The organism is Aeromonas sp. LsrichE-8G (assembly GCF_022869435.1).
In the GTDB taxonomy this organism is placed as follows: domain Bacteria; phylum Pseudomonadota; class Gammaproteobacteria; order Enterobacterales; family Aeromonadaceae; genus Aeromonas; species Aeromonas caviae.
Genome location: NZ_JALIHH010000008.1, coordinates 1 through 114,175, shown reverse-complemented (window position 1 = coordinate 114,175; position 114,175 = coordinate 1). Strand labels below are relative to the sequence as shown.

The window sequence follows — 114,175 nt, the reverse complement described above, 5'->3', positions numbered from 1 at the left end:
CAGGGTCATGCCGTCGCGGGTCTCGAAGTGGGTGGGGCTTATCTTGGGGGCCTTCATGGCACTGGCGTTCTTGAAGCTGTGACAGGCCAGGCACTTGTTGACCTTGTTGTCCACTTCATAGTTGCGGGTGTCGTGGGGGATCAGCGGGGGCTGGTGCATGTACTGGCGATCGTAGAGGTCGCCATCCTTGCGAAAGTTCTTCAGAGGGGCCGCGTCGGCATCCGTCACCAGATCCGTGCTTCCCCGCTCCGACTTGATGCCCCCCGTGCTGTTGGTGATCTCGGGGACGGCCGCCATCAAGGAACCCGCCATCAGGCAGGCCAGCATTGCTCCAATCAGCTTCTTCATTATGTGTTCTCCGACGTTTTCTCTGCCTTGACGGCAAAACCTACAGTGATTTCAAAAACTTGCTCCGCGCAGACATCGATGCAACGGCCGCAGTTGGTACACTCCTGAGCCGCAATCAAGGGCCCGTGACCACGCCTGGCACCGTGAACGGGGCCGCGCAGGATGGGACGTTCCGGGCAGACCGCATAACAATCCATGCAGTTGCTGCACCGCTCGCGCCCCGAGGCTGCAATCTTGATGAACCCGACCCGGTTGACCAGGGCATAGAAGGCCCCCACCGGACAGAGGTGGCCGCACCAGCCCCGCTCCACCACAAAAAGGTCGAACAGGAACAGCACCGCCAGCAGGCCCCAGCCCGCCCCCATGCCAAACAGCAGGCCCCGCAGGGTGAGCGACACCGGATTGACCAGCTCCCACACCAGCACGCCGGCGATGGCCGGCGCCACCAGCACCATGGCCAGCAGCCAGTAGCGGGTAGCGCGGTTGAACTGACCGTTGCCCTTGAGCCCGAGCCGCCCCCTGAGCCAGGCGGCGGCATCGGTGACCAGGTTGACCGGACAGACCCAGGAGCAGAACACCCGCCCCCCGACCAGCCAGTAACCCGCGAGCACCAGCCCGGCCCCGAGCCAGAGGGTGGGGATGGGCCACTGGCCCGCCGCCACCGACTGCAACAGGGTCAGGGGATCCGTGAGGGGCACCGTCTCCAGCAGCAGGGAGCTGGAGAGGTTGCCCTTGAGGATCCAGATGCCCGCGAGCGGCCCCAGCAGGAACAGCCCCAGCACCCCGAACTGGCAAAGCCGGCGCAGCAGCAGGAAGCGGTGGGCACGCCACCACCCCAGCCTGGCCGTGGCCTCGGCCCCCGGATACCGACTCATAGACCCTCCGGTTTGCGGGTCGGCAGGGTCAGTCGCTCACCGATGAGGGACTTGCCCGCCTTCTCCTTCTCTTCCCACCCGAGCCGGTAGTGGTGACCCAGCTCCCCCTTGGCAAGCTGGCGAGGCACCACCTTGATGGCCGCCTCCTCCAGCACGCAGGCGTGCTCGCACTTGCCGCAGCCGGTACAGAGATCGCTGTGCACCGTGGGCAGGAACATGGCGTGCTTGCCGGTGCGCGGGTTGTGCTGCAGCTCCAGGGTAATGGCCTTGTCGATGAGGGGGCAGACCCGGTAGCAGACGTCGCAGCGCAGCCCCAGGTAGTTGAGGCAGGTCTCGTGATCGATGAGCACCGCCACCCCCATCCGCGCCTGATCGATGTCGGTCATGGCCCGATCCAGCGCCCCGCTCGGGCAGGCCGCCACGCAGGGGATATCGTCACACATCTCGCACGGGACGGCGCGCGCCTTGAAATAGGGGGTGCCGGTGGTCACGGGTTCAAACAGCCGGGCGAGCTTGAGGGTGTCGTAGGGGCAGGCCAGGGCGCAGAGCCCGCAGCGCACGCAGGCGCCGAGAAACTCTGCCTCGTCGAGGGCCGCCGGCGGGCGCAGCGCCTGGGCAGGCAAAGCCTGCACCTGCTGGCGCGCCACGCCGCCAAGCCCCACACCAAGCAGGCCCACACCGCAGGCCCCCTTGGCGAGGTCGGCCAGAAACTGGCGCCGACTACGACTCATCTCGCGCTCCCCCGCCTCAGGCCTTCATGACCTTGACGGCGCACTTCTTGTAATCCGTCTCTTTGGAGAGCGGATCGGTGGCGTCCAGGGTCAGCTTGTTGACCAGCTGGCTCGCATCGAAGAAGGGCATGAACACCAATCCCTTGGGCGGACGGTTGCGGCCGCGGGTCTCGACCCGGGTCTTCACCTCGCCCCGGCGGGAGGAGACGATTACCTCTTCGCCACGGCGCACGCCACGGGCCTTGGCATCTTCCGGGTGCATGAAGAGCACCGCATCCGGGAAGGCGCGATAGAGCTCGGGGACACGGCGGGTCATGGTACCGGTGTGCCAGTGTTCCAGCACGCGGCCGGTAGAGAGCCACATGTCGTACTCTTTGTCCGGAGCTTCGGCAGCCGGCTCATAGGGCAGCGCGAAGATCACCGCCTTGCCATCGGGCTTGCCGTAGAAGCGCACCCCTTCGCCCGCTTTCACGTAAGGGTCGAACCCTTCGCGATAGCGCCACAGGGTCTCCTTACCGTCCACCACAGGCCAGCGCAGGCCACGGGCTTCGTGATACTGATCGAACGGCGCCAGGTCGTGGCCATGGCCGCGACCGAAGGAGGCGTACTCCTCGAACAGCCCCTTCTGGACGTAGAAACCAAAGTGCTCGGCCTCGTCGTTCAGGGCCCCCTTGCTCTGCTCTTTCGGGAACTGGTTCACCTGGCCGTTGGCATAGAGCACGTCGAACAGGGTCTTGCCCTTCACTTCCGGCATCTTGGCAATCAACTCAGCCGGCCACACCTCTTCCACGGTGAAGCGTTTGGAGAATTCCATCAGCTGCCACAGGTCGGACTTGGCCCCTTCCGGTGCCTTCACCTGCTGGTGCCAGAACTGGGTGCGACGTTCGGCGTTGCCGTAGGCCCCCTCTTTCTCCACCCACATGGCGGTGGGCAGGATGAGGTCGGCCGCCTGGGCGGTCACGGTCGGATAAGGGTCGGAGACCACGATGAAGTTGGCCGGGTTGCGATAACCGGGCAGCGCCTCTTCATTCATGTTCGGGCCGGCCTGCATGTTGTTGTTGCACATCACCCAGTAGGCGTTGAGCTTGCCGTCTTTCAGCATGCGGTTTTGCAGCACGGCGTGGTAGCCCACCTGCTCGGGAATGGTGCCTTCCGGCAGCTTCCAGATCTTCTCGGCGATGGCGCGGTGTTTGGGATCCGTGACCACCATGTCCGCCGGCAGACGGTGGGCGAAGGTACCCACTTCACGGGCGGTACCACAGGCGGAGGGCTGGCCGGTCAGGGAGAAGGGGCCGGAGCCCGGCTGGGAGATCTTGCCGGTCAGCAGGTGGATGTTGTAGCAGAGGTTGTTGGCCCAGACACCACGGGTGTGCTGGTTGAACCCCATGGTCCAGTAGGAGACCACCTTCTTGTCCGGATCCGCATAGATCTGGGCCAGCTTCTCGAGCTTGTCCTTGGGCACGCCGGAGAGCTTGGAGACGGACTCCAGATCGTAATCCGCCACGAACTTGGCGAAGTCGTCGAAGCTCATGGGGGTGGAGTCGCCGCTGTCCGGGTTCTTGGCCTTTTGCTGCAGCGGGTTGGTGGGACGCAGGCCGTAACCGATGTCGGTCACCCCTTTGCGGAACTGGGTGTGTTTGTTGACGAACTCCCAGTTCACCTTGTCGTTCTGGATGATGTAGTTGGCGATGTAGTTGAGGATCGCCAGATCGGTCTGGGGGGTGAACACCAGTCCGTTGTCCGCCAGCTCGAAGCTGCGGTGCTCGAAAGTGGAGAGCACGTGCACCTGTACATCCGGGTTGGAGAGACGACGATCGGACATCCGCGACCAGAGGATGGGGTGCATCTCGGCCATGTTGGAGCCCCACAGCACGAAGGCGTCGGCCTGCTCGATGTCGTCGTAGCAGCCCATGGGTTCATCCATGCCGAAGGTACGCATGAAGCCCACTACCGCGGAGGCCATGCAGTGACGGGCATTGGGATCCAGGTTGTTGGAGCGCAGGCCTGCCTTCATCAGCTTGGCGGCGGCATAGCCTTCCCAGACGGTCCACTGGCCGGAGCCGAACATGCCGACGGCGGTCGGGCCCTTCTCTTTCAGGGTCGCCTTGAACTTCTCGGCCATGATATCGAAGGCCTGATCCCAACTGATGGGGGCGAAGTTGCCGTTCTTGTCGAACTTGCCGTTCTTCATCCGCAACATGGGCTGAGTGAGGCGATCCTCCCCGTACATGATCTTGGAGAGGAAGTAGCCCTTGATGCAGTTCAGGCCGCGGTTGACCGGTGCATCGGGATCCCCCTGGGTCGCCACGACGCGGCCAGCCTGGGAGCCCACCAGCACGGAGCAGCCGGTCCCGCAGAAGCGGCATGGCGCCTTGTCCCAGGTGATGGCGGTCTTGTCGGTACTGGTGATCAGGTTCGCCGCCAGAGTGGGGGCACTGACACCGGCCACGGCAGCGGCTGCCGCCACCGCATTGGCCTTCATAAAGTCGCGTCGACTCAGCTTCATGACATATCCTCGCATTGCTTAATCACATCAATGACAGCCATTGTGACGAGCCGCGCTGGCTCAGCTCCATGGCGCTTTATTCCTTTGCTCTGGGCTTTTCGTTCATCGAACGCAGACAACAGACCCGGCATCCCGTGTATTACCCATGGCGGTCAGCGAACGACTCTTGCGCTTCTGCCACATGACGCCTTATTCCCCATCTTCGGCGTCCATTTCATCGAACTGGTGGTAGATCAGGGCCGCAGAGAGCACCCCGGGCAACCCCTGAATGGTGTCGATGGCCGCCATGATGGGGCGCTGGCTCGGCCCCTCCAGGGTCACCACCAGCTTGCCCTCCTCGCTGACGGCGTGGATCTCGGCCCCGTCCAGGGTCGCAATCCGCTCTGCCAGGGCGTGGCGCAGATCGGGCTGGGTCAGCACCACCAGGCTGGATACATGGAACTCTTCTCGCGTCATATCACCGTTTTCCAACTTGTTCGTCTCTTGGGTCATCGCGAAGCCTCGCCACGAGACAGACCGATGCTGATACTGCCCACTGGGCAATCCGCTACGCAGGCCCCGCAGCCGTTGCACGACTCGGCATGGATGCCGGGGGTGGGTACGCGCCCCAGCCGGGGGGAAAAGCGGATGGCCTGCTGCTCGCAGCTGTCCTGACAGCGCTGGCAGAACACCTGGGCAGTGGCCAGACAGCCCGCCTCGATATGGGCCACATACTCCCAGGGTGTCTGGGTTGTCGGCCTGAACACCGGCGCCTGGCAGGCGCTCACACACTCGGTGCAGAAGGTGCACTCGCCGCGGTGAAAATCCACCGTGGGGAAGCCCCCGTCTCCCTTGATCAGGATCTGCTCCGGACAGGCCGCCAGACAGTCGCCGCAGCGGGTACAGCCGGCCACGAACTCGTCCCAGGAGACGGACCAGGGCAACTGGATCCCAGCCTTGGGGGCGCTCAGGCGTCCCCGAAACAGGCCTCTGCGTGACAAGTTGACCCCGTCGGTCATATCGACTCCTCTTTTCGGGGACGAATGCCCCCGCGCGGATCCCGTGACTGGCATTTTCAATGCCAATTATAAGCGTGGGTGTATATTGCGGCCCTGACAAGTCAGGGGATATACCACCAGGGGGATAAACAGGGGGGATTCTTGCGCTGGATCAAACCCTTGGCGCAATTAGGCAAGACAGGGGCAAGGCAAATTACCCCTATGTGAGGATTGCTAATTAATCGCTGGCCATTTGGGCCTGGCGATCGGGGTCAGCCGCCGATGGAGGCCAGGTGGGGGGTCATGCCTGCATTGCCTTCATGGAGGCGATGGGTGGCGGCCTTGCCGGTCAGCGCCTGGCGAATACGCCATTGCAGCGCCTCCTGCAGGTTGTCATCGGTGAGCAGATCCCGCAGTTCCACCCCGTTGTCGCCAAAGAGACACAGGTGCAGCTTGCCCTTGGAGGAGACCCGCAGCCGGTTGCAGCCGGCGCAGAAGTCCTTGCTGTAGGGCATGATGAGCCCCACCCCCCCCTGCGACGCCGGGTGCATGAACACCTGGGCAGGACCGTCGTCCAGGCCTCGCAGTTGCTGCACCCAGCCTGTCTCCAGCAGTCGCTGCTTGATGAGATCCCCGCTGGTGTGGTGATCGCGAAACAGGGTGTCCATCTCACCGGTCTGCATCAGCTCGATGAAACGCAGTTCGATGGGTTTGTCCCGGATCCAGGCAAGGAAAGCATCCAGCTGGTGGTCGTTGAGCCCCTTGAGCAAGACCGCATTGATCTTGACCGACTTGAAGCCGGCGGCCAGCGCGGCATCTATCCCCGCCATCACCTCGGTCAGTTTGTTCTCGCCGGTGATCTGGTGAAACTGCCTGGGATCCAGGCTGTCGACGCTGACGTTGAGGGCATTGAGGCCCGCATCGAACCACTCCCGGGCCCGCTCCTTCAGGCGGTAGCCGTTGGTGGTCATGGCCACCTTCTCGATGCCGGGGGTATTGGCCACGGTCTCGATGATGGCCGTGAAGTCGCGGCGCAGGGAGGGCTCGCCACCGGTCAGACGCACCTTGCGCGTCCCCATGGCCGCAAACCCGGAGACGACGCGGCGGATCTCCTCCAGGGAGAGAAAGGACTTGCGCACCTCCGAGGGGCGATAGCCGTCCGGCAGGCAGTAGGTACAACGAAAATTGCAGACGTCGGTGACCGACAGGCGCAAATAGTAAAAGCGACGGGAAAAACCATCTTCAAGTGGCAACATAAACACCTTTCCAAATACGGGAGGCCAGGGCATTTCTTTCCTGACCCTTTCAGCTCGAACATCGGCTGACGGCGATCTCCCCCTATCTCAATGACTTAGGCAAAACCGCTCGGAGTTCATCTAGTTTTTCGATGCTAGCACAACTTGGAGTACACTCCCATGCTACTTTGTGGGGTCTTTATCGGTGTAAGGGGAGCCAGTCGGCATGGGAAAATGGTTCAGAGTGCAGTCGGTCAGCAGCGCCATCGGTCGCGCCATGGTGCTGATCCTGTTCATGGCCAGCCTGATCGCCCTGGTGGCCATGGTCACCCTCTTCTATTCGGTGCCGGACGCCAAAGCCATCAACCTGTCGGGCTCATTGCGCATGCAGGCCTACCGGATGGCCTATGAAATCGAGAAGGATCAGGTCGTGCTCGGCCGGCTCGCCCAGTTCGAGCAGACCCTCAATGCCCCCGAGCTGCAGGAGACCCAGCGCTGGATCACGCCCGCCTCCCTGCGCCGCACCTACGGCGAGGTGCTGCTGCAATGGCAGAGGATGCGCGAGCACATCGAGAACGCCACCCCCAGCCGCTACACCGACAACACGGAGCAGTTCGTCGCCGCCATCGACGACTTCGTCAACCAGATGCAGTACCACGTGGAGTTCAAGGTGCGCATGCTGGCCCTGGCCGAGGGACTCGGCCTGCTCGCCATCATCACCATCGCCTGGTGCACGGTGCGCTTCACCCGCCAGCAGGTGGTAGCGCCGCTCAATCAGCTGGTCTATTGCGCCCGCCAGATCCAGCGCCAGGAGTTCGATCTGACCCTGCCCCCCCACTGTGAAAACGAGCTGGGGGAGCTGTCGGGGGCGTTTGCCACCATGGCCGCGGAGCTCGGCAAGCTCTACCGGGAGCTGGAGAGCAAGGTGGAGGAGAAGACCGCCAAGCTGCAACAGGCCAACGACACCCTCTCCTTCCTTTATTCCACCGCCCAGAAACTGCACGCGGCGCCGCTCAGCCGCCGCACCCTGCAAAAACTGCTGGAGCGGGCCGCCGCCCACCAGCACATCGACTACATCCGGCTGACCCGCTTCGAGCACAATGCCATGCCGGTCTACATCACGGGGCGCAAGGGGTGGCCCGGCGATCTCGAGGCCATGGTGAGCTTCTACCTGCAGATGGACGAGGAGGAGTACGGCCGGCTCGACATGATAAGCGACCATCCCGTCGACGAGCGGCTGATGAAGAACTTCTCCATGCTGCTGGCCCAGGTGCTGCACAAGGATCAGACCCTGCTGCAACACCAGCGCCTGCTGCTGATGGAAGAGCGGGCTGTCATCGCCAGGGAGCTGCACGACTCCCTGGCCCAGGCGCTCTCCTACCTGAAGATCCAGTCCACCCTGCTCAAGCGCTCCTTTGCCAAGGGGGATACCGTCAAGGCCGAAGCGGCCATGCAGCAGATCGACGAGGGACTCGGCAACGCCTATACCCAGTTGCGCGAACTGCTCGGCACCTTCCGCCTCAGCATCGGCGATGCCAACCTGGGTGAAGCCATCGCGGTCATGCTCGAGCAGCTCAAACCCCAGACGCACGCCGACATCAGGCTCCAGTACGGACTGACGGACACCGACCTTGAAGCGGGGCAGCACATCCACATCCTGCAGCTGATCCGTGAGGCAGTGCTCAATGCCATCAAGCATGCCAGCGCGCGGCACATTGACGTTAGCTGTGAGACCCTGGCTGATGGTAACATCCAGGTTCAGATTGCAGACGATGGTGTTGGAATAAGGGGCGCAAGCTCGGCGGTGAATCACTACGGTCTCAGCATCATGAATGAACGCGCCAGCAAATTGCGCGGCCAGTTGACCATCAGTGAACCGCCCTCCGGGGGCACCCGCATACACCTGACCTTTCCCACCAGCCTAACAAGAGACGCCTGATGGACGAGATGAAATACAGTGTTCTGGTCGTGGATGACCATCCCCTGATGCGCAAGGGAATTGTGCAACTGCTGGAGTTGGAAGATAACATCGACGTGGTTGGCGAGGCCTCCAACGGCACCGACGCAGTGGCCATGGCCAAGGAGTCCGAACCGGACCTCATCCTGCTCGACCTCAACATGAAGGGGTTGTCAGGTCTCGATACCCTCAAGGCGCTGCGGGCCGAAGAGGTGACTTCCCGCGTGGTGATCCTGACCGTCTCTGACGCCCGCCAGGATGTGGTTGCCCTGCTCAAGGCAGGCGCGGACGGCTATCTGCTCAAGGACACCGAGCCTGACATGCTGCTGGCCCAGCTGGCTGACGTGATGACCGGCAAGCAGATCCTGAGCGAGCCGCTACGTCCCTATCTCGAGAACATCTACGAGCTGGACCACCTGCAGCAGAAGCTGGAGAGCCTGACCCGACGCGAGATGCAGATCATGCGTGAAATCGCCAAGGGGTTGTCCAACAAGCAGGTCGCCTCCGTGCTCCATATCTCCGAGGGAACCGTCAAGGTCCACGTCAAGAGCCTGCTGAAAAAGCTCGAGGCCCAAAGCCGCGTCGAAGCAGCCGTCATGTACCTGGAACAGCGCAACTGAGGTCCCGGCCTCCTGCCAGCAAGGGGTCACCATCCGTGCCTCCTTGCTGGCCCCCTCTCCTTTTCCCCAAATGGCGCGGAACCCGGTGCTCTATTGAGTAGATGGATTATTATTTTCATGACATCGCACGGGAAGGAAACATCGACATGACCTTTGAGCAGATAGAGCTGGTCCAGAAAGCCTGGGGCAGGGTGAGCGCCCTGAACAACAGCTATGTCCAGGAGGTGTATGAAGAGCTGTTCAGATTGTCCCCCGAACTCAGGGCCCTCTTTCCCCCACATGAGGAGCTGCCCGTTGCCAAGGTGTCGGACACCCTGAACACCGTCATCACCAGCCTCTCCCAGCTGGATGCACTGGGTTTCATCATTCGCGATCTCGGCAGGCGTCACCAGCGATTCAACGTTCAACCCCACCAGTTTGCGCTGCTCAAACAGGCGCTGACCCAGGTACTGGCACGGCGTCTCGGCAGTGGTTTTACCCCGGCACTGGCACAGGCCTGGTCGCAGATGTATGACGAAATAGCCGCCCTGATGCTGGACGGCATGACACAGCACACCGAATTGACCACCTGATCCCCTGGCCTTTGCCCCCAATCGCTCAATGGGTCTGTAACAGGCATTTTGCATGAATCAAATTTGCAATATGCGAAAATAGACTCATTCTGCACACGGGGTATGTTCGGCGCCCTAACACCTCACCTGAATCCCTTTCGCACTGCCTTGCCTGCATTCGCGACATCAAATCACAATAGATTGATTTTAAATGGATATTAAAAATAACCACGGGAAATGACTCACCCCTTCGCCACGCCACCTCTCTCTGGCACGGTCACTGCATTGTCACATTCAGCAATGACTGATTAGGAGGATGGAACATGAAACTTCAACAACTGGCACTGTTCCCCTTGCCGTCCCACATACTGCCCGGTGGCAAGCTCCCCCTTCGCCTGTTCGAGCCGCGCCACCTGCAGATGCTCAAGGAGTCCTTCCTCGAGGATCGTGGCTTTGGCATCGTGATGGAAGAGACCACCAGCACGGGCACCTGCGGACGGATTCTCCCGGTCGGAACCCGCGTCAAGGTGACTGATTTTTATACCCTCAACGACGGTTTGCTCGGGGTCACCGTGCTCGGCCTTGAACGCTTCTGCATCCACGAGATGGAAACGGATGACGCAGGCCTCAGGCACGCCCAGGTCGAGCCGTTGCCCAACTGGCCGAGTGCGGATTCTGATATCAGCGACAACCAGCTGGTCAGCCGCTTGAGAGAGGTCTTTGCACAATACCCGGAACTGGATGAGCTCTACCCGGACAAGCAGTTCGACGATGCAGCCTGGCTCTGCCAACGCTGGCTCGAGATCCTGCCCATGCCGATCTATGAAAAACAGATGTTGATTGCCAAACAGAACAGTGAAGCGGCGCGCCAGTTCTTGCGCCGACTGATCGCACAGTGAGTCAAAGAGTGAGTCAACGGTTGGTTTGCAAAACGCGAATTCTCGGCACTACATTCTTATAATGAAAAAATGAGAATTGCATTTTGCAATCACGGTAGCGATAAATAACACACAATTCAGCTACAGGCCGCAAATAACAGGTTTTGAAAAGTTGGCACGACTTTTTCATATAAAACCGTACAACCCGATTTATCCCGTGCTCTCTTCAGTATTTGCTGAAGAATTGGTCAACCACCAGGTTGACCATTTTTTTTACCCAAAATCGGCCGGCATCACCTGCAATGGCGGAGCAGGCAGCTTCGCAGCCTGGCAAGACTGATGGGTTTGGCCAGAAAATCGTTCATGCCCTGGGCAAGGCAGCGGGCCCTGTCCTCCATCATGGCATTGGCCGTCAACGCGACGATGGGCACCTCGTACCCCATGTCCCGCAGGCGCCGGGTCGCCTCCAGCCCATCCATCTGCGGCATCCGCATATCCATCAGGACAAGGTCCGGCTGCTGCTTCGCCACCTGTGCCAGGGCCTCCAGCCCATTACCTGCCAGCCTCACCCTGCACACCAGCTTCTGCAACATCAGGGATACCACCAGCTGATTGACCGGACTGTCTTCCACCACCAGCACATCCAGCTCCAGTCTGGCGCACTCTTCACTATCGGGGGCGGCGGCCGGAGCACAGGGAGAGGCCATCCCGGGCAGCTCGAACCAGAAGCAGCTTCCCAGCCCAGGCGTGCTCTGCACGCAAATGTCTCCCCCCATCAGCTGCACCAGCCGCCTGCAGATGGCCAGCCCGAGCCCCGAGCCGGAGAAGCGGCGGGTTGCCGAACTGTCGACCTGATAGAAGGGTTCAAACAGCAATGTCTGATCCTCGGTGGAGATGCCGATCCCCGTGTCGCTGACCATGACCCCCAGCTTTTCCTCCTCCCAGGTCAACGCCAGACGCACGCTGCCAGCGGAGGTGAACTTCACGGCATTGCCAAGCAGGTTACCTATCACCTGGGAGAGGCGGACGGCATCCCCTTGAAGGCGTTCGGGGAGCGTCTCATCCAGATGCCAGTGCAGTGTGATGCCCTTGGCACTGGCCTGTGCCTGCAAGGGCTCCACCAGGGCATGGCACAGCTCGGCTGGCTGAAAGGGTTCACAGTGCAGCGTCAGGGTATGTGACTCTATTTTCGAGAAATCGAGCACATCGTCGATGATGGTCTGCAACAGATGCGCAGAGTGGGTGGCATGGCCGATGAGGGTCTGTTGCGGAGTGTCGAGCCGGCCGTGCTGCAGCAGATCCAGCATCCCCAGCACGGCGTTCATGGGAGAGCGGATCTCGTGGGTCATCATGGCGAGGAACTGGGATTTGGCACGGTTGGCCGTCTCGGCATCATCCCGCGCCCGCGCCAGCTCCTGCTCGCGGCGGATCTGGCTGCCTATCTCCCGCGCCGTGCCCCGATAGCCGAGGAAGCGGCCACCGGCATCATGGCAAGGCTCCGCATTGATCTCCATCCAGCAAGGCCCGCCCGCCAGCATCACCTGGGCCCGCATTCCCCTCACCGGCAGATGGTGGGCGATCAGGTGCCGGTAGTGACTCCAGGCCGGGTCCTGCTTGTCGTGGGCAAAATCATAGAGGCTTCTCCCCGTCTGGCGGGCCAGCACTTCCCCCTGATAGCCAGGGGCAGAGACATAGCTGAGCCTGTGCTGGGGATCGGTCTCCCAGAACCAGTCGGAGGCCATGGCGGCAAAACTGCGAAAACGCTGTTCGCTGGCCTGCAGAGCCAGGGTCTTGAGGTCAACCTGTTCTTGCAGGCGAGCCCGATAGGCGATGTTGACCAGGGCCTGGGAGATGAGCGGGCGACAACGCTGCATCGCCGCCTTGCTCTTGAGATCGAAGGTGCCCGCCACGCCGTGCCGGCAGATGAGCACACCGGAAAACCCCGGTCCCTGCAAGCCTGTCATCATGACGCTGGCCCAGCCCGGCGCCCCCGCCAGCGGCGCCAGCTCAGGCAGTTGGGCAGGATCATAGATAACCAGGGTCTCCCCCTCGATGGCCCTGGAGAAGAGCGGTGTCAGCGACCAGATCCTGCCGACCTCGTCCGGCTGGGTGCTCAGATGGGTGCTGCCCCCCACGGCCTCCCAGGCAACCACGTCCGCCTGTTCGAATCCGATAAAGGGCTTGAGAGCAAGAATGAGACTCTCCAGTACCTGCTCCAGACTCTGGGCCTGTGCCAGGGTCGCCACCCCGCACAACAGGGCTTGGGACTCCTCCCGATATCTGGCCTCCCGCTCCCGGCAACGCATCAGCTCCACCAGCGTGGTTTGCAGTTTGTCACCCAGGGTTTCGAGTTCGCTATTGCCTATCATCTTGAATCCAGCACAGTGTCAGCTCTCGAGGAAGATTACGCTCGACACCATGAGGTTGCCGTGTGCCAGCTCACCATGGGGTAATCGTCCCTGTTCACCGAAGGTAAAGGGCGTGATGAAGGGGATCTCACCCAGCCTCTGACTGAATTGACTGACGATGTCCCCCAGCCTGTCCCCCAGTGCCAGCCGACAACCGGCACAAAACACCACCAGGGCGCCAAAGGGGCGCATATTGCTCGCCATGCCATATTCAGGCTCGATATTCACCGCATTCAGGCTGCGCTGCAACAACCCTTCCTGGCTGCTGTACATGAGCAGCAGCCGCTCTCCCAGTCGGGTCTCGGTAAAGAGGCGCAGCCCCTCCCGCGCCGTCACCGCCTCGGGATGGGAGAGCTTGTAGTAGGGCAGGTCATCGAGCATGCCGACCTGACGGGCCAGTGGCGAGAGCGTCGTCTCCCTGAGGATGGGGCCCACCGGCCAGGGCGTCGCACGCTCGGTCCAGCGACCATAGACCCGGGCCGCCGGCTCGTGATCGATGGTCAGCACCTCCCGCCCGTCTATCCCGGTAATGATGCCGCGACACTCGGTGGGTACATAGCCTGAATGAAACTGGAACGCCAGTTGGCAATCGGGGTAAAGCACCGCCAACACGCACCCTTGTGATCCCTCCCCTTCGTCCCAGCACAGCTGCCACTGCCCGGCCACGCCGTCGTCTGCCGCCGACCCGCCGACGACGGGAACGGTCGCGCCAAACTCGGCGTCGATCCCCGCGAGCACAGCCTCCTCCAGCCCCGGGCTGGTGTGCAGCAACACGAGCTGCGGCAGCTCTCCCGGTCGGCCACCATCGGCGATGGCGCGGCGCAGCAATGCCCGCACATCCGGTTGATCCCCCATCTGGCCAGCCACGCCATAGGCCCCCTTGTCATCATAAAGGGCGGCGACCGACAGGCTCCAGCCATGCCGACCATGATGGCCATCCTGGGTCAGGATACCGCCGCAGGAGCTGCAACCTATCAGCCGGGTATCGGGAAAACGTGCCTTGAGCGCACGGCGCAGTTCCGCCGCCTCGTGTGCTTGGGTAAAATAGACCAGCAACAACGATGGAACATGGGATGACTGGGCATGCAACCGCTCTGTAACTTGTTGGGCGGCCAGTGGGGTCGTCTCGGCAAGCGAGTGAGCCGTCAGGAAGTTCAACATCGTCTCCTAGGGGTACGGGATGCTGGCATCAAGCAAAAATCATACCCTTATCAAACAATTACCTGGCCATGGAGACTAGAATGGTGCCCATTGGCCTCCCACGGGATCACTGCATGTGGCAGAAAAATATCAATGACTTCGACCGGGTTGTCGCCATCGGCGGCGGGCACGGTATGGGCCGGGTGCTCTCTTCCCTGTCGTTCTTGGGATCCCGGCTGACGGGCATCGTCACCACCACGGATGATGGCGGCTCCACCGGACGCCTGCGCAAAAGCCAGGAGTGCATCGCCTGGGGGGATCTGCGCAACTGCCTCAACCAGCTGGTGACCACCCCCAGCATCGGTAGCCAGCTGTTCGAGCACCGCTTTACCGGCCGCGGCGAGCTCGCGGGCCACAACCTCGGCAACCTGATGCTGCTGGCCCTCGACAACCTCTGCGTGCGCCCCCTGGATGCCATCCGGCTCATCAGCGACATGCTGGAAATTGAACCCAATCTGCTGCCCATGTCCGAGCATCCCACCGATCTGTGCGCCCACACCGTCTGTGGCGATCAGATCCTGGGGGAGGTCTCCATCGATCAGCTCACCACGCCGCCACGGGCCCTGAGCCTGAAACCGGTCGTACCCGCCACGCGCGAAGCGGTCGAGGCGCTGAGCCAGGCCGACATGATCATCTTGGGGCCGGGCAGCTTCCTCACCTCCATCATGCCTCCTCTGCTGCTGCGCGAGATTGCGGAGGCGATCCGCAGCAGCCGCGCCATCGTCGTGTTCATCAGCAATCTGGTGGACGAAGAGGGTCCGGCAGGCCAGTTGTCACTGTCCAGTCAACATCGTTGGCTGGAAGAGCGGATAGGCAGCGGCCGGATCGATGCCATTCTGGCTCCCGAGGGCCCCCAGGTACCCGAGCTGCAGCACTGCCTCGTTCGGGCCGAGCTGGGTGAAGCAGCCCTCCCCCACCGCCACGACCGCCTCAAGCTGCGGCTGGCACTCGACACCGTGATCCTGAACAGGCTTGGCGAGCGCGACATGGCGGGCTGATGCCCTTCTGGATCAGTGAAACTGGGCCAGATGGGTGAAGACCTGGGGCAGGGAGTGCTCCAGCTCAGCCAGCAGTCTGCCGGCCTCTTGCTCATCTTCCCGGCGACAGGCGGACTCCAGATCCATGACCTGCTGATAGCTGGGTTTGGCGCCATAGCTGCCACAGGACGATTTCATGCTGTGGGCAACACGCGCCAGGGCTGACCAGTCCCGCTGCTCAAAAAGCGGTCTTAATTGGGCCAACTGCTCGCCTACCTCTTCGACAAACACCGAGATGACGACCGGCATCATCTCGTGACCGATATCATCTGCCAGTTGTCGCAGCACTTTCTGATCCAGCCACTCCATCTTCTCTTCCCTATGATGGTATTCAAACAGACCACAATATAGCGGACCCACAGCCCCGCTGTCACCCGCCCTTCGGGCATACCCGTATCGCTCCGGATGCTCTTGGGACACCAGAATGTGAGCAGCTTCAAGTTATCGGTATGTCAGTCAGAATGGAGAGAGATAAAGGTTGTCACAAAATTAACATTAAAGTAACAATGCAACCCATGAGAATGATGCGGCTCAGCAACACCTCTCTCATCCCTTTTTGCCTGTATGGCTGCTGCGAAGAACCAGGGTAGACATCTACCCTGGTATTTTTTATTTCTGGTTCAACAAGTTGGCTGCATTGCCATATTCCAGCTCGCCCAGCCTGAACAGGCAGAACTCCCCGGGCACCATCTTCACCCAATTCTCGTTGCCGGTGAGCGGCCGGGTGGCGATCAGGGTCACCACATCGTTCGGCGTGGTTTCACTCTGAAAGTCGATGGCCACATCCTCATCCAGCAGACGAGCTTCGCCAAAGGGAGCCCTGCGCGTCAACCAGTAAAGGTTGTTGCTGCAATAGGTCATCACGAACTCTCCGTCCGACAGCAGCATGTTGAACACCCCGAGCCCGCGCAGCTCGTCGCACAGGGTCGCGAGGTAACGGAACATGGCGGGGAAATTTGCCGGCCGTTTGGGGTACTTGTGCTCCAGCCTGTCGAGCAGCCAGCAGAAGGCGTGCTCGCTGTCGGTGTCGCCTACCGGGCGGTGCCGCCCCGTGGGCAGCTTCTTGTAACCGGTCAACTGGCCATTGTGGGCAAAGGTCCAGTAACGGCCCCACAGTTCGCGGGTAAAGGGGTGGGTGTTTTCCAGGGAGACACACCCCCGGTTCGCCTGCCGGATATGGCTGACCACGGCACGGCTCTTGATGGGCAGTGCCTGGACCAGCTTGGCGATGGGAGATTGGGCACTGGGTTCGGGATCCTTGAAGGTGCGAAAACCCCGCCCCTCATAGAAGGTGATCCCCCAGCCATCCTTGTGGGGACCTGTCTTGCCGCCCCGCAGCATCAGCCCGGTAAAGCTGAAGCAGATGTCGGTCGGCACATTGGCACTCATGCCGAGCAGTTCGCACATATACCATCCACTCCCTGAATGTCTTGACTCTGGTTTCGTCAATCAACCGTCACGGCTGGATGAGAGGGCCGGTATGGTCACCCATCCCCCCTCTCAATCCCGGATCGTTGATTACTTGGCCATCTCTTTTTCAACCAGCTGGATCAGGATGTGGATCACCTTGATGTGCACTTCCTGGATGCGGTCGGCATAACCGAAGTGCGGCACACGGATCTCCACATCGGCCAGACCAGCCATCTTGCCGCCGTCCTTGCCGGTCAGGGCAATCACCTTCATTCCTTTGGCACGGGCCGCCTCGATGGCTTTGAGGATGTTGCCGGAGTTGCCGCTGGTGGAGATGCCAAGCAGCACGTCACCACGACGGCCGACGGCCTCCACATAGCGGGAGAAGACATAGTCATAGCCAAAGTCGTTGGAGACGCAGGAGAGGTGGCTGGGATCGGAGATGGCGATGCCGGCATAGCCTGGGCGGTTCTCGCGATAACGACCGGTCAGCTCCTCGGCAAAGTGCATGGCATCGCAGTGGGAGCCGCCGTTGCCGCAGGAGAGTACCTTGCCTTCCTGCTTGAAGGAGTCGGCGAGCAGCCTGGCCGCCGCCTCGATGTTTTTCAGATTTTGCTCATCTGCCAGGAACGCCTGAAGCACGCTGGCAGCCTCGGTCAACTCGTTGCGGATCAGTTCTTGGTACATGGTTCTTGAAATCTCGTCGTCCAACATAGGGTGGCGGCATTGTCGCACAAGCCAGTCCAATCGTCGCCCCCCGCCCGCCAAGATGGGGCGGGCAGTGCGTTATGGCGATCACAGAGCCAAGGTAACAGGCTTGTAAACAGCTTGATAAGTTTGTGCGTATGAATTACAACAGGGGCCACATCCAACAGGTCAGACCTCTGGATCAGTTAACGCCAATTTCCCAACCTCGGCAATTCATGCAAGGAGCAAACAATGACGACGACCCTCACTCTGCTCGGGGTGATCCTGGTGATCGGCGCCATGGCCTATCGCCGTGCGTCCCTGTTCACCGCCACGCTTGCCACGGCCGCCGCCCTGGTCGCCGGCACCTTCTATGGCCATGTTCCCCTGCTGGTGTGGGCGCTGTTCGCGGTGATAGCTCTGCCCCTCAATCTGGTGGAGTTTCGCCGCAACCAGCTGACCAAGCCGCTGTTCAAGATCTACAAGTCCATCATGCCGGAGATGTCCCGTACCGAAAAGGAAGCCATCGAAGCGGGGACGACCTGGTGGGAAGCGGATCTGTTTGCCGGCAACCCGGACTGGAAGAAGCTGCACGCCATTCCGGTGAGCACCCTCAGCGCCGAGGAGCAGGCCTTCATGGACGGTCCGGTTGAAGAAGTGTGCCGCATGGTCAACGACTGGGAAGTGACCCACGAGCGTGCCGATCTCTCCCCCGAAGTGTGGCAATACCTGAAGGACAACAAGTTCTTCGCCATGATCATCAAGAAGAAATATGGCGGGCTGGAGTTCTCCGCCTACGCACAGTCCTGCGTGCTGCAAAAGCTGTGCGGCGCCAGCGCCGTGCTCGCCTCTACCGTCGGCGTGCCCAACTCCTTAGGGCCGGGTGAATTGCTGCAACACTACGGCACTGACGAGCAGAAGGATTACTACCTGCCCCGTCTGGCTGTCGGCAAGGAGATCCCCTGTTTCGCCCTGACCAGCCCGGAAGCGGGTTCTGATGCGGGCTCGATTCCCGACTTCGGCATCGTCTGCAAAGGCGAGTGGGAAGGGGAAGAGGTGCTCGGCATGCGCCTGACCTGGAACAAGCGCTACATTACCCTGGCTCCCATCGCCACCGTACTCGGCCTCGCCTTCAAGCTGCGTGACCCTGACCACCTGCTGGGTGAGGAAGAAGAGCTCGGCATCACCTGCGCCCTCATTCCGACCCACATCAAGGGAGTCGACATCGGTCGCCGCCACTTCCCGCTCAACGTGCCGTTCCAGAACGGCCCGACCCGCGGCAAGGACGTGTTTGTACCGCTCGACTTCATCATCGGCGGTCCGGCCATGGCCGGTCAGGGCTGGCGCATGCTGGTGGAGTGTCTCTCCGTCGGCCGCGGCATCACCCTGCCCTCCAACAGCACGGGCGGCGTCAAGATGCTGGCCCTGGCCACCGGAGCCTACAGCCGCATCCGTCGCCAGTTCAAGCTGCCGATTGGCAAGATGGAAGGGATTGAAGAGCCGCTGGCACGCCTGGGTGGCAACGCCTACATCATGGGCGCCGCCGCCAAACTGACGGTCACCGGCATCGATCTCGGTGAAAAACCCTCGGTCATCTCCGCCATCGTCAAGTATCACCTCACCGACCGCGCCCAGAAGTGCATCATCGATGCCATGGACATCCATGGCGGCAAGGCCATCTGCATGGGGCCGAACAACTATCTGGCCCGTGGCTATCAGGGGGCGCCCATCGCCGTGACCGTCGAAGGAGCCAATATCCTGACCCGCAGCATGATCATTTACGGTCAGGGAGCCATCCGTTGCCACCCCTACGTGTTGCCGGAGATGCTGGCAGCCAGCCACCCCGACAAAGAGCAGGCGCTGAAAGATTTCGACAAGGCGATGTTCAGCCACGTGGGCTTTGCCATCAGCAACCTGGTGCGCAGCTTCTGGCTGGGGCTGACCGGTGCCCGCTTCGCCGCAGCGCCCTACAAGGATCAGACCAAGGGCTACTATCAGCAGCTCTCTCGCCTCTCCGCCAACCTTGCCTTCCTGTCAGACATGGCGATGGGCACCCTGGGTGGCGAGCTCAAGCGCAAAGAGCGGGTCTCTGCCCGCCTTGGCGATGTGCTGAGCCAGCTCTATCTGGCCTCCAGCGCCCTCAAGCGCTATCAGGATGAAGGACGCCAGCAGGCCGACCTGCCGCTGCTGCACTGGGCACTGCAAGACGCCCTGTTCAAGGCTCAGGAAGCGATCGACGAGTTGCTGCGCAACTTCCCGAACCGCTGGATTGGTCTGGCCCTGCGCGCCATCGTGCTGCCCCTTGGTCGCGACCTGAAGCGTCCCTCCGACAAGCTCGACAGCCAGGTGGCCCGCCTGCTCCAGGTGCCAAGTGCCACTCGCAGCCGTCTGGCCGAGGGCCAATATCTGACGCGCGAGGAGGGCAACCCCTTCGGGCTGCTGGAACAGGCGCTGGACGATGTGCTGACCGCAGAGCCGCTGTTTGACAAGGTGTGCAAAGCCGAAGGGAGCAAACGCCCCTTCACCCAGCTCGACAAGGTGGCAGAGGCGGGCCTGAGCCTCGGTGTCATCAACCAGGCCGAAGCGGACCTGCTGCGGCGCGCCGAGGAGAGTCGCCTTCGCACCATCAACGTCGATGATTTCGATCCCGTCGACCTGGTGGCCAACAAGGCACTGTTTGAAGCCTCCGCTTATCACAGGGCAGCTTGATGCCTCTGATGCCAGAACGCCTCCCTTGTGGAGGCGTTTTTCATGAAAGGGCTGGTGGATGGCATCCGATACGAAGAAAGAGAAACCGACTGGATCATATTTTGGATATCAATCCGTTTCCTATATTGAATGAAGCGGTTAAGGTAAGCACAGGATCACACACAGGATTGCATAATGGATGATCAAATCCTGATTATTGATGATGAAGATCTTCCCCAATCAGCACCGCGTCCCGCCGGCTGGAAGGTGATGATAGTGGACGATGAACCCGAAGTGCATCGCATCACCAAAATCACCCTGAACAAGTTTGAATTCGACGGCAAGCCGATCGATTTTCTGCACGCCTACTCTGCGGCTGAAGCCAAAGCCTTGCTCGCCCTCACCCCGGATGTCGCCCTGCTGCTGCTCGACGTCGTCATGGAGGTCGATCATGCCGGTCTCGAGGTGGTCAAGTTCGTGCGCGACTAGCTGCAAAACAAGATGGTGCGCATCGTACTGCGAACCGGTCAGCCCGGTCAGGCCCCGGAAGATGACGTGGTGACCAACTACGACATCAACGACTACAAGGACAAGACCGAACTTACCTCCCAGAAACTGCGCACCCTGTTGCGCGCCAGCCTGCGTTCTTACCGGGACATCCGAACCCTTGAGAGCAATCGACAGGGGCTGGAGAAGGTCATCGAGGCGTCCAAGGGGATCTTCGAGCAGCGTGCCCTGCGCCAGTTCGTCGAAGGAGCCCAGACCCAGCTCAGCGCCCTGCTCAATCTGGAAGAGTCCCAGATTTACGATGTGAAGCACCTGGCGTATGAGGTGCGGGATCAGGTGCTCGAGCCTCTGCTCAGCGATGGTCCCATGCTGCGCCTCGTCGATGCGCCGGAAATCCTGCGCTGTGCCATGGCCAAGGGAGCCAATGTCTACGATGGCAACCAGATGGTGCTCTATTGCCAGAATGCCCGTCATCACCTGCTGTTCCACATCGAGACCACTCGCCCGCTCAGCCAGATGGATACCGGGCTGCTCAGCCTGTTCACCGAAAACATCATAGTGGCGCTGGAGAATATCCGGCTCAACGAGGTGATCGGTGACAACCAGCGAGAGATCATCTATCGCATCGGCGAACTGGTGGAGAGCCGCTCGAAAGAGTCCGGCTTGCACGTCAAGCGGGTGGCCCTCTACACCGAACTGTTCTGCAAGCTGCTCGGCATGAATGAGGACAGGTGCGAGCTCATCAAGCGTGCCTCTCCCCTGCACGACATCGGCAAGGTGGGGATCCCGGACGCCATCTTGCACAAACCGGGCAAACTCACTCCCGAGGAGTGGGAGATCATGAAAACCCACGCCCAGCTTGGTCAGGACATGCTCTCCGGCAGTGATCTGGCCCTGTTCCAGATAGGCGCCACCATCGCGGGCAACCATCACGAGAAGTGGAATGGCAGCGGCTATCCCCGCGGATTGAAGGGAGAGGACATTCCGCTGGAAGGACGCATCGTCGCCCTGGCGGATGTGTTCGATGCCCTGGGCTCGGATCGTTGCTACAAGCAGGCCTGGCCGCTGGATCAGGTGCTGGCGCTGATCAAGGAGGAGAAAGGAGAGCACTTCGACCCCCTCCTGGTGGACCTGATGCTGGCCAATCTGGAGAAGTTCCTCGATATTCGCGAGCAGTACAAAGACATCTATATCGGCGCTCACTGATATCGGGTTCACCCCATCCACTTGCCACCATGAAGAAGCCGCCCATTGGGCGGCTTCTTTGCAATGTGCGCGGAATTATTGCTCCGGCAGATTGAGATCCAGTTTGGGGGTTGCTGGCGTCTCTTCAAGTTGCGCCTTCTGCGCCGCCATCGCCTTGTGCAGGGTGCGGCGCTTTTGCAGCAGAATGAAACCACCGGCCCCCAGCAAGAGCAGCAACACGCCACCTCCCCCCAGCGCCCAGGGCAGCCAGACCGGACTCTCCCGCTCCTCGAACCGGTCGGGGGTGGCGGCGGATGCGGGCATGGCCGCAGAGGGTGCGGGAGGGGGGGGAGGCGGTGCTATGGTGAACGACTTGGCCGGCAATTGCAGTTGCACCTCGCGACCGAGCCGGGTTGTTCCAAAGAGGGTGGCCTCCACCTTGTACTGCCCTGCCGCCTTGAGGGCGGAGAGATCCACGCCAAAACGCGGCGCTGTCGCCACCTCGTTGAACGTCATGCTACTGCCGCTGCCGTCGATGGCCTTGCCCTGGATGACCACGGAGGCGGGATCCAGTTCATCCACATCGATGACCAGAGAGAGCTTGGCTCCCCCCTCCCCGGAGGGGGGATTCAGGGAATAGCTGACCGGCCAGGGGTAGAGCAGCACCTGCTGTGACTGGGCTCGTGAGAAGACCTCATTGCCGGTGCTGAAGAGGGCTCGGTATTTTCCCGCAGGGACGTCCAGTACCGCCTCGGCGGTCAAGATACCGTCCCCCGGCACTTCGTCCACCCCCTTGCCATCATCCATGTAGCGTCCCAGGGTCTCCTCGAACACGGGATCGCCGCTCTGGCTGGCATCGTTGAACTGCTGCAGCTTGACGGTCATGCCCAGATCGGTGAGGTAGTAACCCGCCCCAGGCGCCGCGCCATCGATCAGCAGACGGGATTGCAGTTTGACACGCTCACCCTGATAGAGGCGGGCCGGCAGCGGCTCGCTCTCGACCTGGATGTCGGTGAGCAGGCGCACCCGATTGTCGGGGTCCACCTCCCCGATCGCCTGCCAGGGGCCGGGCATGGGGTCGCGGATGGTGATGAGATCCTGATCCTTGAGGGGCAACCAGCCCACGTCGGGCGGCTTGACCTTGCCCACATAGAGCTTGCTGCCATCGGGTCGCACCAGGATCACCGAGGGCGTCCCCGGCTTGCGCTTGATGATGAAGGTGATCTCCTTCACGCCGTAATCGATGCGAAAGCGGTTGTCGAGCAGAGGAATGTCGGAAGGCGCAAACACCTCGTTGGCCGCGGCCGGGAGGGAGGCCAGCAGCAGCAGCCCCCAAAGCGATCTCATTGCCGCCACAGGCAGGCACCTCCTTTTTTCTGTACCAGATCCAGCCTCGCTTCATGAACGGCCGCCACCTCGTCGCTCGCGCGAACCACCCTGAGCGGCGGGCGATTGCTCTCCAGACGACGAATGCCGGTATCCTGGCTGGTCTCGCTCTCGCTGGTTTCACTCGCCAGATTGAGTTTGGTCTGGCCACCCGTCATCAGGAGGTAGACGTCCGCCAGGATCTCCGCATCGAGCAAGGCGCCGTGCAGGGTACGGTGAGAGTTGTCGATGCCGTAGCGATCGCACAACACGTCCAGGTTATTGCGCTTGCCCGGGAAGAGATCCCGCGCCATCGCCAGGGTATCCGTGATGCCGCAGATATCCGCCGTCTTGAAGTTCAGACCGAGCTTGCTGAACTCATAGTCCATGAAGCTCACGTCAAAGGGGGCGTTGTGGGCGATGAGCTCGGCGCCGCGAATGAACTCGATGAAATCGTCCGCTATCTGGCTAAAAGAGGGCTTGTCCGCCAGGAAGGCATCCGTGATGCCGTGCACGGCGATGGCCTCGGGGTCCACCAGCCGATCCGGCTTGATGTAGACGTGGAAATGGTTGCCGGTGAGTTTGCGGTTGATCACCTCCACACAGCCGATCTCGATGATGCGGTGCCCAAGATAGACAGGGCCGCCCGCGGTGTTCATGCCGGTGGTTTCGGTATCCAGAATGATCTGGCGATTCAGTTGGGGTGTGCTCATGATCAAATCCATGTCAAACTTCGGTTTTACTCGCTAGTTTACCCCAAGCCTCTCGCTAAAACAGATTGATTGCTCATGTTGAAACAGATTGATTTATTCACGGATGGCTCCTGCTTAGGCAACCCGGGCCCCGGCGGCTATGGTGCCGTCATGGTCTATGGCAAGCATCGCAAGGAGATCTCCGCCGGTTTTCGATTGACCACCAATAACCGGATGGAACTGATGGCTGCCATCATGGGGCTGCGGACCCTGAACGAACCCTGCCAGGTGCGGCTCACCACCGACAGCCAGTATGTGCGCCAGGGGATCACCCAATGGATCATCGGCTGGAAGAAGAAGGGCTGGATGACCGCCAACCGTCAGCCGGTCAAGAACGTCGATCTCTGGCAGGCCCTTGATGCGGAAGTGGCCCGTCACCAGATCGAATGGTTCTGGGTGAAAGGACACTCGGGCCACCCGGAAAACGAACGCTGTGACGAGCTGGCCCGTGAGGCCGCCAACGGCAAGCAGCTTGCCGAAGACAGCGGCTACCAACCCTGATGCCCGCTAGCCGCCCTGGCGCGCCATTCCTGGCGCGGCCATCGACTCCGGCAGCCGCCAGCGGCGACGCACCGGTGTCACGGGGAAACGCCGCTTGCGGGCGGCAATCACGTAAACAGACGCCAGGGAGCGGCAATAGTCCCGCCCCAGACTCTCCCGCCACCAGCCGATCTTGCTCTGCCTGCCCATGAAGGAGAAACCGAACCGCTCGTCGAACATCACCTCGCAGCCGAGCAATTGCAGCCAGTCGGTCACCCGTGCGGGCGTGAACATGCGGGCAGACCAGGGCAGATGCCGCCGCATGAAGGGCAGATAGTGACCCAGCCCCACCAGGCTGAGCGGGTTGTAACCGCTGACAATGAGCCAGCCATCGTCGGTCAGCACCCGTTCTGCCTCCCGCAGCACCTGATGAGGATCCGGCGAGAAATCGAGGCAGTGAGCCAGCAGGCAGGCATCCACGCTCCCCGATCGCACCGGCAAGGCGAGCGGATCCCCCTGGATGTCCAGCAGCCGTCCGCCGGAGGCGACACCGATTTGATGGCGAATGGTGGAACAACCGCAGGAGAGTTCGGCGCTCAGGGCACCTATCTTGAGCAAGTGATAGCCAAAGAGGTGGGGGCACCAGTTGTCGAGGCGCTCCTGAAGCTCGGCGGCCACCCAGTCCCCCATGGGCAGTGCGGACCAACTGGTCGGAAGCGCGATCTGTTGTTCGGTACGTGCCAGTTGCATAATGGGACCAACTCGGGGGCGAATGCCATCCAGTTATATAAGATCCCTTCCTTAAAGAGAACACAAGAGCCTCGACCCATGTACACCGTCATCACAGTTCCCGCCTTCAGCGACAACTACATCTGGTTGATCCGTCACGAAAATCACTGCCTGGTCGTCGATCCAGGCGAGGCCGATCCCGTGCTGGAACGGCTGGCTGCGCTGGATCTGGTGCTGGATGCCATCCTCCTGACCCATCACCACCGCGATCACGTCGGGGGCGTATCCGAGCTGCTACAACACTTCCCCCACGCTCGCCTCTATGGTCCCAAGCATGACCCCATGCCGGACCATCACGGCCAGTGGCTCGACGACGGGGATCAGATCAACTGGCATGGCCTGAGTCTGGATGTCCTCCATGTGCCCGGTCATACCCTGGGGCATATCGCCTATTACGGCCAGGGCATGCTGTTTTGTGGCGATACCCTCTTCAGCGCCGGTTGCGGCCGTCTGTTCGAAGGGACCCCGGCACAGATGCACACTTCCCTGCAACGGCTCGCGGCACTGCCCGATGAGACCCTCCTTTATTGTGCCCATGAATACACGCTCTCCAACCTGCGTTTCGCCCATGCGGTCGAGCCCGACAACCTGGCGATCCAGCGGCAGATCGGCGTGATCAGCAAACTGCGTCAGCAGGGCCTCCCGAGTCTCCCCTCCCGGCTGGGAGATGAGCGGAATTTCAATGTTTTTCTGCGCTGCGAGCAGGACTCGGTAAAATTTTCTGCTGAGAAATACGCCCTTAAATGCTTGGAAAATCCAGAGGATACCTTCGCTGTTCTGCGGGCCTGGAAGGACGTTTTTTGAACAAACCTTGATCAGGGGGGCATTGCCCCTTATGATGCGAGCTGTTTTTCCACAGATGACCTGAGCGAGATGAAGCTACGAACGGCCTTATTGGCAGCGCTGTTTCTCAGCGGCTGTCAAAACCTGAGCCATCAGGATGACCGGGCGGTAACGGCAATCGAGCCGATCAAATCCCCCCAAGTCAGCAAGAAAACGTACAAAAAACACTCTTCGCGGATGCTGTTCGGCGACGAACAGATAGAAGAGCTGGATGACACTGATAACCTGTGGGTGCGTATCAGCGATGATATGCAGCTGGACTCGCACGATAATGCCCGGGTTCGCCAACAGCGTGATTGGTTGTTGCGCAATGATAAGCATATGGCGACCATTGCCAGCCGGGCTGAGCCCTACCTGTATCTGATGGTAGAGGAAATCGAACGGCGTGAGCTGCCAATGGAGCTTATTACCATCCCCATGATCGAGAGCATGTTCGATCCCAATGCCCGCTCCCGCAGCAATGCGGTCGGTCTTTGGCAGTTCGTTCCTGCAACCGGCAAGAATTTCGGCCTGCGCCACGACAACTGGTACGACGGTCGACGCGATGTCCTGGCATCCACCAATGCCGCACTGGATTACCTGGAGTACCTGAACCGGTTCTTCGACGGTGACTGGCTGCAGACCCTGGCCGCTTACAATGCCGGTGAAGGTCGGGTGCGCAACGCCATCACCCGCAACGAACGGGCTGGTCGTCCGACCGACTACTGGTCGCTGGACCTGCCCCGCGAAACCCGGATGTATGTGCCCAAGATCCTGGCCATGGCCGACATGATCCGCAATGCGGACAAATACAATGTCACCCTGCCGGTGCTGGCCAACAAGCCGCAATTGCGAACCATCAATACCGGTGGCCAGATTGATTTGAACGTGGCCGCCCAGCTGGCTGGTGTTTCCGCCTCCCAGCTCAAGGCGCTCAATCCTGCGCTCAAGCGTGGCATGACCTCGCCGCAGGGCCCTTACAACCTGCTGGTCCCCGTCGAGTACGCCGACACCCTGGAGCTGGCCCTGGCCGATCTGCCCCAGCGTGAACGTACCCGTGGCGTGCGCTCCTATCAGGTCACCAGTGGTGATACGCTGTCACGGATCGCCCAGAATCACGGGGTGACCGTGCAACAGCTCAAGCTGGCCAATAACATGCGTGGCAACAACCTGCGCCGTGGCCAGAGCCTGATCATCCCCAATGGCGGGCGCGCAACCCAGGTTGCCCAGAGCAAGCCGCAGCAGCTCGCCAGCCGCAGTGGTGGCAAGGTGAACTATCAGGTGCGCTCCGGTGACAACCTGTGGAGCATCAGCCAGGCACACGGGGTCACCCACGCCGACCTGGCCAAGTGGAACGGCCTGAACGCCAAGTCGGCCCTCAAGCCTGGCATGAAGCTGGTGGTCTGGCCCAAGCAGGGCAAGAGCAGCAACAAGTCCATGGTCTATCAGGTGCGCCGCGGTGATTCCCTCTCCTCCATCGCAGCCCGCTTCCAGGTCGCCGTCAACGATGTGATGCGCTGGAACCAGCTCGGCAAGAGTGACTATCTCAAGCCGGGTCAGGAGTTGACCCTGTTCGTGAAGAACAACAGCTGATCGCTCGTCGCAATCCAAAAAATACCCCGCTTGATGCGGGGTATTTTTTTGTCTGCATGAACCAGCGGCGACTCCGCTCTCCCCTGAGGGATGACTCAGGGAGTGATAGCCTGGGCCGCAAAGCGCGCCAGAATGGGGTTGTGGTCAGAGGCATCGGTAGCAGGTGAACTCACCTCCACCAGATCCAGATTGCGATAGTAGAGGTGATCCAGCGGGCGGCCAAAAGCGGTGCGACGCAGATCAGGCACAGGTATGGCCTCCTGCAGGCCAAGCTCGCCCACCAGCTTGTTCAACCAGAACGCGCGCTTGTCGCTCCAGGTGTTGAAATCGCCGCCCAGGATGACCGGCCCCTGGTGGCGATGGATCAACGCAGTCAGATCGTTGAGCTGCTCGCGGAAGGTCGCCATGCCCAGTTCGAAATTGACCGCATGGAGATTCACCACCAGCACGCCGTCAGGATCCCCCTGCAAGGGATAGAGACTGACCAGACCTGACTTGGGGATACGCAGCAGGGGTTCGGGGGAACGGACGCCACAAACAAACGCCTGCGGCGTTTTCGCCACTGTCATCACGCCAAAGGAGACACCTCCCTGGGTGAAGGCCTGCAACTGCTGCCACTGGAAATCGCCTCTCTTCAGCCAGTCCAGCATCTCGGGCCGGGTCGCCGACTCTTGCAGCAGCACCAGATCCTGGGACTTGGCATACTCATCCAGCCCTTCCCGCCAGTTCTTGCGTTGTCCCTTGTAGAGGTTCCAGACGGTGATGCCAAACTCCCTCGGCAAGGCCGTGGAGGCGAGCGCCACCAGAGGTGGTCTGTCACAGCTTGCGCCAGGTATGATACCTGCCGCAGTCACCAGATGATCTTGATCCGGTACCTCGAAGCAACCGACCAGCCCCAACGTCAGCAGGGACGTTCCCAGAATCCGATAACTATTTTTCATTGGCTAACAATCACCTGCCTCTGCAAGACGACATGGCCCTCACACAGGCCACGGTCGCCGACTAGTCTCATTATTCGTGTCCGGCCCGACTCATCCAGAAGGAATTCAACGATGGCGAGACAGCACCAGTACCGCGTGACATTTTACGATCAACAGGGAACCTGTCATCAAGTGGAGCTTTCCACCGTCTATCAAATCAGGCGGGATCCCCAATGTGATCTCTGTCTGTTCGACACCCGGCAGTGCGTGGGGTCGGAAGAGATGCTGGAGCGCATGATACGGCAAAAAACCGGGCTTGAGCAGGAAATATCCATCATCAATGCCCGGCTCATCTGAGCAGACTCAGACCGGGACGGGGCGGGATTTGCCCTGATCGTCGATGGCCACATAGGTGAAGACGCCCTCGGTCACGCAGTACCGCTGGGCTTCGTTCTCCCGCAATACCGGCTTGACCCAGACCTCCAGCTTGAGTCGCATGGAGCTGCGACCAATCTTGAGGCAGCGACCGTAACAGCACACCACGTCACCCACCTTGACCGGGCTGTGGAAGGTCATCCCCTCCACCGAGACGGTACAGATGCGCCCTTTTGCCAGCTCCTTGGCCATGATGCCCCCACCTATATCCATCTGGGACATAATCCACCCGCCGAAGATATCGCCATTGGGGTTGGTATCGGCTGGCATTGCCAGGGTTCTCAGCAACAGCTCCCCATCGGGGTGGCGCTTGGTCTCTTCCATCATTACCGCTCTCTTTATCATGGATGGCGGCATGATAGGGGGCGATCCCCCCCTTGGCAAACCTCAATTGTCCCGGAGCGCGCGCCGTATCTGGTTTGCACGCCAGATGACCGACTCCGGGGCCCGGATGGCGACGACCCGTTCAGCCCTTCAAGGCCGCACCGTCCGCAAACCAGTGGGCCGGATCCGGCCAGCGATAGACGAAACCAAGCTGCTGGCAGATGCGCTGACCTTCGATGGGAGCAAACTCCCCCGCCGGCTCAACGAACTGCGGCGGCACCAGCCCGAGCAGGCGGCTCGCGAAGGGGTAGAGCTGCTCCCGGCGCGGGTGGACGGGGGCACTCAGATTGTAGGCATCCCCATCCTGCCCCCGGGCCAGCATCAGCTCACAGGCGGCTACCACGTCGTCCAGATGCACCAGGTTCACAGCCTGGCCTCCCCCGGCCAGCGTCTTGCCCGCCAGAAAACGGCCGGGGTGACGGTCAGGACCATAGAGTCCGGCCGGGCGCAAGATCATGGCGCAGTCAACATGCCCTTCCAGCACGGCAAGCTCGGCCGCCCGCATCCGCAAGCCTCTGTCATGGACTGGAGCGGGCGTATCCTCCTCCCCCTGTCCGGCCCCCCAGACCGAAGTCGCGCTGATAAACAGAACCCTCTGAACCCCCCCCTCCCTCGCCTGTCGACACAAGCTGGCCACGGACGCCGGGTAATCCCCGGTCTTGCTGGGGGGCACACAGATCACCAGGTCATGACAGCGAAAAGGCAGTGATCCCATGTCAGGGGTAAGCAACAGCGGCCAGGCGGCAATACCCTCCCCCCGCAGCCGTTCAGCCTTTTCGGCCGTACTGACCGTCACCGCGACAGATTGCCCCTGCTCTTGCAATGCCCTGGCCAGGGGCAACCCCAGCCAGCCGGCGCCCACGATACCCGTCTGATACTCAAATTCGTTCGTCATACCCGGATCCTGACAAAAAAAACGGCCATCCAATGATGACCGTCGAAAGTAACGAAGGAAATAGCCGGATTAACCGGTTACCTCCCACAGCGGGAAAATCGGGAGCGCACGCTCCTAATTCGTGGGCCTATCCTAGTGGCAGCGCGGTCAAAAAGCTTTGAAGCGGATCACAGTTGAAAAGGATTTCTGAAAGCGCTTTCACTGTTTTGCAAAAAAGTCGACCCGCACGGGGCCAACTTCATGACTCAGGCCACAGATTCCCGCCGTACCAGTTCGGCTTCGAATTTGAGCGCCAATCCCTCTACCGGCTTGTGATCCAGCAGCCTCAGGGCCAGCTCAGCTGCCCGCTCTCCCATCTCCTCGATGGGGTAACGTACCGTGGTGAGCTTGGGATAGATGTATCGGGCATAGGGGATATCATCAAAACCGACCACAGAGACCTGCTGGGGGATCTTGTAACCCCGCTCCAGCAGACAGGAGATGGCCCCCGCCACCATGGCATCGTTGAAACCAAGCACAGCGCTGAACTCGACGCCGCGCGCCAGCAGCTCGCTCATGGCCACATAGCCACCTTTTTCATCGGCATAGGCACGGCCGATGAGGGCAGGATCCAGCTCGATACCTGCCAGTTGCAGGGCGAAGCGATAGCCGGCCATCCGCTGCTGACCATCCACAAACTCCTCGTCATCGGAGGTGACGAAGGCAATCTTGCGATGTCCCGCGTCCAGCAGATGCTGGCAAGCCGTGGTGATGCCGGCCTGGTTGTCCAGCCAGACGCAGCGATCCTCGCAGCCTGGCACCTGACGGTTGATGAAGACGATGGGGGTCGTGCCCGACGCCAGCTCGCTGAGCTCTTCGTCAGGCAGCGCCTTGCTGTGAAGGATCAGGGCATCACACTGGCGCTGCAGCAGCGCCTGGATGGCGTGCCGCTCACGGGCCGCGTCGTGGTTGCCGGACACCACGATGGTGAACTTGTTCGCCTTGTCGACCATGCTTTCGATGCCGCGCATCATCTGAGCGAAGAAGGGGCCGCCACACAGATCCCCCACCAGCACACCGATACAGTTGGAGCGTTTGCTCACCAGGGCCTGGGCGAAGCTGTTTGGACGAAAGCTGAGCTCCTTCATGGCCGCGAGGACAGCCTCGCGCTTCTCGGGCGCCACCTGCGCCGTGTTGTTGATCACTCGAGACACTGTCGAAATGGAGACATTCGCCAGCTGAGACACATCTTTGATCGTTGCCACTCTCGATTCCTTTGTTGGAAAAGCCTGTCAGTGATGATCGGGCATTGTATCGAACCTGACAGACCAAGACGCGGCGCCCGATCACCTGGCAGGTTTCCTTTTGTAACAAAGCTTAAGGGATGATAACCATTCTGGGGCAAGAATGGGAGGCAGCCGCGACAACGACTGCCCCCGAACTCAATAGGCGTGATTCAGCTCGCGTTCCGACATGAAACGCAAAGGCTGCTGCAGCTTGTGTTGATAGATGAGATCGAAAGAGAGCACGTTCTGGACATAGTTGCGCGTCTCCCGATAGGGGATGCTCTCCACCCAGACATCCATCGGCTTGTTGTCGCTCTGCTCGCGCCAGCGCTTGACCCGGCCAGGACCCGCATTGTAGGCCGCCGCCGCCAGGATCCGGTTGCCGTCATACACATCCAGCAGGCGCTTGAGGTAGGCGCTGCCAAGACGAATGTTCATGGCCGGGTCGAACAGTTGCTGCTCGTTGCGATAGGGCACCCCAAGCTTGCCGGCCGTCTCTTTCGCGGTGGCAGGCATCAGCTGCATCAACCCCCGCGCCCCGACCGGTGACTGGGCCAGGGGATAGAGTGCGCTCTCCTGACGGGAGATGGCGTAGAGCAGACTGGTGTTCATGGTGCGCTCTTGTGCCATCTGGGAGAAGGTGCGCTTGAGGGGCAGCGGGAAGCGCAGATCCAGCGCATCCCAGGCCTCGGCACGGATGCTGGAGAGGATCGCCAGCTCGTGCCAGCCCTGGTTGAGGGCGATGTGACCAAACTCCAGACGCTGGGCCACGCTGTTGCGATCCATGTTGTGGATCCACTCAGAGCGGGCCGCCGTGATCTCGTTCATCGCCAGCAGTTCACGCACCCGCAGCAGGAAGGGCCAACGGCGACTGGCACTTTGCCAGTCCGGCACCTTGTGCGCCACGCTCTGGTTCTTCATGCGATAGGGCACACCGATGCGCTGGGCCGCCATGAAGCCGTAGAAGCCGCGCAGGTTCGCAGTCTCGAGATAGAGGTCCCGCGCCGGTTTCTGCCGCCCCTGTTTCTCCAGCGAGCGCGCCATCCAATAACGCCAGCGATCCTCTTTTTGCAGCCCCATGGGCATCCGCTTGACCCAGCCTTCGAGGCCGCGCCAATCCTGCTCCCAGATGGCAAGACGGGCCCGCAGCTCCACCAGCTCCGGATCCTTGAGCCGCACCAGGGCCGTATCCAGCCAGGCGCGCTGGTCAGAAGAGCGGTCCAGCAACAGGCGGCGGGCGGCCGCCTTCTCCACCCGATTCACCTCGGCATGGTTCAGGCCGAAGCGACGGGCCATCTCCCCCAGCTGGCGCAGAACCGCGTCGGGCTCCTGATTGGCGTAGCGGGCCAGCCCCAGGGAGAGCAGATGCCGCGACGGGGGCGCCGCCGTGAAGTTGGCCGGATTCATCGCCCGCACGGGTTGGTCATACAGGGCGATCATCTGATCGCCATACCCCTTCATGCCGCTGCCGAGCTGGGCCCCGAGGTGGCGAATGAGGTTGGGGTTCTGGGCCTCGAAAGCCAGGTTCATGCGCTCCCAGATCTTCTCCTGAGTACGCAGACCCGCCTGCTGCCAGAGCTGGAACAGGGGATCGCAGGCATCGGGCCTGGATTGACCGCTCAACCAGAGCTTGCCTGCCTCCTGCAGGGCTTCACTCTGGTGCCCCGTGTAGTAGCGGGCCTGATAGTGCTGACAGAGCAGATCGGTGGAGCTTGGCTTGGCCGGATAGAAGCGCAGGAACTGGGACCACTGCTGGCTCTGGGCAAGATAGGTGAGATAGCTGCGCTCGAGCCGGTTGGACTGGGGGGTGTCCCCGTGCTGGCGGATGAAGCGGGTCACATCGTTGTAGTCTGCCGCCCCGGGACGGAACGCAAGCTGGTAGTAATCCAGATAGGGCAACAGCGGATAGTGGATCAGGCGTGCCCGAAGCTGGCTGAATTTGACCTGATCATTGGCACGCACGGCCTCATGGGCCTGGCGATAGAGAGACTGCTCCATGGTCTGCGCGAAGGCAGGAGCCAACAGCCCCGGCATCCAGAGCGCAGACAAGATGATTCCCTGCACGACTTTCACGAATGGCATTCTCCCCTTGAAGGCATAACCACCGCCAAAGGGCGGTGGTGACATACCTTCATTCTACCCGCTAAGCACGGGGGCTACGCCACACTATTTTTATCGGTGCAGACGGGGCGATCACCGCGTACCTGGCGGCTGACATAGCGTTCAAGGTAGGGAACAGGGAGCGGCTTGGAGGCGAGGTATCCCTGGAAGAAATGGCAGCCCTGCGCCTGCAGAAACTCCAGTTGCTGGCGGGACTCCACTCCCTCCGCCGTCACGTTGAACCCCATGTGGCGGGCCATGGCGATCACGGCCTCGACGATGGCCATGTTGTCACCATCCTTGGGAATGTCCTGGATGAAAGAGCGGTCGATCTTGAGCTCGTCCGCCGGCAGCCGCTTGAGGTAGCTCAGGGAAGAGTACCCCGCCCCGAAGTCATCGATGGCAAAGCTGATGCCCAAGGTCTTGAGTTCCGCCATCTTGCTGATGGTGTCTTCCGCATGACCCAGCACCACCGACTCGGTGATCTCCAGGTTGAGGCAGGCGGGATCCATGCCGGTGGCCGCCAGCACGTCGTGAATGCGATCGACAAAGTCGGGAGCATGGAACTGTTTGGCACTCACGTTGACCGAGAGCTGGGGGACGTGGATCCCGCTCTCCTCCCAGGAGACGTACTGGGTACAGGCTTCGTGCAATACCCAGTTGCCGATGTCGACAATGAGATCCGTTTCCTCGGCAATGGGGATGAACTCGGCAGGCGACACCAGGGCACGCCCGGGAGGTTGCCAGCGGATCAGTGCCTCGACACCGATGATCTCCCCCCCCGCCACCATGTGCTGGGGCTGGTAGTGGAGAGTCAGTTCCCCATTGTCGAGGGCACTGCGCAGCTCGTTGTGAATGTGCAGACGCCGGTCGGCCTGCAACTGCATGGAGGCATCGAAGAAGCGCCGGGTCTTGCGGCCCGCCGATTTCGCCTGATACATGGCGGTGTCAGCCTGCTTGAGCAGATCCCCCGCCTCCTGCTCCCGACCGGGGAAGAGGGTGATGCCGACACTGGCGCCGATGTGCAGCACCTGGCCTCTGAAATCATAGGGAGCGGCGATCTCCCCGATGAGCCGCTCCGCGATGAGGTCGGCCTGCATCTCCGCCTGGGGCGGGCTGATGGAAAGCGCTGGCAGCAACAACACGAACTCGTCGCCGCCGAGACGGGCCAGACAATCCCCCTGGCGCACCAGCCGCTTGAGACGGCTGGCCACCTCCTTGAGCAGCCAGTCGCCAGTGGCGTGACCCAGGGAATCATTGATGGTCTTGAAGTGGTCGAGATCGATGAACAGCAGGGCCCCTATAAGGTGACTGCGATTTGCATCGGTGAACGCCTGGGTCAGGGTTTCGTGCAACTGACGGCGATTGGGCAGGCCGGTCAGCTCGTCATAGAAGGCGAGATCCTGAATGCGGCGCTCCGCCGCCTTGCGCTCGGAAATATCCTCGAAGAAGATGACATAGTGGCTGATCCCCCCTTTTTCATCCTGCACCGGCGTGACGATCTCCCACTGGGGATAGGCGTGACCGTCGGCGTGCAGGCGCAGGGTTTCCCCCTGCCAGCGATCCAGGGCGTTGAGCTCGTAACCCAGGCCTCCCAGCCCCGACCAGAGATCGTTGCCAAGATGCAGACCAATCACCCCCTGGTTGTCAAAGCCGGTGATCTGGCTGAAGGCGTAATTGACCCGCAGGATCTTGAACTCGGGATCCGTGATGATGATCCCTTCGTGAGTTTCAAAGGCCACCGCAGACAGCCGCATCAGGGCATCGCTCTGCAGGCGCTCCAGCTCGGCCACCATGCGCACCGAGAAGATGGTCAGGACGGAATCCAGATCCGTGGTCCGGGTCTGGCTCGGGAACAACAGGGCGAGATGACCCAGGATCTGACCGTTGCGATCGAGCAGCGGCTGGGCGTAATAGTGCTGGCCCGGGGGCAGGTCAGGATACCCGGTCAGGGGTTCACTCACGGGGACCGCGCTGGAGGGCCCCTGGCGATAGAGCTGCTGGCAGGGCATGTCACAGAGGGCATACTCCTTGACGTCGATGCCGTGGCTCGCCAGCACTCTCAGCCTGTCGAGACCAACCCGCTCCGTCAGCCAGACGGCAGTGGCTCCCAGGATATGGGCCAGCTCGTTGACCAGGGTCTGGCAAAAATCGAGCCCCGTCTTGGCGGAGAGCGCCTGCGCCAGCTTGGCCAGCAAGGGGGCCTGCAACATGGGAAGCGGCGGTGTCACGCCTGCGGGGGAGTTGGCGCGATCCATCTCGCGATGCATCATTTCGAGGGGGGCAAGCCAGCCACAACAGAGCCCCTGCGCAGGCACATACTGACCGTACCAGAGCGCATGGTGTACCTTGCCGTCCTCATCGCGCAGGTGGCCGATGAACTGGCCTGGCTGGCAGGAATCGTGGAGTCTTGCAAGAAAATCGGCGAAACCCGCTTCATCTTCCCGCTCAAGTTGGGTGGCCCAGGGGTGGGCTTCCTCCCCTGCCCAGGGTTCACAAGAGACATGATCAGACAGGCTCCATTGCCCATGCTGCCGATCATAAAACCACATCATCTGGGTGGCTTGCTGCTTCATCTACGACTCCAACCACTACAACCACGTTATCCACCCCGACTCCTGCAGAAAAGCATATCCGTTTGCGCGCATATCTCCACCGGCGCATGGCAATGATTTTGCGATGCGATGAGGCGATGTGGGTGGAGAAAATTCGAGACTATGCGGCAAAAACCAAACATCGGGTCGACACAAGGCGCTGCCGAGGGGGGACAGAAACGATCCTATTTGCTGATACTGCCTGCCTGTTTCACTGAGCTCAAGCGGTTTTTGGCATGAAACGGGAAAAGCTCACAATTTATGGACAGCGGGATTCCCAAGGGTATTTTTCGTGACACAGATCACATTTTGATTTGGCGACATGGGTAATCTGGAGGTGAAGACACAAGCAAGACGACCCGAAGGGGGCCATTATGAAAATCGAAATGACCAGTAAAATCATCGACATCACCCCAGCCATCCGCGAGCGCATTGAATCCCGTTTTGAAAAGCTCGAGCGTCTTCAGGTGCCTCTTATCACACCCCATGTGATCATCTCCAAAGAGCGTTTGATGTATATCGTCGAAGCCACTATCGGCATTCCCAACGGCAAACTGTTTGCGCAGGCAGAGCACGAGGATCTCTATGCTGCCATCACGGACCTGGGCCAGAAGCTGGAACGCCAGCTCAACCGTCACACGGAAAAACCCATCGCCCGTCGTGCCGCCGGCAAGGAAGTGCCCCAACCGGACGAAGCAGACGCCTGACAAGGTTCACCACTCATAAAGCAAAAGGCGGGTTATCCCGCCTTTTTGCATTCTACCGTGCCGTCACCCCAGCCAGCGCAGTCTGGCATCCACCCCTTGCGCAAGCTCATCGAGCAGCGGCAGCATCATCAGCGGAGCCTCCTCCCTGGGGTCAGCGCCCATAGGTCGGGCCTGCCAGCGCTCGCGACCCAGTGCCGAGAGGTTGTCGTACACCGCGGGATCCAGCGCGGGCGTTCGGCTCACCAGTGGCGGGGAGCGCAGCGCCAGCCAGAGTCTCACATCCGTCATGCACCCGCCTTGTTGCAGACGCTCGTTGAGGCTGGTGGCATCGATCTCTTCCACCCCGCCTTGCAGGGACGCCCGGGGCATCAGACCGAAACGGGAGCGCCAATCCAGCTCACCCGACGCAGGCTTGGGCGGGGCATCAAACCAGGGCTGCTCTTCCACTGCATCAGTCAGCAGCGCCAGATGCAGCCTGAAGTCGGCACGGTCCCCCGAACGGAGATCCTGGTTGAGCCGTTGGCCCAACTGGGCCTCATCCACGAGCAAGCGGTCACGAATCGCACTGGGCAGCATGAGATAAATCTTGGAAATGAAGGTTTCATTGCTTATCGGCCATCAACCCGATCCTTTAAGCATTAAAAATCCCAGCAGAGGGGTTCACAAGCGCGACAGATCTGTTAGTATGCGCCTCGCACTTGGGGAGGGGTTCCCGAGCGGCCAAAGGGATCAGACTGTAAATCTGACGGCTCTGCCTTCGAAGGTTCGAATCCTTCTCCCTCCACCATCTTTCAGAAAGCCCGGCCTTGTGCCGGGTTTTCGCTTTTCTGCCTTCCACAAATCCCCTTCTTCTCTACAAAAAAACGGGAGGCCAGGCCTCCCGTCAATATATGCACGCTCTCACCCCGAACCTGCTGGCGACAGCTGTCATCAGCAGGTCGGGCAGAGGGGGATAAGCGTCCCCCCAGGCATCTGTCTTGTCATCCGCCCCCCCTTACAGGGTGAAGCGATAGAAGATATCCACCGCCTGGGCCACCCCGCTCATGGCCTGCAGATAGAGCCTTGGCATCAGCTCGTAGCGCAGCTTGAATTCGGCGATGGGGCTGAACACCCCGACCCCGTACTGGAACTGCAAGCCGGGCAGCAGGTAGGCCGACAGGGTCACCTGGGTGTCATCGCCACTGCCTGCTGTATCGAGGGCCACGTCGCTCATGCCGAGGGACTCCCCGATGCTGGAGACCACGCCGCTCGCCTGGCTCACGGCCCCCGACACCAGCAGGCCGTTGAAGCCGCCATCCTCGCCGCTGGTCTGCAATCCCTTGCCCCGCAACAGATAGGAGAGCTGTTCGGACTGCGCCATCTGCGGTTCGGAATAGACAGTGATCTTCGGCTTGGCGGCCGGCCCCGTCACCCGCACCCCGACGGTCACGTTGTCCTCGATGGTGTCCGGATCCCGATAGGTCTCGATGTTGAGATAGGGCTGATCGATGGGGCCGGAGAAGAGGATCCGCCCCTCCTTGATGATGAGGTTCTGGCCATAGGCCTTGAAGCGCCCGTCCCTGAGCTCCAGTTGCCCGTTGCCCGAGAGCGGCTTGGAGGGATCCTGGCGAATGTTGAGGGCCCCTCCCACCTTGGTCTTGAGTCCCATGGCTTCAAGGCGGACGTCGTCCCCGAGCCGGATGGCGAGCCTGATCTCCATGGGCAGCGGTGCCGCCTTGGGGACCGGCGGCAGATCGTCGTAGATGACGGTGACATCATCGGAGACCGCTACCGCGCTGTCTGGCAGGCTCTTGACCAGGATGCGCGACCAGGGGATGTCCACCTGCCCGGTCACCCTGGTCTCCTCCCCGAGAGAGATGGCGATGTCAGGTGTCACCCTGACCCGGCCCATGCCCGGGTACTGGGCTTCCAGCTCCTTGCCCTGAATAGTGAGGCTGCCAGTCACCGGCTGCTGGGCCCAGCTCAGCCAGCCCCCCAGCACCAGGGGGCCCTTGCCCACCATCATGGAGCCGTCGAGTTCGGCCCGGTTGCCTTCTATCTTGAGGCGGGTCACCAGCTTGGAGAGGGTCACCATGTCGGAGTGGGTCTGAACCTCCCCCTCCTTCAGGCTCAGCTCGCCATACAGCAGGGGGGCAGCCAGGGTACCGTCGAAGCGGGCATCCGCCGAGATGACCCCTTGCAGGGAGCGCACTTCGGGAATGAGGGGCGCAAAGGTCGCCAGCTTCAGATCGTCAAACCTGAGTTGACCGCCGAGGTTGCCGCGTCCGGCGGGATCCCGGATCAGCAGATCGGTGTCGATGTTGCCGATCTGCTCGGAGGCGAAATCGACCCGGATGGCGGCCTGCTGGCGCTCGAAGTCGATCCCGAGCTCGAGGCGCTGGTAGTCGGTCTTGAGTTCGTCTGCGACGAAGGTCCCAGGCGTGGTGCGCACGGTGGCGTGCAGGGTCGGCTGGTTGCCGCGCCAGCTGGCGCGCCCGTCGGCCGACAGCACCGCCTGCCAGCGGAAATTGTCCGGCAACCAGGGGCGCAGCCGCTTGAGATCAAATTCGTTCAGGGCAAATTCCAGATTGCCCTGGGACTGGGCTATCCGGCTCCCCTTGACGCAGAGACTGGCCTTCTGGGACGCGAGGCAGAGATCCCCCATGGTCAGCTGCTGTTTCGGCAGATCCAGGTCCAGAGACCAGGGGGCGGTCAGCGCCCAGCGCTTGAGGGGGGTCTTGATCTTCAGCTCGGCAAGGGCGCCACGCCAGCGGTCACCGCGCAGGCTGCCATTCAGGCTGAGGTCTGCCGCCAGGGGATCCCCCTTCATGGTCAAGGTGAGCCCGTGGCGCTCGAGATCGCCGCTCAGGTTCAGGGCGATTTGCGAGAGCTTGGTCTCCCCCTGCGCCAGGCTCGCCACCGTCACCGCCACCTCACCGGCGGGCTTCTCCCCGACCAGGGCGTTGGCCCTGATGACGGTCTCCTTGAGGACGGTGCCCGCGTAGGCGAGTCGGCCCGACACCAGATCGGCATTCACGCGCGGCGCCTGCTGGTTGCCGGTGACGCGCACCTGGCCCTTGATGTCCCCTCCCAGACCCGGGTAGATACCCCCAAGCTTGGGCGCATCCAGATCCGCATCCAGCTTCCAGGCCTGGGTCGTGAGCGAGCCTTTGGCCTGCAGCCGGTTGGGGCCGCTTTGCAGCGCCAGGGCCGGGATGGTCCACTCCATCTTGTCGTTGCCGCTGAGCCTGCCCTGCAAGGCCAGGGGATACTGGTTGAGCTTGCCATCCACCTTGAGCTCGGGCAGGACCAGCTGCCAGTGGCCCGCCTCATCCAGATCGAAGCGACTGGTGATCTTGCCCGCCAGTACCCCCTTGATCTCGGGCACCAGCTCCGCCGGGTTGATCCCCTTGAATTCGGTCGTCCCCTGCCACTGGACCCCCTTGCTCCAGGCCAGCTTGCCGTCGACCTTGAGCTCCCCCTTGAGGGCCCCCAGCAGCAGCTCGATGCGGCTCAGCTGGTTGAGATCCCCCTTGCCCGAGAGCGCCACCTTGAAGGGGGGCACATCGGTCCCCTTGCCGGCGGTGTTGAGCGCAAACTGGTAACCGGAGAGCTTGCCCTTGGCGCTCAGGGTGCCCTTGTCCAGCCGATAGCTGGGCTCATCCTTGGCGGGCTTGTGCAGGGGCCAGGAGAGGCTCTTCCAGTCCAGCGCCAGATCGAAGGGCAGATCCGGGTCGAGGGCCGCGAGGGATCCTTTGAGATTGGCGCCCACCGGCCCCTTGGCCTTGAGTGCCAGCCCAAGCTTGCCCACAGAACCGTCCAGGACGAGATTGACCTGCTCCCCCTTGAGCTCCCCGTCCAGCAGCCCTTGACGCGCCTTGGCATCCAGAGTCAGGGCGAGGGGGTAATCCTCGTGCAGGCGCACCTGACCACTCAAGGTCAGATCCGCCATGGCATGGCGCAAGGAGAGCTCCCGGATGTCGATGCGCTCCTCCTCGGCGGTGGCCGACAGCAAGAGGTTGTCTAGCCCCTCCACCAGCTCACCTTGCTGATAACGGAACGCCGTGGCTTTCAGCCCCTCCAGCTGGATGGGGAAAGGCAGTCGCACCGCCGGCAGCACCATGGGCTCGGGCTTGCTTGCGGCCTGCATCTTGTCACCGGGGGCAGCCTTGCCCTCGCCGGCCGCCAGGGTGGCGCTTTTCTCATCCGCCGGTTTGGCGCCCTTGTCACTGGCCGCCTCCGCCGGGGACGGTGCCAGCACCACGTTCAGGCCATCGAGCACGGGGCCGCGCACGATGAGCCCGGCGCGATCTAGGGCGGCGCCAATGTCCAGATCCTTGAGGGTGATCGTCACGCCGGGCACCGCCACATCGAGATCGGCAACCTTGAGGCTGTCGACCTGGATTTTGAGCGGCAACGGATGCCAGACGAAGGGCTCCGACGGCTCTTCCGGCACCGGCTCGGACTCCGCCACCCGGACAACGGGGCGAGTCACCGCCAGAGACTTGATCCAGAGCTTGCCCTGCAGGAGCTTGCCCAGATCCCAGTCCAGCACGGCCCGCTCCACGGTGACATCCACCAGCTCGTCCCGCCAGCCAACCCCTTCGAAGGTCCAGCCATACCCGAGTTGCCCCGCCACCAGCTCCCCCTTGAGGGAGGGCAGCGCGGCTCTGGCCTGTTGCCACAGCCACTTGTTGCCCTGATGGGTGAAGCCCAACAGGCTGACGCCGATGAGCAGCAGGAAGAAGAGGCCCATGAGCCACAAGAAAATGCGTTTTACCCAGATCACGATGCAGACCCCTGCAAGGAAAGCAGCCGCAGCGGCCAGAAAAGAGAAAGAAGAGGATGTGCGCCTGGTTGCCGGGTCATAGTTCCGGCCCCAGCGCGAAGTGCAGCCGCAGCGGCTTGTCCTCCTCGGAGATGCCCACCGCCAGATCGAGCCTGACCTGACCGATGGGGGTGACCCAGCGCACCCCGACCCCGGTGCCTATCTTCCAGGCCTCGCTGTAGTCGACGGTGGCGGTCCCGGCGTCCACGAACAGGGCGCCGAGCCACTTCTCGCTGAAGCGGTAGTTGTACTCCAGGCTGCCGACGCTTGCGTAGCGCCCGCCGGTCAGCTTGCCATCGTCCCCCCGTGGCGAAATGGTCTCGTAACCGTAACCCCGGACCGTCTGATCGCCGCCGGTGAAGAAGCGCAGGGAGGGGGGGACCAGGGAGAAATCATCCCCGACGATGGCCCCCTGTTCGGCCCGCATCAGGAAACGGTGATCTTCGCCCAGGGTGCGCAGCCACTTGCTGCGCCCCCACACCCGCATGAAGCTGATATCGGACCCCCAGTAGGGGCTCGAGAACTCCATCGTCAGTTGCTGGCGATCCCCCCAATCCGGCACCAGACCGCCGCGCACCCGCAGCCGTGACCAGGAGACGCCGGGGATCAGCAGCAGGCTGTTCCCCTCGTCCTGACCCTGGACGTAGCGCTCGTTCTCCAGGCGCACAAAGACGTCTCTGTCCCAGCTCTCCGGTCGGCGTGTCCAGCGGTGCACCCCGAAGGTGGCCAGATCGGAGCGGGTGTCGTTGTTGTCGGTGTATTGATAGCCCGCCTGCAGGGAGTAGTAATCCCGTAGCGGGTTGCCCACCGGGATCTGGTAGTCGAAGCTGAGCTCCGCTTCCGGCGCCGAGATCTTGGCGGTGCTGGAGAGGCGGTGACCATAGCGGTTCACCCAGGGTTTCTCCCAGGTGGCACTCAGGCGCGGCCCCACGTCCGTGGCATAACCGATACCGGTCTCAATCTCGTGATCGACCCGGTTGGAGAGGGTCACCTGCACCGGCACCCGGTTGCCCTCGGCCTGGCTGATCAGGGGTTTGATGTCCACCTGCTTGAACAGCTTGGTGGAAGAGACATCCTGGGACATCTCCGCCAGACGGATCGCCAGATAGGGGTCGCCGCTCTTGATGTTGATGAGCGGGCGAATAAGGTGCAGTGCCTCCGGCGTCGCGTCATAGCGGATCTCGCCGAAATGGTAGCGCGGGCCGGAGCGAAACAGGATGTAGATCTCCGCCTTGCCCTGTTCCGGGAAAACCTTGACCTGGCTCTTGCTGATCTTGGCGTCAAAATAGCCGCGGGCCAGCCCCAGACTGCCGAGATCCGCCTTGATGGATTCATATTTGCCGTGGTTGAGGGGATCTCCCTCCTTGAGGGGCAGCTTGTCCAGCAGCTCGCTGTACACCTCGTCGCTCCCCGCATCCCCTTCCAGCAGGATGTCGAGGCGCGAGATGATCACGGGTTCCCCCCGCTCAATCTCGATCACCACCTTGGCGGGCGTCTTCTTGTCGCGGTTCAGAGTGATCTTGGGCTGGTAGTAGCCATAGACCTGCAGCGCCTTCTGTACGCTCTCGGTGATCTTGGCGCGGGCGGGGCGGTACTGGCGTTCCTGATAGACGGGCAGGGCGTTGAGGTAGGCCTCGACGTTGTCTTTCTGCTCTCCCCTGACCCCCTTGATCTGGTAGGTCAACTTGGCCGCCATGGCGGGCATCGCCATCAGCCAGAGAGCGAGGGCGAGCAGCAAGAGACCGGGCCCGGGGCGACGGGATCGCCCGGATGAAGTGCTCCCGGTGAGAAAAGTAGGATAGCATCCTGTCAAACGTCATTTTCCCCGAATAACATGATTTAAAGATTGTGTTATTTAGTACGATACCGAGACTCATCCCGGGCGAGTGCCGCTCATCCTAGCATAATCGCGACGGCGAAATCCCACGCTCGGGGCCCCTTTGCGTGCCGCTCTGCCGCCCCCGGTGCGGGGATCGCTTCGGCCCAGCAAGGAGCCAGCCGGGTGTGAGGAGCCAAACTGCGCACAATCCGGGCAAGGGGCGAACAAAACGCCACCACCGACCCCGCCACGCCGGATCTCCCCTGGCGGCCTTGGGCTGGCAGCAGGGTCCGGCTCGTCGCGACAACCCTTGTCGGACACCCCGCATCCGGCGGGTTTCGTCAACCCGTCCCCCTCGACTTGCTCCGTGCCCTCTTCCCCGCCCTGCCTGCTATTGAACAGGAAAATAAGTTTAAATCAATCACTTGAATAGATGGCACTAAAGCTTCGTTCAATTCAATCGATTTATCCCGCTGCCCCTGCGCTCCTGCCTGTCCCACACTGATCCCAATCATCGCAGGAGAGACCCCATGCACCTACGTAGCGAACAACTGGCTGACTACATCGCCGACCGACTCGAGTTCATCACCTTCCTGGCCTGCTGCAGCGCCCTGCTGGCCTTGCTGACCGGCATGAACGGCCAGCAGGCCCTCGCCTTCACTGCGCTCAATCTGCCCTTTGGCCTGGCCCTGCTGCTGGGCATGGCCCTGCTCGCTCCCCTGTCTGCCCACTGGCGCCTGCCCGGCATAGTCCTGCTGCTGGTGAGCGCAGCCCTGGCCACCCTGCAGATGGGGGGCAACTGGCTCAACCCCCTGGCCATCTGGAGCCTCTATGCCCTGCTGGGGCTGGAGATCCTCTGGCAATCCCGGGCCAGGGTCCCCCTGGCCGCCGGCCCCCGGAGCCGGGTCTCGCGCCCGAGGGGCTGACGCGGAGGCGCAATTGCAGTAATCTTGCGCCCCCTTTCCCCTCGCCGAGGAGCATTCCGATGAAAAAAGCCTGTGCCCAGCACATCCTGGTCAAGACCGAGAAACAGTGTCTGGAAATCAAGGAGAAGCTCGCCAAGGGCGCCGATTTCAGCCAGATGGCCAAGCGTTTCTCCACCTGCCCTTCCGGCAAGCGTGGCGGCGATCTGGGAGAGTTCTCCAAGGGGGACATGGTCAAGTCCTTCGACGATGCCGTGTTCAAGGGGGAGTTGCTGACCGTGCTGGGGCCGGTGCGCACCAAGTTCGGCTTCCACCTCATCAAGGTGCTCTATCGCAGCTGATCCAGGGCGACGAGGCCATCGGTTCTCTGAGCCGCACGCCTGGGATTGATGATCATTTACTAACGTTATCAGGCAATTAAGTTTATCCTTCTGGGCATAGTTCCATCCTGACCCGTGGATCCCTCATATGCACAGCTCTTTGTGGTGGCCGCTGCTGACCTGGCTATTGCCCCTTTGCGGGGCCCTTGGCAGCCGCGCCCATCTCTGGCCCTGGTGGCTCGGCTTCATCCTCTGTCTCGCCAGCGCCCTCCTCAGCCTCGTGCTGCTGCTGCGCCTGCCCTGGCGCTATCGCCGCACCACCAACCTCTGGCCGGATATCTGGGGCATAACTCCCCTGCTGTTGCCCCTGCTGTTTCTCGTCCAGGCGTTGCGCTCCCCCCTCACCAACGACGTCAGCACGGATCCCTACCATCCGCCACGGCTCCAGTGGGCCGAGCTGCTCAGAAGCCCGGAGGATCTCCCGGTCTCCCCCCCGCCCCTGCAACTATTTCCAGGCAACCCCGGTCCTCTCTATACCCGGGCATCCCCGGTCGAAGTGCTCGCGGAAGCCGAGGAACTGATGACGGAGCTGGGCTGGCAGGTTCGCCCGGGCAGCGAGGGTATCGATGCCGTCGTCACCACCGGCTGGTTCGGGTTTCAGGATGACGTGGCCCTGCGGGTCTTTGCCGGGCCCAAAGAGACCCGTATCGACATGCGCTCCGCCTCGCGCCAGGGGCGCAGCGATCTGGGGGTCAACCGGGCACGGATCATCGATTTCCTGAATCGGTTGAACGAGCGTCTGGGCGGGGCCTACAAGCCCAAGATGGAGAAGCTCAAAGAGGAACAAGATGCGCATTGAGGTCAAACCGGACCGGGCCTACGACTGGTTCATCCGCCCCTTCTTCTGGCTGCAGAAACGCAACTACGGTCAGGTGCTGATCCCGGGCAAGTGCTGGGGGCGCTCCCCCAGGCTGTTCGCCGCGGTCGCCACCCTCTACGGCGTCATCAACCGCAAGCGCTCCCCCATCGACCCCGTGCTGCGCTCCCTGGTGACGGTGCGGGTCTCCCAGCTCAACTGGTGTCGTTTCTGTGTCGACATCAACGCCATGACCCTCGTCAAGCGGGCAGGCTCCAGCGACAAGGTGGAGGCGCTGGCCCGGTGGCGCGACAGCCCCTTGTTCGACGAGCGGGAACGGGCCGTGCTGGACTATGCCGAGGCCATGACCGGGCTGGATGGCGTGAGCGACGAGCAGGCCGCCCGCCTCAAGCCCTGGTTCGATGACGACGCCCTGGTGGAGCTCACCGGCCTCATCGCCTTCCAGAACATGTCCGCCAAGTTCAATGCCGCTCTCGACATCGCTCCCCAGGGGTTCTGCCAGTTGCCGGTGCAACCCGAGAGTCCCCTCGACAAGGGGCAGGGATGAACAGGGCACGCCTGCTGCTGTTGCTGGCGATGGGGGTCCTGGTCGGCACCTTCTTTGCCCTCGACCTTGACCACTATCTGAGCCTCACCCAGTTGCAGGCTCATCAGGCGCGCCTGGCCCTTTGGGTCGACCGCCATGTTGTCGCAGCCAGCCTGCTGTTTCTGGTGATCTATGTGCTCACCACCGCCCTCTCCCTGCCGGGGGCGGCCCTGCTCACCCTGGCGGGCAGCGCCGTCTTCGGCATCCTGTGGGGGCTCTTGCTGGTCTCCTTTGCCAGCTCCCTCGGCGCCACCCTGGCCTTTCTCAGCGCCCGCTTCCTGCTGCGGGACTGGGTCGAGACACGCTTTGGCGACAAGCTGGCGAGCGTTCAGGCCGGCATGCAAAAGGAGGGGGCCTTCTATCTGCTGAGCCTGCGCCTCATCCCCCTCTTCCCCTTCTTTCTGGTCAACCTGGTGATGGGGCTCACCCCCATCAGAGTCAGCACCTACTACTGGGTCAGCCAGCTCGGCATGCTGCCGGGCACCCTCGTCTACGTGCTGGCGGGAAGCGAGCTGGCTACCCTCACCAGCACAGGCAACCTCTTCTCCCCCGGCCTGCTGGCCGCCCTGACCCTGCTCGGCCTGATGCCCTGGCTGATGCGTGCCTTGCAGCGCCGTCTCGCCCTCTACCGGTTGCACGCCCCCTACCGCAAGCCTGCGCGCTTTGACTACAACCTGCTGGTGATAGGTGCCGGCGCCGGAGGCCTGGTCACCAGCTACATCGCCGCCGCGGTGAAAGCCAGAGTGGCCCTCATCGAGCAGCACAGGATGGGAGGGGATTGCCTCCATACCGGCTGCGTCCCCTCCAAGTCGCTGATCCGAAGCGCCCGCTTCGCCATTGAACAGCGCAAGGCCGGGGAGCTTGGTTTTACCCCGAGCCAGAGCCGCGCCGACTTCGCCGCCGTGATGGCGCGGGTCGCCCGGGTCATCGAGGAGGTCGAACCCCACGACTCGGTGGCGCGCTATGAAGGACTTGGGGTGGAGTGCATCCAGGGGCGGGCGCGAGTCACCTCCCCCTGGGAGGTGGAGGTCAACGGCAAGCGCCTGACCAGCCGTCATATCGTGATCGCCACCGGCGCCCGCCCCCGGGTGCCCGCACTGCCGGGGCTGGACAGGGTTCCCTACCTCACCTCCGACACCCTCTGGCAGCGACTGCGCGAGCCCCCCCGCCATCTGCTGGTGCTGGGAGGGGGCCCCATCGGCTGCGAGCTGGCCCAGAGCCTGGCCCTGCTCGGTATCCCCGTCACCCTGGTGGAGCAAGGCCCTCAGCTGCTGCCCCGGGAAGATAGGGACGTCGCCGGGGCCCTGGCCGCACAGCTGGAGCACGACGGCGTCACCCTGCACCTCGGCTGGCAGGCTACCTCGGCCGGGTATATGGACGGTAAAGACACCAACCTGCCCATCCGGCTGCACCTGCGCCGGGGGGACGAGACGCTGGTGGTTGAGGGGGACCAGCTGCTGCTGGCCCTTGGCCGGGAGGCCAACGTGAGCGGTTTCGGGCTGGAGGCGCTGGGGGTTGAACTGGCCCCCGACGGCACCCTGGCCATCGACGGCTTCCTCACCACCAACTACCCCAGCATCCTGGCGGTGGGGGACGTTGCCGGCCCCTACCAGTTCACCCATTTTGCCGCCCATCAGGCCTGGTATGCCGCCATCAACGCCCTCTTTGGCCAGTTCAGGCGCTTTCGGGCAGACTACAGGGTCATGCCGGCGGCCACCTATACCAGTCCGGAGATAGCCAGGGTCGGCCTCAACCAGAAAGAGGCTCATGCCCGAGGCATCCCCTTCGAGTCGACCCGCTTCGAGATGGCCGAGCTGGATAGAGCCATCACCGACGGCGAGTCAGGGGGCTTTGTCGAGGTGCTGACGGTGCCGGGCCGTGACAGGATACTCGGGGCCACCATAGTGGGTGCTCACGCCGGCGAGCGGATCGCCGAGTTTGCTCTCGCCATGCGCCACCGCCTGGGACTTGGCAAGATCCTCGCCACCGTTCACCCCTACCCCACCCTGATGGAGGGGAACAAGTACGTGGCTGGCGCCTGGCGCCGTGCCCGCCAGCCCGGGCGCCTGCTGGCGCTGCTGGCCCGTTATCACCGCTGGCGCCGCGGCGCCTGACTCTGACGAGGCAACCATCATGTTCAAGACCCGACTTCGCGCCCTGCTCCGTCCCCTGATAGCCGCTGTCCCCCTGCTGCTGGCCTCCCCGCTCCACGCCAATGACGCATCGTGGCAGCAGACCTTGCTGGCCGCCAGGGGGCAGACCGTCTACTTCAACGCCTGGGGGGGCAGCCCCGAGATCAACGCCTACCTGGTGTGGGCCAGGCAGGAGATCGCTCGCCAGTACCAGGTCGAGCTGGTGCAGGTGAAGGTGGATGACATCGCCCAGAGCGTGAGCCAGTTGCTGGCCGGCAAACAGACTGGCAAGACGTCGAACGGCCCCATCGACCTGCTCTGGGTCAACGGCGAGAACTTCAAGGCGCTCAAGGAGCAGGGGCTGCTGGGGGCTCCCTTTACCGACGAGCTGCCCAACATGGTCCTGGTGGACACCGCCCTGCCGGTGAGTGAGGACTTCACCGTGCCGGTCGAGGGGCTGGAGGCCCCCTGGGGCATAGGCCAGCTCAATCTGATGGTGGATGACGACCAGGTAGACACACCTCCCATCTCGGCGGCCGCCCTGCTGGCCTGGGCCAAGGCTCACCCCGGCCGCTTCACCTACCCCAAGCCTCCCCAGTTTCACGGCTCGAGCTTTCTCAAGCAGATCCTGCTGGAGCTGACACCGGATCCGGCGCCCCTCTATCGGGAGGCGACCGATGCCGACTTCCTTCGCATCACCGCCCCTCTCTGGGCCTGGCTCGACCAGCTTCACCCCGCGCTCTGGCGAAAGGGCAGGCTCTTCCCCACCGGCGCAGCCGAGACCAGGCAGTTGCTCGATGACGGCGAGCTGGCCATGGCCATCAGCTTCAACCCGGGGGAAGCCCAGAGTTCGGTGCAAAACGGCACCCTGCCCCCCACCGTCAAGGCCATCGCCATGGAAAAAGGGGCGCTCACCAACAGCCATTTCCTCGCCATCCCCTTCAATGCCTCCGCCCGGGCCGGGGCCAAGGTGGTGGTCAACTTCCTGCTGAGCCCCGCCGCCCAGGCGCGCAAGAGCGACCCCGCCTTCTGGGGGGATCCCAGCGTGCTGCGCCAGGAGGCGCTGCCAGGCCAGACCCGTCCGGCATTGCGCTTCAAGGGAGTGGCAGAGCCCCATCCCAGCTGGCAGACGCGGCTGGAAGCGGCCTGGGCCGAGCGCTACGGCCACTGATCCATCATGCAGGTGCGCGCCCCTCTTCTCCTCCTGCTGCCCTTTTTGATGCTGGGAATCCCGCTCGCCGGGGGCCTGCTGTTGCTGGTCATCGAGGGGCTCGCCCCCGCCAATCTATCCCTCTTGCTCCCCCAGCCCGGACTCTGGCACTCCGCAGGGTTGAGCCTCTGGGTGGCGGGCGCCTCCACCCTGGGGGCTCTCGGCGCCACCGCCCTGCTGCTCGCCCAGGGGGACGGGCGTCCCTGGATGCGCTGGCTGCGCCGCCTGCTCTCCCCCCTGCTGGCGCTTCCCCACGTCGCCTTTGCCATCGGCATCGCCTTTCTGATCGCTCCCTCCGGCTGGCTGCTGCGCCTCGTCGCCCCCCTGCTTGACCTCACCCATCAACCCCCGGACTGGCAAACCCTCAAGGATCCCTGGGGGCTTGGCCTCATCGTGGTGCTCATCCTCAAGGAGACCCCCTTCCTGCTGCTGATGGCGCTGGCGGCACTGGATCCCGCCAAGGTGGCGCGCCAGCAGTGGCTGGGGGCCAGCCTCGGCTTCAGTGCCCCCCGGATCTGGTGGCGCCTGCTGCTGCCCGCCCTCTGGCCCGCCCTGCGACTGCCCCTCTACGCGGTGGCCGCCTATGGTCTGGCGGTGGTGGATCTCGCCCTGCTGCTGGGGCCGGATGCCCCGCCGCCCCTGGCGGTGCGACTCTGGCTCTGGTATCAGGATGCCGACCCCGCCTGGCGCGGCGCCAGTGCCAGCGGCGCCCTCTTGCTGCTCGCCCTCAACCTGCTGCTGCTTGGCGCCCTCAGGCTGCTGGAGCGGGCCCACCTCACCCTCGGCAAGGCTCGCTGGCTGGATGGGCGACGCGCCCCCGCCTCGCCCTGGCCCGCACTCATTGCCCGCATCGGCGTGTGGGGGCTGCTCCTGACCAATCTGCTGGTGCTCGCCGCCCTGCTGCTCTGGTCCCTGACCCGGCGCTGGTCTTTTCCCGCCCTCTGGCCGAGCGAATGGAGCAGCCACCACTGGCAGGCTCTGCTGCCGAGCCTGGGCCCGCTGCTGTGGCAGAGTCTGTGGCTGGCCCTGCTCTGCGCCGCGCTCTCCCTGCTGCTGGCGGTGCTCTGCCTCGAGGCGTTGCCTGCGCGCCGCGCCACACGCACCCTCTGGCTTGTCTGCCTGCCTCTGCTGCTGCCCCAGGCCAGCCTGCTGTTTGGATTGCGCCTTCAGACCGACGGGCTGGGATTCACTGGCATAGGCCCAGGCTGGGTACTCTGGAGCCAGTTGATCTTCGTCTTTCCATACGTCTATCTCTGCCTGCACGGCCCCTATCGCCAGTTCGACGAGCGCCTCACCCGGGTGGCCCTCACGCTCGGGGCCAGCCCCTGGGGGGCCTGGTGGCGAGTCAAGGGTCCCCTGCTCGCCCGTCCCCTGTTGTTCGCCTTCGGTGTCGGAGCGGCGGTGAGCCTGGCCCAATACCTGCCGACCCTGCTGTTCGGGGGCGGGCGGGTCGTCACCATCACCACGGAGGCGGTGGCCATCGGCAGCGGCCTCAACCGGCGGCTGGCGGGGCTCTACGGCCTGCTGCAACTGCTGCTGCCCCTTTTCATCTATGCCCTGGCGCTCTGGCTGCCGCGGCGCATCAACCCCGCTCTGAGGCCCTGACCCGATGCTGCATACCTCCGCACTCACCCTCTTCCTCGACGGCGCCCCCCTGCTGACGCTCCCTCCCCTCAGGGTGGCCCCGGGCGAGGTGCTCACCCTGATGGGACCGAGCGGCTGTGGCAAGAGCTCCCTGCTGGCGGCGCTGGCGGGAGTGCTGCCACCCGGGGGGCCCATCCGGCTGACCGGGGACATCCTGCTCGGCGCACGTCGCCTCACCCCGCTGCCCCCTCAGGAGAGGGGCGTCGGCATCCTGTTTCAGGATGACCTGCTGTTTGCCCACCTGACGGTGGCCGAAAATCTGATGTTCGGCATGCCGGCGCATCTCAAGGGGATGGCGGCAAGGCAGACCCGGGCCCGCGAGGCGCTGGCCGAGGTTGGGTTGGAGGCTCAGGTGGACAAGCTGCCCGGGGCGCTCTCAGGTGGCCAGAAAGCCCGCGTCAGCCTGCTGCGTGCCCTGCTGGCCGAGCCCAGGGCATTGTTGTTGGACGAACCCTTCTCCCGCCTCGACAAGCCGCTGCGGGCCGCCTTTCGTGAACTGGTGTTCGCGCAGATCAAGGCACTGGCCATCCCCGCCATTCTGGTGACCCACGACGAAGATGACGCGCCGGGCACCATCTTGCAGCTGATCCCCCCAGCCATCCCAGAAGAGGAGCACCACCTTGTTTGATCGCCACCTGATCCCGGTTATCCGCCGCCCCCTCGCCGCGCTCGCCCTCCCACTGTGCCGGGCCGGGGTGAGCGCCAACCAGGTGAGCCTCGCCGGCTTTCTCATCGGCATGCTGGCGCTGCCGCTGCTGGCCTTTGGCTGCTATCAGTGGGCGTTGGCGGCGATTCTGCTCAACCGGCTGCTGGACGGGCTGGATGGCGCCGTGGCGCGGGAAACGGGCATCACCGACTGCGGCGGGTTTCTCGACATCACGCTGGATTTCATCTTCTACGCCGCCGTGGTGCTGGGCTTTGCCCTCGCCGACCCGGCCAACGCCCTGGCCGCCGCCACCCTGCTGTTCGCCTTCATGGGCACGGGATCGAGCTTTCTGGCCTTTGCCATCATGGCGGGCAAACGGGGCATCGAGAGCCCCGTCTACCACCACAAATCCCTCTACTATCTGGGCGGGCTCACCGAGGGGAGCGAAACCATCGCCCTCTTCGTGCTCATGTGCCTCTGGCCCGCCGCCTTCGTGCCACTGGCCTACGGTTTCGCCCTGCTCTGTGCCATCACGACCCTGACCCGGATCTGGAGCGGCTACCACACCCTGCACTGACGGGATCCCCGGGGGCGCGCCGGCACGGAGCACTTGCGCCTGCACGCCAATGTTTTACCATGACGGCACTCTTTTTCAGGCTCACGAGAACCCTATGCGTCGCCTTGTCTGTGTCCTCTCCCTGTTTCCCCTGATCTACGGCTGCAGCAGCACGCCGGCGCCCAAGCCCGTGGTCAAACCCCAACCCAACAGCGCCTTCATCAACCAGACGCCGCCGAGCAAACCCTTCTACGGGCAGGTGAGCCAGCCCGGGGTCAGCAAGGGGGACTTCGCCAATCGTTCCAACGTGGACAACTTCGTGCAGCGGATGGTGCAAAAGCACGGCTTCGACAGCGCCGAGCTGCACCGGGTACTGGCCCAGGCCGAGCGTTATGACTGGATCATCAAGCTGATGGACGCCCAGGCCCCCACCACCAGACCGCCCACCGGTCCGACCGGCGCCTGGAACCGCTACCGCGCCAAGTTCATCACTCCAGACAACGTACAGAACGGCGTCAACTTCTGGCGTGAATACGAGAGTGAACTCAACCGGGCGCAGCAGATCTACGGGGTGCCACCCGAGATCATCGTCGGCATCATCGGGGTGGAAACCCGCTGGGGTCGGGTGATGGGCAAAACCCGCATTCTCGACGCCCTGGCGACCCTGGCATTTGACTACCCGCGCCGCGCCGACTTCTTCACCGGCGAGCTGGAAGCCTTCCTGGTGATGACCCGGGATGAAGGGATGGATCCCACCGAACCCAAGGGTTCCTATGCCGGGGCCATGGGCTACGGCCAGTTCATGCCGTCGAGTTTTCGCAACTACGCGGTGGACTTCAACGGCAACGGCCACACCAACCTGTGGGATCCGGTGGATGCCATCGGCAGCGTGGCCAACTACTTCAAGGCCCACGGCTGGGAGAAAGGGCAGCCGGTGGCAGTACGCGGTCAGGGACAGCTTCCGGGCTATGAGCACGGCTTCCAGACCCGCTACCCGGTAGCCACCCTGCGCGGTGCCGGGTTGACCCCAACCGGATCCCTTGGCAATCACAAGGAGGCGAGCCTGCTGCGTCTGGATGTCGGCACCGGTTACCAGTACTGGTACGGCTTGCCGAACTTCTACGCCATCACCCGCTACAACCACAGCACCCACTACGCCATGGCGGTATGGCAGCTTGGCCTTGCCGTCAGGGATGCCAGAGGCGGCTACTGAGTCAGCCTCAATGCCAACAAAAACGGGCCCGCAGGCCCGTTTTTTTATTCGTTTTCCAGCAGCCAGCGTTTGAGCAGGGCGGCCAGCTGCTCCTGTTCGACCAGGCTCAATGGGGCCAGCAGGCGGCGCTCGTTCGCCACGTGCTGTTCCACCGCATGGTCAACCAGCTCCCGCCCCGGCTCCGTCAGGCAGACCAGCAGGCTGCGCCTGTCATCGGGGGAGGCTTCACGTCTTATCAGGCCACGCTGCTCCAGCTTGTCGAGCCGGGCCGTCATGGCCCCTGAACTCAGCATGGCGGACTGGTAGAGCGCGGTCGGGGTCAGCGGCTCACCGGCCCGACGCAGGGTCGCCAGGATATCGAAATCGGACCCCAACAGACCGCACTCCTTGAGGGTCTCGCTCACTTCGCGCCCGGCGATCGCCGCCATGCGCGCCACCCGCCCCAGCACCCCCATGGGGGTGCAGTCGAGGTCCGGGCGCTGCCGGGCCCACTGGGCCAGCAGCTGATCTACATGATCACTCTCCATTCGGGCTCCATTATCTTTACATGAAGATACTTGATAATAAACCAACTCGCGGCTAATGTATCTTTACTTAAAGATACTTTGTTACGAGATAACCATGCCGCTGCTGATCGCCCTGCTCGCCCCCCTGCTCTGGGGCAGCACCTATGCCGTCGTCAGTCTCTACCTGACCGACTACTCCCCCTACTGGGTGGCCGTGTGGCGCGCCCTCCCCGCCGGGGTGTTGCTGCTGTTGCTCCATCCCCGCAGACCGCCTCTCGTCTGGAGCAGGCAGTTCCTGCTGGCGTTTTGCAACATCACCGCCTTCTTCGCCCTGCTGTTCGTGGCGGCGTTTCGCCTGCCCGGCGCCGTGGCGGGTACGTTGGGAGCGACGCTGCCCCTCATCCTGATGGGGCTGGCCTGGCTGCAAGACGGTGTCAGACCGACGCTCAAGTGGCTGTTGCTGGGGGTGATGGGGCTCGTCGGGGTGCTCTTGCTGCTCAATCCCTCTGCCAATCTGGATCCCGTCGGCGTGGCGTGCGCCCTGCTCGCCACCCTGCTCATCGGCCAGTCGAGCCGCTGGATGCAACGCTGGCCGGTGGACGATCTGCTGGCCCTGACCGCCTGGCAGCTGCTGCTGGGCGGCCTGATGCTGATCCCGCTGGCCTGGTGGCTGGCCGGCCCCATGCCCCTGCCCCGGGCTGACGCCACTCCCGGGCTTATCTGGCTGGTGATCCTCAATACGGCTCTGGCCTACTGGGCCTGGCTCTGGGGACTCAAACGCCATGGCCCGGAGGTGATGGGGATGCTGGCCCTCACCAATCCCATGGTGGCGGTCTCCTGCGGTGTGCTGATGGTGGGAGAAACCCTGGATGGCCGTCAGTGGCTCGGCATCGGCATCATCCTGCTCTCTCTCTTCCTGATGAAGCTGCCGGCCCGCTCCTTCCTCAAGCGCTGGCAGAACCGCAAGGCCGCCATCGGCAGCGTCGACAACGGCTGATCCGCAGTCAACCCGACACAAAAAAAGAGGAGCCACCAGGGCTCCTCTTTCACATGGGTTGTTGCCGTTAGGGTCAAACGCCTGCCTTGGCCAGGGCGGCGGAGACGATCTGCTGGGCTTCCTGCTGGATGAGGTCCAGGTGCGCCTCCCCCTTGAAGCTCTCCATGTAGATCTTGTAGATGGACTCGGTGCCGGAGGGGCGCGCCGCGAACCAGCCGTTCTCGGTCACCACTTTCAGGCCGCCGATGGCGGCATCGTTGCCAGGCGCCTTGGTCAGCTTGGCGAGGATGGGCTCGCCAGCCAGGGTGGAGGCTTCCACCAGGGCCGGATCCAGCTTGGAGAGCACCGCCTTCTGGGCGCTGTTGGCCGGGGCATCAATGCGGCGGTAGCTGGAGCGGCCGAATCTGGCTTCGAGCGCATCGTAGTGGGCCTGGGGATCCTTGCCGGTCACCGCCAGGATCTCGGCCGCCAGCAGCGCCAGAATGAAGCCATCCTTGTCGGTGGTCCAGACGGTACCGTCCTTGCGCAGGAAGGAGGCACCCGCGCTCTCCTCGCCGCCAAAGCCGAACTCGCCGCTGTAGAGACCGTCCACGAACCACTTGAAGCCGACCGGCACCTCTTTGAGGGTGCGACCGATCTCGCCGGCCACCCGGTCGATCATGGAAGAGGAGACCAGCGTCTTGCCGACGGCCGCCCCCTTGGGCCAGCCGGTTCTGTGGGTGAACAGATACTGGATGGCCACCGCCAGATAGTGGTTCGGGTTCATCAGGCCCGCCTTGGTGACGATGCCGTGACGGTCGTAGTCAGGGTCATTGCCAAGGGCGATGTCGAACTTGTCTTTCAGGGCAATCAGGCTCGCCATGGCGAACGGGCTGGAACAGTCCATCCGGATCTTGCCGTCTTTGTCCAGGGTCATGAAGGAGAAGGTCGGGTCGACCTTGTAGTTCACCACCTCGATGTCCAGACCGTAGCGCCTGGCGATGACGTCCCAGTAGGCGACGCCGGAGCCACCCAGCGGATCCACGCCTATCTTGATGCCAGCCTGCTTGATGGCGGCCAGATCCAGCACGTTCTCGAGATCATCCACATAAGGGGTGACATAGTCGTGTTCCACCACGAACGGGCTCTTGAGAGCCTCGGCAAACGGCATCCGCTTCACACCGGCCAGGCCCGCTTCCAGGATCGCGTTGGCGCGGTCTTCCACCCACTTGGTGATCTCGCCTTCGGCAGGACCGCCGTGGGGCGGGTTGTATTTGAAGCCACCGTCTTCCGGCGGGTTGTGGGACGGGGTGATCACCACGCCGTCCGCCTGGGCCACGGGTTTGCCTGCGTTGTGGCGCAGGATGGCATGGGAGATGACCGGGGTCGGCGTGAAGCCGAGGCCGGCCTGAATGCGGGTCTCGACACCGTTGGCCGCCAGCACTTCCACCGCGCTGGCAAAGGCGGATTCGGACAGCGCATGGGTATCCATGCCGACGAACAGCGGCCCCGTGATACCGGCCTGCTGGCGGTACTCCACCAGCGCCTGGGTCACCGCCAGAATGTGGGATTCGGTGAAGGCGCTGTGCAGGGCGCTGCCGCGGTGACCGGAGGTGCCAAAGGCGACCCGCTGCTCAGGGCGGCTCATGTCCGGCTTGTTGAGGTAGTAGGCGCTGACCAGACGGGGAATGTTGGTCAGATCGCAAAGACGAGCCGGCTGACCGGCGTGGGAATGCTGTGCCATGGCGTTTTCCTTGAGCTGAGCCTTGCCCGGCAAGGCCTGAAGTCGTTGATGGGTTAAACGGCGCCGCACACCCGAGCCGTCAGATCCTCGTCATAACCCATGCTGTTCATGAGCTGGGCCACCATGTTCTGCTTGCGGCTGGTATTGGTATTGGTGATCACCCAGAACGGGGTCTCCGGTACCGGCTTGGGCTTGGTGGTGCTGCCACTGGCACGCAGCGCTTCCGGGTCACGGGAGAAGTAGACGCGCTTGCGCCCTTTTATCTCGGTCGCCTGGGTGAAGCCTTCCGGGTTGTCCCGATAGAGGGTGCTCAATACCAGCATGAAGCGGTTGATGGACTTCTCTTCTTTCTGCAGCTCGCCGGAATCCAGCAGTGCCTCCAGCCCCATGGCATCGGCCACGGGTTGCGGTTGCATCGCAGGCGCGGCCGCCACGGTTGCCGTGCCGGCCTGGGCGGGTTGCTCCAGCAGGCGACGCAGGATATCGGACGCACTCTCGCCGATGTGCCGGGTCTGGCTCGCGATAAAGAAGTAGAGATCGTCATCAAGCTCGATGGTTTTCATAGGGATGCGCTGGACTCGTCGAAATTCGGATGCGGCGATTATACATAGGCAGACCCGGCAGCCCAAGCAAGGGGCGGACAGATGTGCATGAATCTCCTTGAGAATACGGCATAATGACGGGCCAAGTGTGTGATCCCCCGCACTGATAGCCGATCCCGGGGAGATATTTTTGAAAAAAAACCACAAAAAAATCCCCCACCAGGAATGAAATCCTTTTCTTTCAGTGTGTTAAAAATTATGGCGATAGAGCCCACGACCGATAAGGTGTCATTTTGCAACAATACCCACGATTGAACTTCAAGGAACAGGGCGAAGGCCCGACTATCGTACTGATCCATGGCCTCTTTGGCAGCCTGGACAACCTCGGCCTGCTGGCACGCCCCCTCAGCGAACAATACCGGGTCATCAGCGTCGATCTACGCAATCACGGCGCCTCCTTTCACTCGGACGAGATGAGCTACCCGTCCCAGGCTGAGGACATCCTGGCCCTGCTGGACCATCTTGGACTTGAACAGGTGGCCCTGGTGGGTCACTCCATGGGGGGCAAGGTCGCCATGCAGGTCGCCAAGCAGGCCCCTCACAGGGTCAGCAAGCTGGTAGTGGCGGACATCGCCCCGGTGGCCTATCCCCACGCCCGCCACAAGAACGTGTTTGCCGGGCTCAATGCCACGCTGGCCACGCCCCCCCAGAGCCGCAGCGAGGCGGAAGCCATGCTGGCCGAGTACATCGAGATCGCCGGGGTGCGCCAGTTCCTGCTCAAATCCTTCGCCAAAGGGGAGTCTGGATGGGGGTGGCGTTTCAACGTGCCGGCCCTTGAGCGCAACTACGCCAACATCATGGGCTGGCCTGACGATGAACGCCGCTTCGAAGGCGCGACACTCTTCATCAAGGGGGGCGACTCCGACTATATGCTGCCCGAATACACCGGGGCCGCGATGGCCCAGTTCCCGGCCGCCAAGGCCCGCGTCATCGCCGGCACGGGTCACTGGCTGCACGCGGAAAAGCCGGTTTTGTTCAACAAACTGGTTGTGGATTTCCTGTCGACAGGCGGTTAACAGTTTCAAATCCTTTGTGATATAGTGCGCCCGTCTTAAGGAGTGCGCGCAATCCATGCTGAGTGAACACATCGATCTCATCGAGAGTCTGGGCCTGAAACTGTTCTTCGTGGCCATCTTCCTGCTGATTGGTCTGGCCATTCAGGACGTGCTCAAACGGGGCAATGTGCCCCGCTTCGGCCGCTTCATCGTCTGGCTGGTGCTGTTTCTGGGTTGCGCGGGTTTTGTCGCCAAGGGGCTGATCGAAATGGGCTGGGAAGGCTCAGGGATCGGCTAACTACTTTTCATCTGTGATGTATGGCCAAACAGCAAACTGATCGAACAACACTGGATCTGTTCGCAACTGAGAAGCGCCCCGGCAGGCCAAAGACCAATCCACTCCCCCGCGAGACCCAGCTCAAGATCAACAAGCGCAACCAGCTCAAGCGCGATCGTGAGAACGGGCTGAAACGGGTCGAGTTAAAGGTGGAAGCCGAGTTGCTGGAGCGCCTGAACCAACTTGCGCTGCAACAGAACGTCAGCCGAGCCGAGCTGATCCAATCTATCCTGAAGCAACAGATCGAGTCTGCTCATGCAGCAGGCATCGCAATCTGAACCGTCAAGCATCAACACCAGATACGGGTAACGAAACACTATGGCTAGTGTAGGTCTGTTTTTCGGCAGCGATACCGGTAATACCGAAGCTGTCGCCAAGATGATCCAGAAAGAACTGGGCAAACAACTGATTGAAGTCCGTGACATTGCCAAGAGCAGCAAGGCCGACATCGACAGCTTCGATCTGCTGATGTTCGGCATCCCGACTTGGTACTACGGCGAAGCCCAGGCCGATTGGGACGACTTCTTCCCCGAACTCGAAGAGATCGACTTCAACAACAAGCTGGTGGCCATCTTCGGATGCGGCGATCAGGAAGACTATGCCGAGTACTTCCTCGACGCCATGGGCACCCTGCGTGACATCGTCGAAGCCAAGGGCGCCATCATCATCGGCCACTGGCCGACCGCGAGCTACGAGTTCGAAGCCTCCAAGGCGCTGGTGGATGACAAGCACTTCGTGGGCCTGGGCATCGACGAAGATCGCCAACCCGAGCTGACTGCCGAGCGCGTCAAGGGCTGGTGCAAACAGCTGCACGAAGAGATGTGCCTGGGCGAGCTGGAGTGATCTGATCTCCCTCCCTCTTCATGCAACAAGGGCCCCGACGGGGCCCTTGTTGCATCTGCAGCAGGCTTTCAGCCACCCCTGTGCTGGGGCTTGGATCTGACATAGAGGGTGCGCTTCACCTGGGCCACCAGCTCGCCCTGGCCATCCTGCACCTGCACCTCGAACTCGGGAAAGTGCTTCTCCCCCCCCTCGGTCGCCGCCACGATCGATGCCAGCTTGGCGTCGCTCAGGGTGAACTCCGCCACCAGTTTGCCCTTGCCCGGCTTGATGAAATTGATGCTGCCCGCCTTGTCCCACACGTAGTAGCGGTTCTTGAAATAGCCCATCAGCATCAACGGGTAGATGGGATCCGTCATGGCGAACATGCTGCCACCGAACTGGGTCCGGTTGGCATTCTTGTTCCACCAGCGGGACTTGAGAGTGACCCGGCAGAAGCGAAAATCGGGGCTCAGGGTTTCTATCTTGATGCCTGCACCCCAGAAGGGGGGCCAGGCGTTGAGGGCGCAGCGCACCCAGGCGGCATTGCCGAAAAGCCAATCCATGGATCTCATCCGACCAGACTATAAAGAAGTCACATAGTATCAACATTCTCTGGTCGAGCAAGCGGGCCTGAATATTCCCATGACGGGCTTGATGAGCTAAAGCCCTTGAATTGCTGGGTTTATTTTTAACTTGGCTACGACCTATAATGACAGGCCAAGCGAGTTCGTGGTTGCCATTACAGCGGCAGTCAATCAGAATAACCACACCTTCGAGAATGCGAATAAATAGAAATGGCAGACAACAACCAAGCGTTAAAAAAGGCCGGGCTCAAGATCACCTTGCCCCGTGTCAAGATCCTGGAAATCCTGCAACAGCCGGACTGCCAGCACACCAGTGCGGAAGATCTGTACAAACGGCTGATCGATCAGGGCGAGGAGATTGGTCTCGCTACCGTTTATCGCGTTCTCAACCAGTTTGATGATGCCGGTATCGTCACCCGCCACCACTTCGAAGGGGGCAAGTCGGTGTTCGAGCTGGCCACCCAGGAGCACCACGACCACCTGGTCTGCCTCGACTGCGGCAAGGTGATCGAGTTCTCCGACGAGGTGATCGAACAGCGCCAGCGCGACATCGCCAAGGCGCACAACATCCGCCTGACCAACCACAGCCTCTACCTGTATGGCCACTGCGCCAACGGTGACTGCAAGCACGACGATTGATTCGGCCGGGTCAGCGCAATAAAAAAGCCAGCATCATGCTGGCTTTTTTGTGTCCGCAATCCGGACCAGAAGCGGCAGGGTTTCCCCTGCCCTCTTCTATCAGACCTCGGCCTTGCCCCAGACGTCACGCAGGGCCACGGTGCGGTTGAACACCAGGCGCTCGGCGCTGGAGAGCTTGTTGTCGGCGCAGAAGTAACCTTCACGCTCGAACTGGTAGGCAAACTCCGGCTTGGCATCCTTCAGGGAAGCTTCCACCCGGGCCCCTTCGATGATCACCAGGGATTCCGGATTCAGAGCCGCTTCGAAGTCATCCTCGGCGCCCGGGTTCGGCACCTTGAACAGACGGTCGTAGAGACGCACTTCGGCCGGCAGGGAGTGAGTGGCGCTGACCCAGTGGATCACCCCTTTCACCTTGCGGCCGTCCGCCGGATCCTTGCCCAGGGTCTCGGGGTCGTAAGAGCAGTAGATGCAGGTGACCTTGCCGTCCGCATCCTTCTCGACCCGTTCGGCCTTGATGACGTAGGCGTTGCGCAGGCGCACTTCCTTGCCCAGCACCAGACGCTTGAACTGCTTGTTGGCTTCCTCTTTGAAGTCCGCCTCGTCGATGAAGATTTCGCGGGAGAAATGCAGCTCACGGGTCCCCATCTCCGGCTTGTTCGGGTGCGCAGGGGCGGTCAGCACCTCATCGGCCGCCAGGTTCTCGATCACCACCTTCACCGGGTGCAGCACGGCCATGGCGCGCGGGGCGTTCTCGTTGAGATCGTCGCGGATGCAGGCTTCCAGCATGCTCATCTCGACGATGTTGTCCTGCTTGGTCACACCGATGCGCTTGCAGAACTCGCGGATGGAGGCCGGGGTGTAACCACGGCGGCGCAGACCGGAGACGGTCAGCATGCGCGGATCATCCCAGCCGCTGACGTGCCCCTCGGTCACCAGCAGGTTCAGCTTGCGCTTGGACATGACGGTGTATTCGAGGTTCAGACGGGAGAACTCGTACTGACGGGGGTGACAGTCGATGCTGATGTTGTCCAGCACCCAGTCATACAGGCGACGGTTGTCCTGGAACTCCAGGGTACACAGGGAGTGGGTGATCCCCTCCAGGGCGTCCGAGATGCAGTGGGTGAAGTCATACATCGGGTAGATGCACCACTCGTCACCGGTCTGGTGGTGGTGGGCAAACTTGATGCGATAGATGACGGGATCGCGCATCACCATGAAGGGGGATGCCATGTCGATCTTGGCGCGCAGGCAGGCGGAGCCTTCGGCCATCTCACCGTTTTTCATCTTGGCGAACAGGGCCAGGTTCTCTTCCACGCTGCGATCGCGGAACGGGCTGTTCTTGCCAGGGGCAGTCAGGGTGCCGCGGTATTCGCGCATCTGCTCCGGGGAGAGCTCGTCCACATAGGCCAGTCCCTTCTCGATGAGCTCGATGGCGTAGCCGTGCAGCTTGTGGAAATAGTCGGAGGAGTAGCAGATCTCGCCGCTCCACTGGAAGCCCAGCCACTGGACGTCCTGCTTGATGGACTCCACGAACTCGATGTCTTCCTTCGCCGGGTTGGTGTCATCGAAACGCAGGTTGCACTGACCCTGATAGTCGCGGGCGATGCCGAAGTTCAGGCAGATGGATTTGGCGTGGCCGATATGGAGATAACCGTTCGGCTCCGGCGGAAAACGGGTATGCACGCTGCTGTGCTTACCGCTGGCCAGATCTTCATCAATGATCTGACGAATAAAGTTAGTTGGGCTGTTCGCCTGACTCATGGCTCACCTCAAAAATGCGTCACTGGCGGACGTTGTGCCGGCTGGCACCCTCATACCCCCGCCGTCAAGCCGGGTATGATCCCTCATTACGCGCCCTGCCTCAACCTGAATTTGGCCAATTCGGGTCATTGGCGCACCAAAAACGGCGAAACGGGAGAAATTGCAGAGATCCTGGTCAAAAAAAGCCCCGCACGGGGCGGGGTCTCAAGTGATGAAAAACAGACAAAACACACACAACAAAGGTTCACACGCAGAGTCAACCTTTCCCAAACCCGATGGCCATCGACCTTGGGAAAGGCGGGTCTTGCGACCCACCTTGCGTTATGGATTGAAGGCTAGCTATCAGTTCAGCTCGGTGACGCGGCTGGTGCGCTTGCCATCGAAGCTGGTGGTACGCAGGTAGACCTTGCCATCCACGGTCGGCTTGGCGGCAGCGTCGTAGGCGCTCCAGCTCTTGCCATCCAGGCTGTACTGGATGGGCAGACCCGGCAGATCCACATTCGCTTCCAGCACACCGTTCACCACCTTGGCACCCGGTACGGAGAGGCGATATTCCACCCCGGCCTGGTCCAGCTTGGGCAGCACGCGCTGACCCAGCACGTTGGCAAACTGGTTCCACTCCTTGTTCAGGGTGGCCTTGTTGACATGCTTGGTGGTGCCGGAGAACTCGCGACCCTTCACGTAATCGAGCTCGAAGCCGCCCTTGTGCCAGGCGCGCTCGGCCACGGAGAAGATGCGCGGATAGACCATGTACTCGTACTGGGCATCGGTGCGCACGGTTTCACTCCATTGTTGACCGGAGATCCCCTTGAACTTGACCGGATCCTGGTCACCCTTGGCCACGAAGGCGTTGCCGTCGCGGTCAACCGAGGTCTCGGCGTTCTGCGGCAGGTTTTCCGGGGCGAAGGCGAACACCTTGCGGGTGTCGTTGAAGCGGGTTGCCCAGTAGTAGCCACGCTCGGCCGGGTGTACCTCGTTCGGGAAGTCGAAGTAGAGGTAATCCGGATTGGAGAGCACCACGTCATAACCCTTGTGCGCCCACTTCATCGCTTCGTTGAAGCCACCCCAGTAGAGGGTTTCCCAGAAGTTGACACGGGTGTTGTCGGTGGCGAAGTCCTTGGCGCTGTTGGCGTATTTCAGACCATCTTCCCACGCCTGCAGGGTGGAGAAGCCGTGACCCTTGACCATCTCGCTCACTTCCTTGGCAAAGTAGACCGGCAGCTCGGCCACGTCCTTGATCTTGCCATCGTCGATCATCTTCTGGCACATCGGGGACTTGCCGAACGGCTTGTCCTGCTTGCTGGAGTCGACGTTGCCCTTCCAGGCCACCAGATCTTCTTTCTTGGTGACGGCCGGATCCTGGTAACCACCGCCCTGCATGATGTTCTTCGCCTCGTCACCACCGTAGTGCCAGGCGGTCAGCGGCTGGCCGGCGGCCTGGTGCATCTGGGCCACTTCATCCATCACCTTGGCCACGAAGGTGGCGGCACCCGGCTGGCAGGGGTTGATGAAGGACATCTTGTCGTAGAACTGTACCGAGGTGACGTTGGAGGTATCGGCCGGGTCAGTCAGACGGAACTGGTTGGCCTCGGCTTCTTTGCCCTCGCTCATCAGACGCTTGTAGCGTGCCTCCATGGAGACCACGGCGGCACGGGCGTGGGCCGGCATGTTGATCTCGGGGATCACGGTCACACCGCGGGCCTTGGCATAGCGTACCAGGTCGATGTAGTCCGCCTTGCTGTAGAAACCGGAGCCCTGGTTGTCGCTGGTGGGGCCGGAGCCAAGCTGCGGCATCAGGCACTTGGTTTCGGACTCGTCATGGCAACGCTGGCTGCCGACGTCGGTCAGCTCCGGCAGGCCCGGGATCTCCAGACGCCAGCCTTCATCATTGGTCAGCCCCAGGTGCAGCACGTTGAGCTTCATGGCGGACATCTGATCCACCAGCTTCTTCATGGTCTCGGGGCTTCTGAAGTGACGGGCCACGTCGGTCTGCATGCCACGGTATTCAAAGCGCGGCGCATCCTCGACGCTCATCTGGCTCACCAGCTTGTCGTCAACCCCCAGCAGGGAGATCAGGGACTGGGCGCCCCAGAAGGCGCCGTCAACGTCGTGCCCCTGAATGACGGTGCCCTTCTGGCCGATGGTCATGTCGTAGCCTTCGGCCTGCTTGAGCTTGCTGCCGAGCTTGATGGTGACCGGGTAGCCGGTGTCGGAGAGGGTAACACCCAGCTTGGTCAGTTGCGCCTTCAGGGCCTCGGCGCGATCGCTCGGCAGGTCAAGGGCATTGAGCTTGATGGTGGAGAAGTCGACTTGCGGGCCGGCCTTGACCACCTGCTTCATCGGGCTTGGCAGGATGCGGTCGTCAATCTTGCCGGCAGGCAGCAGGGTACTGGTCTGGTTCGCGGCGAAACGGGTCTCGCTGTTCATCAGGATGTTGTTGTCATCCTTGGTGCGCTTCCAGCCATCGGCAGGCATCGGCTTCTCGTAGGTGCTGGCATCGTCGATGTTGCTCATGCTGGCCAGCACTTTCGGCTCGGCCCCTTCACTGGCAACATACCAGTTCGGCATGATGTCAGATTCGAACAATACCCAGTATTCCACCACCAGGGGCACCTCGACCGTGGCGTCCTTGGCAAAGCCCTGGAACTTCTCGGTCGGCGTCAAACGATAGAGGTCGCCGGTCAGGTGGGTGATGGTGAACTGCTCGTTGTCCACCCGCTGGATGCGGCGGATGGAGGAGACATAGATGCTCCAGTCCTTGGAGGTGACGTCGGCACCGGTATTGGTCAGGTGCAGCTTGGCAACGCCGCAGCTCGCCCACTCGGAGCCCAGCGCCTGGCAGTCAAGACCGGCGCCGGCACCGTCATTGGTGACGACGTCGTACTTGACGACGAGGTTGCTGGCGAGGGCGTCGACCACCGCTTGCCTGGCAGCATCGGCTGCAAGTGCGGGACCGGCGAAAACGGTAGACATGGCAATGGCTAACAGAGAATGTTTCAAGTTCATAACTGCTGCTCTCATTTGAAGTAAAGGTTGGATTTTCTTGGCTTTTTTTATATGGGGCCCCGAGGCGGGGCCCTTAGTTATGTCAACAATGGACTTAGACTTGAGGTGAGCGAGTCGCTCGATTAACGCAGGGCTTTCATCTCACCGGCGATGATCTCGGCCAATGGGCCCAGAATCACCTGCAGGTTCTGCTCACCGAGCTTGACCACACCGGCCGCGCCCAGGGCTTTGAGCTTGCGCTCGTCAACGATGCTGCGGTCTTTCAGGGTCAGACGCAGACGGGTGATGCAGGCATCGATGGTCACCAGGTTCTCCTGACCACCCAGCACTTCCAGATACTGCTTGGCCAGCTCGGTGCGGTCGGTGGTTTGAGCCTGTACCGGCACGGCTTCGTCATCTTCACGACCCGGGGTTTTCAGGTTGAACTTGGCGATCACGGCGCGGAAGACCACGTAGTAGAGGCCGAAGAAGACCAGACCCTGTACCAGCAGCATGTACCACTGGGTCGCCAGCGGGTTGCGGCTGGAGAGCACCATATCCACCAGACCGGCGCTGAAGCCGAAACCGGCGATCCAGTGCATGGAGGCTGCGATGAACACAGAGATACCGGTCAGCAGGGCGTGGATGACGTACAGTACCGGCGCCACGAACATGAAGGAGAACTCGAGCGGCTCGGTCACCCCGGTGAAGAAGGCGGCAAAGGCGGCAGCGATCATGATGGACGCAACCTTCTCTTTGTTCTCTTTCTTCGCGCTGTGGTAGATGGCCAGTGCGGCACCCGGCAGACCGAACATCATGATGGGGAAGAAGCCGGCCTGGTACATGCCTGTCACGCCCACGACAGCCTTGCCGGCGTCGATGGAGGACTGGCCACCCAGGAAGTTCGGGATGTCGTTGATGCCGGCCACGTCGAACCAGAACACGGAGTTCAGGGCGTGGTGCAGACCGACCGGGATCAGCAGACGGTTGAAGAAGGCATAGATGCCGGCACCGGTGGAGCCCATGCTGACGATGGATTCACCGAAGCTCACCAGGCCACCGTAGATGACCGGCCAGACGGCCATCAGGATGAAGGAGACGACGATCATCACCACGGAGGTCACGATCGGCACCAAACGGCGGCCAGAGAAGAAGGCCAGCGCCTTGTGCAGTTCCACGCTGCTGAAGCGGTTGTAGAGCTCAGCGGCGATGACACCACACAGGATACCGACGAACTGGTTGCTGATCTTGGCAAAGGCAGCCGGAACCTGATCGGCCGGGATACCCTTGATCTGGGCAACAGCGCCCGGGCTCAGCAGCGTGGTGACCACCAGGAAGCCGACCAGACCGGCCAGCGCGGCGGAACCGTCTTTATCCTTGGACATGCCGTAAGCGACGCCGACGGCGAACAAAATGGGCATACTGTCGATGATGGCAGCGCCCGCCTTGATCAGAAACGCAGCCAGAGGGCTTCCGCCACCCCAACCGTTCGGGTCAATCCAGTAGCCAATCCCCATCAGGATCGCGGCGGCAGGCAATACCGCTACCGGCACCATCAGGGCACGGCCGATCTTTTGTAAATAACCGAGAATGTTCACGGTTCCTCTCCTTAGTTGGTGTTTTTCTAGAAATTAAGTGCTTATCACGTTCGACGCATAAGCCATCAAGGCTTGATTGGCAGTCTATGTGTTTTATTTCGCTGCGCAAATTAATAAACCAGCTTTCGTGATCATTATCACTCAACAGAGATAAAGGTAGCCGATAGATGTGGCTTAGTTCGCAATCTTTATTTACGCTATAAAACAACTTGAATCCGTGTCTGGTCCCTTGCCGTCACTCCCTGTGCGGCAACCGTACTGAGGTATATAGAATGCGCCTGATCCCGTTGAAGTCTGCCAGCCAGGTGGGTCTCTGGTCTGCCCGTTACATCGTTGACCGCATCAATGCGTTCAAACCCACTGCCGAGCGCCCCTTCGTGCTGGGTCTGCCCACTGGCGGCACCCCGCTCAACACCTACAAGCGCCTGATTGAGCTGCATAAAGCCGGCGAGGTGAGCTTCCAGAACGTGGTCACCTTCAACATGGACGAGTATGTGGGGCTGCCCAAGGAACATCCGGAGAGCTACCACAGCTTCATGCACAACAACTTCTTCAATCACGTTGACATTCGCCCGGAAAACATCAACATCCTCAATGGCAACGCCGAGGATCTGGTGGCCGAGTGCCAGCGTTACGAAGACAAGATCAAGTCCTACGGCAAGATCCACCTGTTCATGGGCGGCGTCGGCAATGACGGCCACATCGCCTTCAACGAACCGGCCTCTTCCCTGGCTTCCCGTACCCGGGTCAAGACCCTGACCGAAGACACCCGCATCGCCAACTCCCGCTTCTTTGGCGGCGACATGGAGCAGGTGCCCAAGCTGGCCCTGACCGTGGGTGTCGGCACCCTGATGGACGCCGAAGAGATCCTGATCCTGGTGGTCGGTCACGCCAAGGCCCAGGCCCTGCAGGCCACCGTGGAGGGCAGCGTCAACCACATGTGGACCATCTCCACCCTGCAACTGCATCCGAAAGGGATTGTGGTGTGCGACGAACCTTCCACCATGGAGTTGAAGGTCAAGACGGTGCGCTACTTCCAGCAACTGGAAGCCGACAACATCAAGCACCTCTGAGGAGCTCCCATGTACGCTCTGACTAATTGCACTCTCTACACCGGCAGCTGCGTGCTGACCGGTTATGGCGTGGTCATCGATGGCGACAAGATTGTCGCCATCTCCCGCCAGGCAGAACTGCCAGCCGGCATCGAGCAGATTGACCTCCAGGGCGCCAACCTCAGCGCCGGCTTCATCGACGTCCAGCTCAACGGCTGCGGTGGCGTCATGTTCAACGGTCACATCACCACGGACACCCTGGCCACCATGCAGGCGGCCAACCTGAAATCCGGGACCACCAGCTTCCTGCCGACCCTGATCACCAGCCCGGATGCGGACATGAAGCAGGCCGTCGCCGTCACCCGCGACTACATGGCCGCCCACCCCAACGAGGTGCTTGGCGTCCATCTGGAAGGGCCCTACACCAACCTCAAGCGCAAGGGGATCCACCCGGCCGAACAGATCCGCCAGCCCGCCGACGAGATGATCGACTTCTTCTGCGACAACGCGGACGCCATCGCCAAGATCACCCTGGCACCCGAGCGCAACAAGCCCGAACACATCCGCCGTCTGGTGGAAGCCGGCATCCTGGTCTCCGCCGGCCACACCGCCGCCAACTACGACCAGGCCATGGCGGGCTTTGACAACGGCATGCGCTTTGCCACCCACCTCTACAACGCCATGACTCCGACCCTGAACGGTCGCGAGCCCGGCGTGGTCGGTGCCATCTACGATCGCAAGGATGTCTATGCGGGCATCATCGTCGACGGCCACCACGTACACTGGGCCAACGTGCGCCTGGCGCACAGGATGCTGGGGGAGCGGCTGGTGCTGGTCACCGATGCCACCGCGGCGGCAGGTGCACCGGAAGGCTTTGAGAAATTTGATTTTTGCGGCGCAACCGTCTATTTCCGCGATGGTCAGTGCGTCGATGAGAATGGTACACTCGGCGGCTCCGCCCTCACCATGATCGAAGGGGTGGAAAATCTGGTCAAACAGGTCGGATTGCCGCTCGACGAAGCACTGAGAATGGCCACCCTTTACCCCGCTCGCGCCATTGGATGGGACTCGCGTCTCGGTAGTATCCAGGTCGGAAAAATTGCCAACCTCACCGTCTTTGATCAGGCCTTCGCGGTCTGCGGGACCGTGGTTAACGGACACTACACAACACAGTGACACTATGACTGGCGGACAAATAGCAAACGTAGATCTTATCAAGCAGGTAAACAGTGCGGTCGTCTATCGCCTCATTGACCTGCAGGGGCCCATCTCGCGGGTCAAAATTGCCGAGTTGAGTCAGCTGGCCCCGGCCAGCGTGACCAAGATAACCCGGCAACTGATCGAGCACGGTCTCATCAGGGAAACCTCGCCGCAAGCCTCCACTGGCGGGCGCCGCGCCATCTCCCTGACCACCATCAAGCATCGCTTCCAGTTTGTGTCCGCCAAGCTGGGTCGCGGCTACCTGCAGCTCTCCCTGTATGACCTCGACGGCAAGGAGCTCGATCAGCACATCACCCAGGTGACCGAGATCGAGCAGCAACCGGTGGTGGACATGCTGCTGCGGGAGATTGGCGCCTTCATCGACGCCAATCAGGATCGCAGCCGCAACCTCATTAGCATCGCGCTGACCATGCCGGGTCTGGTCAACCCGGAATCCGGCATGGTCATCTACACCCCCACCTACCAGATCCGCAACCTGGGGCTCGCCAAGCTCCTGGAGCACCACTTCAACCTCCCCTGCTACGTGGGCAACGACACCCGTTCGCTGGCGCTGGCCGAACACTTCTTCGGCGAGTCCCGCGACTGCATGGACTCCATCCTGGTGAGTGTCCACCAGGGGACGGGCTCGGGCATCATCACCAAGGGCAAGGTGTTTCTCGGCCAGAACCGCAACGTCGGCGAAATAGGCCACATCCAGGTCGAACCGCTCGGCAAGCGCTGCCACTGCGGCAACTTCGGCTGCCTCGAGACCATCGCCTCCAACGAGGCCATCGTCGACAAGGTGAAGGAGCTCATCAGCCGCGGTCACCTGAGTTCGCTGCAAGAGAAGCACATCACCATCCAGGAGGTGTGCAAGGCGGCGGTGGCCGGTGACGAGCTGGCCCGCAGCGTGATCGAGAACGTGGGGGAGCACCTGGGGCGCGCCATCGCCATCACGGTCAACCTGTTCAACCCCCAGAAGGTGCTCATCGCCGGTGAAATCACCGCCGCCGAAGAGATCCTGATCCCGGCCATCCGCCGCTGCGTCGAGCACCAGTCTCTGCCAAGTTTCCATCGCGGCCTGCCCATCGTGAAGGCGCGCTTCCAGAACCAGCCCACCATCGGCGGCTTCGCCCTGGTCAAGCGCTCCCTGCTGGAAGGGGATCTGCTGCAGATCATCATGGAGCAGAAGTAAGGCCCACCCCTTCGGATACGAAAACGGCAGCCAGTGGCTGCCGTTTTTTTATGGTCTGTTTTCGCCGGTTCACCCCGCCCGGCACGGTTTGAACAGATCCAGCTTGCCGTCATAGACCTGGGTCTGCACGTCCATGATGCCGAGCATGGTGCGGGTAACAGGTTGTCGTGCCGCTCAACCGTTCTGGCCCATTCACCCTGCCCGGCACGGCTTGAACAGATCCAGCTTGCCGTCATAGACCTGGGTCTGCACGTCCATGATGCCGAGCATGGTGCGGGGCAACAGGTTGTCGCGCCGCTCAACCGCTCGGGCCCATTTACCCCGCCCGGCACGGTTTGAACAGATCCAGCTTGCCGTCATAGACCTGGGTCTGCACGTCCATGATACCGAGCATGGAGTGGAACAGGTTGTCGTGGGAGAAGCGCTTGCTGGCTGCCTCCTGTTGCAGGCAATCCAGATTGAGCTGACGGTCTGCCTGCAACTGGGGAGAGAACCAGGTCAGGAGCGGCACCCGAGTCTGATCGTCCGGTGCGAACTTGTAGGGGGTGCCGTGCAGATAGAGCCCCATGGCACCGAGGGATTCGCCGTGATCCGACAGATAGACCAGCCCCACGTTGTACTGGCTCTCCAGGCTCTTGAGCTTGTCGATGAGCTGGGCCAGCACCTTGTCGGTGTAGCGGATGGTGTTGTCATAGGTGTTCACCAGCTCTTCGTTGCTGCAGTTCTCGATGTCGCTGCGCGGGCAGTCCGGCAGGAAGACGCGATCGGCGGCCGGGTAGCGGCGATAGTAGGTCGGACCGTGGCTGCCCATCAGGTGGAAGGCCACCAGCTTGCTGCCCTGCTTGCCCTGCATGTCGGCGATCTGCTGATCCAGCCCCTGCAACAGCACCTCGTCATGACAGGCATTGCCGGAGCAGTATGCGGGGAATGCCTTGGGCTCAATCTCGATGGTGGGGACGTTTTTGCACACCCCCTTGCAGCCGCCGTCGTTTTCCTTCCAGAGCACCGAGATCCCGGCATGTTGCAGCACGTCCAGCAAGCCATCCTGGGACTGGGCCCTGGCCTCGTCATAGCCACGCCGGGTCATGTTCGAGAACATGCAGGGCACGGAGAGCGCAGTGGCGGTGCCGCAGGAGCGCACGTTCCTGAACGAGACGACATTGGCCTCCTTCTCGGTGAAGCCGTTGGTCTCCTTCTTGTAGCCGTTGAGGGAGTAGTTCTGGCTGCGGGCCGTCTCCCCCACCACCAGGAACATCAGGGTCGGCTTCTCATGCTGGCCGATCACCCTGGCATCGGTGCCGATCTGCTGGTAGGGAATGGGAGTGGCGAAGACCACATCCCGGGCGTACTTGTAGAGCCCGTGCACATAGTTGGCGGGCACTATCTCCTTGCCGAGGGACTTGTTGTTGCGCCCGACCGAGGCGTAATCCTGGTAATAGAGGGCGGCAGCCCCCATCAGAAACAGCAAGGAGAGGGCGATGGAACCGAGGCGCAGACCCAGCCCCTTGTACCAGGGACGGGGATACTCAATCTTCACCCACAACAGAACCAGCACCGGCAGCAGGCCGGTCAGCAGGAACCAGAGCACCACGGAGCCGTTGAGGTAGGAGCCCGCCTCCCCGCTGTTGGTCTCGATGATGTTCTGCATCATGCCCATGTCGAAGATCACCCCGTACTTGAGCATGGCGTAGCTGACCAGGGAGCCGGTCAGGATGAGCAAGGCGAAAAAGGGCTTGAGCAGATAACGGAAGGTAAAGGGCAGGAACACCGCGTTGAGGGCCGCCACCAGTACCAGGGGAATGGAGAGGACAAACCCCGCCTTGACGTGTTCAAGGGCGCTGAGAATGCGATAAAAGTGCAGGAAAATGGGCCAGTTGAAGACCAGTGCAAACAGCAGCACCAGCAACAGATTGACCTTCATCACTCCCAGAGTGAGACGCATAGAGAGACTCCGACAAACCAGTGGAACTAACAACCTGCCAGCAGGCTTCGTGGTGACCATCCCGGCGCTCGGCCCTGGAAAAACAGGACAAGAGCCAGGGAGGTCCAGATACGGGGTCATCCTAGGACGGCAAACTTAAGCGAACATTAAGAGAGGAAATCGAACCACAAGGGGAGGTGCTCGGTCTGGCAACATAAAAAACGGCAGCCCGGGCTGCCGTTTTTGCGAAGGTGAACAAGGTGTCGCACCTGTGTGTTCGCGAACCTGAACAGGGTCACGAGAGACAATGACAGGGTCGCGGCAATCTCGTCGGAGCCGGGGAAGAGGACCGTTGTGGTCGCCCTCCCCTTGCCCTGGGGGATCACAGGGTCGCGGCGATCTCATCGGAGCCAGGGAAGAGGACCGTTGTGGTCGCCCTCCCCTTTGCCCTGAGGGATCACAGGGTCGCGGCAATCTCGTCGGAGCAGGGGGAGAGGACCGTTGTGATCGCCCTCCCCTTTGCTCTGGGGGATCACAGGGTCGCGGCAATCTCGTCGGAGCCGGGGAAGAGGACCGTTGTGGTCGCCCTCCCCTTGCCCTGGGGGATCACAGGGTCGCGGCGATCTCGTCGGAGATGGAGCCGTTGTGGTACACCTCCTGCACGTCGTCCAGATCTTCCAGCATGTCGATGAGGCGCATCAGCTTGGGCGCGGTCTCGGCATCCAGTTCCGCCTCGGTGGAGGGGATCATGGTCACTTCGGCGCTCTCGGGCTTGAAGCCGGCGGCTTCCAGACCGTCCAGCACGGTGCCGAAGTCGTTCGGGGTGGTGTAGACCTCGATGGTGCCATCTTCTTCGGTCACCACGTCGTCGGCACCGGCTTCCAGCGCGGCGTCCATCAGAGCGTCTTCATCGGCGCCCACGAAGGTCAGCACCCCCTTCTTGGTGAACAGATAGGCCACGGAGCCGTCGGTCCCCAGGTTGCCGCCGCACTTGCTGAAGGCGTGACGCACTTCGGCCACGGTACGGTTGCGGTTGTCGGTCAGGCACTCCACCATGACGGCGGAACCGGCCGGGCCGTACCCTTCGTACACGATGGTCTCGAGCTGCTCGCCGTCACCGCCGCCGGCCCCACGGGCGATGGCGCGGTTGATGGTGTCGCGGGTCATGTTGCTGGTCAGGGCTGCCGCCACCGCTGCACGCAGGCGGGGGTTGTTGGCAGGATCGGCATCACCCAGACGCGCGGAGGTGGTGATTTCGCGGATCAGCTTGGTGAAGATCTTGCCGCGCTTGGCGTCTTGCGCCGCCTTGCGGTGTTTGATGTTGGCCCATTTACTGTGACCTGCCATAGGGACTCTCCGTTATAGTTGGAAATTTCAGTAACACTGGTTGCGCCCAGGGGGAAACGGGAAAGGCCGCATCGCTGCGGCCTTTGTTGCCGATAACGGCTTATTCGTCACCCTTGACGGTGGTCGCAATCGCCAGCTCGCCCAGTTGGGCCGGGTTGGCAAAGCTCGGGGCGTCTGTCATCAGACAGGCGGCCGCCGTGGTTTTCGGGAAGGCGATGACATCCCGGATGTTGTCGGTGCCGGTCAGCAGCATGCTGAGGCGGTCCAGACCGAAGGCCAGGCCGGCGTGGGGCGGGGTGCCGTATTTCAGGGCATCCAGCAGGAAGCCGAACTTCAGGCGCTGCTCGTCCGGGGTGATCCCCAGGATGTCGAACACGGTGGACTGCATCTCGCTGTTGTGGATACGCACAGAGCCGCCACCCACTTCGTAACCGTTGATCACCATGTCGTAGGCGTTGGCGTAAGCGCCCACCGGGTTCGCTTTCAGCTCGGCCGGGCCCAGGTTGCTCGGGGCGGTGAAGGGGTGGTGCATGGCCGCCAGGCCGCCTTCGCCATCTTCTTCGAACATGGGGAAGTCGATGACCCACAGGGGCTTCCAGACGTTCTCCACCAGACCCAGATCGCGGCCCACCTTCAGGCGCAGGGCGCCCATGGCATCGCACACCACTTTCTTGGAGTCGGCGCCGAAGAAGATGATGTCGCCATCCATCGCGCCGGTGCGGGCCAGGATCTCGCGCACGATGGCGTCAGAGAGGAACTTGGCCACCGGGGACTGCACCCCTTCGAGGCCGCTCCCGGCTTCGTTGACCTTCATCCAGGCCAGGCCCTTGGCACCGTAGATGCCGACGAACTTGGTGTACTCGTCGATCTGCTTGCGAGACAGCTCCGCGCCGCCCGGTACCTTCAGGGCCGCCACACGGCCTTTCGGATCCTTGGCAGGACCGGCGAACACGGCGAACTCCACCTCGGTCAAGAGATCTGCCACGTCCACCAGCTCCATCGGCAGGCGCAGGTCCGGCTTGTCGGAGCCGAAGCGGCGCATGGCTTCGTCGAAGGTCATGATGGGGAAGTCACCCAGGTCCACGTTCAGGATGTGCAGCCAGAGCTTGCGGATCATCTCTTCCATGATTTCACGCACCTGGGGCGCGGTCATGAAGGAGGTCTCCACGTCGATCTGGGTGAATTCCGGCTGGCGGTCGGCACGCAGGTCTTCGTCGCGGAAGCACTTGACGATCTGGTAGTAGCGGTCGAAGCCGGACATCATCAGCAACTGCTTGAACAGCTGGGGGGACTGCGGCAGGGCGTAGAACTTGCCCTTGTGCACGCGGCTCGGCACCAGGTAGTCACGGGCCCCTTCCGGGGTCGCCTTGGTCAGCATCGGGGTCTCGATGTCGAGGAAGCCGTGCTCGTCCATGAAGCGGCGCACGAAGGCACTGGCCTTGGCACGGGTCTTCAGGTACTTGGCCATCTCGGGACGACGCAGGTCCAGGTAGCGGTACTTGAGGCTCACCTCTTCGCTGTTGACCTGGTTGAAGTCAAGGGGCAGCGGCTCGGCACGGTTGATGATGGTCAGCTCGTGGGCGAACACCTCGATGGCACCGGTGGCCATGTCGCTGTTGCGCTGGGAGTCGGGGCGGGTACGCACCACGCCGGTCACCTGGATGCAGAACTCGCCGCGCAGCTCGGAGGCCAGGGCAAAGGCGTCCGGCTTGTCCGGATCGAAGAACACCTGCACGATGCCCTCGCGGTCGCGCATGTCGATAAAGATGAGGCCGCCGAGATCACGACGACGATGGACCCAACCGCACAATGTAATGGTCTGCCCGGCATGGGCCTCATTGACCTGTCCGCAATAGATAGAGCGCATGGACTTCTTCCTTCGAAATGGTAGAGAGACGGTTCATCCTGGGTCGCCGGGCACGACTGGCAAGCACCGTCTGTCTCACAGCTGGCCAGATCCTGCTTCTTGCCCGGTTTGAAATCTGTCTCGGGTCATCCGGCTCCCCGAGCCGGATTCTTGCCGCCGTCCCAGGCATGCCCCCGCTCCCGACCGGGATGACGAGTGGGCGCCGGGGTATCGGCTGGCGTCGTTGTCTGGCCACTGCCGGGCCGCGATCATCGTCACCCGGGGGCTCGGTCGCGCGCATTACGACAATGTGGCAAACAAAAGGGTTGGCATTATAGAGGAAAACCTCCATTTGGGTAAAATGGCCCGCAGCCCCCTTTACCCTGTTTTTTGTTGTTCTGGCGCAAAAAGGAGGGCAAAAGTGCGCCAACCTGCCGACAGGAACCATCATGAGCCTCTATTTGGGCCTGCCCCAGTGGTCACACCCGGCCTGGCCCGGCCAGTTGCTGGGGATGAATGCCAGGCCCGCCGAGCACCTCGCCGACTATGCCCGGGTGTTCAACTCTGTGGAGGGCAACACCACCTTCTACGCCTCGCCGACCCCGGAGACGGTGCAGCGCTGGGCCGATGCGGTCCCCGACCACTTTCGCTTCAGCTTCAAGTTTCCCAAGGAGATCAGCCACCAGAGCGATCTGGTGAGCGCGGACAAACAGGTGACGGCCTTCATCCGCCTGCTGGCCCCCCTGCATGACAAGCTGGGGCTACTCAAGCTGCAACTGCCCGCCCGCTTCGGGCCAGAGGGGCTGGCCCGTCTGGATGCCTTCTTCGCGCGGCTGCCCCAGGATTTCACCTATGCCCTCGAGGTGCGCCACCCCGATTTCTTCGCCAAGGGGGAGGCGGAACGGGCCCTCAACCGGATGCTGATGGCGCGGGGCATCAATCGCATCATGCTCGACAGCCGCCCGCTCTTCTCGGTGCCCGCCACCACGGCCGCCATGATCGATGCCCAGGGCAAGAAACCCAGGTTGCCGGTCCATCTGCTGGCCACGGGGGGTGCCCCGGTGGTGCGCCTGATTGGTTTGCCTCAAATCGAGGACAATCACCCATTTTTGCCACCATGGTTGCCACATTGGAAACAATGGCTCCAGGAGGGCAAGGATCTCTACCTCTTTGTTCACACCGCCGACAATGCCCGGGCCCCCGAACTCGCACGGCAGATCAGCCGCCTGCTCGGCCAGGAGATGGCCCCCTGGCCGGGAGAAAACGATCGCGCCCGCCAGGGGGTGCTGCCCTTTTGAGCGGCCCCCTCCCCGCCCCTTCTCCATCCCCAAAAAAAGCCGCTTTTTTTGTGGTCCCACCGGGGTTGGCGTCAAGACAAACGCCCGCCTTTCCTCTACACTAGCGCCCCAAGTAAGGTCCCGGGCCTGGGTGCATGGCAATGCGTTGCCCACCCCAGCCCGGCACCCTGAGGGCCCGGACCATGGCCCGTTGCGAACAGGGGCAGCCCGAAGGATCCCGGAGCAAGCCACCCCGTTCGTCAACCGGTGACGACGCCATTTCGATGCCCGTCCACCCAAGATTCAATTGAATAAAACAGCCGCCCACCACACCGGCTGTCAGGTTGCGTCAGCATGCACGATCAGATTTTTGCCGCCCCCATCGCCCGTCTGGGAGACTTCTGCTTTGACGAGCAGGTCGTCGACGTCTTCCCCGACATGATCCAGCGCTCGGTGCCCGGTTACAGCAACATCATCTCCGCCATCGGCATGATGGCCGCCCGCTACGCCCAGCCCCAGAGCCGCCTCTACGATCTCGGCTGCTCCCTCGGCGCCGCGACCCAGGCCATGCGCCGCCACGTCACCCAGCCCGGCTGCCAGATCACGGCGGTGGATCTCTCCCACCCCATGATCGAGCGGGCCCGCGCTCACCTCTCGGGCTTCAAGTCCGAGGTGCCGGTGGAGCTGGTGGAGGCGGACATCTGCGACATCCCCATCGAGAACGCCTCCGTGGTGGTGCTCAACTTCACCCTGCAGTTCGTCGCCCCCGAGAAGCGGGCCGCCCTCATCGCGCGCATCTTTGACGGCCTGCGCCCCGGCGGCATCCTCATCCTGAGCGAGAAGTTCCGCTTCGATGACGAGCAGGTCAACGAGCTGCTCATCGACTTGCACCTCGACTTCAAGCGGGCCAACGGCTACAGCGAGCTGGAAATCAGCCAGAAGCGCACCGCCCTTGAGAACGTGATGCGCACCGACACCCTGGCGGTCCATCAGGCGCGCCTGCGGGACGCCGGCTTCACCCACCTGGACCTCTGGTTCCAGTGCTTCAACTTCGGCTCCATGATTGCCATCAAAGCCAGCGACACCAACTAAGCCATGATCGATTTCGCCCATTTTTATCAACTGATCGCCAAGAACCGGTTGAGCCACTGGCTGCACACCCTGCCCGCCCAGCTGCACGCCTGGCAGCACGACAACCTGCACGGGGATCTGCCGCGCTGGAACCGCGCCCTCGCCAAGCTGCCCGTCGTGGCCCCCGGCCGGATCGAGCTCAAAGAGCGGGTCGCCATCGGCGGCCCCGATAGCCTGGGAGAGGGTGAGCGCAAGAAGACCGAGAGCCTGCTGCGCCAGCTCATGCCCTGGCGCAAGGGCCCCTTCCATGTGCACGGCATCCACATCGACACCGAGTGGCGCTCCGACTGGAAGTGGGATCGGGTGCTGCCCCACATCAGCCCGCTCCAGGGCCGCTACGTGCTGGACGTGGGCTGCGGCAGCGGCTACCACCTCTGGCGCATGGTGGGGGAAGGGGCGAAACTGGCGGTCGGCATCGACCCGAGCCCGCTGTTCCTCTGCCAGTTCGAAGCCATTCGCCACTTCATGGACAACGACCAGCGCGCCCACCTGCTGCCGCTCGGTATCCAGGAGCTGCCGGATCTGCGGGCCTTTGACACCGTCTTCTCCATGGGGGTGCTCTATCATCGCAAGTCCCCCATCGAGCACATCGAGCAGTTGCGCAACCAGCTCAAAGACGATGGGGAGCTGGTGCTCGAGACCCTGGTGGTGGACGGCGACGAAAACCAGGTGCTGATGCCCTCCGATCGCTACGGCAAGATGCGCAACGTCTGGTTCCTCCCCTCGAGCGCGGCCCTCACACGCTGGGTCGAGCGCTGCGGGTTCACCGATGTGCGCATCGTCGACGAGAATATGACCAGCACCGACGAACAGCGTCGTACCGACTGGATGATTAACGAGTCCCTGAGTGACTATCTGGATCCACACAATCCTGCACTCACGGTCGAAGGATACCCGGCACCCAAACGTGCCGTACTGATCGCCAGAAAGGCCAAAGACTAGCCGATGGCGGCTGTGGAAGTTACACTGACCCAATTCCAGGAAGCACAGTTAAATGAATGACATGAAAAGCAAATTAAAAGGAATGACCCTGCTCTCCCTGCTCAGTCTCGGCGGGTGTGTCAGTATGGAAAAAGCCCCCCCGGCCCCGACCCTGACGCTGGCCGAGCTGCGCAACGAGATCTCGTTGAGCGAGCAACGTCTGCAAACATCCATGGAACAGCAACAGAAGCAGTATGTGCAGCAACAGCACCTGCTGGTTCAGCTCAACACCGATGTCACCAACATGAAAGAGTCCGTGAAGAAAGTCGACAGCAAGCTGGCTACCCTGCCTCCCGAGCCGCCCAAGGCCATGCCCATTCCCACCGAGAAGTGCCCGGCGCCGAGCCAGGGCCACACCGTCGATGGCAAGCTGCTGGTGGGTGAAGCGGAGTGGATCTGGGTTGACGCCGCCAACGACGCCTTCCAGGCCCGGGTCGACACCGGCGCCACCACCTCCTCCATCAGCGCCCAGGAGATCACCATCTTCGAGCGCAACGGCAAGAACTGGGTGCGCTTCTTCCTGAGCCACCAGGAGATGGACGACAAGATCCAGATTGAAGCCCCCCTGGTGCGTCACGTGCGGGTCCGTCAGGCTTCCGCCGACGATCTCGACCGTCGCCCCGTGGTCCGCCTCGCCGTGCGCATCGGCGACATGACCGAGAAGGCCGAATTTACCCTGAAGGACCGCAGCGACATGACCTTCCCCGTGCTGCTGGGCCGTGAATTCCTCAAAGACATCGCCGTGGTCGACGTGGCCCGCGAATATATCCAACCCAAACCCAAGCTCAAGGATGTGAAATAATCCATGGTTTCCCGTAAGCCGTTCTATCTGCTGGTCGCCCTGCTCTACATCGTCGGCCTGGGGATGACCTTCTATCATCACATCGCGCTGGACGTCCCGCTCACGCCGGGTGAAAAGCGCCAGATCTGGTCCATCGAAGCCAAGCTCGAGTTCGAGGCCACCGGCGAGCCGGTGATCGCCTCCCTGGCCATTCCGGGCACCCAGCCCGGCTTCACCCTGATGAACGAGAACGCCGCGAGCCCGGGCTATGGCCTGTCGTTCGTGGAAAAAGACGGGGATGCCCGCGCCGAGTGGTCCATCCGCACCGCCTCCGGCCGTCAGGAGCTCTACTACCGGGTCGACATGATGGCCGATGCCCATGCCAAGCCCGCCGCCAACCCGCAGCCGCCCGCCATCGAGAAGCAGATCGAGAGCGAGCCCTACGCCACGGCCATGAAGCAGATCCTGGAGCGCGCCCAGGAGCGCTCCGCCGACGGCTACACCCTGACCCGCGAGATCATCAAGGAGATCGAGAAGCAGGAACAGAATGCCGAGCTGCTCAAGTCCCACAAGAGCCGCGCCAATCTGATTGCCGAGCTGCTCAACAACGCGGACGTCCCGGCCCGGGTGGTCCACGCCCTCAGCCTGGAAGATGGCCGTCGCCGTCAGGAGCTGGTGGATTACCTGCAGGTCTTCAACAGCCCGACCGACTACAAGCTGTTCAACCCGCAAAGCGGTGAACAGGGTCAACCGGCCAACCTGCTGCTGTGGGAGTACAACTCCGGCGCCCTCCTGGACGTCACCGGCGGTCACAACTCCCGCGTCACCTTCTCGATGATCGAGCAGGAGCAACCGGTCAACGTGGCCCTGGCCCAGAAGTTCGAAAAATCCGAGATGATGAACTTCTCCATCCACAGCCTGCCCCTGGAAGAGCAAGCCCTGTTCAAGGGTCTGCTGCTCATCCCCATCGGCGTGCTGATGGTGGTGTTCCTGCGGGTCATCGTGGGGATCAAGACCTCCGGCACCTTCATGCCGGTGCTGATCGCGGTCGCCTTCATCCAGACCTCGCTGGTCACCGGCCTCATCGGCTTCCTGCTGATCGTCGGCACCGGCCTGGTGATCCGCTCCTACCTCTCGAGGCTCAACCTGCTGCTGGTCGCCCGAATATCGGCGATCATCATCATGGTGATCTCGATGATCGGCATCTTCTCTGCGTTCGCCTTCAAGCTGGGGCTGACCGACGGCATGAAGATCACCTTCTTCCCGATGATCATCCTCTCCTGGACCATCGAGCGCATGTCCATCCTGTGGGAAGAAGAGGGTCCCAAAGAGGTGTTCCGCCAGGGCGGCGGCTCCCTGCTGGTGGCGGTCATCGCCTACCTGGCCATGGACAACGAGCTCATTCGTCACCTCACCTTCAACTTCCTCGGCCTGCAGCTGGTGCTGATGGCGACCGTGCTGTTGATGGGTAACTACACCGGCTACAAGTTGAGCGAGCTCAAGCGCTTCAAGCCGCTGGTGGACGAGATGAAGTCTGGTGCCACCCCGGGTAAGGACAAGTAACAGATGTGGTTCTGGCAGAAATACACCAGTCCGTGGAGCCTGTCCCAGGCAGGCATCCTCGGCATGAACAAGCGCAACCACTCCTACATCAGCCGCTACAACCCGCGCCGCCTCTATCCGCTGGTGGATGACAAGCTCAAGACCAAGCGCATCGCGCTGGATGCGGGGGTGACGGTGCCTGAACTCATCGGCACCATCCGCGAGCAGCACGACGTGACTCGCATCACCGAGTTGGTGAAGGACTGGCCGGGCTTCTGCATCAAGCCGGCCCGCGGCTCCGGCGGCAAGGGGATCCTAGTGATCCTGCGCCAGGAGGACGGCCTCTTCTACAAGCCCAACGGCAGCGCCGCCAACGGCCAGGATCTGGAGCGCCATGTCTCCAACATCCTGGCGGGGCTCTATTCCCTCGGCGGCAAGCCCGACGTGGCGCTGGTCGAAGGCCTCATCAACTTCGACGACGTGTTCGACGGCTACTCCTTCGAAGGGGTCCCCGATGCCCGGGTGATCATCTTCAAGGGGTTCCCGGTGATGGCCATGATGCGCCTCTCGACCTCGGCTTCCGATGGCAAGGCGAACCTGCACCAGGGCGCCGTGGGGGTGGGCCTGTGCCTGCGCACCGGCCGCGCCCTGCGGGCGGTGCAGTTTGGCAACCCGCTGCGCCACCACCCGGACACCGGCCTGGATCTCTATGATCTGAAGGTGCCTCACTGGGACACCCTGCTCAACCTGGCGGCCTCCTGCTACGAGATGTCCGGTCTTGGCTACATCGGGACCGACATGGTGCTGGACAAGTTCCGCGGCCCCATGCTGCTGGAGCTCAACGCCCGTCCGGGCCTTGCCATCCAGATCGCCAACGGTCGCGGCCTGGTGCCCAACCTCAAGACCATCGAGAAGCTGGGTCAGGTCAAGATGAACGTGGAGCAGCGGGTCAACTTCGCCAAGGATCACTTCGGTATCTTCGACGAATAGTCCGCCCCCCTTCTGCAAAAACGCGCCCACCGGCGCGTTTTTTTATGGCCGCTCCTGCGCGCAGGGCGCCCCGCCCGAAGGCCGATCCCCGTCACATCCCATGGCGGCACCCCTTCAATGGCGCGGCACAAGGGGATAAGCTCCTGACCAATGAGGGGTGGCCTGCCCATCGGCGCAGGCCACCCCATGTGTGTGAAGCAGTGCGCCTGCCAGGGGGCACCGATTTGTCGACGACAACGGGGCTTCTCGATGGTAGATTAATCAAATCAAATAGATAGCATCGATCGGGTTTCTCCTATGCAACGTTGGCCCAGCCTGAAGCAGCTCCAGTATCTGGTCGCTCTGGACGAGCACAAGAATTTCAACCGCGCCGCCAAGGCCTGCCATGTCAGCCAGTCGACCCTGAGTACCGGGATCCAGACCCTGGAGGACATGATGAACCTGCAACTGGTGGAGCGGGATCACAAGAGCTTCATCATGACGCCGGTCGGCATGGAGATCGTGGCGCGGGCGCGCAACCTGCTCTCCGACGCCCGGGATCTGATGGAGCTGGGGCAGCAGCAGGGGGGCGTTATGCACGGCACGGTACGCCTGGGCTGCATCCCCACTATCGCCCCCTTCCTGCTGAGCAAGCTGCTGCAGGTGTGCGGCAAGGCCTATCCGGATCTGGAGCTGCTGCTGCGGGAAGACACCACCACCAATCTGCTCAAGCAGCTGGAGCAGGGGCAGCTCGATCTGCTGATCTTGGCGCTGCCGGTGGAGATCGGCGGCTTCCACAGCAAGACCGTCGGCCAGGATCCCTTCCACATGGTGATGCCCTCCCACATGGCGGCGGGCCTGCACATGCCGTTCGACTACAAGGAGCTGCCCAACCAGAGCATCTTCCTGCTGGAGCGGGAGCACTGCCTGACGGAGCACGCGGTGAGCGCCTGTCGGCTGCGGGACAAGAGCAAGATCAACCCCTTCGCCGCCACCAGTCTGCACACCCTGGTGCAGATGGTGGGGGCCGGTCTTGGCACCACCTTCCTGCCCCAGATGGCCATAGATGCGGGCATCCTCGACAACACGGACCTGGTGGCCATTCCTCTGCCCGGGGAGAAACCCTATCGGGAGATAGGCCTGGTGTGGCGCCCCAGCACCACGCGGGTACAGACCTTCTACAAGATTGCCGAGCTGCTGACGCCGCTCATTACCCCTAAACCGGCGGGGTGATCCAGTGGCTGCCCTCACAGGCGGCCACTCCTCAATGCCGTTTTCATTCAGGTTCCAGGCAGGATCATCGTCTATGATGAACCCCGTGCCCTATCAAGGAGTTGAGATGTTTCGCACCTTGCTGCTGCCCCTGCTGGCCCTGCTTGTCGCCGCCTGCTCCAGCACGCCGGAGCCTCCCCCTCCCGTGCGCCAGAGCGGCGCATTCGACAACTTCTATCAGCAGTGGCGCGGCGTGCCCTATCGCATGGGCGGTACCAGCCGCGCCGGTCTCGACTGCTCCGCCTTCACCCAGCTCGCCTACAGCCAGGTCCTGGGCTTCACCCTGCCCCGCACCACGGAATCCCAGGCGAGCCTCGGCCGCCCGGTGGACAGATACCGTCTCCAGCACGGGGACCTGGTCTTCTTCAAGACCGGCTGGCAGCAGTACCACGTCGGGGTCTACACCGGGGCAGGTGAGTTCATCCACGCCTCCACCAGCAAGGGCGTGATCCGCTCGCGCCTCGACAACGTCTACTGGAACAGCCGCTACTGGCAGGCCCGCAGGCTGGTCCAGTAGGTGTGACCCCCAACATGAAAAGGCCCCGAGGGGCCTTTTCATGTTGTTGTCGGGTCAGTGCTTGCGGTGCCAGCGGGGCGAGGTGGCACGCTCCCCCCAGGGGGTCATGCAGGGCAGCAGGGCCCCCTCGATGACGCCCTCATGGCTCGCCAGCGCCAGGGCAATCTTTTCGTGGAGCAGGCGCAGCAGGTTCTTCTCCTGGCCCGCCAGGGAGTGGCCTGCGGCGAAATACTCCTGCTGATGTTGCAGCGCCAGCTTCTGGGCAAACTCATAGGTATTGAAACTGTCCGGCATGCGCGCGATCACGTCATCCAGCCGGGCCAGCAGGCTATGCAATTCCCTGGTCATGTGCGGTTCTCCCTCCGAGTTGGTGACCCACAATTACCCCTTATTAGATAGAAGACCAATCCAGATACCTCAAAAATGGGAGCCCGGACACAGTTCCGGACAACGCCGCCCACTGGCAGCCACCCTCTGCCCCCGCCCGGTTTACAAGTCGGCAACGAATCGCTAGATTTGGACCGACTAATCAGTCGGTCACTTTTCGTGCGGAGCATGCCATGGACACCACCGTCACCCCCGCCTCACCGGACAAGTTCTCCCTCCCCGAGCAACTGCATCGGCTCAGGCAGGCCAGCCAGGCCACCCCCATGCCGGATCTGGCGTCCCGCCTCGCCAGACTTGATGCCCTCAAGCAGGGGCTGCTGCGCCACAAGCAGGCACTGTGTCAGGCCCTGGCCCGGGACTACGGCCAGCGCAGCGATTACGACAGCCTGATCGCCGATGTGCTCCCCTGCGTCATGCAGATCAACTACACCCTGAAACGGCTCAAGGGGTGGATGAAACCGGAGCGCCGTCATTCCGGCCTGCTGCTGGCCCCCGCCAGGGTCGAGGTGCACTATCAGCCCCTCGGCGTGGTCGGCATCATGGTGCCCTGGAATTTCCCGGTGATGCTGAGCCTCGGGCCCCTCATCGGCGCCCTCGCCGCCGGCAACCGCGCCATGATCAAGCTCTCCGAGTTCACCCCTCACACCAACGCCGTGCTGCGCACCCTGCTCGATGAGGCCCTCGGCGGTGACGAGGTGGTGGTCATCGAGGGGGATGCGGGGATCGCGGCCGCTTTCAGCGCCCTCCCCTTCGACCATCTCATCTTCACCGGCTCCACGGCGGTGGGTCGGCTGGTGATGGCCGCGGCCGCCCCCCAGCTCACCCCCCTCACCCTGGAGCTCGGCGGCAAGAGCCCCTGTCTCATCGCCCCCGACATGCCCCTGGCCCTGGCGGTGGAGCGGATGATCTTCGGCAAGAGCCTCAACGCCGGCCAGATCTGCGTGGCCCCCGACTACGTACTGCTGCCGAGGGGGCAGGAGCAGGCCTTCATCGAGGCCTATCAGGCCCATTTTCGCCGCCTCTACCCCAAAGGGCTCGAGAGCCCGGATTATGGCGCCATCATCAACGCTCCCCAGTACGAGCGGCTCACCGCCTGGCTGGAGGAGGCGAGGCAGGCCGGCGCCCAGATCCACCCCTGCGTCACGCCCGCCCGGGATGACGCCACCCGCAGACTGGTGCCCCACCTGCTGACCGAGGTGCCCGGCCACTGCCAGGTGATGCAGCAGGAGATCTTCGGCCCCCTGCTGCCCCTGGTGCCCTATGACGACATCGAGGAAGCCCTGGCCTATGTGGCGGCCCGGCCCCGCCCCCTGGCGCTCTATCTGATGAGCCTGGACGAGACGCTGCAGCGCCGCCTCATCCGGGAGACCCACGCCGGAGGCATGGCCATCAACGAGAGTCTGTTCCAGGTGGCGGCGGACGATGCCCCCTTCGGCGGCATCGGTCCCTCCGGCATGGGCCACTATCACGGCCGCGAGGGGTTTCTCACCTTCTCCAAGGCCAAGACCGTGCTGCGCCGCGGACGCTTCAGCACAGGCTCCCTCATTCACCCCCCCTATCGGCGCTGGTACCAGCGGCTGATGATGGCCCTGTTCCTGCGCTAGGAGGCGAGATGCGAGAGACCATGACCGACAAACGCCGCCAGATCCTGGATGCCGCCCTGGCCCTGTGCGCGGAGGATGGCCTGCAGGGCGCCGCCACCGCCCGCATCGCCAAGGCGGCCGGGGTGGCCAATGGCACCCTGTTTCATCACTTTCCCAGCAAGGAGGTGCTGATCCAGAGCCTCTACCAGGACATCAAGCTGCGCCTTGGCGCCGCCATCACCGAGGCCGATGCCGCCCTGCCGCTCCAGGAGCAGGCCCGCCACTACTGGCACCAGGCCATGGGCTGGATGCAGGCCCACCCCCGTGAGCTCAGGTTCGTGCTGGGCTTTTTCCACTCCCCCCTGCTGGCCCGCCCCCTGCGCAGCCAGATCCTGGCGGAGACCCTGCATTTTCTGCCGAGCCTGCTCGCCCGGGGCCAGGCCAGCGGCGAGCTGATGTCGGCCCCGCCGGCACTGATGCTGGAGGTGTGCCAGGGCCAGTTTCTGGCCTGCGCCTCCCTCTTTGTCGATCAGCCTGAACTGGGAGAAGACCCCCACTGGCAGGAGAGCGCCTTCGCCCTCTTCTGGTCCGCCATCAGCGGAGGTTCCCATGCGCCCTGACGCCCTGCTTGCCACCGGCAGACGCCTCTGGATTGGCAGCCTGCTCTGGATCATCGGCCGCACTCTGTGCCGCGCCGCCCGGGTCGACGAGGCGGTGCGCCGCGAGCTTGCCCCCCTGCCGGACGGCCTCACCATCAGGCTCGAGGTAAACGGCATGACCCGGGGGCTGAGTCTCTACAAGTTCGCGGGGCGCTGGCACTGCGGTGAGGAGGCTGGCAGGGCGCATTCGACCTGTGCCCATGACGGCCCCCACCCCCTGCGGGTGCGCTTCAAGCACCCCGCCGTCGCCTTTCGCGCCCTCAGTTTTCGCCTCGGCATCAACCAGGCCTTTTGCGAAAACCGGCTGCTGGTGGAGGGGGATCTCGACGCGGCCATGCACCTGGTGCGAGCGCTTGAGCAGTTGCAGAGCCTGATCCTGCCCGCCTTCATCGCGCGGCCCCTGCTTCGCCACTACCCGGACCCGCATCGCAAGCTCGCGCGGGCCTGCCACATCTATCTGGGTCTTCTGACCGGTTGAACACGAGGAGAACGGGATGAGCCGTTATTACGATTTTTTCTGCCCGGTCAAGCTGATGGCGGGGGAGCAGGCACTGGAACAGTTGCCGGATGCCCTGAGGGGATTGGGAGCTGGCCGCCCCTTGCTGCTCACCGACAAGGGGGTCAGCGGCAGCGGGCTCGCCACCCTGCTGGCCGATGTGATGGCCGAAGGGGCGTTGCCGGTCGCCGCCATCTGGGACGAGATCCCGGCGGACTCCTCCACCGCCGTGGTGGAGCGGATCGCCCGCCACTACCGGGAGCTGGGCTGTGACAGCCTGCTGGCCCTTGGCGGCGGCTCCGTCATCGACACCGCCAAGGCGGTGAACATACTGGCGACCCTGGGGGGCGAGCGGCTGCTCGACTATGCCGGAGCGGATTGCCTGACCCGTCCCCTCAACCCCCTGGCGGTGGTCCCCACCACGGCGGGGACCGGCTCCGAAGTGACCCTGGTGGCAGTGATCAAGGATGAAGGGAGCGGGCGCAAGGTGCCCTTCACCTCCCCCTTCCTGCTGCCCCGGCTGGCGGTGCTGGATCCCCGCTTCACCCTGGGGCTGCCGCTGCCCATCACCGCCGCCACCGCCATGGATGCCATGACCCACGCCATCGAGGCCTTCATCGGCAACGGCAAGAACCCGGTCAGTGACGCCCTGGCCCTGATGGCGGTGGAGAAGATTGCCACCGCTCTGCCCAGGGTGCTGGCCCACCCGACAGACAAGGGCCTGCGGCTGCAACTGGCGGAGGGCTCCACCTTGGCGGGCATGGCGTTTTCCAACTCCATGGTGGGGCTGGTGCACGCCCTCGGCCACAGTCTGGGGGCGCGCTGCCACCTGCCCCATGGCCTCTGTATGAACCTCTTCCTGCCCACCGTGCTCGACTACAACCGGCCCGGCATCGACCCCGAGCTCGCCCGCCTGCTGCTGCCCCTGGTGGGGCCGGAGCGCTTTGCCGCGACCCCGGCCGAGGGGAGACCCCAGGCCACCATCGAGGCGTTGCAGGCACTGCGCGATACCCTGTGGCAGACGGTCAAGCTGCCCCGCACCCTGCGGGAGGCGGGCCTCACCGACAAGGCGCTGCTGCCCGGGATCCGGGATCTCGCCATCAACGACGGCGCCCTGCTCTACAACCGCAAGGATGCGGACAGGGAACAGTTGCTGGCCCTGCTGGAGCGGGCCTGGGAGTAACGGACCCTTGCCCGTCAGACATCGGGGGTGAAGACCCCGGTGGAGAGATAGCGATCCCCCCGATCGCAGATGATCGCCACCACCACCCCCTGCCCGATCTCCGCCGCCACCCGCAAGGCCCCGGCCACCGCGCCACCCGAGCTGACACCGCAGCAGATCCCCTCCTCCCGCGCCAGGCGGCGCATCATGACGAGGGACTCTTCCAGTGTCACATCCAGCACCCCATCGACCCGCGCAGGCTCGAAGATGGCGGGCCGGTAGGCCTCGGGCCAGCGGCGAATGCCGGGGATCTGGCTCCCCTCGGCCGGTTGCAGGCCGATCACCGCCACCGCCGGGTTCTGCTCCTTGAGGTAGCGGGAGACCCCCATGATGGTGCCCGTGGTGCCCATGGCCGAGACGAAGTGAGTGACCGCCCCGCCGCTCTGGCGCCAGATCTCGGGGCCGGTGGAGCGGTAGTGGGCATCCGGGTTGGCGGGGTTGTTGAACTGATCGAGCACCAGCCCTTCCCCCCGCGCCTGCATGGCCAGGGCGAGGTCTCGCGCCGCTTCCATGCCCTCTTCCACCAGCACCAGCTCGGCGCCGTAGGCCTGCATGGCGTCGCGCCGCTCCTGGCTCATGTTGCTCGGCATGATGAGCCGCATCCGGTAACCCCGGGACGCCGCCACCATGGCCAGCGCGATGCCGGTATTGCCGGAGGTGGCCTCGATGAGCCGGGCTCCTGGCGCTAAGTGACCACTCGCCTCTGCCTGCCTGATGAGGTTCAGCGCCGCCCTGTCCTTGACGGAGCCGGCGGGGTTGTTGCCCTCCAGCTTCACCAGCAGGGTGACGCCGGGATGCGGATTGATGCGGCGCAGCGCCAGCAGCGGGGTGTTGCCTATCAGCTCGTCCAGGGTGGCGAAGGCCATGACGGATCCATCCTCTCTCAATGTTCTATACCTTGCCTTGCGACCATTCGCAGGCCGGCCAGTGTAAGCGAGCCCGCCATGGGCGCAAAGAATGGCGTTGGCAAACCCTGTCCGCCATGTTCTGATCTTCCCATTCACCCAGAGAGGACTCCCGATGAGCGACATCCTTCACCAGGCCGATCAGCAGCAGTTTGTCTGCACCGTGGACGGCAAGCTCTCCCGCCTTGCCTATCGCCGGCTGGACGCCACCACGGTGGACGCCTACAGCACCCAGGTTCCCCCCGAGCTGCGCGGACAGGGGATTGCCGACAAGCTGGCCCGCCGCTTCTACGACTGGACCCTCTCTGAGGGGCTCACCATAGTGCCGAGCTGCAGCTACATCGACGTCTGGTTGCGCCGCAATGCCGGTTGAAGCCGCGCCGCTGCGGGAGGCGCACCTGCGGGCCTGCACCGAGGCCCTGCTGCGAGCTGATCACCCGCGCATGGATTGCCTCCGGGCTGCGCGGGAGCTGGCCCTGCCCGACTGGGCCCTGGGGGCGGGGTTTGTGCGCAACCTCATCTGGGATCACCTCCATCACAAGGCCGAACCCACCCCGCTCAACGACATCGATCTTATCTATCTGGACAGCGCTGATCCGACTGGATTGAAGGAGGCCGATCACGAAGCCTGGCTCGCCGCCAGGATGCCGGGCCAGTTATGGGAGGTGCGCAACCAGGCCCGCATGCATCTGCGCCAGCAGGTGCCTCCTTTTGCCAGCTCCCTCTCGGCCCTCAGCCACTGGGTGGAGATACCCACCTGCATCGGAGTCCGCCTGTTGGCAGATGATGCTTTCGAGTGGCTGGCCCCCTACGGCTTTGCCCCCAACTGGTCCCTGGTGGTGAGCCCCAATCCGCGCTGTCGCCAGGAGAGCCGTATCTTTAGCGAACGGGTCAGGGCCAAGGAGTGGCAACGCATCTGGCCTGACCTTGTGGTGAACTGGCCATGAGCGGATTGCAAAGGGCCGACGACCTTGGGCACACTAAGAAAAAGATGTTTGTAACTCAATGGGTTAAATAATGCGCGACTTCTTCTCTCTCGAGCGCTGGCTGCCGGGGCTCGCCGCCTTGCTGCAATACCAGCGGGCCTGGCTGATGCCGGATCTTCGCGCTGGCCTCTCGGTCGCGGCCGTGGCCCTGCCCGTGGCCATCGCCTATTCGGAGCTCGCCGGGGTGGGTGCCATCGTCGGCCTCTACTCCTGCATCCTGCCCATGGTGGTGTATGCCCTCTTTGGCACCTCCCGTCAGCTCATCGTCGGTCCGGATGCCGCCACCTGCGCGGTGATCGCCGCCGTGGTAACGCCGCTCGCCGCCGGGGATCCCACCCGTCACTGGCAACTGGTGATGACCATGACCGCCATGACCGGCTTCTGGTGCCTCATCGCCAGCCGCTTCAAGCTGGGGGTGCTGGCAGACTTTCTCTCCCGCCCCATCCTGATGGGGCTGCTCAACGGGGTGGCCATCACCATCATGGTGGGCCAACTCTCCAAGATCTTCGGCTTCACCTTCAGCGAGCGCTACCTGATAGAGCGGATCCTGAACGGCACCAGCTACATTACCCAGACCCATCTGCCCACCCTGGCCATGAGCCTGACCGCTCTGCTCACCTTGCTGCTGGCCAAGCGCTACAGACCGGCCTGGCCCTCCTCCATGGTGGCCATGGTGGTGACGGCGGCCCTGGTGTGGCTGTTCAATCTCGGCCGCGTCGACATCGCCACCCTGGGGACCATCGGCTCGGGGCTGCCCGCCTTCCAGATGCCGGACTTTCCCCCCGGGCTTATCCGTGAGCTGGTGCTGCCCGCCCTCAACCTTGCCATGGTGAGCTTCGTCTCCATGATGCTCACCGCCCGCAGCTTTGCCGCCAAGAATGGCTACGAGATTGATGCGGACAAGGAGTTTAGGGCGCTGGGCATGGCGAACCTGGCCGCCGCCGCCTCCCAGGGGTTTGCCATCAGCGGGGCGGATTCGCGCACCGCGGTGAACGACGCCAACGGCGGCAAAAGCCAGTTGGTCTCCATCATCGCCGCCGCCGTCATCGCCCTGGTCACCTTCTACCTGACGGCGCCGCTGCAATACATTCCCACCGCCGCCCTCGGGGTGGTGCTGGTGATGGCCTCCCTGTCGCTCACGGATTTTCGCGGCCTCTGGGCTCTGCGCGACTCGGACCGCGCCGCCTTCTGGCTCGCCCTGGTGACCTTTGTCAGCGTGCTCACCATGGGGGTCATTCCGGGCATCACCCTCGCGGTGCTGCTGGGGCTGTTCCAGTTCCTGCGCAACGTGATGCGCCCCACCGACCAGCTGCTCGGCATGGACGACGAGGGCGTGGTGCGCACCCTGGGAGACAACGAGCAGGCCAAGGCGATTCCCGGCATCCTGGTCTACCGCTTCAACTCCCCGCTCACCTACTTCAACGCCCCCTACTTCAAGCGGCGGGTGCTGGCGCTCCTGGTGCAGGATCCCCACAATCCCAGGTGCCTGGTGGTGGATGCGGTGGCCTGCTTCACCCATCAGGACATCAGCGTCATGAGCATGGTGGGAGAGCTGCACAAGGAGCTCAAGCGGCGCGGCATCCACATGGTAATGGCCGGTCGGCACGGCCAGATGAGCCAGTGGTTCAAACAGGCGGGGATCCGGGTCGGCGAGGATGGCATCATCCTCTGCCCCGACATGTACCAGGCCCTGCGCATGACCCGCTGCTACCGGGAGCCGGTGTTCCGGGACGACGAGGGGGTGGAGAGCACCACGGATGCCCTGCTCACCCGCTGGCCGCACGATGACGACCTGCCCGACTCGGCGCGCCTCACCCGCCCCAGCGAGCAGGAGGCCGGCGCCACGCCGGTCTGAGAGACATCCCCTGGTCGCAGGCCCCCTCCTCCTGCGACCAGGATTGCACCCCGCCCCCGCTTGGTGTTAAATGCCCCTCCAGTTGGCCCTGACGAGGGCCATCGCCAGCACCTGGATATCCCATGCAGACTCAATCCCACGCGGGCCCGGGCTCCCTCTTCGCCCTGACCTGGCCACTGTTCATCGATCTGGCCCTTCACTTTCTGACCGGGGCCCTCAACACCTTCATGGTGGGCCACGTCTCCTATCAGGGGGTGGCGGCCCTCGCGGTGGGCAACCAGGTCTTCGATCTCGCCATCACCCTGTTCAGCTTCGTCAGCATCGGCACCAGCGTGGTGATCACCCAGTATCTGGGGGCGGGAGACAAGGAAAAAGCCCGCGTCGTCATCCACACCGCCATCGGCTTCAACCTGCTGGTGGGACTGGTGGCCGCGGTCGGCGTCATGGCGGGGGCCGGCACTATGCTGGCGCTGATGAACCTGCCTGCCCACCTGATGAGCGACGGCAGCCTCTACCTGCAGATCATCGGGCTTTGCCTGCTGCCGGAGGCGGCGGCCCTCTGTCTGGCCGCCACCCTGCGTGCCCACGGACACACCCGCCAGGCCATGTACGTGACCCTCATCGTCAACCTCATCACCTTCGTCGGCAACCTGCTGCTGCTCTACGGCTGGTTCGGCCTGCCCCAACTCGGGGTCGCCGGGGTCGCCATCAGCACGGTGGCGGGGCGCATCGTCGGGGTGGTGCTGCTGGTGTGGCTGGTGGCGCGCAAGACCGGCATCCGGCTGCGTCTGCCCGAGATCGTCCGCCCAAGCCGCGCCATGCTGGACAAGGTGCTGCACATCGGTCTGCCGGCGGCGGGGGAGAACCTCTCCTGGATGCTGCAGTTCATGGTGGTGACCGCCTTCGTCGGCCTGCTCGGTGACAAGGCGCTGGCGACCCAGTCCTACTTCTTCCAGATCTGCCTGTTCATCCTGCTGTTCGGCCTCTCCATCGGCCTTGGCAACGAGATCATCATCGGCCACCTGGCGGGGGCCCGACGCTTCGATCAGGCCTATCGCCAACTGATGAAGAGCCTGAAACTCGGCCTCATCGTCACCGCCGCCATCGCCATCGCCGCCGCCCTCAACGGCCGCGCCATCATCAGCCTGTTCACCGACGACGCCGACATCATCACCCAGGTGGCGCAACTCTTCCTCATCAGCCTCATCCTCGAACCCGGTCGCACCTTCAATCTGGTGGTGATCAACGCCCTGCGCGCCACCGGGGATGCCCGTTTCCCGCTCTACATGGCGCTCGTCTCCATGTGGGGCATTGCCGTTCCCCTGGCCTATTTCCTTGGTATCATGCAGGGCTATGGCCTGGTAGGCATCTGGCTGGCCCTCGCCTGCGACGAGTGGGTGCGCGGTCTGGCCATGTTCTGGCGCTGGCGCAGTCGTCGCTGGCAAAACAAAATTCTTGTTGAAACATAAGCGGAATCACCATGAAGAAAATCGGACTCTTGTTGACGGCCATCCTGCTCAGCCCGCTCGCCATGGCGCAAACCGCCCCGGCGACCCCCAAGGCGCAGGCTCCCCAGACCTGGTATGTGGCCCCCATCGTCATCGACGAGACCAGCGAAGCCCAGAAGGCCCTGACCAAGGAGTTCACGGCCCAGATGATCAAGACCATCAAGATCAACGAGTACCAGACCGGCAAGGCGGTGGGCAAAACCAAATCGCCCAAGTGGCTGATCCGCACCAAGCTGATGCCCGCAAGCCAAGAGCCCCTGGTCGGCAAGAAGCACCCGCAGGGCCTCACCTATGGCAAGGGCATCCCCACCCAGGAGATCGTCGGCGAGCTCATCATGAACGGCACCCTGGTGGCCCACATCGGTCAGGGCTGGCGCGAACCCATCGTGCCGGGCACACCGGTGGCGGAGAAGATCTCCATCGCCAACTACCAGTACGCCATCGGCAACGAGGCCAAGGCGCCGGATCTGGAAGAGCTGGCGGCGCAGATCGGTTTCGAGGCGGGCAAGGTGATTGCCAGAGACGGCAAGCCCCTGCCCGAGAAGAAAAAGAAAAAAGAGTAAACGGCTCACCCGTTTCCAGTCAGGGGCCTCGCGCCCCTTTCTGTTGCCCGCCCCGTTGCAGACCCCCTCTCCCGAATGTGAAGCGGATCCCGCTTCTTTCCTCTGCTGTCCCTGGGTCAGTAGGCAATCATCATGTAATTCAAACAGTTAAAAATCACCCTTCTTATGCAGCAATTCCGTGGCCCCGAATTGGATCGGGATCACGTTTCTCCCCGGCAGTAAGGGGTACTTTGGTCTTGCAGGCACAATCAAACGACAACAAGGAGGCTTCATTACATGTTTCCGGAGTACAGAGATCTCATCTCGAAACTGAAGAGCAGTGATGTCCATTTCCAGAAGAAGTTTGACTTGCACAACGACCTGGATGCGGAGATCAGAAAGCTGGAGAAACACCACGCCAGCGACTACAGCTCCGAGGTGAAGGATCTGAAAAAACAGAAACTTAAACTGAAAGAGGAGATATACGACATCCTCAAACAACATCCACACTAGACGCCTCGACGAATACCTGGATAAGCAACTTATCCTGCCAGCCCGGCCCGACGCCGGGCTTTTTGTTGGCCGCCCCAAGGCGCGGCAACGGCCACTTCCCTTGGCACCGGAAAACGAAGCGGGCCAACAGGCCCGCTTTGTCATACCTGTTTCATCCCATGATCACACCGGCGGATGGAACTGGCTGGCCTCGCGGGTGGCCATCTCCTCGTAGGTGGCCCACTTCTGCCACGCCACTTGTTGCGCCACCTGCATCAGCCGCTGTGCCTCTTCCGGGTGGCTCTGGGCCAGCACCCGATAACGGGTCTCCTCCTGCCGATATTCGGCAAGGGGGATGGAGGGGCGCAGGCTGTCGAGGCTGAAGGGGTTCTGCCCGGCGCTGCGCAGTACCGGGTTGTAGCGCATCAGCGGCCAGTGGCCCGAATCGACCGCACGCTTCTGTTGGGCTAATCCCTGCTCCATGTCGATGCCGTGGGCGATGCAGTGGCTGTAGGCGATGATCAGCGACGGGCCCGGATAGGCTTCCGCTTCCCGCAAGGCCTGCAGCGCCTGCTGCGGGTTGGCACCAAAGGCGATGCGGGCAACATAGACGTTGCCGTAGGAGATGGCCTGCAACGCCACATCCTTCTTGGCCAGCGTCTTGCCTCCCGCCGCAAACTTGGCGACGGCACCGAGCGGCGTCGATTTCGACATCTGACCGCCGGTGTTGGAGTAGACCTCGGTATCCATCACCAGCACGTTCACATCACGGCCGGAGGCGAGCACATGATCGAGCCCCGCCGAGCCGATGTCATAAGCCCAGCCATCGCCGCCCACTATCCAGACCGAGCGGCGCACCAGCTGATCAATCAAGGAGAGCAGTTCGCGGGCCTTGCCGGATTTCACCTCTTCCAGCCGCTCCCGCACTTGGGCGACCCGGGTACGCTGGGCGCGGATCTCCGACTCCAGCCGCTGGGGGGCGCTAATCAGGGTATCGACCAGCTCGGCGCCCAGCTCCCCCTTCATCGCTTCGAGAGCCGCCACCGCCTGACCGTGATGCTGATCGGCGGTGAGACGAAAACCAAAGCCAAACTCGGCGTTGTCTTCGAACAGTGAGTTCGACCAGGCCGGCCCCTTCCCTTCGCCGTTCTTGGCCCAGGGGGTGGTCGGCAGGTTGCCACCGTAGATGGAGGAGCAACCGGTGGCGTTGGCCACCAGCATGCGATCCCCAAACAGCTGGGTCAGCAACTTGAGGTACGGGGTCTCGCCACAGCCGGCGCAGGCACCGGAGAACTCGAACAGGGGTTCGAGGAACTGGGTGCCGCGCACCGTGGAGAAGTCCACCCGCTCGCGAGCAGGCCACGGCAGACTCTCGAACCAGCGCAGCGCCTGCTTCTGACCAGCCAGATGCGGCGCCTTGTCCATCATGGTGATGGCGCGCTCGCCTTCATGGCTCTCATCCGCTCCGGCCCGCACCGGACAGGCCTGCACGCACTGGCCGCAGCCGGTGCAATCTTCCGGATAGAGTTGCAAGGTGTAGCGGCTGTCGGGGAAACCCTTGGCGGTGACGGGCACCGACTGAGCGGCCTCGGGGGCGGTCGCCAGCCAGTCCTGATGGTAGAACTTGGCCCGCAGCGCCCCATGGGGGCAGACAAAGACACAGTTGCCACACTGGATGCAGATATCCGAATGCCAAATCGGGATCTCGCGGGCGATATCCCGCTTCTCGAAGCGGCTGGTGGCAGTGGGGTAAGTACCATCCACCGGCAGCATGGATACAGGGATCAAATCGCCGCGCCCCGCCAGCATCTCGCCAGTGACCCGTTGGACAAACTCGCAGCCACCCGGTGCCAGCGGCAGCGGATAGTCGCTGATCTGCTCCTCACCGGCCGGGATGGCCACCTGATGGAGATGGGCCAAGGTGTCATCCACCGCCGCGAAGTTGCGCTCGACCACTTCGGGCCCCTTGCGGGCATAACTCTTCTCGATGCTCTCCTTGATAAGGGCGATCGCCTCGTCCCGCGGCAAGATTCCGGCCAGGGCAAAGAAGCAGGTCTGCATGATGGTGTTGATGCGATTGCCCATGCCGTTACGCTCGGCCACCCGATCGCCGTCGATGCAATAGAGGCGGATATCGAGGGCACGGATGCGGGCACGCAGCCGCTCGGGCAGTTCGGCCCAGACACGGTCAGGCTCATAGGGAGCATTGAGCAGCAGGGTCGCCCCTTCCGCTGCGTGCTCCAGCAAGTCCACCGATTCGACAAACCCCCACTGGTGGCAACCGATAAAGCTCGCCTGCTCGATAAGCCAGGGGGCGTCGATGGGCTCGGGGCCAAAGCGCAGGTGGGAGACGGTGCGCGAGCCCGACTTCTTGGAGTCGTAGACGAAGTAGCCCTGAGCGTGGAAGCCCTCCAGCTCGCCGATGATCTTGATGCTGTTCTTGTTGGCGCCCACAGTGCCGTCGGCACCGAGGCCGAAGAAGAGCGCCCGTACCCGACTGGCGGGCTCCAGATCGCCTATGGGGTGCCATGCCAGACTGAGGCCCGACACATCATCGACAATCCCCACGGTAAAGCGCGGGCGCGGCGCATCGGATGCCAGCTCCTCGAAGACAGCCGCGCACATGGCGGGGGTGAACTCCTTGGAAGAGAGGCCGTAGCGACCACCGCTCAGCCAGGGCAGCCGCTTGATAAGGCCGCGCTGCAAGCCATCGATGAGCGCGCTCTGCACATCCAGCAGCAGCGGCTCGCCGCCTGCCCCCGGCTCCTTGGTGCGATCCAGCACCGCCATGCGGCGAACGCTCGCGGGCAGGGCATCGAGCAGCGCCTGCACCGGGAAGGGGCGATAGAGGCGCACCACCAAGACCCCGGTCTTGCGATCCTGCCGGTTGAGCCAATCCACCGTCGTGCGGGCGGTGGCCGCCCCCGAGCCCATCAGCACGATGACGTCGGTGGCATCCGGGGCGCCGTGGTACTCCACCAGCTGGTAGTGGCGGCCGGTCAGCTCGCCGAGGCTCTCCATACACTGCTGCACCCGGGCCGGTACCGCCTCGTAGAAGGGGTTGACGCTCTCGCGGGACTGGAAATAGGTATCCGGGTTCTGGGCGGTGCCACGCATCACCGGATGATCCGGGTTGAGGGCCCGCGCACGGTGGGCGCGCACCCAGTCGTTGTCGATAAGGGCGCGAATTTCATCCCGATGCAGGGCGACTATCTTGTTCACCTCGTGGGAGGTGCGAAAGCCGTCGAAGAAGTGGATAAAGGGCACCCGGCACTGCAGGGTGACGCTGTGGGCGACCAGGGCCAGGTCCTGCGCCTCCTGCACCGAGCCGGAGGCGAGCATGGCAAAGCCGGTGCTGCGCGCCGCCATCACGTCCTGATGGTCGCCAAAGATCGACAGCCCCTGCGCCGCCAAGGATCGGGCCGCCACATGGAACACCGCCGAGGTCAATTCGCCTGCGATCTTGTACATGTTGGGCAGCATCAGCATCAGCCCCTGACTGGCGGTGAAGGTGGTGGCGAGCGCCCCCGCCTGCAGGGCGCCGTGCACCGTGCCAGCCGCTCCCCCTTCGCTCTGCATCTCCACCACGGTGGGGATGTTGCCCCAGAGGTTGGTCTGCCCTTCTGCCGCCCAGGCGTCGGCCAGTTCGGCCATGGTCGAGCTCGGGGTGATGGGATAGATGGCACACACTTCGCTCAGCTGGTACGCCACCCGGGCCGCGGCTTCGTTGCCGTCAACCATGATCAGTTCATGTTTCATTGGGACTCCTCCGGTTGGCGAAGCTCGATGGCGTGGCAGGGGCACTGGTCGTGGCAGGCACCGCAGCCAGTGCAGCGCTCGGCATCCACCTGATACCCCAGACCCGGCCCCAGCTTGGCGATGGCCTGCTCGGGGCAGCTGCCGTAGCAGCCGTCGCACTCGAAGCAGTTGCCGCAGGAGTAGCAGCGCGCCGCCTCGTAGCGGGCGGCCGTCTCGTCCAGTCCGCCGATGATCTCGCCAAAGTCGTCCCGCGCCGAAGGCGGTTTGACCGGCTGGCTGCTGGCCGGCGCCTGGGTCTGGAACCAGAGCTGCAACTGCTCCGGCCCCACCAGCGGCTTCCCTGCCTGCAAATGGGAGAGCGGCTTGTGATAGAGGCGACCACGCAGCCAGGCATCCATGTGGCGCGCCGCCTTCTTGCCGTGGCCGGTGGCGATGGTGACGGTGCGCTCGGAGGGCACCATGTCGCCACCGGCAAACAGACCCGGCACGTCCGTCATCAGGTTCTCGCCAACCTGTACCACTCCCTCCTTGTTGACCCGCACGCCGGGGATGCTCTCCAGCACGCTCAAATCAACTTCCTGACCGAGCGCCAGAATAAGGGAGTCCGCTTCGAGGGTTTCAAACTTGCCGGTGGGCACCGGCTTGCCCTCGGCATCCAGCGCCATCACCTCCACCTCGATATTGGTGCTGTCGAGCTGGCGGATGGTGCGCAGCCAGTTGATCTTGATCCCCTCCTCCTCGGCCTCATCGGCTTCGAAGGCGTGGGCCGGCATATGATCGCGGTCGCGGCGGTAGATGATCATCGCCTCTTCCACACCGAGGCGACGGGCGGTACGGGCCGCGTCCATGGCGGTGTTGCCGCCGCCGTAGATGGCTACCCGCCGTCCCAATTTGGGCGGCGGCAAGCCTTTCTCTTCGGCCAGACTGGCCTGTTCGAGAAAACTCACCGCATCGAGGATCTTGCCCGCTTCCCGGGCCGGAATATCGACCCGCTTGGCCAGATGGGCGCCGATGGCCATAAAGACGGCGTCAAAGCCCCCCTCGTCGCGCTCGCGCAGCACATCCTCCACCTTGTGGTTGAGGGTCAGGGTCACCCCGGCCGCCACGATGCGGGCCACCTCCCGATCCAGCACATCGCGAGGCAGGCGGTAGGCGGGAATGCCGAAACGCAGCATGCCGCCCGCCAGCGGCCCCGCTTCGCGGATCTCCACCTGATGGCCGAGCCGATTGAGGTGCCAGGCGCAGGAGAGGCCGGAGGGACCGGCACCGATCACCAGCACCTTCTTGCCGCTGGCGGGCGCGGGGGGCGCGGGCTGCCAGCCCCGGGCCAGCGCCTCGTCGCCGAGGAAGCGCTCGATGGCGTGAATGGAGACGGCATCATCTACCTGGGCGCGGTTGCAGGCACTTTCGCAGGGGTGATAACAGACCCGCCCGTGGACTGCAGGCAGGGGATTTTCTTCGATGAGTCGTTGCCAGGCCGCTTCAAAGCGACCGGCCTGCGCCAAAGAGAGCCAGGCCTGGATATTTTCTCCGGCCGGGCAGGCGTGATTGCAGGGTGGCAGGGCCGGCCGCCAGACGGGTAGCCGAGTACGGACCGGGCCTGTTCCCGTTTTCAGGGAGAGATCCGGCAATGGGGTCATGTCCAGTTGTTTGCTCATACATTGCTTTCTTCTTTTTGTGTGACAGGCCCCATCCGATGGCGCTTGATACCGTTTTGCCTGGGCAGACGGTGGCCGGAGGGGGAAGAAGCGAAAGCGTTAGAAACTGGAAGCTGACCGGATGATGGGCCGTTTTTTGTACGACATGGTGGATCAGGATCAATAAATGTTGCGCTTTATGGGTCGCCCCCTTCACAACCGGATCCCCGTCACACCCCGCAGCCATTCGGGCCTGTCGCCCGAGCCCCCTCGCCGTCCTCGACGTGGGCAGCAGGAGAAGATTGCCGCCCGGGGCAGGAATCGTTATCTTCCCCTCTTCACAGGAATCGCCACAGCACAAGGACCAGGACATGCCGACCCTCGCCAGCATACATCTCTACCCCATCAAATCGACGGCAGGCATGCCGCTGGAGCGCGCCCAGGTGACCCAGGAGGGACTTGCCGGGGATCGCCGCTACATGGTGGTCAAACCGGATGGCACCTTTATCACCGCCCGCACCCATCCCCAGTTGCAGCAGGTGGTGGCCACCCCCGTCGAGGGGGGGCTGCAACTGCGCTATCCAGGTCTGCCCCCCCTTGCCCTCATGGAGGCGGCGTTCAGTCGCGCCCCTCAGCACACCGGTGTCTGGGGGGATCGCTTTACCGCCCTGCACACCGGGCCCGACGCCGATGAGTGGCTGAGCCGGGTGGCGAGGGAGCCGGTGCGCCTGCTCTGGCTCGGGGAGGCATCCGATCGTTTTCGGGAGAAGACCGGCACCCGGGTGAGCTTTGCTGACGGCTACCCCTTGCTGCTCATCAGCCAGGCTTCCCTTGAGGATCTCAACCTGAGATCCGATGCCTTGCACCAGATGAGCCAGTTTCGTACCAACCTGGTGGCGAGCGGCACCCGCCCCTTCGAAGAGGATGGCTGGAAGCGGATCCGCATCGGCGAGGTGGAGTTTCGGGTGGACAAGCCGTGCAGCCGCTGCATCATGACCACGGTGGAGGCAGGCACGGAGCGCTTCAATGCCCTGAAAGAGCCGCTGGCCACCCTCACCCGCTACCGGCATGGCGAAGATGGTGAGGTCTACTTCGGCCAGAATCTGGTGGCCCTGAACGAGGGGTGGATTGAGGCGGGCAGCGAGATCGAGGTGCTGGAGCGGGCCCGGGCGCCGGTCTACCCCAACGCGGCCCCGAAAAAGCGGGAGCTGGTGTGCGTCGCCCGGGAACCCCTGGCCCGGGATCTGGAAACCTTCTGGTTCGAGGCCGCCGACGGCGAGCCCCTGCCCGACTACCTGCCTGGACAGCACCTGCCCATCAGCCTCGATATCAAAAACACACGGGTTCAACGCCGCTACACCCTGAGCTCCACGCCGGAGCGGCCCGAGCGTTACAGCATCAGCGTCAAGAAGCTGGCCGATGGCCGCCTCTCCCCCTGGCTGCACCATGAGCTACGCGTGGGCGATCACCTGCTGGCCGCCCCCCCGGCCGGCGAGTTTCACTTAGGGTCCGAGCGCAGGCTGCTCCTGCTCTCGGCGGGATCCGGTGTCACCCCCATGCTCTCCATTGCCCGCACTCTGGCACTACGGGGGGAGCTCGGTGACGTCCACTTCATGCACCTGTGTCGCAGCGAGGCAGACATCCCTGCCGCCAGCGAGCTGCACGCCATGGCGCAGCAGGGAATGACCCTCACCCTGATCCTGAGCCAGCCTGACAAACACTGGCAGGGACTCAGCGGCCGTCTGAATGACAATCATCTGGGCCGGATCCGGGGTTTGCAGGAGCGGGAGGTGTTCATCTGCGGCCCCCACGGCTTCATGGCCGATGCAGCCAACCGGTTGAGCGCCCTCGGCGTACCGGCCGGGCGCATCCGCCAGGAGAGCTTTGGCGGGGCCCTGCTCTCGGTGGCCCGCCCCCATCGGGCGGTGCAACTGCGTATCGGCGAGCGGGAGTTTGCGGGCAACAACCAGGGCACCGTGCTGGATCAGGCCAACAAGCAGGGGGTAGAGCTGCCCTGGAGCTGCCGTGCCGGCATCTGCGGCAGTTGCAAGCAGACCCTGGTCTCGGGCGAGGTGGATCACCCCGATGCCCCCGCCATCAGCGCCGCCGAGCGGGCCGAGGGCAAGATCCTCGCCTGCTGCGCCGTGCCCCTGACGGATCTGGTGATCAAATAGGGTGATCGGGGGGCAAAACCCCGTCCCCGGAATGCAAAACGGCTGCCCGAGGGCAGCCGTTTTATTTAGATGACTGGCTATCAGCCACGCAGGGCGGCGATGCGCTGCTCGATGGGCGGGTGGCTCATGAACAGCTCGCTCATGGAGCGCTTGCCGTTGATGCCGAACGCCATCATGGAACCCTCCATCTGCGGCTCGGCACCGCGGGCGAGACGCTGGAGCGCGGCAATCATCTTGTCGCGGCCGGCCAGCTTGGCGGCACCGGCGTCGGCACGGAACTCGCGCTGACGGCTGAACCACATGACGATGATGGAGGCGAGCACGCCGAACACCATCTCCAGCACGAACACGGTGATCATGTAGGCGAAACCGCCGGTGCTGCTGCTCTCTTCCTCGTTGTTGGAGCTGAAGAAGTTGCTGATGACGCCGGCCACGATGCGGGCGAAGAACATCACGAAGGTGTTCACCACCCCCTGGATCAGGGTCAGGGTCACCATGTCGCCGTTGGCCACGTGGCTCACCTCGTGGGCCAGCACGGCTTCCGCCTCGTCGCGGCTCATGCTGTAGAGCAGACCGGAGGAGACGGCGACGAGGGAGTCGTCACGGCGGGCGCCGGTGGCAAAGGCGTTCATCTCGGGGGAGTCGTAGATCCCCACTTCCGGCATCTTGATGCCAGCCTCACGGGCCTGACGGGCAACAGTGCTCACCAGCCAGTGCTCGGTCTCGTTGCGGGGCTGCTCGATGACCTGGACGCCATAGCTGCGCTTGGCCATCCACTTGGACATCAGCAAGGAGATAAAGGAACCCCCAAAACCGAACACGGCGCAGAACACCAACAGACCGGAAATGCTGGACTTGTTGATCCCCAGAACCGAGAACAGGATATTGAGTACCACCCCCAGCACCAGCATGACGGCCAGGTTGGTCACCAGGAATAGCATAATTCGCTTCATATTGACTCCTTGTGAGATATGGATGCATGGTTCGGGGCGCCCCAGGGGCGACCGATGCCACACTTGCCCCAGATAATAGACAGACTCGATGAATGTTTGCTGAATGTCTGGCCTCAGAGCAAGGGCGACACATCGAGACAGTGGTGCAAATCCACCTCATTCACCGCGTCCACGAAGGGGAGCTCCCCCAGAAATGGGGCCGGCAACATGGCTTTCAAGGTGTCCAGGTTCTCCTCGTAGCGGCTCATGTGCGGATCCACCCGGTTGATGACCCAGCCCGCCAGGGTCAACCCCTGCTGGCGAATGGCGCTGACGGTGAGCAGGGCATGGTTGAGGCAGCCCAGCCTGGCCCCCACCACCAGGATCACCGGCAGCCGCTCCTGGGCGACCCACTCCGAGAGCAGACGCTGATGATCCAGCGGCAGGAACCAGCCCCCCGCCCCTTCGACAATGACGAGATCGGCCCCAGCTCCCTCAATCTCCCGCAAGCCGGCGGACAGCCCCTCGAAGGGGATGCTCACCCCCCGCTCACGGGCGGCTATATGGGGGGCGATGGGCGGCTCGAAGGCATAGGGATTGACCTGCTCGTAGGGCAGCGCAACCGTGGCCGCCTGCTGCAACAGCAAGGCATCCAGATTGCGAAGCCCCTCCGGGGTGCGGGTGCAGCCCGCCGACACCGGTTTGTACCCGGCGCAGCGAATGCCTCTGGCGGCAAGCGCCAGCAACAGGGTGCGGGCCACCAGGGTCTTGCCCACGTCGGTGTCCGTGCCCGTGATGAAATAGGATGTCCCCATGATGATTCCTCGATGCAGTGCAGGGGCGCAGAGGCGCCCCGATATCCATGGTGAAAGGCAGGCGCGCGTCCTGCCGCTGAAGGGGTGGGTGCGCCGGGTCTTTTTGTGTCAGCGCCGCACCAGGCGCCCTAGGCAGACCTCGTAGCTGGCGGCCAGCAGGCCGTCCGGTTGACGGTGGCGCTCGTAGGCCTCCCCCAGTCGCACCAGGCGCTGGCGATGACCCAGGCCCGCAGACCGCTCGTCGTTGACCTGGCTCGCACCTATCCCCTTGAGGTCGCGCAGCAGTCCGCTGAGCGCCGGGTAGGCGAGGGACCAGGTCAGCGGGCAGAGTGCCGGGGCCTCGAAGCCCCCGTCACGGGCCGCCTGCTGCAACTGGGGCAACGTCAGGAAGCGATTGACATGGTCACGACCATCCACGGCCCGCCAGGCCTCCCGCAGTTGCCACAGTGACCCCGAAAGCAGGGTCGAGAAGAAGACCTGTCCACCGGGTTTGAGCACCCGGTTGAGCTCGGCAAAGGCCTGGGCCGGCCGCTCGCACCACTGCAGGGCCAGGCTGGAGAAGACCCAGTCCAGGCTCTGGTCGGCAAAGGGCAGCCCCTCCGCGTCGCCGCACACCAGGCGGGCTCCGCTGCCGCGAAGGGCCGCCTGGGCCAGCATGCCGGGCGCGAGATCCAGCCCGGTCAGCGTCTCGCAGCGCGGCGCCAGGGCAGGCAGGAAAAAACCGGTGCCGCAACCCAGATCCAGCCCGGCCCCTGAGCGCACCTCTTTCACGCCCCCCTCGTCCATGCGCGCCAGCAGCGACTGCCCCACCTCCTGCTGGAAGCGGGCGTGGGCGTCGTAGTGGCGGGCCGCCGCCCCGAAGCGGCGGGCGAGCTGTGCCTTGTCCACCGACTGGAAACGCTCATGCACCATGGGCGCCCCCTCTCTCGTCAGTGGATGGGCTGGGCCCCAGGGCCTCGAGCAGGCGATCCACGTCATCTTCGCCATGGGCAGCGCACAGGGTGATGCGAAGGCGCGCCGTGCCGACCGGCACCGTGGGCGGGCGGATGGCGCCGGCCCAGACACCGCACTCCCACAGGCGCTCGGCCAGTTGCAGGGCAGCGACGCTCTCCCCCACCAGCAACGGCTGGATGGGGGTATCGCTTGCCCCAAGCCGCCAGCCGAGCGCCTGCGCCCCCTGCCGGAACCGGGCGACAAGGCGAGCCAGGTGGGCACGAGCCTCGTCGGCTACGCGTACCAACTCAATGCTCTGGCGCACGGCGCACGCCTGGGCGGGGGGCATATGGGTGCTGTAGACATAGTGGCGGGCAAAATTGACCAGGTACTCCACCAGCTCGCGACTGCCACCCACAAAGGCGCCGGCCACCCCGAGCGCCTTGCCGAAGGTCCCCATCTGGATGTGCACGCTGGCCGGAGCAACCCCCTGGGCCGCCAGGGTGCCGCGCCCCTCGGCACCCAGCACGCCGAGGCCGTGGGCATCGTCAATCATCAGCCAGTTGCCGCTTCGGGATGCGAGTGTGGCCAGCTCAACCCAGGGGGCCTGATCCCCGTCCATGCTGAAGACCCCTTCCGAGACGATCAGGCCCCGGTTTGGCTCAAGCAGCCGCTCAAGGGCCGCCATGTCGTTGTGGCAAAAGCGCTTCATCTTGCAGGGGAGCTGGCTCCCCATCTCCTGCAAGGAGGCGTGGTTGAGCCTGTCCTGCCACAGCAGGTGATCCTTGCCTAGCAGGGCCTTGAGCACCGCCTGATTGGCGGAGAAGCCGCAGTTGAACAGCAGCACCGCCTCCACGCCGAGCCAGTCGGCAAGCGTCTCTTCCAGCTCCTGGTGAGCGCGGCTGTAGCCGGTCACCAGGGGCGAGGCACCTGCCCCCGCGCCATATTGCGCCACCCCCGCCGTGAAGGCGGCCTTGATGGCGGGGTGACCCGCAAGGCCCAGGTAGTCGTTGCCAGAGACGTTGAGGTAATCACGCCCCCCGACCCGGATCCGCCCACCGCTCGCCACATCCACCGGGGTGCGTCGGCGCAGCAGGGTGGCCTGTTCACGCTCGGCCAGCGCCTCCCCCAGGGCAAAGGGGCCGGTAACAACGGGCGTCATCATGGACGGAGGACATCTGCGCGGGAACGGGTGGCATCGTAGAAGAGTTCGCTCGGCTCGCTCTGGCGGTTCACCTCGGCCAGCAGCTCCTCCTCTTGAACCTGATCCGGCTTCTGGGCCCGCTGGGCGGGGCGAATGCCAAGGCGCTTGAAGAGCTGCATGTCGCTGCTCTCGTCCGGATTGGGGGTGGTCAGCAGCTTGCAGCCGTAGAAGATGGAGTTGGCCCCGGCCATAAAGCACATGGCCTGCATCTGCTCGTTCATCTTCTCCCGTCCGGCGGAGAGGCGCACGTGGGAGGCCGGCATCATGATGCGCGCCACGGCGATGGTGCGGACAAATTCGAACGGGTCCAGGTTCTCCTGGTTCTCCAGGGGCGTCCCCTTCACCTTGACCAGCATGTTGATGGGCACGCTCTCCGGGTGGCGCGGCAGGTTGGCCAGCGCCATCAGGAGGCCCGCACGGTCTTTCGCCTGCTCTCCCATGCCGACGATGCCGCCGGAGCAGACCTTCATGCCGGCACCGCGCACATGCTCCAGGGTGTCGAGCCTGTCCTGATAGGTGCGGGTGGTGATGATGTCGCCGTAGAACTCCGGCGAGGTGTCGAGGTTGTGGTTGTAGTAATCGAGCCCCGCCGCCCCGAGACGCGCCGCCTGATCGGCGGTCAGCATCCCGAGCGTCATGCAGGTCTCCATGCCGAGCCCGCGCACCTCTTCAATCATGCGCAGGATGTAGGGCATGTCCTTCTCTTTCGGGTTGCGCCAGGCCGCCCCCATGCAGAAGCGGGACGAGCCGTTGGCCTTGGCCTCCCGGGCCCGCTCCAGCACTTTTTCCACCTCCATCAGCCGCTCGGTCTCGAGCCCGGTGTGGTAGCGAGCGCTCTGGGGACAATATTTGCAATCTTCCGGGCAGGCCCCGGTCTTGATGGAGAGCAGGGTGCTTACCTGCACCTCGTTCGGGTCGAAATGGGCGCGGTGCACCGTCTGGGCCTGGAACAGCAGATCGTTGAATGGCAGGGCAAAGAGATCCTGAACCTCGGACAGGGTCCAGTCGTGACGAAGGGCGTGGGCACCCGCGGTAAGAGCATTCATACATGGCTTCCGGTTGTTATTGGTGGGATCCTGCGCCGCGCTCAAGAGAGCGTTCGCCGCAAGACCCGCCAGCTGGACAGCGCGACGCCAGGGCGTGCGCGAAGCCAAGTGGCTGAAATTGTTGGCTAGTGTAGAGAGCACGCGTAGACTGTCAACACCGACCAGATCAAATCAATTGACAATAGAACGCAAAATGACCAACCAAGAATTCGACCTGCACCACGTCTGGCACCCCTATACCTCCCTCACCCATCCCCTGCCCTGCTATGAAGTGGCCAGCGCCAAAGGGGTGACCCTCACCCTGACGGACGGGCGCGAGCTGGTGGATGGCATGAGCTCCTGGTGGGCCTGCGTGCACGGCTACCAGGTGCCTGAGCTCGACGCGGCCGCCACCGCCCAGCTCGGCAAGATGTCCCACGTGATGTTTGGCGGCCTGACCCATGCCCCGGCGGTCGAGCTCTGCCGCAAACTGGTGGAAATCACCCCGAAGGGGCTGGATCGGGTCTTTCTGGCGGATTCCGGCTCGGTGGCGGTGGAGGTGGCCCTCAAGATGGCCCAGCAGTACTGGCATGCCAAAGGGACGCCTCGCGCCAAATTCGTTGCCCTTCGGGGCGGCTATCACGGCGACACCTTCGGCGCCATGAGCGTGTGCGACCCGGATGGCGGCATGCACGAGCTCTACCAGGGCTTCCTGCCCGAGCACCATTTCGTCGAAGCGCCAAGCTGCCGCTTCCACGCCCAGTGGGACGAGCAGAGCGTGGTGGAGCTGGCCACCCTGGTGGCGGATCATCACGAGGAAATTGCCGCCATCGTGCTCGAACCCATCGTCCAGGGGGCAGGCGGCATGCGCTTCTACCACCCCCGCTACCTGCAGTGGGTGCGCGCCCTGTGCGACGAGTTCGGCGTGCTGCTCATAGCAGATGAAATCGCCACCGGCTTTGGCCGCACCGGCCAGCTCTTTGCCTGCGACTGGGCGGGGATCAGCCCCGACATCCTGTGTCTGGGCAAAGCGCTCACCGGCGGCTACCTAACGCTGTCGGCCACGCTCACTACCGAGCATGTGGCTCGCACCGTGTGTGACGGCAAGGCGGGCGTCTTCATGCATGGACCGACCTTCATGGGCAACCCATTGGCTTGCGCCGTGGCCAACGCCTCCATCGAATTGCTGCTCGCCTCACCTTGGCAGGCGCGGGTGCAAGCCATCGAACACCAACTCAAAACCGAACTGGTGGAACTGACCCAGCACCCGGCGGTGGCGGATGTGCGGGTACTCGGCGCCATCGGGGTGGTGGAGATGAAGGAGCGGGTGGACGTGGCGCGCATCCAGCGCAAGTTCGTCGAACTGGGCGCCTGGATCCGGCCGTTTGGCAAGCTGGTCTATCTGATGCCCCCCTTCGTCATCACCCCTGAAGAGCTGCGGGTATTGACCGGCGCCATCCACGAGGCCATCACCAGCGGCGAATATTGAGTCCGGATGAACGGGCCCTGCATGAGAACGCAGGGCCTTTCGGCGCTTTTTCATCAGAATGTGAGCAAGACACCAAAACCCGTCCGGCGAGGAGAGTAGACTGCGCGGGTTTTACCCAACAGATGTACCAGTCCCATGCGCCTCTCCATTGCTGCCAAGATCAACTTCTTCCTGCTCTTCATCTTCTCCATGGTGTTGGTGTTTTCTGCGGCCTATCAGGCGGTGCGCGAGCGTGACCTCATCCTGACCCTCATCAAGGAACAGAGCCGCGAGCAGACCGAGGCCTACTTCGACGGCCTCAACATGCTGATGCTGACCGGCAAGATGGACGCCCGCGATACCCTGCGCGCCAAGTTTCTCCATCACGCCCACGTGGAAGATGCCCGCATCGTGCGCGGGGCGGCGGTCAACAAGCAGTACGGGCCGGGCCGTGACGTCGAGGCCCCGAAGGACAGGTACGATGCCCTGGCGCTGGCGGGCAAGGGGAGCCTGGAGGTAGAACATGACGGCATGCACAGCCGGCTGGTGGTGACCCGTCCGCTGCTGGCCAGAAAGGATTTTCGCGGTACCGACTGCACCAGCTGCCACCAGGTGCCGGAAAACACCGTGCTGGGGGCGGTGCGTTTTGACTACTCCCTCGACACCCTGTTTACCCGGGTGGAGCAGAACATCCTCACCTCGGCCCTGAGCCTCACCCTCATCTTCGGGCTGGGACTCCTGCTCACCCTCTGGGTCATCCGCACCTGGATAGTCCGCCCCCTCAACCAGCTGACCCGCTCCATGGAGGAGGCCACCGATCGCAACGACTTCGGCCACAGGCTGGAGGGGGATGAAGGGGACGAGATTGGCCGGGTGGCGCTCGCCTACAACCAGATGCTCGACAGCGTGGAGCGCCAGATAGGCAAGCGCCCCGCCTCTCAGGGGCTGGATGACGGCGACGGCCCTCAGCCCCGGTAGTAAAGCAGCAGGCAGGCCACCAGGATCAGCAGCAGGATGAAGAGATTGACGTGGCGGGCATCTTCCTGCCGACGGCTGCGGCCACGGGCCAGCACCAGCACCACCAGGGTCAGCAGGCAGCAACCCCAGAGCCCGCGCTCCAGCCAGGGGGTGAGCAGGGGATCCCAGCTCTGGCGCACCTTGACGCCCCCATAGACCAGAAAGCCGTAAGCCACCTCTGGCCGGGCGAAGTGATAGAGGGAGAGCAGGGCGACAAAGCCGCCCCAGCAGAGGATCACCAGCCCCTGCAACACCCGTATCCAGCCATCCGGCCCCCGCCTGCGCTCCTTCACCCTCACCCCCGTCCAGCCGCCATGATCCATGCACGATGCATGGGGAAATCCCCGCAAGGGTCCGACATTTTTGCTTGTTTATCAAACCTGCGCGGGTAAGATGAACGGCTTAGTCTGCCATGGTGGGCCAACTGCGCCCGGGCCAGACCCCTAGTGTTGCAAATAGCGCTGCAAGAACAAGCTGGAGACAATATTTCGATGACGCACGCATCCGTAGTTGATGTGCTGGCCGGTAAGTATTCGGTCGGCACCACCCTGACTGTGAAAGGGTGGATCCGGACCCGCCGCGATTCCAAGGCGGGGATCTCATTTTTGGCCGTTTCCGATGGCTCCTGCTTCCATCCGGTGCAGGCCGTCGCCCCCAATACCCTGGCCAATTACGAGAATGAAGTGCAACGTCTGACCACAGCTTGCTCCGTCGAAGTGACCGGCACCGTGGTCGAGTCCCAGGGCAGCGGCCAGGCGTTCGAACTGCAGGCCACCGAGGTCAAGGTGGTGGGCTGGGTCGAAGATCCGGACACCTACCCCATGTCTGCCAAGCGCCACAGCATCGAGTACCTGCGCGAGCAGGGCCACCTGCGTGCCCGCACCAACATCGTCGGTGCCGTGACCCGGGTGCGCAACTGCCTCTCCCAGGCCATTCACCGCTTCTTCCACGAACAGGGCTACCTCTGGATCGCGGCGCCCCTCATCACCGCCTCCGACACCGAAGGGGCCGGCGAGATGTTCCGCGTCTCCACCCTGGACATGGAAAACCTGCCGCGCACCCCCGAAGGCAAGGTGGACTACGACAAGGACTTCTTCGGCAAGGAGACCTTCCTGACCGTGTCCGGCCAGCTGAACGTCGAAACCTACGCCTGCGCCCTGTCCAAGGTCTACACCTTCGGCCCGACCTTCCGCGCCGAAAACTCCAACACCAGCCGCCACCTGGCCGAGTTCTGGATGGTGGAGCCGGAAGTGGCCTTCGCCGATCTGGAAGACAACGCCGCCCTGGCCGAAGCCATGCTGAAGTACGTCTTCAACGCCGTGCTGACCGAGCGCCGCGACGATCTGGAGTTCTTCGCCCAGCACGTGGACAAGGACGCCATCGGCCGTCTGGAGCGCTTCGTCGCCTCCGACTTCGCCCAGATTGACTACACCGACGCCATCGACGTGCTGCAAAACTGCGGCAAGAGCTTCGAGTTCCCGGTCTCCTGGGGCATCGATCTCTCCTCCGAGCACGAGCGCTACCTGGCCGAGGAGCACTTCAAGTCCCCGGTGGTGGTGAAGAACTACCCGAAGGACATCAAGGCCTTCTACATGCGCCTCAACGACGACGGCAAGACCGTTGCCGCCATGGACGTACTGGCCCCGGGGATCGGCGAGATCATCGGCGGCTCCCAGCGTGAAGAGCGTCTCGAGGTGCTGGATGCCCGTCTGGCCGAGATGGGCCTGAACAAGGAAGACTACTGGTGGTACCGCGATCTGCGTCGCTATGGCACCGTGCCCCACTCCGGCTTCGGTCTGGGCTTCGAACGCCTGGTGGTCTACGTGACCGGCATGGGCAACGTGCGCGACGTGATCCCCTTCCCCCGTACTCCCCGCACTGCCGAGTTCTAAGGCGACCCGCCCACTCGCACCCTGCAAAAGCCGACCCCCGGGGTCGGCTTTTTTTATGCCGCCTCGCTCTTCCCGCACCTGTCATTCCCGCCTTTTGCATTCCCAACCCTGTGCGCTCCCCCATCTTTCCCGTCATTTATCTGGTGTGCGCCAGGAAGCGGTCCCCTGTTCAAGGGCTGAACCGTAGTTTTTATGCACTTAAATCGGAAAAAAGCCGGTTGTTGAAGCAACGCAATTTTTTACCCCTTTAGGGGTGACAAAATATCCATTAACCCTTCAGGGGTAATTGATAACAGCGGATCCCGGGCAGCTGGCCGATGGGGACATGGATAAAACACACGAGGTAATGGAATGATCTTGATGGAATTTTTGGTGGTACTCGGCTGCTTGCTGCTGGGTACCCGCTTCGGGGGCATGGGGCTGGGTCTTATCAGCGGTATCGGTCTGTTCCTGCTGACCTTCGTCTTCGGCCTGGTGCCGGGCGAGCCGCCGGTGCAAGTGATGCTGACCATACTGGCGGTCATTGGCTGCGCCGCCACCCTGCAGACCGCCGGCGGTCTCAACCTGATGATGCAGGTGGCCGAGCGTCTGCTGCGCCGCCACCCCCAGTACATCACCCTGCTGGCGCCGCTCACTACCTGGACCCTCACCTTCCTGTGCGGCACCGGCCACGTGGTCTACACCATGTTCCCCATCATCGCCGACATCGCGCTGCAGAAGAACATCCGTCCGGAGCGCCCCATGGCAGTAGCGTCCGTTGCCTCCCAGATGGCCATCTGCGCCTCGCCGGTCTCGGTGGCCGTGGTCTCCATGGTCTCCATCCTGGCGGCGGCTCACGGCGTGGGTCAGGCCTACGGTCTGCTCGACATCCTGATGGTCGCCATCCCCTCCTCTCTCATGGGTGTCATGATGGCGGCCCTGTGGAGCCTGCGCCGCGGCAAGGATCTGGACAAGGACGAGGAGTTCCAGGCCAAGATCAAGGACCCTGCCCAGCGGGACTTCATCTACGGCGGTGGTGAAACCCTGCTCAACACCAAGTTCCCGAAAGAGGCCTACTGGTCCACCTGGATCTTCTTCGCCGCCATCGCTGCCGTGGTGCTGCTGGGGGCCGATGAGGCGCTGCGCCCCGTCTTCACCATCAAGGAGAAGACAGGCCCCCTCTCCATGAACCTGGTGATCCAGATGATGATGCTGATCGCCGGCGCCATCATCCTGATGCGCTGCAAGGTCAAGCCGGGGGAGATCGCCAACGGCGCCGTCTTCAAGGCGGGCATGGTCGCCATCTTCTCCGTGTTCGGGGTCGCCTGGATGAGCGAAACCTTCTTCCAGGCCCACATGCCGCTGCTCAAGGAGACCCTGGCCCACGTGGTACAGGCCCAGCCCTGGACCTACGCCCTGGTGCTCTTCCTCATCTCCAAGCTGGTGAACAGCCAGGCCGCGGCGCTCACCGCCATCGCCCCCATGGGGCTGGCGCTGGGGGTCGAACCCAAGCTGCTCATCGCCTTCCTGCCGGCGAGCTACGGCTACTTCGTGCTGCCGACCTACCCGAGCGATCTCGCCTGCATCGGCTTCGACCGCTCCGGCACCACCCGCATCGGCAAGTTCATCATCAACCACAGCTTCATCATTCCGGGCCTCATCGGGGTGGTGACCTCCTGTACCCTGGGCTTCATCCTGACCAGCATCCTGCTGTAAAAGGCATCCAGTGCGAGCGGCTCCCCCGTGGGAGCCGCTTTTTTATCCCCGCATCTCCGACCCGCGCTTTGCCATCGCCCCCCACTCTGGGTAGCATGAGCCCTCTTTTATTCAGCGGAAATCCCCCATGTCTCGCGTCATCCTGCTCTGGAGCGGCGGCAAAGATGCCATGCAGGCCCTCTGCCACACCCGGGAAGCGGGCCATCAGGTGGTGGCCCTGATCACCTTTGCCCCGCCAGCGCCCCGCTTTCTCGCCCATCCCCTGTCACAGGTTCGCCGTCAGGCGGCGGCCCTCGCACTGCCCCATCAGCTGGTCACCATCGAAGCGCCCTTCGATCTCGGTTATGAGCGGGCGCTGGCGGCATTGAAAGAGGAGTGGCAACTCGATGGGGTCGTCACCGGCGACATCGACAGCGTGGGGGGCGCACCGAACTGGATCCGCGAGCGCTGTCGCCCCCTGGGGCTCACCGTCCACACCCCGCTCTGGCAGCAACCCCGCGAGGCGTTGCTGGCGGACATGCTGGCCCGCGGCATCGTCTCCCACCTCTCCTGCGTCGATACCCGGGTACTGGCCCCCGAATGGGTGGGGCGCAGGCTCGATGCGACCACCCTGGCCGAATTGCAGCAACTGGCTAATAACATCATGTCGATCAGCCAATAACATCATGCCGATCACCATTTTTCTACCCGCAGGAACTGCGTCTTTCTTTTACTCTGCCTGATCGGCATCGGTCAAGTTGATGCCCTGTTTTCGCATCGACTCACCTGTCAAACC

The 114,175-nt window shown here is 62.9% G+C and carries 98 protein-coding genes, 1 tRNA gene, 2 pseudogenes and 1 riboswitch (1 of these 102 cut by a window edge); of the genes and pseudogenes, 56 read left to right on the top strand and 45 right to left on the bottom strand.

Features of this window, described 5'->3' with window-relative positions; translation table 11 throughout:
- The 7 genes from MUW49_RS02810 to moaA form a co-directional block, all read right to left on the bottom strand.
- Window positions 1-348: the 5' portion of a nitrate reductase cytochrome c-type subunit gene (locus MUW49_RS02810; RefSeq protein WP_041212738.1), read on the bottom strand. The gene continues 108 nt to the left of window position 1, outside the view; only the first 348 of its 456 coding nucleotides appear in the window; the start codon lies at window positions 346-348; its stop codon lies off the left edge, out of view.
- Window positions 348-1,223, bottom strand: coding sequence for a quinol dehydrogenase ferredoxin subunit NapH (gene napH, locus MUW49_RS02805; protein WP_216987563.1), 876 nt, complete (start codon window positions 1,221-1,223; stop codon window positions 348-350). Before napH ends, MUW49_RS02810 begins: the two co-directional genes overlap by 1 nt.
- Window positions 1,220-1,954 (bottom strand): ferredoxin-type protein NapG, encoded by a 735-nt coding sequence (napG, locus tag MUW49_RS02800; protein WP_102948210.1) that lies wholly within the window; start codon window positions 1,952-1,954, stop codon window positions 1,220-1,222. The genes napH and napG overlap by 4 nt, the downstream gene beginning before the upstream one ends.
- 16 nt (window positions 1,955-1,970) lie before the next feature.
- Complete coding sequence (napA, locus tag MUW49_RS02795) at window positions 1,971-4,460, bottom strand: nitrate reductase catalytic subunit NapA (RefSeq protein ID WP_244812375.1); 2,490 nt, start codon at window positions 4,458-4,460, stop codon at window positions 1,971-1,973.
- Window positions 4,461-4,649: 189 nt separating this feature from the next.
- On the bottom strand, window positions 4,650-4,952 hold the full coding sequence (locus MUW49_RS02790) for a chaperone NapD (protein WP_010674154.1): 303 nt from the start codon (window positions 4,950-4,952) through the stop codon (window positions 4,650-4,652).
- Window positions 4,949-5,458, bottom strand: coding sequence for a ferredoxin-type protein NapF (gene napF, locus MUW49_RS02785; RefSeq protein ID WP_041212734.1), 510 nt, complete (start codon window positions 5,456-5,458; stop codon window positions 4,949-4,951). The genes MUW49_RS02790 and napF overlap by 4 nt, the downstream gene beginning before the upstream one ends.
- Before the next feature lie 251 nt (window positions 5,459-5,709).
- The gene (gene moaA / locus MUW49_RS02780) at window positions 5,710-6,693 is read right to left on the bottom strand and encodes a GTP 3',8-cyclase MoaA (protein ID WP_244812374.1); all 984 of its coding nucleotides are present in this window, start codon (window positions 6,691-6,693) and stop codon (window positions 5,710-5,712) included.
- Window positions 6,681-6,820, bottom strand: a riboswitch (molybdenum cofactor riboswitch). (Overlaps the previous gene by 13 nt.)
- Window positions 6,821-6,898: 78 nt before the next feature.
- Here moaA and narQ point away from each other — a divergent pair.
- From narQ to MUW49_RS02760, 4 genes are all read left to right on the top strand, one after another.
- Complete coding sequence (gene narQ / locus MUW49_RS02775; RefSeq protein ID WP_201872136.1) at window positions 6,899-8,611, top strand: nitrate/nitrite two-component system sensor histidine kinase NarQ; 1,713 nt, start codon at window positions 6,899-6,901, stop codon at window positions 8,609-8,611.
- A complete protein-coding gene (gene narL, locus MUW49_RS02770; RefSeq protein ID WP_039038841.1) occupies window positions 8,611-9,249 on the top strand; it encodes a two-component system response regulator NarL in 639 nt (212 codons plus the stop codon). The genes narQ and narL overlap by 1 nt, the downstream gene beginning before the upstream one ends.
- A gap of 146 nt (window positions 9,250-9,395) precedes the next feature.
- Window positions 9,396-9,821, top strand: a complete 426-nt coding sequence (locus MUW49_RS02765) for a globin domain-containing protein (RefSeq protein WP_043154256.1) — start codon at window positions 9,396-9,398, stop codon at window positions 9,819-9,821.
- Between the two features lie 302 nt (window positions 9,822-10,123).
- A complete protein-coding gene (locus tag MUW49_RS02760) occupies window positions 10,124-10,699 on the top strand; it encodes an LON peptidase substrate-binding domain-containing protein (protein WP_043154220.1) in 576 nt (191 codons plus the stop codon).
- Between the two features lie 272 nt (window positions 10,700-10,971).
- Here the strand turns inward: MUW49_RS02760 and MUW49_RS02755 are convergent, their stop codons facing one another.
- Complete coding sequence (locus MUW49_RS02755) at window positions 10,972-13,047, bottom strand: ATP-binding protein (protein ID WP_244812373.1); 2,076 nt, start codon at window positions 13,045-13,047, stop codon at window positions 10,972-10,974.
- A gap of 18 nt (window positions 13,048-13,065) precedes the next feature.
- A complete protein-coding gene (locus MUW49_RS02750; RefSeq protein WP_041215518.1) occupies window positions 13,066-14,247 on the bottom strand; it encodes an FIST N-terminal domain-containing protein in 1,182 nt (393 codons plus the stop codon).
- Window positions 14,248-14,360: 113 nt separating this feature from the next.
- On the opposite strand from MUW49_RS02750, the gene yvcK reads away from it, so the two are divergent.
- The gene (gene yvcK / locus MUW49_RS02745) at window positions 14,361-15,284 is read left to right on the top strand and encodes a uridine diphosphate-N-acetylglucosamine-binding protein YvcK (protein WP_161470246.1); all 924 of its coding nucleotides are present in this window, start codon (window positions 14,361-14,363) and stop codon (window positions 15,282-15,284) included.
- Between the two features lie 12 nt (window positions 15,285-15,296).
- On the opposite strand, the gene MUW49_RS02740 is transcribed toward yvcK, so the two are convergent.
- From MUW49_RS02740 to lpcA, 3 genes are all read right to left on the bottom strand, one after another.
- Entirely contained in the window at window positions 15,297-15,632 is a 336-nt protein-coding gene (locus MUW49_RS02740) for an Hpt domain-containing protein (RefSeq protein ID WP_039038838.1), read from the bottom strand.
- A 300-nt stretch (window positions 15,633-15,932) separates the two neighbouring features.
- Window positions 15,933-16,730: a class II glutamine amidotransferase gene (locus MUW49_RS02735; RefSeq protein WP_043154215.1), complete on the bottom strand. Its 798-nt coding sequence runs from the start codon at window positions 16,728-16,730 to the stop codon at window positions 15,933-15,935.
- A 111-nt stretch (window positions 16,731-16,841) separates the two neighbouring features.
- Complete coding sequence (gene lpcA / locus MUW49_RS02730) at window positions 16,842-17,420, bottom strand: D-sedoheptulose 7-phosphate isomerase (protein WP_010674142.1); 579 nt, start codon at window positions 17,418-17,420, stop codon at window positions 16,842-16,844.
- 252 nt (window positions 17,421-17,672) lie between these two features.
- Between lpcA and fadE the strand changes: the two genes are divergently transcribed.
- Window positions 17,673-20,129 carry an acyl-CoA dehydrogenase FadE gene (gene fadE, locus MUW49_RS02725; protein WP_053288599.1) on the top strand — a complete coding sequence of 819 codons (2,457 nt, stop codon included), beginning with the start codon at window positions 17,673-17,675 and terminating at the stop codon, window positions 20,127-20,129.
- Between the two features lie 174 nt (window positions 20,130-20,303).
- Window positions 20,304-21,821 (top strand): annotated as a pseudogene (locus MUW49_RS02720) (HD domain-containing phosphohydrolase).
- A gap of 75 nt (window positions 21,822-21,896) precedes the next feature.
- On the opposite strand, the gene MUW49_RS02715 reads toward MUW49_RS02720, so the two are convergent.
- Together MUW49_RS02715 and dnaQ are read right to left on the bottom strand one after the other, a co-directional pair.
- Window positions 21,897-23,147, bottom strand: a complete 1,251-nt coding sequence (locus MUW49_RS02715) for a TIGR03503 family protein (protein WP_171864876.1) — start codon at window positions 23,145-23,147, stop codon at window positions 21,897-21,899.
- Complete coding sequence (gene dnaQ / locus MUW49_RS02710) at window positions 23,144-23,878, bottom strand: DNA polymerase III subunit epsilon (RefSeq protein WP_041212726.1); 735 nt, start codon at window positions 23,876-23,878, stop codon at window positions 23,144-23,146. Before dnaQ ends, MUW49_RS02715 begins: the two co-directional genes overlap by 4 nt.
- A gap of 75 nt (window positions 23,879-23,953) precedes the next feature.
- Between dnaQ and rnhA the strand changes: the two genes are divergently transcribed.
- Complete coding sequence (rnhA, locus tag MUW49_RS02705) at window positions 23,954-24,418, top strand: ribonuclease HI (RefSeq protein WP_171864875.1); 465 nt, start codon at window positions 23,954-23,956, stop codon at window positions 24,416-24,418.
- A gap of 6 nt (window positions 24,419-24,424) precedes the next feature.
- On the opposite strand, the gene MUW49_RS02700 is transcribed toward rnhA, so the two are convergent.
- The gene (locus MUW49_RS02700) at window positions 24,425-25,147 is read right to left on the bottom strand and encodes a methyltransferase domain-containing protein (protein ID WP_161469592.1); all 723 of its coding nucleotides are present in this window, start codon (window positions 25,145-25,147) and stop codon (window positions 24,425-24,427) included.
- A 78-nt stretch (window positions 25,148-25,225) separates the two neighbouring features.
- Here MUW49_RS02700 and gloB point away from each other — a divergent pair, with 78 nt between their 5' ends.
- Window positions 25,226-25,990: a hydroxyacylglutathione hydrolase gene (gene gloB, locus MUW49_RS02695; protein ID WP_109112289.1), complete on the top strand. Its 765-nt coding sequence runs from the start codon at window positions 25,226-25,228 to the stop codon at window positions 25,988-25,990.
- Between the two features lie 87 nt (window positions 25,991-26,077).
- Here gloB and MUW49_RS02690 read toward each other — a convergent pair whose 3' ends face one another.
- Window positions 26,078-26,350, bottom strand: coding sequence for a hypothetical protein (locus MUW49_RS02690; RefSeq protein ID WP_010674135.1), 273 nt, complete (start codon window positions 26,348-26,350; stop codon window positions 26,078-26,080).
- Here MUW49_RS02690 and MUW49_RS02685 point away from each other — a divergent pair.
- Window positions 26,279-27,601, top strand: coding sequence for a LysM peptidoglycan-binding domain-containing protein (locus tag MUW49_RS02685; protein ID WP_223302529.1), 1,323 nt, complete (start codon window positions 26,279-26,281; stop codon window positions 27,599-27,601). The genes MUW49_RS02690 and MUW49_RS02685 overlap by 72 nt on opposite strands.
- A gap of 95 nt (window positions 27,602-27,696) precedes the next feature.
- Here the strand turns inward: MUW49_RS02685 and MUW49_RS02680 are convergent, their stop codons facing one another.
- Window positions 27,697-28,542, bottom strand: coding sequence for an endonuclease/exonuclease/phosphatase family protein (locus MUW49_RS02680; protein ID WP_029314263.1), 846 nt, complete (start codon window positions 28,540-28,542; stop codon window positions 27,697-27,699).
- A gap of 111 nt (window positions 28,543-28,653) precedes the next feature.
- Between MUW49_RS02680 and MUW49_RS02675 the strand changes: the two genes are divergently transcribed.
- The gene (locus MUW49_RS02675) at window positions 28,654-28,878 is read left to right on the top strand and encodes a hypothetical protein (RefSeq protein ID WP_010674132.1); all 225 of its coding nucleotides are present in this window, start codon (window positions 28,654-28,656) and stop codon (window positions 28,876-28,878) included.
- A gap of 6 nt (window positions 28,879-28,884) precedes the next feature.
- Here MUW49_RS02675 and yciA read toward each other — a convergent pair whose 3' ends face one another.
- From yciA to MUW49_RS02650, 5 genes are all read right to left on the bottom strand, one after another.
- Window positions 28,885-29,283, bottom strand: a complete 399-nt coding sequence (gene yciA / locus MUW49_RS02670; RefSeq protein WP_029314261.1) for an acyl-CoA thioester hydrolase YciA — start codon at window positions 29,281-29,283, stop codon at window positions 28,885-28,887.
- Between the two features lie 139 nt (window positions 29,284-29,422).
- Window positions 29,423-30,235 (bottom strand): NAD-dependent epimerase/dehydratase family protein, encoded by an 813-nt coding sequence (locus tag MUW49_RS02665; protein ID WP_244812372.1) that lies wholly within the window; start codon window positions 30,233-30,235, stop codon window positions 29,423-29,425.
- A 245-nt stretch (window positions 30,236-30,480) separates the two neighbouring features.
- Window positions 30,481-31,479 (bottom strand): LacI family DNA-binding transcriptional regulator, encoded by a 999-nt coding sequence (locus MUW49_RS02660; RefSeq protein ID WP_244812371.1) that lies wholly within the window; start codon window positions 31,477-31,479, stop codon window positions 30,481-30,483.
- A 177-nt stretch (window positions 31,480-31,656) separates the two neighbouring features.
- Window positions 31,657-33,573, bottom strand: a complete 1,917-nt coding sequence (locus MUW49_RS02655; RefSeq protein WP_244812383.1) for a transglycosylase SLT domain-containing protein — start codon at window positions 33,571-33,573, stop codon at window positions 31,657-31,659.
- 83 nt (window positions 33,574-33,656) lie between these two features.
- On the bottom strand, window positions 33,657-36,176 hold the full coding sequence (locus MUW49_RS02650) for a GGDEF and EAL domain-containing protein (RefSeq protein ID WP_182954360.1): 2,520 nt from the start codon (window positions 36,174-36,176) through the stop codon (window positions 33,657-33,659).
- A 392-nt stretch (window positions 36,177-36,568) separates the two neighbouring features.
- Between MUW49_RS02650 and raiA the strand changes: the two genes are divergently transcribed.
- A complete protein-coding gene (raiA, locus tag MUW49_RS02645) occupies window positions 36,569-36,901 on the top strand; it encodes a ribosome-associated translation inhibitor RaiA (protein ID WP_010674126.1) in 333 nt (110 codons plus the stop codon).
- A 63-nt stretch (window positions 36,902-36,964) separates the two neighbouring features.
- On the opposite strand, the gene MUW49_RS02640 is transcribed toward raiA, so the two are convergent.
- Window positions 36,965-37,477: a VC2046/SO_2500 family protein gene (locus MUW49_RS02640; RefSeq protein WP_102948204.1), complete on the bottom strand. Its 513-nt coding sequence runs from the start codon at window positions 37,475-37,477 to the stop codon at window positions 36,965-36,967.
- Between the two features lie 126 nt (window positions 37,478-37,603).
- On the opposite strand from MUW49_RS02640, the gene MUW49_RS02635 reads away from it, so the two are divergent.
- Window positions 37,604-37,688: transfer RNA gene (locus MUW49_RS02635), tRNA-Tyr, on the top strand.
- Between the two features lie 207 nt (window positions 37,689-37,895).
- On the opposite strand, the gene MUW49_RS02630 is transcribed toward MUW49_RS02635, so the two are convergent.
- On the bottom strand, window positions 37,896-41,669 hold the full coding sequence (locus tag MUW49_RS02630) for a translocation/assembly module TamB domain-containing protein (RefSeq protein WP_244812370.1): 3,774 nt from the start codon (window positions 41,667-41,669) through the stop codon (window positions 37,896-37,898).
- 76 nt (window positions 41,670-41,745) lie between these two features.
- Window positions 41,746-43,521, bottom strand: coding sequence for an autotransporter assembly complex family protein (locus MUW49_RS02625; protein ID WP_042017328.1), 1,776 nt, complete (start codon window positions 43,519-43,521; stop codon window positions 41,746-41,748).
- Between the two features lie 536 nt (window positions 43,522-44,057).
- On the opposite strand from MUW49_RS02625, the gene MUW49_RS02620 reads away from it, so the two are divergent.
- The 10 genes from MUW49_RS02620 to mltB all read left to right on the top strand — a co-directional run bounded on the left by MUW49_RS02620 (window position 44,058) and on the right by mltB (window position 53,634).
- A complete protein-coding gene (locus MUW49_RS02620) occupies window positions 44,058-44,453 on the top strand; it encodes a hypothetical protein (RefSeq protein ID WP_043154193.1) in 396 nt (131 codons plus the stop codon).
- Window positions 44,454-44,512: 59 nt separating this feature from the next.
- The gene (locus tag MUW49_RS02615; protein ID WP_010674120.1) at window positions 44,513-44,791 is read left to right on the top strand and encodes a peptidylprolyl isomerase; all 279 of its coding nucleotides are present in this window, start codon (window positions 44,513-44,515) and stop codon (window positions 44,789-44,791) included.
- 127 nt (window positions 44,792-44,918) lie between these two features.
- Entirely contained in the window at window positions 44,919-45,629 is a 711-nt protein-coding gene (locus tag MUW49_RS02610) for a DUF1499 domain-containing protein (RefSeq protein ID WP_119196805.1), read from the top strand.
- The gene (locus tag MUW49_RS02605) at window positions 45,619-46,194 is read left to right on the top strand and encodes a carboxymuconolactone decarboxylase family protein (protein ID WP_244812369.1); all 576 of its coding nucleotides are present in this window, start codon (window positions 45,619-45,621) and stop codon (window positions 46,192-46,194) included. Before MUW49_RS02610 ends, MUW49_RS02605 begins: the two co-directional genes overlap by 11 nt.
- Window positions 46,191-48,347: an FAD-dependent oxidoreductase gene (locus tag MUW49_RS02600; protein ID WP_244812368.1), complete on the top strand. Its 2,157-nt coding sequence runs from the start codon at window positions 46,191-46,193 to the stop codon at window positions 48,345-48,347. The genes MUW49_RS02605 and MUW49_RS02600 overlap by 4 nt, the downstream gene beginning before the upstream one ends.
- 19 nt (window positions 48,348-48,366) lie before the next feature.
- Window positions 48,367-49,536, top strand: a complete 1,170-nt coding sequence (locus MUW49_RS02595) for an ABC transporter substrate-binding protein (RefSeq protein WP_161469599.1) — start codon at window positions 48,367-48,369, stop codon at window positions 49,534-49,536.
- A 6-nt stretch (window positions 49,537-49,542) separates the two neighbouring features.
- Window positions 49,543-51,180, top strand: a complete 1,638-nt coding sequence (locus MUW49_RS02590; protein ID WP_171864869.1) for an ABC transporter permease — start codon at window positions 49,543-49,545, stop codon at window positions 51,178-51,180.
- Window positions 51,181-51,184: 4 nt separating this feature from the next.
- Window positions 51,185-51,847, top strand: a complete 663-nt coding sequence (locus MUW49_RS02585) for an ATP-binding cassette domain-containing protein (RefSeq protein ID WP_171864868.1) — start codon at window positions 51,185-51,187, stop codon at window positions 51,845-51,847.
- Complete coding sequence (locus MUW49_RS02580) at window positions 51,840-52,442, top strand: CDP-alcohol phosphatidyltransferase family protein (protein WP_161469602.1); 603 nt, start codon at window positions 51,840-51,842, stop codon at window positions 52,440-52,442. The genes MUW49_RS02585 and MUW49_RS02580 overlap by 8 nt, the downstream gene beginning before the upstream one ends.
- Window positions 52,443-52,536: 94 nt before the next feature.
- Window positions 52,537-53,634: a lytic murein transglycosylase B gene (gene mltB, locus MUW49_RS02575; RefSeq protein ID WP_010674112.1), complete on the top strand. Its 1,098-nt coding sequence runs from the start codon at window positions 52,537-52,539 to the stop codon at window positions 53,632-53,634.
- Window positions 53,635-53,678: 44 nt separating this feature from the next.
- On the opposite strand, the gene MUW49_RS02570 is transcribed toward mltB, so the two are convergent.
- Complete coding sequence (locus MUW49_RS02570) at window positions 53,679-54,161, bottom strand: MarR family transcriptional regulator (protein WP_119196808.1); 483 nt, start codon at window positions 54,159-54,161, stop codon at window positions 53,679-53,681.
- A gap of 94 nt (window positions 54,162-54,255) precedes the next feature.
- On the opposite strand from MUW49_RS02570, the gene MUW49_RS02565 reads away from it, so the two are divergent.
- Window positions 54,256-55,137, top strand: coding sequence for an EamA family transporter (locus MUW49_RS02565; protein ID WP_202043974.1), 882 nt, complete (start codon window positions 54,256-54,258; stop codon window positions 55,135-55,137).
- 73 nt (window positions 55,138-55,210) lie between these two features.
- Here the strand turns inward: MUW49_RS02565 and pgm are convergent, their stop codons facing one another.
- Together pgm and seqA are read right to left on the bottom strand one after the other, a co-directional pair.
- On the bottom strand, window positions 55,211-56,860 hold the full coding sequence (gene pgm, locus MUW49_RS02560) for a phosphoglucomutase (alpha-D-glucose-1,6-bisphosphate-dependent) (RefSeq protein WP_010674109.1): 1,650 nt from the start codon (window positions 56,858-56,860) through the stop codon (window positions 55,211-55,213).
- Between the two features lie 53 nt (window positions 56,861-56,913).
- Window positions 56,914-57,423 carry a replication initiation negative regulator SeqA gene (gene seqA / locus MUW49_RS02555; RefSeq protein WP_010674108.1) on the bottom strand — a complete coding sequence of 170 codons (510 nt, stop codon included), beginning with the start codon at window positions 57,421-57,423 and terminating at the stop codon, window positions 56,914-56,916.
- Window positions 57,424-57,713: 290 nt separating this feature from the next.
- On the opposite strand from seqA, the gene MUW49_RS02550 reads away from it, so the two are divergent.
- From MUW49_RS02550 to fldA, 4 genes are read left to right on the top strand one after another with little or no spacing between them, the layout of a single operon-like run.
- Window positions 57,714-58,478 carry an alpha/beta fold hydrolase gene (locus tag MUW49_RS02550; RefSeq protein ID WP_109112016.1) on the top strand — a complete coding sequence of 255 codons (765 nt, stop codon included), beginning with the start codon at window positions 57,714-57,716 and terminating at the stop codon, window positions 58,476-58,478.
- Between the two features lie 55 nt (window positions 58,479-58,533).
- The gene (locus MUW49_RS02545) at window positions 58,534-58,755 is read left to right on the top strand and encodes a DUF2788 domain-containing protein (protein WP_010674106.1); all 222 of its coding nucleotides are present in this window, start codon (window positions 58,534-58,536) and stop codon (window positions 58,753-58,755) included.
- A 20-nt stretch (window positions 58,756-58,775) separates the two neighbouring features.
- Window positions 58,776-59,072 (top strand): LexA regulated protein, encoded by a 297-nt coding sequence (ybfE, locus tag MUW49_RS02540; protein WP_005325670.1) that lies wholly within the window; start codon window positions 58,776-58,778, stop codon window positions 59,070-59,072.
- Window positions 59,073-59,112: 40 nt separating this feature from the next.
- A complete protein-coding gene (gene fldA / locus MUW49_RS02535; protein WP_010674104.1) occupies window positions 59,113-59,637 on the top strand; it encodes a flavodoxin FldA in 525 nt (174 codons plus the stop codon).
- Between the two features lie 68 nt (window positions 59,638-59,705).
- Here the strand turns inward: fldA and MUW49_RS02530 are convergent, their stop codons facing one another.
- Window positions 59,706-60,179 (bottom strand): DUF4442 domain-containing protein, encoded by a 474-nt coding sequence (locus MUW49_RS02530; protein ID WP_010674103.1) that lies wholly within the window; start codon window positions 60,177-60,179, stop codon window positions 59,706-59,708.
- A gap of 231 nt (window positions 60,180-60,410) precedes the next feature.
- Between MUW49_RS02530 and fur the strand changes: the two genes are divergently transcribed.
- On the top strand, window positions 60,411-60,839 hold the full coding sequence (gene fur, locus MUW49_RS02525; RefSeq protein WP_010674102.1) for a ferric iron uptake transcriptional regulator: 429 nt from the start codon (window positions 60,411-60,413) through the stop codon (window positions 60,837-60,839).
- A gap of 99 nt (window positions 60,840-60,938) precedes the next feature.
- Here the strand turns inward: fur and glnS are convergent, their stop codons facing one another.
- From glnS to nagE, 3 genes are all read right to left on the bottom strand, one after another.
- Window positions 60,939-62,600, bottom strand: a complete 1,662-nt coding sequence (glnS, locus tag MUW49_RS02520) for a glutamine--tRNA ligase (RefSeq protein WP_139736996.1) — start codon at window positions 62,598-62,600, stop codon at window positions 60,939-60,941.
- A 342-nt stretch (window positions 62,601-62,942) separates the two neighbouring features.
- Window positions 62,943-65,606, bottom strand: coding sequence for a beta-N-acetylhexosaminidase (locus tag MUW49_RS02515; protein WP_244812367.1), 2,664 nt, complete (start codon window positions 65,604-65,606; stop codon window positions 62,943-62,945).
- A 122-nt stretch (window positions 65,607-65,728) separates the two neighbouring features.
- On the bottom strand, window positions 65,729-67,183 hold the full coding sequence (gene nagE / locus MUW49_RS02510) for an N-acetylglucosamine-specific PTS transporter subunit IIBC (RefSeq protein WP_039039841.1): 1,455 nt from the start codon (window positions 67,181-67,183) through the stop codon (window positions 65,729-65,731).
- Between the two features lie 272 nt (window positions 67,184-67,455).
- On the opposite strand from nagE, the gene nagB reads away from it, so the two are divergent.
- From nagB to MUW49_RS02495, 3 genes are read left to right on the top strand one after another with little or no spacing between them, the layout of a single operon-like run.
- Window positions 67,456-68,256, top strand: a complete 801-nt coding sequence (gene nagB / locus MUW49_RS02505; protein ID WP_010674098.1) for a glucosamine-6-phosphate deaminase — start codon at window positions 67,456-67,458, stop codon at window positions 68,254-68,256.
- Between the two features lie 9 nt (window positions 68,257-68,265).
- On the top strand, window positions 68,266-69,411 hold the full coding sequence (gene nagA / locus MUW49_RS02500) for an N-acetylglucosamine-6-phosphate deacetylase (protein WP_039039842.1): 1,146 nt from the start codon (window positions 68,266-68,268) through the stop codon (window positions 69,409-69,411).
- A gap of 4 nt (window positions 69,412-69,415) precedes the next feature.
- Complete coding sequence (locus MUW49_RS02495; protein WP_010674096.1) at window positions 69,416-70,630, top strand: ROK family protein; 1,215 nt, start codon at window positions 69,416-69,418, stop codon at window positions 70,628-70,630.
- A gap of 316 nt (window positions 70,631-70,946) precedes the next feature.
- On the opposite strand, the gene MUW49_RS02490 is transcribed toward MUW49_RS02495, so the two are convergent.
- From MUW49_RS02490 to aspS, 3 genes are all read right to left on the bottom strand, one after another.
- The gene (locus tag MUW49_RS02490; protein ID WP_041212708.1) at window positions 70,947-72,572 is read right to left on the bottom strand and encodes a phosphoethanolamine--lipid A transferase; all 1,626 of its coding nucleotides are present in this window, start codon (window positions 72,570-72,572) and stop codon (window positions 70,947-70,949) included.
- A gap of 585 nt (window positions 72,573-73,157) precedes the next feature.
- A complete protein-coding gene (locus MUW49_RS02485) occupies window positions 73,158-73,898 on the bottom strand; it encodes a YebC/PmpR family DNA-binding transcriptional regulator (protein ID WP_010674094.1) in 741 nt (246 codons plus the stop codon).
- 100 nt (window positions 73,899-73,998) lie between these two features.
- Window positions 73,999-75,765, bottom strand: coding sequence for an aspartate--tRNA ligase (aspS, locus tag MUW49_RS02480; RefSeq protein WP_045525291.1), 1,767 nt, complete (start codon window positions 75,763-75,765; stop codon window positions 73,999-74,001).
- Between the two features lie 428 nt (window positions 75,766-76,193).
- Here aspS and MUW49_RS02475 point away from each other — a divergent pair, with 428 nt between their 5' ends.
- The 8 genes from MUW49_RS02475 to MUW49_RS02440 all read left to right on the top strand — a co-directional run bounded on the left by MUW49_RS02475 (window position 76,194) and on the right by MUW49_RS02440 (window position 84,214).
- Window positions 76,194-77,042 carry a DUF72 domain-containing protein gene (locus MUW49_RS02475; protein ID WP_010674092.1) on the top strand — a complete coding sequence of 283 codons (849 nt, stop codon included), beginning with the start codon at window positions 76,194-76,196 and terminating at the stop codon, window positions 77,040-77,042.
- Between the two features lie 333 nt (window positions 77,043-77,375).
- Window positions 77,376-78,113, top strand: a complete 738-nt coding sequence (gene cmoA, locus MUW49_RS02470) for a carboxy-S-adenosyl-L-methionine synthase CmoA (protein WP_010674091.1) — start codon at window positions 77,376-77,378, stop codon at window positions 78,111-78,113.
- 3 nt (window positions 78,114-78,116) lie between these two features.
- A complete protein-coding gene (gene cmoB / locus MUW49_RS02465; protein WP_161469606.1) occupies window positions 78,117-79,094 on the top strand; it encodes a tRNA 5-methoxyuridine(34)/uridine 5-oxyacetic acid(34) synthase CmoB in 978 nt (325 codons plus the stop codon).
- Window positions 79,095-79,176: 82 nt separating this feature from the next.
- On the top strand, window positions 79,177-79,935 hold the full coding sequence (locus MUW49_RS02460) for an ATP-dependent zinc protease (protein WP_010674089.1): 759 nt from the start codon (window positions 79,177-79,179) through the stop codon (window positions 79,933-79,935).
- A gap of 3 nt (window positions 79,936-79,938) precedes the next feature.
- On the top strand, window positions 79,939-81,477 hold the full coding sequence (locus MUW49_RS02455; protein WP_010674088.1) for an inactive transglutaminase family protein: 1,539 nt from the start codon (window positions 79,939-79,941) through the stop codon (window positions 81,475-81,477).
- Between the two features lie 3 nt (window positions 81,478-81,480).
- Window positions 81,481-82,446 (top strand): alpha-L-glutamate ligase-like protein, encoded by a 966-nt coding sequence (locus MUW49_RS02450; RefSeq protein ID WP_039039849.1) that lies wholly within the window; start codon window positions 81,481-81,483, stop codon window positions 82,444-82,446.
- Window positions 82,447-82,743: 297 nt separating this feature from the next.
- Complete coding sequence (locus MUW49_RS02445; protein ID WP_010674086.1) at window positions 82,744-83,658, top strand: hydrogen peroxide-inducible genes activator; 915 nt, start codon at window positions 82,744-82,746, stop codon at window positions 83,656-83,658.
- 106 nt (window positions 83,659-83,764) lie between these two features.
- On the top strand, window positions 83,765-84,214 hold the full coding sequence (locus MUW49_RS02440) for an NlpC/P60 family protein (RefSeq protein WP_201955849.1): 450 nt from the start codon (window positions 83,765-83,767) through the stop codon (window positions 84,212-84,214).
- A 54-nt stretch (window positions 84,215-84,268) separates the two neighbouring features.
- On the opposite strand, the gene MUW49_RS02435 is transcribed toward MUW49_RS02440, so the two are convergent.
- Window positions 84,269-84,562 (bottom strand): hypothetical protein, encoded by a 294-nt coding sequence (locus MUW49_RS02435; protein WP_010674084.1) that lies wholly within the window; start codon window positions 84,560-84,562, stop codon window positions 84,269-84,271.
- A 212-nt stretch (window positions 84,563-84,774) separates the two neighbouring features.
- Between MUW49_RS02435 and MUW49_RS02430 the strand changes: the two genes are divergently transcribed.
- From MUW49_RS02430 to MUW49_RS02415, 4 genes are read left to right on the top strand one after another with little or no spacing between them, the layout of a single operon-like run.
- Window positions 84,775-86,205 carry a coniferyl aldehyde dehydrogenase gene (locus tag MUW49_RS02430; protein WP_103243444.1) on the top strand — a complete coding sequence of 477 codons (1,431 nt, stop codon included), beginning with the start codon at window positions 84,775-84,777 and terminating at the stop codon, window positions 86,203-86,205.
- 8 nt (window positions 86,206-86,213) lie between these two features.
- The gene (locus MUW49_RS02425) at window positions 86,214-86,804 is read left to right on the top strand and encodes a TetR/AcrR family transcriptional regulator (RefSeq protein ID WP_043155215.1); all 591 of its coding nucleotides are present in this window, start codon (window positions 86,214-86,216) and stop codon (window positions 86,802-86,804) included.
- Window positions 86,794-87,321: a hypothetical protein gene (locus tag MUW49_RS02420; RefSeq protein ID WP_041212703.1), complete on the top strand. Its 528-nt coding sequence runs from the start codon at window positions 86,794-86,796 to the stop codon at window positions 87,319-87,321. Before MUW49_RS02425 ends, MUW49_RS02420 begins: the two co-directional genes overlap by 11 nt.
- Window positions 87,322-87,337: 16 nt before the next feature.
- Window positions 87,338-88,522 carry an iron-containing alcohol dehydrogenase gene (locus MUW49_RS02415; protein WP_111896656.1) on the top strand — a complete coding sequence of 395 codons (1,185 nt, stop codon included), beginning with the start codon at window positions 87,338-87,340 and terminating at the stop codon, window positions 88,520-88,522.
- Between the two features lie 14 nt (window positions 88,523-88,536).
- On the opposite strand, the gene cysM is transcribed toward MUW49_RS02415, so the two are convergent.
- On the bottom strand, window positions 88,537-89,427 hold the full coding sequence (gene cysM / locus MUW49_RS02410) for a cysteine synthase CysM (RefSeq protein WP_039039854.1): 891 nt from the start codon (window positions 89,425-89,427) through the stop codon (window positions 88,537-88,539).
- A gap of 154 nt (window positions 89,428-89,581) precedes the next feature.
- Here cysM and MUW49_RS02405 point away from each other — a divergent pair, with 154 nt between their 5' ends.
- The 6 genes from MUW49_RS02405 to MUW49_RS02380 all read left to right on the top strand — a co-directional run bounded on the left by MUW49_RS02405 (window position 89,582) and on the right by MUW49_RS02380 (window position 94,870).
- Window positions 89,582-89,839, top strand: coding sequence for a GNAT family N-acetyltransferase (locus tag MUW49_RS02405; protein WP_041212700.1), 258 nt, complete (start codon window positions 89,582-89,584; stop codon window positions 89,837-89,839).
- Window positions 89,829-90,413: a nucleotidyltransferase family protein gene (locus tag MUW49_RS02400; protein ID WP_103243449.1), complete on the top strand. Its 585-nt coding sequence runs from the start codon at window positions 89,829-89,831 to the stop codon at window positions 90,411-90,413. Before MUW49_RS02405 ends, MUW49_RS02400 begins: the two co-directional genes overlap by 11 nt.
- A 70-nt stretch (window positions 90,414-90,483) precedes the next feature.
- Entirely contained in the window at window positions 90,484-92,307 is a 1,824-nt protein-coding gene (locus MUW49_RS02395) for a SulP family inorganic anion transporter (RefSeq protein WP_039039857.1), read from the top strand.
- A 122-nt stretch (window positions 92,308-92,429) separates the two neighbouring features.
- Window positions 92,430-93,776, top strand: a complete 1,347-nt coding sequence (locus MUW49_RS02390) for an MATE family efflux transporter (protein WP_010674075.1) — start codon at window positions 92,430-92,432, stop codon at window positions 93,774-93,776.
- A gap of 11 nt (window positions 93,777-93,787) precedes the next feature.
- On the top strand, window positions 93,788-94,378 hold the full coding sequence (locus MUW49_RS02385; protein ID WP_039039859.1) for a hypothetical protein: 591 nt from the start codon (window positions 93,788-93,790) through the stop codon (window positions 94,376-94,378).
- 276 nt (window positions 94,379-94,654) lie between these two features.
- Window positions 94,655-94,870 carry a DUF465 domain-containing protein gene (locus MUW49_RS02380; protein ID WP_005313020.1) on the top strand — a complete coding sequence of 72 codons (216 nt, stop codon included), beginning with the start codon at window positions 94,655-94,657 and terminating at the stop codon, window positions 94,868-94,870.
- Between the two features lie 162 nt (window positions 94,871-95,032).
- On the opposite strand, the gene nifJ is transcribed toward MUW49_RS02380, so the two are convergent.
- Together nifJ and MUW49_RS02370 are read right to left on the bottom strand one after the other, a co-directional pair.
- Window positions 95,033-98,608 (bottom strand): pyruvate:ferredoxin (flavodoxin) oxidoreductase, encoded by a 3,576-nt coding sequence (gene nifJ, locus MUW49_RS02375; protein WP_201955845.1) that lies wholly within the window; start codon window positions 98,606-98,608, stop codon window positions 95,033-95,035.
- Complete coding sequence (locus MUW49_RS02370; RefSeq protein ID WP_244812366.1) at window positions 98,605-100,266, bottom strand: NAD(P)-binding protein; 1,662 nt, start codon at window positions 100,264-100,266, stop codon at window positions 98,605-98,607. The genes nifJ and MUW49_RS02370 overlap by 4 nt, the downstream gene beginning before the upstream one ends.
- A gap of 350 nt (window positions 100,267-100,616) precedes the next feature.
- On the opposite strand from MUW49_RS02370, the gene MUW49_RS02365 reads away from it, so the two are divergent.
- Window positions 100,617-102,419 (top strand): hybrid-cluster NAD(P)-dependent oxidoreductase, encoded by a 1,803-nt coding sequence (locus tag MUW49_RS02365; protein WP_244812365.1) that lies wholly within the window; start codon window positions 100,617-100,619, stop codon window positions 102,417-102,419.
- Window positions 102,420-102,499: 80 nt separating this feature from the next.
- Here MUW49_RS02365 and htpX read toward each other — a convergent pair whose 3' ends face one another.
- From htpX to bioB, 5 genes are all read right to left on the bottom strand, one after another.
- Complete coding sequence (gene htpX / locus MUW49_RS02360; protein WP_010674070.1) at window positions 102,500-103,372, bottom strand: protease HtpX; 873 nt, start codon at window positions 103,370-103,372, stop codon at window positions 102,500-102,502.
- 113 nt (window positions 103,373-103,485) lie between these two features.
- Window positions 103,486-104,166: a dethiobiotin synthase gene (gene bioD / locus MUW49_RS02355; RefSeq protein WP_041212695.1), complete on the bottom strand. Its 681-nt coding sequence runs from the start codon at window positions 104,164-104,166 to the stop codon at window positions 103,486-103,488.
- Between the two features lie 108 nt (window positions 104,167-104,274).
- Window positions 104,275-105,078: a malonyl-ACP O-methyltransferase BioC gene (gene bioC / locus MUW49_RS02350; protein ID WP_041212694.1), complete on the bottom strand. Its 804-nt coding sequence runs from the start codon at window positions 105,076-105,078 to the stop codon at window positions 104,275-104,277.
- A complete protein-coding gene (gene bioF / locus MUW49_RS02345) occupies window positions 105,068-106,264 on the bottom strand; it encodes an 8-amino-7-oxononanoate synthase (RefSeq protein ID WP_244812364.1) in 1,197 nt (398 codons plus the stop codon). Before bioF ends, bioC begins: the two co-directional genes overlap by 11 nt.
- On the bottom strand, window positions 106,261-107,349 hold the full coding sequence (bioB, locus tag MUW49_RS02340; protein WP_053288634.1) for a biotin synthase BioB: 1,089 nt from the start codon (window positions 107,347-107,349) through the stop codon (window positions 106,261-106,263). Before bioB ends, bioF begins: the two co-directional genes overlap by 4 nt.
- Window positions 107,350-107,542: 193 nt before the next feature.
- On the opposite strand from bioB, the gene bioA reads away from it, so the two are divergent.
- Both bioA and MUW49_RS02330 read left to right on the top strand, forming a co-directional pair.
- Window positions 107,543-108,817: an adenosylmethionine--8-amino-7-oxononanoate transaminase gene (gene bioA / locus MUW49_RS02335; RefSeq protein WP_244812363.1), complete on the top strand. Its 1,275-nt coding sequence runs from the start codon at window positions 107,543-107,545 to the stop codon at window positions 108,815-108,817.
- A gap of 135 nt (window positions 108,818-108,952) precedes the next feature.
- On the top strand, window positions 108,953-109,774 hold the full coding sequence (locus tag MUW49_RS02330; protein WP_043155238.1) for a HAMP domain-containing protein: 822 nt from the start codon (window positions 108,953-108,955) through the stop codon (window positions 109,772-109,774).
- Here MUW49_RS02330 and MUW49_RS02325 read toward each other — a convergent pair.
- Window positions 109,762-110,136: a hypothetical protein gene (locus MUW49_RS02325; RefSeq protein ID WP_223302528.1), complete on the bottom strand. Its 375-nt coding sequence runs from the start codon at window positions 110,134-110,136 to the stop codon at window positions 109,762-109,764. The genes MUW49_RS02330 and MUW49_RS02325 overlap by 13 nt on opposite strands.
- A 168-nt stretch (window positions 110,137-110,304) precedes the next feature.
- Here MUW49_RS02325 and asnS point away from each other — a divergent pair, with 168 nt between their 5' ends.
- From asnS to MUW49_RS02310, 3 genes and pseudogenes are all read left to right on the top strand, one after another.
- A complete protein-coding gene (gene asnS, locus MUW49_RS02320) occupies window positions 110,305-111,705 on the top strand; it encodes an asparagine--tRNA ligase (protein WP_039039869.1) in 1,401 nt (466 codons plus the stop codon).
- 351 nt (window positions 111,706-112,056) lie between these two features.
- Window positions 112,057-113,400, top strand: coding sequence for an anaerobic C4-dicarboxylate transporter (locus tag MUW49_RS02315; protein WP_041215561.1), 1,344 nt, complete (start codon window positions 112,057-112,059; stop codon window positions 113,398-113,400).
- Between the two features lie 127 nt (window positions 113,401-113,527).
- A pseudogene (locus MUW49_RS02310) lies at window positions 113,528-114,034 on the top strand (hypothetical protein); the annotation flags it as partial.
- Between the last annotated feature and the right edge of the window lie 141 nt (window positions 114,035-114,175).

What these genes read in the sequence shown, in the direction of transcription:
- napH (WP_216987563.1), bottom strand. Translation starts at nt 1,223, where the DNA reads ATGAGTCGGTATCCGGGGGCCGAGGCCACGGCCAGGCTGGGGTGGTGG.
- napG (WP_102948210.1), bottom strand. Translation starts at nt 1,954, where the DNA reads ATGAGTCGTAGTCGGCGCCAGTTTCTGGCCGACCTCGCCAAGGGGGCC.
- napA (WP_244812375.1), bottom strand. Translation starts at nt 4,460, where the DNA reads ATGAAGCTGAGTCGACGCGACTTTATGAAGGCCAATGCGGTGGCGGCA.
- MUW49_RS02790 (WP_010674154.1), bottom strand. Translation starts at nt 4,952, where the DNA reads ATGACCCAAGAGACGAACAAGTTGGAAAACGGTGATATGACGCGAGAA.
- napF (WP_041212734.1), bottom strand. Translation starts at nt 5,458, where the DNA reads ATGACCGACGGGGTCAACTTGTCACGCAGAGGCCTGTTTCGGGGACGC.
- moaA (WP_244812374.1), bottom strand. Translation starts at nt 6,693, where the DNA reads ATGTTGCCACTTGAAGATGGTTTTTCCCGTCGCTTTTACTATTTGCGC.
- narQ (WP_201872136.1), top strand. Translation starts at nt 6,899, where the DNA reads ATGGGAAAATGGTTCAGAGTGCAGTCGGTCAGCAGCGCCATCGGTCGC.
- narL (WP_039038841.1), top strand. Translation starts at nt 8,611, where the DNA reads ATGGACGAGATGAAATACAGTGTTCTGGTCGTGGATGACCATCCCCTG.
- MUW49_RS02765 (WP_043154256.1), top strand. Translation starts at nt 9,396, where the DNA reads ATGACCTTTGAGCAGATAGAGCTGGTCCAGAAAGCCTGGGGCAGGGTG.
- MUW49_RS02760 (WP_043154220.1), top strand. Translation starts at nt 10,124, where the DNA reads ATGAAACTTCAACAACTGGCACTGTTCCCCTTGCCGTCCCACATACTG.
- MUW49_RS02755 (WP_244812373.1), bottom strand. Translation starts at nt 13,047, where the DNA reads ATGATAGGCAATAGCGAACTCGAAACCCTGGGTGACAAACTGCAAACC.
- MUW49_RS02750 (WP_041215518.1), bottom strand. Translation starts at nt 14,247, where the DNA reads ATGTTGAACTTCCTGACGGCTCACTCGCTTGCCGAGACGACCCCACTG.
- yvcK (WP_161470246.1), top strand. Translation starts at nt 14,361, where the DNA reads ATGTGGCAGAAAAATATCAATGACTTCGACCGGGTTGTCGCCATCGGC.
- MUW49_RS02740 (WP_039038838.1), bottom strand. Translation starts at nt 15,632, where the DNA reads ATGGAGTGGCTGGATCAGAAAGTGCTGCGACAACTGGCAGATGATATC.
- MUW49_RS02735 (WP_043154215.1), bottom strand. Translation starts at nt 16,730, where the DNA reads ATGTGCGAACTGCTCGGCATGAGTGCCAATGTGCCGACCGACATCTGC.
- lpcA (WP_010674142.1), bottom strand. Translation starts at nt 17,420, where the DNA reads ATGTACCAAGAACTGATCCGCAACGAGTTGACCGAGGCTGCCAGCGTG.
- fadE (WP_053288599.1), top strand. Translation starts at nt 17,673, where the DNA reads ATGACGACGACCCTCACTCTGCTCGGGGTGATCCTGGTGATCGGCGCC.
- MUW49_RS02715 (WP_171864876.1), bottom strand. Translation starts at nt 23,147, where the DNA reads ATGAGATCGCTTTGGGGGCTGCTGCTGCTGGCCTCCCTCCCGGCCGCG.
- dnaQ (WP_041212726.1), bottom strand. Translation starts at nt 23,878, where the DNA reads ATGAGCACACCCCAACTGAATCGCCAGATCATTCTGGATACCGAAACC.
- rnhA (WP_171864875.1), top strand. Translation starts at nt 23,954, where the DNA reads ATGTTGAAACAGATTGATTTATTCACGGATGGCTCCTGCTTAGGCAAC.
- MUW49_RS02700 (WP_161469592.1), bottom strand. Translation starts at nt 25,147, where the DNA reads ATGCAACTGGCACGTACCGAACAACAGATCGCGCTTCCGACCAGTTGG.
- gloB (WP_109112289.1), top strand. Translation starts at nt 25,226, where the DNA reads ATGTACACCGTCATCACAGTTCCCGCCTTCAGCGACAACTACATCTGG.
- MUW49_RS02685 (WP_223302529.1), top strand. Translation starts at nt 26,279, where the DNA reads ATGCAGCTGGACTCGCACGATAATGCCCGGGTTCGCCAACAGCGTGAT.
- MUW49_RS02690 (WP_010674135.1), bottom strand. Translation starts at nt 26,350, where the DNA reads ATGCTTATCATTGCGCAACAACCAATCACGCTGTTGGCGAACCCGGGC.
- MUW49_RS02680 (WP_029314263.1), bottom strand. Translation starts at nt 28,542, where the DNA reads ATGAAAAATAGTTATCGGATTCTGGGAACGTCCCTGCTGACGTTGGGG.
- MUW49_RS02675 (WP_010674132.1), top strand. Translation starts at nt 28,654, where the DNA reads ATGGCGAGACAGCACCAGTACCGCGTGACATTTTACGATCAACAGGGA.
- yciA (WP_029314261.1), bottom strand. Translation starts at nt 29,283, where the DNA reads ATGATGGAAGAGACCAAGCGCCACCCCGATGGGGAGCTGTTGCTGAGA.
- MUW49_RS02665 (WP_244812372.1), bottom strand. Translation starts at nt 30,235, where the DNA reads ATGACGAACGAATTTGAGTATCAGACGGGTATCGTGGGCGCCGGCTGG.
- MUW49_RS02650 (WP_182954360.1), bottom strand. Translation starts at nt 36,176, where the DNA reads ATGAAGCAGCAAGCCACCCAGATGATGTGGTTTTATGATCGGCAGCAT.
- raiA (WP_010674126.1), top strand. Translation starts at nt 36,569, where the DNA reads ATGAAAATCGAAATGACCAGTAAAATCATCGACATCACCCCAGCCATC.
- MUW49_RS02640 (WP_102948204.1), bottom strand. Translation starts at nt 37,477, where the DNA reads ATGCTGCCCAGTGCGATTCGTGACCGCTTGCTCGTGGATGAGGCCCAG.
- MUW49_RS02620 (WP_043154193.1), top strand. Translation starts at nt 44,058, where the DNA reads ATGCACCTACGTAGCGAACAACTGGCTGACTACATCGCCGACCGACTC.
- MUW49_RS02615 (WP_010674120.1), top strand. Translation starts at nt 44,513, where the DNA reads ATGAAAAAAGCCTGTGCCCAGCACATCCTGGTCAAGACCGAGAAACAG.
- MUW49_RS02610 (WP_119196805.1), top strand. Translation starts at nt 44,919, where the DNA reads ATGCACAGCTCTTTGTGGTGGCCGCTGCTGACCTGGCTATTGCCCCTT.
- MUW49_RS02605 (WP_244812369.1), top strand. Translation starts at nt 45,619, where the DNA reads ATGCGCATTGAGGTCAAACCGGACCGGGCCTACGACTGGTTCATCCGC.
- MUW49_RS02600 (WP_244812368.1), top strand. Translation starts at nt 46,191, where the DNA reads ATGAACAGGGCACGCCTGCTGCTGTTGCTGGCGATGGGGGTCCTGGTC.
- MUW49_RS02595 (WP_161469599.1), top strand. Translation starts at nt 48,367, where the DNA reads ATGTTCAAGACCCGACTTCGCGCCCTGCTCCGTCCCCTGATAGCCGCT.
- MUW49_RS02590 (WP_171864869.1), top strand. Translation starts at nt 49,543, where the DNA reads ATGCAGGTGCGCGCCCCTCTTCTCCTCCTGCTGCCCTTTTTGATGCTG.
- MUW49_RS02585 (WP_171864868.1), top strand. Translation starts at nt 51,185, where the DNA reads ATGCTGCATACCTCCGCACTCACCCTCTTCCTCGACGGCGCCCCCCTG.
- mltB (WP_010674112.1), top strand. Translation starts at nt 52,537, where the DNA reads ATGCGTCGCCTTGTCTGTGTCCTCTCCCTGTTTCCCCTGATCTACGGC.
- MUW49_RS02570 (WP_119196808.1), bottom strand. Translation starts at nt 54,161, where the DNA reads ATGGAGAGTGATCATGTAGATCAGCTGCTGGCCCAGTGGGCCCGGCAG.
- MUW49_RS02565 (WP_202043974.1), top strand. Translation starts at nt 54,256, where the DNA reads ATGCCGCTGCTGATCGCCCTGCTCGCCCCCCTGCTCTGGGGCAGCACC.
- pgm (WP_010674109.1), bottom strand. Translation starts at nt 56,860, where the DNA reads ATGGCACAGCATTCCCACGCCGGTCAGCCGGCTCGTCTTTGCGATCTG.
- seqA (WP_010674108.1), bottom strand. Translation starts at nt 57,423, where the DNA reads ATGAAAACCATCGAGCTTGATGACGATCTCTACTTCTTTATCGCGAGC.
- MUW49_RS02545 (WP_010674106.1), top strand. Translation starts at nt 58,534, where the DNA reads ATGCTGAGTGAACACATCGATCTCATCGAGAGTCTGGGCCTGAAACTG.
- ybfE (WP_005325670.1), top strand. Translation starts at nt 58,776, where the DNA reads ATGGCCAAACAGCAAACTGATCGAACAACACTGGATCTGTTCGCAACT.
- fldA (WP_010674104.1), top strand. Translation starts at nt 59,113, where the DNA reads ATGGCTAGTGTAGGTCTGTTTTTCGGCAGCGATACCGGTAATACCGAA.
- MUW49_RS02530 (WP_010674103.1), bottom strand. Translation starts at nt 60,179, where the DNA reads ATGGATTGGCTTTTCGGCAATGCCGCCTGGGTGCGCTGCGCCCTCAAC.
- fur (WP_010674102.1), top strand. Translation starts at nt 60,411, where the DNA reads ATGGCAGACAACAACCAAGCGTTAAAAAAGGCCGGGCTCAAGATCACC.
- glnS (WP_139736996.1), bottom strand. Translation starts at nt 62,600, where the DNA reads ATGAGTCAGGCGAACAGCCCAACTAACTTTATTCGTCAGATCATTGAT.
- MUW49_RS02515 (WP_244812367.1), bottom strand. Translation starts at nt 65,606, where the DNA reads ATGAACTTGAAACATTCTCTGTTAGCCATTGCCATGTCTACCGTTTTC.
- nagB (WP_010674098.1), top strand. Translation starts at nt 67,456, where the DNA reads ATGCGCCTGATCCCGTTGAAGTCTGCCAGCCAGGTGGGTCTCTGGTCT.
- nagA (WP_039039842.1), top strand. Translation starts at nt 68,266, where the DNA reads ATGTACGCTCTGACTAATTGCACTCTCTACACCGGCAGCTGCGTGCTG.
- MUW49_RS02495 (WP_010674096.1), top strand. Translation starts at nt 69,416, where the DNA reads ATGACTGGCGGACAAATAGCAAACGTAGATCTTATCAAGCAGGTAAAC.
- MUW49_RS02490 (WP_041212708.1), bottom strand. Translation starts at nt 72,572, where the DNA reads ATGCGTCTCACTCTGGGAGTGATGAAGGTCAATCTGTTGCTGGTGCTG.
- MUW49_RS02485 (WP_010674094.1), bottom strand. Translation starts at nt 73,898, where the DNA reads ATGGCAGGTCACAGTAAATGGGCCAACATCAAACACCGCAAGGCGGCG.
- aspS (WP_045525291.1), bottom strand. Translation starts at nt 75,765, where the DNA reads ATGCGCTCTATCTATTGCGGACAGGTCAATGAGGCCCATGCCGGGCAG.
- MUW49_RS02475 (WP_010674092.1), top strand. Translation starts at nt 76,194, where the DNA reads ATGAGCCTCTATTTGGGCCTGCCCCAGTGGTCACACCCGGCCTGGCCC.
- cmoA (WP_010674091.1), top strand. Translation starts at nt 77,376, where the DNA reads ATGCACGATCAGATTTTTGCCGCCCCCATCGCCCGTCTGGGAGACTTC.
- cmoB (WP_161469606.1), top strand. Translation starts at nt 78,117, where the DNA reads ATGATCGATTTCGCCCATTTTTATCAACTGATCGCCAAGAACCGGTTG.
- MUW49_RS02460 (WP_010674089.1), top strand. Translation starts at nt 79,177, where the DNA reads ATGACCCTGCTCTCCCTGCTCAGTCTCGGCGGGTGTGTCAGTATGGAA.
- MUW49_RS02455 (WP_010674088.1), top strand. Translation starts at nt 79,939, where the DNA reads ATGGTTTCCCGTAAGCCGTTCTATCTGCTGGTCGCCCTGCTCTACATC.
- MUW49_RS02450 (WP_039039849.1), top strand. Translation starts at nt 81,481, where the DNA reads ATGTGGTTCTGGCAGAAATACACCAGTCCGTGGAGCCTGTCCCAGGCA.
- MUW49_RS02445 (WP_010674086.1), top strand. Translation starts at nt 82,744, where the DNA reads ATGCAACGTTGGCCCAGCCTGAAGCAGCTCCAGTATCTGGTCGCTCTG.
- MUW49_RS02440 (WP_201955849.1), top strand. Translation starts at nt 83,765, where the DNA reads ATGTTTCGCACCTTGCTGCTGCCCCTGCTGGCCCTGCTTGTCGCCGCC.
- MUW49_RS02435 (WP_010674084.1), bottom strand. Translation starts at nt 84,562, where the DNA reads ATGACCAGGGAATTGCATAGCCTGCTGGCCCGGCTGGATGACGTGATC.
- MUW49_RS02430 (WP_103243444.1), top strand. Translation starts at nt 84,775, where the DNA reads ATGGACACCACCGTCACCCCCGCCTCACCGGACAAGTTCTCCCTCCCC.
- MUW49_RS02425 (WP_043155215.1), top strand. Translation starts at nt 86,214, where the DNA reads ATGCGAGAGACCATGACCGACAAACGCCGCCAGATCCTGGATGCCGCC.
- MUW49_RS02420 (WP_041212703.1), top strand. Translation starts at nt 86,794, where the DNA reads ATGCGCCCTGACGCCCTGCTTGCCACCGGCAGACGCCTCTGGATTGGC.
- MUW49_RS02415 (WP_111896656.1), top strand. Translation starts at nt 87,338, where the DNA reads ATGAGCCGTTATTACGATTTTTTCTGCCCGGTCAAGCTGATGGCGGGG.
- cysM (WP_039039854.1), bottom strand. Translation starts at nt 89,427, where the DNA reads ATGGCCTTCGCCACCCTGGACGAGCTGATAGGCAACACCCCGCTGCTG.
- MUW49_RS02405 (WP_041212700.1), top strand. Translation starts at nt 89,582, where the DNA reads ATGAGCGACATCCTTCACCAGGCCGATCAGCAGCAGTTTGTCTGCACC.
- MUW49_RS02400 (WP_103243449.1), top strand. Translation starts at nt 89,829, where the DNA reads ATGCCGGTTGAAGCCGCGCCGCTGCGGGAGGCGCACCTGCGGGCCTGC.
- MUW49_RS02395 (WP_039039857.1), top strand. Translation starts at nt 90,484, where the DNA reads ATGCGCGACTTCTTCTCTCTCGAGCGCTGGCTGCCGGGGCTCGCCGCC.
- MUW49_RS02390 (WP_010674075.1), top strand. Translation starts at nt 92,430, where the DNA reads ATGCAGACTCAATCCCACGCGGGCCCGGGCTCCCTCTTCGCCCTGACC.
- MUW49_RS02385 (WP_039039859.1), top strand. Translation starts at nt 93,788, where the DNA reads ATGAAGAAAATCGGACTCTTGTTGACGGCCATCCTGCTCAGCCCGCTC.
- MUW49_RS02380 (WP_005313020.1), top strand. Translation starts at nt 94,655, where the DNA reads ATGTTTCCGGAGTACAGAGATCTCATCTCGAAACTGAAGAGCAGTGAT.
- nifJ (WP_201955845.1), bottom strand. Translation starts at nt 98,608, where the DNA reads ATGAAACATGAACTGATCATGGTTGACGGCAACGAAGCCGCGGCCCGG.
- MUW49_RS02370 (WP_244812366.1), bottom strand. Translation starts at nt 100,266, where the DNA reads ATGAGCAAACAACTGGACATGACCCCATTGCCGGATCTCTCCCTGAAA.
- MUW49_RS02365 (WP_244812365.1), top strand. Translation starts at nt 100,617, where the DNA reads ATGCCGACCCTCGCCAGCATACATCTCTACCCCATCAAATCGACGGCA.
- htpX (WP_010674070.1), bottom strand. Translation starts at nt 103,372, where the DNA reads ATGAAGCGAATTATGCTATTCCTGGTGACCAACCTGGCCGTCATGCTG.
- bioD (WP_041212695.1), bottom strand. Translation starts at nt 104,166, where the DNA reads ATGGGGACATCCTATTTCATCACGGGCACGGACACCGACGTGGGCAAG.
- bioC (WP_041212694.1), bottom strand. Translation starts at nt 105,078, where the DNA reads ATGGTGCATGAGCGTTTCCAGTCGGTGGACAAGGCACAGCTCGCCCGC.
- bioF (WP_244812364.1), bottom strand. Translation starts at nt 106,264, where the DNA reads ATGATGACGCCCGTTGTTACCGGCCCCTTTGCCCTGGGGGAGGCGCTG.
- bioB (WP_053288634.1), bottom strand. Translation starts at nt 107,349, where the DNA reads ATGAATGCTCTTACCGCGGGTGCCCACGCCCTTCGTCACGACTGGACC.
- bioA (WP_244812363.1), top strand. Translation starts at nt 107,543, where the DNA reads ATGACCAACCAAGAATTCGACCTGCACCACGTCTGGCACCCCTATACC.
- MUW49_RS02330 (WP_043155238.1), top strand. Translation starts at nt 108,953, where the DNA reads ATGCGCCTCTCCATTGCTGCCAAGATCAACTTCTTCCTGCTCTTCATC.
- MUW49_RS02325 (WP_223302528.1), bottom strand. Translation starts at nt 110,136, where the DNA reads ATGGATCATGGCGGCTGGACGGGGGTGAGGGTGAAGGAGCGCAGGCGG.
- asnS (WP_039039869.1), top strand. Translation starts at nt 110,305, where the DNA reads ATGACGCACGCATCCGTAGTTGATGTGCTGGCCGGTAAGTATTCGGTC.
- MUW49_RS02315 (WP_041215561.1), top strand. Translation starts at nt 112,057, where the DNA reads ATGATCTTGATGGAATTTTTGGTGGTACTCGGCTGCTTGCTGCTGGGT.